Source organism: Spirosoma arcticum (assembly GCF_054779955.1).
Genome location: NZ_BAAGXG010000007.1, coordinates 173,015 through 288,357, shown reverse-complemented (window position 1 = coordinate 288,357; position 115,343 = coordinate 173,015). Strand labels below are relative to the sequence as shown.

The window sequence follows — 115,343 nt, the reverse complement described above, 5'->3', positions numbered from 1 at the left end:
TATTCCTACTGTGCTTGCTGAAGCCTGATTTTTACCAGTAGCACCGTAACCAAGTGCTGATGGAAAGATAATTAGCGCTTTCTCTCCGGCTCTCAATTTGGTTAAGGCTGTCTCAAAACCGGGGACTACCTGCTTCTCACCAATACGAACTGTCAATGGCGAGGTACCCGCATCAAAAATACCACCATTCAGTAATTTACCCTTATAAGTCATAATCACCGTCTTACCCGTCGTGATTGCCACCGAATCGGGCCGGGCCTGGGTAACCGCAACTCTAACCCCATCGTCAGTCTTGGTTGTGACGGCAACCTTGTTTGCTCTGATGTATTCCTCGATTTGCTGATCTTCGGTTCGTATGCTTACCACGCGCAAATCGTAGCGTACGGGTGAGTACTGGGGCAGCAGCAGTGAACCGGTGCGGCCACCATCTAAGTTCGAGGGGACAATGACAGACCCTTCCTCTCCCTGCTTCAGGTTAAGCAGACCCGCGTAGCGTCCAAGAGTAATATTTCTTGTGCTGTTACCATTCAAAATGACCGTTTCCGGAACGTTGCCTGCAATGTTCGTACTGTCGACAACGACACCGTCTAACCGGCGGGTTATGTAATGATATTTCACTTCATCACCCGTCAGTGGAGCTTGCCCGGTTGGTACTGCTTTCGTTTGGATGAAATAAACTCCTTGTGCGGTTTTAGTTGCCGTTAGGTTATTCTCTCTGATATACTGATTGATCTCTTCCTCGTTCTCCCGTATCTTACGGTCGGTCAATGCTTCACCAGGCTGCTGACAGGATGATAGCAGCACAGAAGCCGTCAGCAGTGAATAGGCCCAGAATGAGCAGGTTGGTGTACGATTCATAAGTCTGTTTTCGTAGCTCATCAGGAGCCAATATGTACTAAGAACGAAGAAGAATATGGTCTACGTTCGTGGGCATACGTAATTGTTTGATTAGTCAGTTAACAAAATCCCAGAGTAACTTCTGTAGACAGGCTGCTCCGGGATTTTGAGAAATTTATGTTTTAGCGTATCCGTGTTTGGGTGTGTATGTTTCAGCAACGCAGATACTTAATTACGCAAATATCTACGCACCAAAACACGATCACCGACCCGGCTGTGGCATCCCCGGCTGACCCATGCCTGGCTGACCTTTCTGAATGTCGAGCAGTTCGATGTCGAACAGGAGCACCGAGTTCGGCGCGATGCCCTGGTTACCACGCGGACCATAAGCCAGCGTTGACGGAATGATAAGCGTGGCTTTTTCGCCCTTGTGCATTTTCATGACGCCCTCTTCCCAACCGGGAATCACCATACCAACGCCCACCTGAAACTGGGCTGGTTTACCCTGCGCCTGCGGATTCGTCCGTGAACTGTCAAATACCTTACCGTCTAATAGTTTACCCGTGTAATGTACCTGCACGGCATCGCCCCGGTTGGGCGTTGGCCCCGTGCCGGGCTGCGTCACCACGTAGTAAACGCCGGCTTCAGTCTTTTGCACTTTGCCAGTCAGCCCGTTTTTGGCAACGTAGTTTTCAATGATTTTCACATCGATGCCTTTCTGCTTTTCAAATTCGGCCGCCTGCGTTTTCTTGTATTCGTCTTCCGACTGCACATTGACCACCTTCACGGCAATACCAATATCGGTTCCTTTCACAACGCCCGGCGGCAGTGGCTGCATCGCCCGCGTGAACAGCGAATCCGCGCTGACGTAGAACGTGGCGCTGTCACCTTTGCCGAGCATCGTCAGACCTTCTTCGTAGGAGCCTTTGAAGGGTGGCACCTGCAGCAGCATTTGAAACGGCGCTCCTTCTTTGTGTGTATCGCGCAGCACCGAGTCCTTGTTATTCATCAGCGTCAGGTGAAGCGTCATAATATCGCCGACTTTACCCTTCCGGGTTCCTTCCGCCTGCTCGTGCATCTGGTACTTCAGGCCGTTGTCCGTTACCTGTACGCGGTTTTTACCGCAAGCCGCTGCAACAGCGACGATTAGGGCGGCTTTCCCGAAATTCTTAAGTGACATAATAGATTACTGGTTTGTGCTAAAAATTGAGTTTTCTGGTTTTTAATTGTTTAAGTTTTGAGTTGGTTGGTACGGAAAATACTTGCTGGTCCGCTAACTCAAAACCTAAACAATTAAAAACCATTCTTAAACTGTCTCCAACAACTGCTGCTGGTATTGCGGCAATACGGCTAAGAGCTTGCGCTCGGTTTCGGCCAGCGATAATTTCGACCGTCCACCGGCCGCGTTGCGGTGGCCCCCGCCGTTAAAATGGGCGTTGGTTAGCTCACGTACGGAGAAATCACCCACCGACCGGAACGACAGCCGAATCTCTTCGCCCCGATCAATCAGAATGGCTGCCGCTACCACGCCCTCGATGGCCAGTGCGTAATTAACCATACCCTCGGTGTCGCCGGTTTTAGAACGGTATCGCTTCAATTCGGCGTCGGTCAGGGTAATGTAAGCGAACTTGTGTTCGGGCAGCACCTTCAGTTTTTCATTGAGCACATAGCCAAGCAATCTAAACTTGTCGAGCGACACGTTGTCGAAAATGCGTCGGTGGATGCTGCTAACGTCGATTTTGAGATCCAACAGCTCAGCGGCCATGCGGTGAACGTCGCCGGTGGTGTTCGAGTGGCGGAACGAACCGGTGTCGGTCATTAGCCCGGCGTATAAACACTCGGCAATGGGCACGTCGACCAGGTCTTTATCGCCCAACTGGCTAATGAGCCGAAAAACCAACTCGGCCGTAGCAGCTGCGCTGGGGTCCCAGAGAACCAGGTCCGCGAAGGACTCGGGTTCGAGGTGGTGGTCGATCATGACCTTGCGGGCGCGGGACTGCCGCACCATTGGTGCAAGTTCTTTGATCCGGTCGAGTGCCGAAAAATCGAGACAAAAAATTAAGTCAGCTTCCTCGATCAACTGGCTCACCAGCACCCGTACTTTCTCGTCGAAGGCGATAACTTCATCATTGCCCGGCATCCAGTGCAGATTTTGTGAATAGTCCGTCGGCGTCACAACGGTAACGCGATGACCTTTTTTACGGAGATAACCCGCCAACCCCAGCGACGATCCCATGGCGTCGGCATCGGGATTAAGGTGAGTCGTAATCAGCACGGTCTGCGCGGGGCCGCCCGGCGGTTGCCCGATAACCGCGCCAATTGCTTCAATGTCTTGCATATTTAAGCGGCCGGAGCGTCAATCAAAACTCAAAAGTACGAATAATTTTCTGAAAGGAGGGGTTGCCTACTGGTCTGGCAGGGCAAACGCATGAATAGGACTTCGCGTCAGCAATTTTAGCTTCCTGCGTAGGGCAAACGCTGGTCCGGGCTATCCCGGTACAGTGCGATTTAAACCGTCTGAATGAAATCGGTGATAGTGGTTTGCCCTTCCAGACCCACTTTTTTCTTCATCCGATAACGCGCCATCTCCACGCTCGAACTGTTGACGTTGAGCAGCCGGGCGATCTCTTTGTTGGACAGGTTAATACGCGTGTAGGCGCACAGTTTCAATTCGTTGGGCGTCAGATCGGGAAAATTACTTTGCAGCTTCTCAAAAAAGCGCGGGTGCACCTGCTCAAAGTGGAGCTTGAACGCGCTCCAGTCATCGTCGAAGTGCAGGTTGCTGTGAATAAATTTCTGAATGGCTCTTAACTTCTGTTTTTGTGGTTTATCGGGTTCGAGCAGCAGTTCATCCACCTGTTCTTTCAGGTCACCGAGCATCTCGTTTTTCTGGTAGGCAAACAAGGCGCTGCTGGCTAATTCGCGGTGTTTGAGGTCGAGTTCCAGTTGCAGTTTCTCCTGTTGGGCCTGACTTAGTTCATGCTCGGTCACGCGCTGTTGCTCGATAGCCCGTTTTTCTTTGTCGCGCAGTTGGTAGCGATTGTAGAGCAGGCCCAACACAACGAGCAGCAAAAGCCCACCCACAACGCCTGCTATCAGCAAGTACTGCTGCAACTGCGTTTTCTGGTTTAACCCGTCAATTTGCTGGTCTTTAAGTTTAGTTTGGTAGCGTGTTTCCACCTCTGCAACTGCCTGGCTCCGCTGCTGACCAAATACCGAATCCTGGGCGGCCTCAAAAGTTTCAAAGTGTTGCCGGGACCTGGCTTTATTGCCCAAGGCCGTATAGACTTGAAACAGTTGCTTCTCTGCATTACGAATCTCGCTCCAGATGCCGGTGGGTTTTAGCGTTTGCAAAGCTGCCAGCGCATACTGCTCCGACTTCTGATAGTCACCCAGCTCATAATGCACTTCGGCTAAGTTGTTTTGCACGTTACCAATGCCATAAGCAAATCCTTCCGCTTCTACCAGTGGCAGGCATTTTTCGTAATAATTGATAGACTCATTGTATTTCCCCTGCATTTTAAGGCCCCAGGCATACGCTATCATAGACATCACGTAGTCATGTTGTTTATGCAGGTCATTGAATAAAGTCATGCTTTGCTTCAGTGCAGCCAAGCCCTTATCGTATTGGTTCAACTTTACATAAACCTCGCCCAAGACTGTAAGCACGGAGGCCCGGCCGTATGAATCACCTTGCTTATCAAATAGTTGCAACGCCCGTTCGTAAAACGGCAGACTCTTTTTAGGCTCGTGCTGTGCATTATGAATCATCCCAACATTACGGAGTATACGGGCCAGGCTGGTCTGATCAGGCAGCGTCTCCGCAACGGTTAGCGCTTTCAGGAAATAATGCAGACCAACAGCATAGTTAGACCGTTGGGCAAACACTGTCCCCAACGTGCGCAGATTTTCAAACTCACCGCGTGGAAAGTTGATTTTATGCGACAGCGTAACGCCGGACTGTCCGTATTTCTGCGCCAGGCTGACGTCTGATGAAGCCGTTGAAAAACACAGTTCAGCATAGGTGAGTGTCTTGCTTGTGTCTGGTTGATTGGGCAGAGCGGCCAGCAAGCTATCGACAGTGGGAGGTTGTTGGCCGTAGCTCCAGTAGGTGAATAAGGAAAAAAGGAAGTAGTAGAGTAGTCGCATAAAGGTTGGTTCAGGTATATACGTCGGGAATCTATGCTAATCTGTCGAGTTTGCCAATAATTTTTAGGAAACGGAGGTGCTTGATTCGTTGACAAATTCGTGGCTGAAAAACGGTTGATTATTAGCCTTAGGCGTCAACATTAATTTCAGCTATAGAAATCATAAAAGTAGCTAATAGTAGATAAATTGCTCATTAGTAGACTATTAGGGAAAAATTATTTTCTCTGTATAGTATTTGTATAGTTCGCTCTTCCGGCTTGTAGGGCGTTTGTAGGGGTCTATAATTTGCTTCGCCCCGTGGCAACCTGCCACCTTTGCATCGTCCAAACCAAACAACGGGGCGGCCAATTTCAGCCGTCTGAACCTATTCTAAATCGCCACGAGTCATGTCCATCCTGCACACTGTCAAAGAGTTTTTCAGCGGTACAACCGTGCTACCCGTTCGGGCTGATTCTCCCGAATTACTTAGTGCAGAGTTGGAACTGCCCACCGCACCTGTCAACGATTGGGAGATCACGATGGGTCGGGTTCATGGCCCGCAACAGGAGCGTAATGTAATCTACCGCAACAACGAAATCACCGGCACCTGCACGGGCAAGATCGGCGAATTAACCGGCTCCGTCATGGTCGGTCTCTTTGAGGACCTGCCTACTTGGTTGCCCAGTCTTTTTATCCGGGTGACCGTGCAGGCCGGTGAAGGCGAACTAACCGTTTCATTCCGTGAAAGAAACGGCGCCATTGTGGGCGGAACGGCTCCCGGCTCGTTCGAGGGTAACGCCGAATTGACCGATGGCCGCGTCTGGCTCCGGTGCGAATCGGGGCCGAAACCAGTCCGTAACGTCCGCTATGAAGTCGCCATTATTTAATCTCTATTTTCTCAATTCACCTTTTCACAATTAAACCAATCTAAATCAATGAAAACGCTTCGTTTCTTTCTGATTACCTGTTTTGCCCTTGCTTCCTTGTCATCCTGCGAAAAGCAGGAAGAACTTAACCCGGAATTAGTGTCGCTGGTGGCAGGTAATTATCCATTCTCACACGTTGTTGCCGACGGTCAGGCCTACGCTATTGGACAGACCAATCTGTCGGGTCGGGCCAGTGTGGAGCGCAAATCAGCTACCTCTGTTAAACTCGCTTGGAGCTACAAACGGGGCAACTCATCGTACAGCGGCTCCTACACGGGGGTTTCGCTATCGGATGCCGGTACTGGCGAAGTTGAGTTACGCTACAGCGGCAATCTGATCGCTACCGTCAGCGACGGAACGCTCCACCTTAAGGTCGAAAACAGCAGCGGTGAGCAGATGGTGTTCATTGGCAACCGCTAACTAATTCGTGTCGTTCGCACCGCATTGACCTACTTCCTCACCTCCGTAATCAATTAGTTTCACAGTTTACACATACCACTTCCCGTTAACATCATGAAAAAGTCAAAAAACGCCATCCTAATGGCCATGGCCACGCTTTGTCTGTCGGGTTCATTAAGTAGTTGCGCAACCATCTTCGGTGGTAAGGTTACCGAACACCAACGGCGCAAGCCGATGCCTGGCGAAGTTCAGCGGCAAGTGCGTCCGGTAGCGCTCATTGCGGATATTCTCTTCTGGCCCGCCCTGATTGTCGACTTCGGAACCGGCGCTATTTACCGGCCGCAGCCCAAGGCTCAGCTCGTTGCTCCCATCAAGACCAGTGCCTCCAAGTAGTATCGAACGCGGTGACCCGTCGTGGGATGGGTCGCTGCTCTTTACCTGATTCATCATCAAGTCAACTTTTCAAATCACAATCAACTCTAAACCAATGAAAACGCTCTGTATTACTTTGATTGCCTTGTTCATCGCTTTTTCGTTTACCGGCTGCAAAAAAGAAGCCGACGTTGACCCGGACTTAGCCAACCGCGTAGCCGGTCGTTACAGTCTGAGCAAGATTGAACTTAACGGGAAAACTACCGCGATCAAAGACACTTACTTCACGGGGATGATGGAAGTGAAACGCGAATCGGCCACCAGCGTTACGCTGATTCTGAACGTGAAGGGTGTCAATAACAGCCCATTCCTGACTGACACTTACGACAACGTCACAGTAACCGACATTGGCAATGGTGAAGTCGATTTAATCAAAGATGGTAACAAGTTGGGTCGGGGCGGTAAAAATACGCTTGCTCTCCGGGGGACAGACACAGTAGGTGCGGCTTTCGTTCTAACGGGAACCAAGTAAACGTCACCTCGACAACGCTGTCACCCAGTCGACAAATCAGTCTCATCAATTAATTCATCCAGAAATCAAAATCAGTACAGATAACATGAAAACATCCCAAATTTTCCGTGCGGCACTCGTTGCCCTGTTCTTTACCCTTTCATTGGGAGCCTGTAAAAAAGAGGATGATCCCTCCCCAAGCACCCGTGCCGTCTTCTGGTCGAAACGGCAGGACCTCGCAACGTTGAAACCGGCTTGTTACGTTGACGGTAAACTCATTGGTACCTTAAGCGCAGCTACGTCAACCGCTCCAGCCTGTGGTACGCCGGGTTCAATCTCGGCTGACGTAACCCCCGGCGTGCATGCGTTCGAGTTCAGAGTCGCTTCCGGGCAGATCGTTAAAGTGGATCTCAACGTTCCGGAGGGACAGTGCGGGACGGTTGAACTAACCCAATAGCAAGGCTGACCCTTTCGCCCAGACATTGCTTTCTTGGCAGTGCCTGGGCAATTGCATAAGCGTTATTCTGGAGATTGGCACGTTCGCTAAGGCAAAACTGCCTACATTTGCCCCCAAATTAAATTTGGATACAACGACGCAGAATGGCAACGAACCTAACGTTCACCATGATTAAGCCCGATGCCGTGGAGGCCGGGTACACTGGAGCAATTATCAAGATGATCGAAGAAGCGGGCTTCCGCATTGTCGCCATCAAAAAAACGCAGCTAACGCCCGAGCGGGCCGGTCAGTTCTACGCTGTTCACCGCGAGCGGCCGTTCTATAATGATCTTAGGACGTATATGTCATCGGGGGCTATCATACCGATGATTCTGGAGAAAGAAAACGCCGTAGCTGATTTCCGCAAACTTATTGGTGCCACCAATCCGGCTCAGGCTGAGGAAGGTACCATCCGTAAACTCTACGCGAAGTCCATTGAAGCGAATGCCATTCACGGCTCCGATTCAGATGAGAACGCCGGAATTGAAGGCAGCTTCTTCTTCTCCGCTACGGAGCAGTATTGAAGGGTAGTTGTGAGTCGGTAAGTCAATAAGTGGCTGACGCGACTATTGTTTTCACGTCAACCACTTATTGATTTACCGACTTTTTCATAGTATTTGCAAAACTCCCTCAACGCGCATATTTCGCATCTGGGCGAACGGGCTACGCACACGTAACGGCCATGCAAAATCAGCCAGTGATGCGATTTGTAGACATACTGCGTTGGAATGTAAGCCATCAAGGCTTTCTCAACGGCTAATGGCGTAGTCGCAGTTAGGGGCGCTAAGCCGAGACGATGCGACACCCGAAAAACGTGCGTGTCCACTGCCATCGTCGGCTGGTTATAAACTACTGATAAAATTACGTGTGCCGTTTTGCGGCCCACTCCCGGCAACGTCTGTAGTGCCTCGACTGTTGCTGGAATCTCCCCTCCAAATTGTTCCACTAATGCTTTCGCCATCCCGACTAAGTGCTTGGCTTTGTTGTTGGGATAGGATACACTACGGATGTAGGTGAACACCTCATCAACCGACGCTGCCGCCAGTGACTCCGGCTCTGCGAAACGGGCAAATAGGGCGGGTGTTATCTGATTGATCCGTTTATCCGTGCACTGCGCCGACAGAATTACGGCCACCAGTAGCTCATACGGATTACCAAAATTCAACTCTGTTTTTGGTTCGGGATAATGCTGGGTGAAGTAGTCGAGGAAACGGTGAAAACGTTCTTTTTTTAGCATGGTTATAAAGGTAGCCTGCTGGTACAGCGTCTCCGAACGTGATTGTTGGAGTGCCGTACCAGCAGGCTATAAAACAGCAAAGCCACGCACCCGACTACGAATTTCGTAAACGGGCAGGTGGGTTTGCGGGGTAATGCTGGGAATAATTCAGAATGGCCTGAACCGTGCTAACACGGGGCTGACGCTCTATTTTGTTCATCAAAGCCCGTAGTTCGAGGGCTTCGAGGAAGAACGTCATCAGTTCCGGCTCCGACATCATAGCGTCTTCAATGAGCAGATTTTCCTCGGGCAAGGTCTCCTCATAGACGTACCGGACTACATCATCTTGGGTAAATGTTTTTGTCATAACTCGGCGCACGTTTGCTTAATTGTTTACGCAAATTGATTAAAGCGTAACGCATACGTCCCAAAGCCGTGTTAATGCTGACGCCGGTCGCATCGGCAATCTCCTGGAAACTCATTTCCTCGTAGTGCCGCATGATGAGCACCTGGCGTTGCTGCTCCGGTAACCGCTGGATCAACTCGCGCAAATGCTCGTGTGTTTCCTGCCGAATTTGGAGCGACTCCACCGAATCCTCCGCGAACTCAAGCGTATTAAACACACTGCTTCCGTCTTCAAACACCACACTGGGGTAGCGTTTATCTTTTCGGAAATAGTCAATCGCCAAGTTGTGAGCGATCCTGATAATCCAGGGGAGAAACTTGCCTTCCTCGTTGTATTTACCCGACTTAATGGTGTCCACGGCTTTGATAAACGTGTCCTGCATTAAGTCTTCCGCCACGTACTGATCTTTGACGATCAGATAGATGGTGGTGTAAAGCTTCGATTTGTGCCGTTGCACTAATTTAGCAAAGGCCTTCTCATTACCACGGATGTACAGGGAAATCAGCTCACTGTCATTTACCTGGGCTTTTTCCATTTTCAGTAAGACAATTAGGTAACGTAGAGCTGTGTTCCGATAGTGTGCGTGGGAGTTAAGATTTGTATGAATTTAGTAACGCGGCTATAAAAATAAGAAATTTACCGCTTTTATTGCAACTACACAGGCAATAAATCTGCCAAAAATCTGTCAAACGGTAGTTTTTCAGTAAAAAATAAAGGTTCTACCACCATTCCGATTCAATAAGCATGGACTATATGCCTTGTTATTTAATTCAAACGAATGATTCACATACGTCTGCAAACGGTGTATAGATTCGTTTTAGTGCCATAACGTTTAAATTTATCTTGGCTATTTTATATTTTATTTTTACACAACACGTTACAAAGATCATTTTAGCCACCCTGCTACTCTTTGATCAATTATGAGTAGCTGATTGTTATGCAATTATGTATACCGGTAAGCCCACCAAATTAACAGGCCCTGAAGTGGGAGCCGCGCCCACCGCAGCCAGGCAGGCATTTTTCGGAACCGGTTTGACATCGCCATAAATACGTTGGCCGGAAAAACCGCAATCAGTAATACGACTATACCCCAGGCCGAGATCGAGCGCGTTGCCGGGAACAGTAACCCAATGCCAAGCACAATTTCGGCTACGCCACTTGTGACAACCATTAATGAATGGGCCGGAATGTAATCGGGCATAATAGCTAAGTAGCCTTTCGGATTAATAAAATGATTGACTCCCGCAGCTATGTACAGGAAGGCTTGCAAATACAGACCTACAGTGTTCATCAGGAAATGGTTTTGGGCGGTCGGCGTTGCCACGCATCCGGCGCGTTTAAACAGCAGCGGCCGTTCCTGTAAACCTACGCATTGATAACAAAACAATTCGCTCTACGAACTAAACCTTGTGAGTAATGGGCGCATCCAAGACTTAAAAATCAGTAATCCTATGAAAACAAAACTGTATGCAGGGGCCGTACTGGTCTTGATGCTGTCGGTCGGAGCTTCGTACGCTCAGAGCCAACCCGGTGTGCATAAAGCCAAAATCCGCCCCACTCCCGAAGAGCGGACAGCTCGAAGAGAAGATGTCAAGGCCAAGTTGGCCGCCATGACGCCTGCCGAACGTAAAGCGTTCAAACAAGCTCACCGTGAGAAGCAACAGGCTCGCCTAAATGCTATGACGCCCGAACAGCGTACGAAAGTAGAGGAGCGTCGGCGGATTCATAAGGAAACCAAGCAGTCTGGGAAATAAAACAGGAACCGTATGAGCGGGTAGCAAGGCTGCGTATCGTTTAGATTCTGTCAACATTGGCAACGTTAAACCGAGCCGCGCAGGTTTTGCCAATGTTGACAGGCTTCACTTAAATTACTCTACAACGTGCCCCACAAACCCTGCGCTATTATCTAAAATCAGACCACCGCGCCGAAACCCTAATCCGCAGGCATCGCCCGCATAAAAGACGCCCGCCTGGTAGATATGCCCGGTGGCATCCTGGAGGAAATCGACGTACTCCTGATACACTTTCGGGTAGTTTCCATAATCCCCGTCAACCGCCTGCCGTTCGCTGCCATCGGCGTTGAGAATGCGAACGTTGGCCCCTTCACGCCCGAACAGCGCTTTCTCAACGCAGGCTCTGCCGATGAACGGTTTGGTGTCTGTTTCCAGTAAAAGTGGGTGATTGGGGTACAGTTCCCACAGAATTTTGAGGATGTATTTTGACTGAAAAAGCAGCGTATACGCCGGGTTTAACACGACGGCTAATCGTTTTTTAACAATTTCGGTCAGGATACGCGTCAGTTCCGGTTCGTCTTCGGCAATGGACTCCCACGGCACGAGTTTAAACCAGAAATCTAATTTCTCGAACTGACCATTATTTGGGTTTTGCCAGAAAATGCCTTCTTCCTCCGAAAATTCCACACTATCTACAAAGTCGAATTCGGTCTCAAAACCGGCCTCGCGGGCTGCTTCGCCAATCAAGGCTACATTGGCATCGTCTTCGGGAAAGCCCCGCATCGCCGACAGCAGCAGGGTTGGTTGCAGGTCGGGGTGCTGGGCAAGTAATTCATCGAACTGGCTCGTCAGTGTTTCAAATATGGTGTTGAACTGATGACTCTCGTCAAGACCATTAGCGAGCAGGTGGGCGTACTGCACCACTGCCGTTTCGGGAAGGCAGGTGGCTGTATCGGCGTTGAACTCAATGAGTTTAATTTGTTTCCCATCAACACCGCCCGCCAGGTCGAAGCGGCCGTAGAGGTGAATGTTCCGGTCGTCATCCCAGGAGAATTTGATAAGGTCGATCAGGTTGGCCGGAATGCCAAGTTCGGCAAAGCGGTCGTGGTCGATAACGTGCTGCCCGGCCGCGATGAACATATCGAACAGCTCGTTGGCGGCCTGGTAGTAGGCGTCGGCCTGAGCGGGCGTCACGCTTACCACTTCGTTGGTCAGATAAGGCAGGGTATCCTGGCCGAGCATCCAGTCCCAACCGAGGTTGCGGAGCTGCGTATCGGGCGCGATGGGGAGAGACTTGAGGAGCATAATTGGATAAAGAATAGACCGCGTAGGTGGCCCTGAATGATAAATGAGTACTATTGGAGGGGTAAGGCGGTTGGCAAAGGTGCTTTAATCGTGTAAACTAACCATCTTTTATGACCCGTATTCTGCTTGTTTTATTTGGGATGCTGCTGACACTGACGACCGGTCAGGTTTCGGGTCAGTCGGTTCCGAAACGTCAGCCTGTTTCGGTGATTTTCGATACGGATATGGGGCCGGATTATGACGACGTTGGTGCCATTGCCCTGCTTCATGCGCTCGCCGACAGCGGACAGGCCCAAATTTTGGCTACCATCGCCAGTACAAAGTACCCCAACGTTACGTCGGTGCTCAGTGTGTTGAATACGTATTTCGGTCGCCCAAATGTGCCAATTGGCGTACCGAAAGGCAAAGCCATTACCGATAAAGACACGCAGCACTGGTCCGACACCATCACGGCCCGCTACCCCCACACCATTCGCAGTAACGCCGATGTGCCCGACGCCGTTGCGTTGTACCGTCAACTGCTGGCCAAACAGCCCGACCGTAGTGTAACCCTTATTTCGGTTGGATTCTTTACCAACTTAGCCAACCTGCTTTCCTCCAAACCCGATCAGTATTCCCGGCTATCGGGCAGGGAACTGGTTTCTCAAAAGGTGAAGCAGTTAGTTAGTATGGCGGGGAAGTTTCCGAGCGGCAAAGAGTACAATGTGTACATGGATACGCCAGCCTCGCTGGCTGTTTTTGCCGACTGGCCGACGCCCGTTTTGCTGAGTGGCTTCGAAATTGGGGAAAAGATACACAGCGGTTTGCCGCTAATGCAGAATGCTCAAATCCAAAACAGCCCTGTCAAAGATGTGTTTGCCATCAGTATCCCCAAAGCTGACGAAGATGCCGGGGGGCGCATGAGTTGGGATCAAACGGCCGTTTTAGTGGGTATCAAAGGCTACGCACCGTATTACACGGTCAAGTCGGGTCGGCTAACCATGAAGCCCGATGGGTCGAATGGCTGGGATACATCGGGCAAGGGCCATCAGTATTTAGTTGTGAAGATGCCTGTGCCGCAGGTTGAGAAAATCATTAACGATCTGATGCAGCACCAGCCGGTGAAATAGCTTAGTGCGGTGCAGTATCTTGGACGGTACCACCAAGCTACTCTACACCCGTGCCACTTCTGGCTGTATGCTCGACAAACCTGCCTGCTGCGCAAACGACGCGAGCAATGACTGATACGACGCTACCTGTTCAGCACGGTACATTTCGCTCCAGCCCAGTTCAGCCGCCATCAGATCGGCGATCTGGGGCGTTAGGTTGGCGGTTAGCTGCCAGTCGGAGAGTTCGAGCCGCCAGCGCCGGGCCAGTACGTCGCGCAGAGTTACGGCCATTTCCTGGCGCACCTGATACACAACTTCAGCGTTCAGAAAGGGTAAGGCGTCCGTTAACTTCTGCGCAAAATGGGGCTGTTCACGACTTAATCGCGCAACCTGCTCCGCCCGACTGCCGTACGTTCGCATTAGGTGCTGGCACACGTCAGCGGGTAAGCCATGTTGGCTTTGCAGGTGTTGCCAGTTCTCAAAATGGTAGTTTTTGCCCCCAACCAACAAATGCGTTTCGGTGGTGCTGGCGGCTGACTTACCCAATAACTCACCCGCCCGGTCGATGGCGTCCTGCGCCATAAGCCGGTAGGTTGTCCATTTTCCGCCCAATAGACTCAGCAAATTTGATTTGGAATCGTGCTCGACTTCGTGGTCGCGCAGCAGGGTTTTAGTATCGGCGCGGCTGCTCACAATGAGCGGCCGAATGCCGCCGAAACCCGCCTGGACGTCGGCTTTGTTGGGTACTTTGGCCAAGTAAGGGCGCAACGTGTCGAGCAGGTAATCAACTTCCTGCGGCTCCAGCACCGGCTCCCGTTCCAGATCGGTATAATCGTCGTCGGTAGTGCCAACAAACACCTTGTCGCCAAACGGGATGGCGAAAACAACGCGCCCGTCGGCGGTTTTAGGAATCAAAATGGCGCAGTCGCTCTGTAGTGTTTCGCGGGGCAGCACAATATGAACGCCCTTGCTGGGCCGAATGCGTGGGTCGAGGTCAGGATTAGCCAGCAGTCGAATGGTGTCGGCGTAGGGACCCGTGCAATTCAGAAAAAGTCTGGCCCGGATGGAAAACGTTTCACCCGTTAATTCATCGCGTCCGGTCGCCGTTTCGAGCCGTCCGTTGTGATGGCCAAATCCAGTTATAGCAACGTAATTGACAACGGTGGCTCCGGCTTCGTCGGCCGAGTGGGCGAGGGCCAGTGCATAACGGGCGTCGTTTAGCTGACCATCGTAATAAAGCACCGCGCTGTGCATCCGGGGCGTCAGCGTCGGCATTTTAGCGAAAGCCTGCGCCCGGCTCAGCCAGCGACCTTTAGGAAATGAGTCCTGGCGGGCAATAAAGTCGTACAGGGTTAACCCAATGGTGATGTATAATCCCTCGAAGGCGCTAAAAACGGGGGTTAGCAACGCCAGCGGATGAGCCAGGTGCGGAGCATTACGCAACACGGTCCGGCGTTCGGCCAGACCGTGACGAACCTGCCGAAGTTGGGCCAGGTCAAGTTTTTTAATGGCCTGCTCTAAATAGCGAACCCCGCCATGAATGAGTTTGGTAGAGCGCGATGACGTTTCGCCCGAAATATCGCCCCGGTCGATGAGCGCAACCCGGTACCCGCGCAAAGCCGCGTCTAAGGCCGCCCCAGCCCCGCTGGCTCCGGCCCCAATGACACAAATATCAACCGTCTCTTCCCGCAGCCGCTTCAGATTCTGTTCCCGATTCATAGATCAAAGGTACGAAAAATGAGTGAGCGAGGGCGCAGTCGGTTAAGGTAACGGGGTTATTAACAATTAGATAACGGGTCATAAACCGGGTCGGCTCTACCCCGAAGAACTCCGGCTGCGTCCGCCAAAAAAGCCACTGCGTCCGCCCGATGGTCGAACGGTGCGGGTTACGCGGGAACCTCGAACGGTCTCGCCAAGCTGCGATGAGCGCTGATACGCGCCCGGATTCGCATACACGCCTGAGCCGTATCGCTGCCGGTCGTTGGCATACTGACCACCGAAATTGTTACGGCCAAGCATGTAGCCCAAGCTGCCCCAGAGCAGCACGTTGGCTAATCCGTTGTGGTGCATTCCGCCGTAAGCCGATGGGTTGTCCCGGTAAGTGCGGGTCGATTCGTCCGTGTCTACGAGTCGTTTGGCGGCCTCCACACTCAGCGTGTCGCGGTGCCCATCGACGTAGCTGACAATGGCTCCGGCCTGCCCCGGTTGAGCGGGTACTTCGTCGGTAATTTTGAAGTTACCGGGAGCGGTCTCCGTGATGTACGTCCGAACGCCTTTGCCAAAACTGGTTTCAGTCCGTTCAGCCTCCGTGCGTTCCGTTTCGTCCGACTGGTTCGAACCGCAGCTTTGCAGCGTTGCCGTGCCGGTAAGCAGCGCCAAACTAAGCGTAGTACTAAGGGTAATATCTTTTACGCGCCGAAGAACGGCGTGTTTGCGAAGCGGTGTCATGGTCAAGAAGGGTGATGTTCAGGTACTAAACTACCAGAACACCCGCAGGGTTGCAAGCCGGATTGGATAAGCTGCTGTCAGGAACAGCGAGCGGTCGTTAGAACGGACGGTGGCTGTTGCCAAACAGCAGGGCTACCCCCGCCGACACGCTCACGACGCTGACCGTCCGGCTGCTGCTATATCCCGCCCGCTCCGACCGGCCGTTGTTGCTTTGGGCGGTGGTCGTCAGGTTATCGAACATGAACCGGGCGCGGGTGTAGTCGCTGTTGAGGTGCAAAGACAAACTCCGGCCAAGTCGGTAGCGAAGTGATAAACCACCCCCTAAAGCTGTTGCCTCACTCCTCGACCCGGTTGTTTCTACCCACATATCGACGGTGCCGAAGTTGCCGCTCATGTGGGTGTTGGGTAATACCGCGCTTGCTCGTCCGGCCAGCAGCCGCGTATCGAGCGTGAAGCGGCCCAGGGGAATAATCAGGTACGGCCCTCCCATGATCGTTGTCATCGCCCAGGCATCGGCACTGGCCGTCCAGGTGTCCGTTTCGTTTCGATATAAGCCGTCTAACAGTGCGTGCGTCCGAATGGCGTTCCGGTGCTGCTCACCACGGACCATCAATCCTACCGGTCCAACAAGCCGGTAACCTGCCGAGAGACTTATCACGGTGCCAGCCCCGGCCATACCCGCCTGATCGTCGACGGGTGAACAACTGGCAAAGCGGCCCACCGGCTGGCTTCCCCCCGCTGATACCGCAAAAAAACCTTTCTTTTCCTGATGCGATAGGATAAATGCTTTCTGACCGAACGAAACCGTAGTTAGCCCGATTGCCAGCAGGGTGAGAAGCGTTTTGTTCATGACGCAATGATCTATTGCTGAATTGATAAAACAGATGTTACTCTATTTGCATCAAATACAATGCCATGGTTACTAATTTCGCTAAACGACAAGTGATTGCATTAATAGTACGTTTCTATGGGCACTTACGGGCACTATCATTTTTCCTGCGTCAGCTTGTCGGTAAGCAGCCGCAGATACACACCGTTAGTCCAGCCGAAGCCGTCCTGATTGGCATATTCGCCCCCACCGGTGGTCAGAGCCGCATCGACAACGTTGTATTTTTCCATCATTTTGCCGGTGGCTTTAAATACTTTATCGTTTAAAGCCAGCCAACGGTCGCGGCCGTCACGGGCGGTTTCGACGAAGCCATAGTTTACAAGCCCCCGGTAAACCATCCATTGCAACGGTGCCCAGCCGTTGGGCCAGTCCCACTGTTCGCCGGTGTGGTTGAGTGTCGTGACCCAGCCACCCGTCTGCAAAAAGTCGGATTTGAGCCGGTCGTGAACGCGCTGGGCCTGCTGGGGCGTGGCAAGTTCGAAAAACAGCGGGAACACAGCCGCCAGCGTTAGCACCGGGGTTTGCTGGTTAGCGACAGCGTCGAAATCATGGAAAAAACCGGTCTCCTCATTCCAGAATGTGGTCTGAATGAGTTGCCCACGAATGGATGCCAGCGTACCAAACCAGTTTGCTTCGTCGGTCAGTCCCATTCGTGCGCTGGTGTCGCGCAGGGTTGTTTCCAGTTGATAGAGCAGACAGTTCAAATCGACCGGTACGATATCGACGGTGTGAATGGTCGCCATCGTTTTCTGGTCGGCGAACCAGCGGCTGCTAAAATCCCAGCCCGATTCGCAGGCCGCCCGGATGTGCATGTATAGCGTTTCGGGTGCAATGCCAAGCCGGTCGGTTATTTCGGTCAGTTCAATTTCCTGGCGGTAGGCTTCGGGGCGTGGCGTGGGCGTATCGTCCCAGTAACGGTTGAGCAATCCACCCGAAGGCAGGTGCACCATACGCCGGGCAAATTGTCTTTCGGGGGACAGTTCACCGGTGTCTTTATGCCAGAATTTGAATTCCCGCTGCAACTGCGGCAGGTAGCGCTCAAGCACGTCAGGCCCGGCGTGCGACGCCCCGGCAATGTCAGCGAGTAGCTGCACCATCAGCGCAAAAAATGGCGGCTGCGAGCGGCTCAGGAAATACGTCCGGTTTCCGTTGGGAATGAAACCGAACTGGTCGATCAGGTGGGCAAAATTGTCGAGCATTCCCCGGATCAAATCGACCCGCCCCGATTCCTGCAGACCCAGCATCGTGAAATAGCTGTCCCAATAGAAAATCTCCCGAAACCGCCCGCCCGGCACAACGTACGGATAGGGAAGCGGCACCCGCGAATCGCCGTGCGACGGACCGCTCGCAACAGCTATGTCGGCGGGGCGCGTGAGCCGGTCCCAAAGCTGGTCTATGTGCTCGGCCGTACTGACCGATGTATCGCTGACGTAGTCCGACGCCGTGGCAGTGGGCAGTGTGAAATGCTCGTGCACAAAGGCGCTCAGGTCAAAATTGGGCGCATCTTTTTGTGTTTCGTACAAAGCCAGCAGTTCATCGGGAGGCAGTTTGGGTACGCAGTCCACAAATGTTTTGGAGTCGGCGAAAATACCGCTTAACTGCACGTCGTCGAAGAGGTCGCCGAGGAGTTGATCGGGCGAGGAGGGGAGGGATGAGTTCATCAGGGAGAATTTAATGGAGCAAACTTTGGCAAAGCCTACGCGGCCCGGTTTAACTTTGCCAACATTGCGAATCGTTTGTTTATTCCCTCTTTACTTTCAATTTATCCGACCATGGCCCACTGGCGCATTAAACTCTCCCTGCTGCTTAATTATTTCGTTTTTGCCATTCTGCTGAACAGCGTTGGTACTGTGATTTTGCAGGTGCAAAACAATTACAGGGTGTCCGAGTCGTCGGCCAGTGTGCTCGAAGCCTTTAAAGACCTGACCATTGCGGCTGTGTCGTTCCTTATTGCGTCTTATATTACCCGCATTGGCTACAAACGGGCGATGCTGCTGGCATTAGGAATAGTGATGCTGGCGTGTTTACTGATGCCGCAGGTGCCCGCTTTCTGGACAACAAAATTGCTTTTTGCGGCCACTGGAGCCGGTTTTGCGCTTATCAAAGTATCCGTTTTTGCCACGATTGGGCTGATTACGAACGACCAGAACGAACATGCCAGTTTCATGAACTTCTTAGAGTCGTTTTTTATGATCGGCGTTCTGAGCGGTTACTTTCTGTTCAGTGCATTCGTGGACGATACCAACCCACAATCCACCGCCTGGCTCACGGTTTATTATGTACTGGCCGGTATTGCTTTAGTGGCGTTTCTGTTACTGCTGAGCACGCCCGTCGATGAGTCGAGTGTGGCGCACGAAGCGTCCAAGTCGGTGGCCGACGACATCGGCGACATGCTCCGGCTGGCTATTACGCCCGTGGTGCTGGTGTTCGTGCTGACGGCGTTCACCTACGTGCTCATGGAGCAGGGTATTATGAGCTGGTTGCCGACGTTCAACAGCAAAATTCTGAACCTGCCTACCTCGCTCAGCATTCAGATGGCGAGTATTCTGGCCGCTTCGACCGCACTGGGCCGGTTTGGGGCGGGGGTACTGCTGCGCCGGATTTCGTGGTACTGGCTGCTGATGATCTGCTTGGTTATTTCGGGTGGACTGGTGCTGCTGGCCTTGCCGCTGGCCAGTTCGGTGGGTGATCGGGCGGTGACGGGCTGGGGCGATGCACCGTTGGCTGCGTTCGTTTTCCCCATGATCGGCTTATTCATCGCGCCCATCTATCCGGCCATTAACTCCGCCATCCTGAGCAGTTTACCGTTGCGCCAACACGGCCCAATGGCCGGCCTGATCGTTATTTTCTCGGCTCTCGGCGGCACCACGGGGTCTATTATTACGGGCAGTGTATTTCAGACATACGGCGGACAAACAGCCTTCTATTTCTCGCTCGTGCCAATTGTATTATTACTGGTGCTGATTACGGTCTTCAGCCGGATGCAGGATAAAAATCAGGAGCGTTCGGACCAGGTTATCGGGAGCCGATAAACGCTATCTTTGAATCGGTCCCACTGTAACCTATCCTAATGACCGACGACGAACGGAATGATCTGCTGTTGCTTAAGAGAGTGGTCTCCCGGTATTTAGTCGACACGGAACAACAAATTATAGACTACAGCCCACATGCCGATAGGGAAATCTTTGAATTTATCATTGTGAAAGCTCGTAGTTAGGAGAAGGTATTAACTGAAATTGACCGGCGATTACAAAATGAAGACTGACTATGACGGAGATACAACAGAAAATCAACGCACTACTGGCTCTCAAAGCGCAGGCTCAAACAGACCAAGACAGATCAAGAGCACACATCGAACTCCTGCGTTATCATTACTTCCTGTCAGAAGACGACAAGGACAGCGTTGCTGGGGTAATGAAATCTACATTAGACGAACTTGATCGAGTTCCAATGCCGCCTGACCCGCTCCTGCAACGCGCCGAAGAACTGCTCAATCGCATCAAATCCCGCGTTCCACAGCCGTAACTGACTGAATCTTACCCACTCCTCGTTCACTTCTGCTTATGCAACGGCCTTGTTTCCTTCTGACCTTGTTGAGTGTGACTCTATTGGGCCTTTTGCAACCCATCTTCGCCCAAACACCGAAACCCATCTTCCCCGTGCCCCTCAGCCCACGTCTGGCCAATTACCAGATCGACGTGACGCTTGACCCGGCTACCAAAAAACTCACCGGCCGCGAAACGCTGACGTGGCGTAATCCATCCAGCGACGTGATCCCGGAGTTGCGGTTTCACCTGTATTTAAACGCATTTCGGAACGATAAATCGACGTTTATGCGCGAGTCGGGCGGGCAGTTGCGGGGTAACCAGATTGACCGTACTGCAAAGAATTCGTACGGCTCAATAGACGTGGTGTCCATGAAGGTGCGGGGTGGGCAGGCGCTGGCGTATCAATTTATTCAGCCCGACGATACAGACAAGAACGATCACACCGTCATTCGGGTGCCACTCAGTAAACCCGTCAGGCCGGGCGAGACCATTGTGCTCGACATTGCATTCCAGGCTAAACTGCCCAAGATTTTCGCCCGGACGGGATTCAGCCGCGACTATTTTCTGGTGGGGCAGTGGTTCCCTAAAATCGGGGTGTACGAACCTGCCGGAACACGCTACGCGACGCAGGGACAGTGGAACTGCCACCAATTTCATGCCGATTCGGAATTCTATGCTGATTACGGCACCTACGACGTCAACATCACAGCGCCAAAGGCGTACTGGGTTGGTGCTACGGGTCTGATGACGGGCGAGAAGTCCGGCCCGAACAATACTAAAACGACCCGCTGGCACGCCGAAGACGTTGTTGATTTCGCGTGGACGGCGTCGCCCCATTTTCAGGTGGTTGAGGACCAGTGGAAACGACCGGTGGGTGGTGTTGTCAAGATCGAATTGCTGATGCAGCCAGAGCATGTGCATCAGGCCGGTCGGCACATGGACGCGGTCAAACGGGCACTGGCTTATTTCGATAAAAACCTTGGCCGTTACCCGTTTCCGAACGTGACCGTTGTGGACCCACCTCTGCACGCCAGCGGCTCAGGTGGGATGGAATACCCTACGTTCATCACCGCCGGAACCGCCTGGTTTCTGCCCGATGGCGCCCGCTTTCCGGAGATCGTGACGGTGCATGAATTTGGTCATCAGTATTTTATGCAGTTACTGGCCAGCAACGAATTCGAGGAAGCCTGGCTCGACGAGGGATTCAACCAATATTACGAAGGCCGGATTATGGACGACTGGTACGGTCTCCGGTCGTCGCAGGTCGACCTGTTCGGTTTCAGGATGGGCGATATGGAAAGTTCGCGGGATAGCTACGTGCACCAAGATAACCCCGCCATTGGCTCGTCGTTCGGTAATACGTGGCAACTGCCCGAGGGCCAGTACGGGGTGCTGACCTACTCCAAAACGGCGACCTGGCTCCGAACGCTGGATGGACTGGTGAGCAGGCGGGTGATGGACGAAATCATGCAAACGTATCTTATTCGGTGGCGGTTCAAACACCCCAATGCGCAAAGTTTTATCGACATTGTCAATGAGATTGTGCCGAAGCGGTTAGGGCAGCGGTACGGTCCCGACATGAACTGGTTTTTCGATCAGGCGCTGTATGGTGACAAAGTCGTTGATTACCAGTTGTTTTCCATTAAAAATAAGAAGCCGGGAGGTCAGCGCCAATCAACTCTGACTGTTCGGCGCAACGCCGATGGGCAGATGCCGGTGGACGTGCGGGTGCATTTCGACAATGGTAAAGAATTGATGTTATTCTGGGACGGCAAATCTCGCCAACGGACGTTCACACTCACCGAGAAAGCGGACGTCGTTTGGGCCACCGTCGATCCTGAGCAGAAAATTTACATGGACACCAACCTGAATAATAATAGTCTGACGCTGAAACCGTCGTCGGCACCGGCGGCTAAATTCGCGACAAAATTCCTGTTCTGGGTCGAGAACTGGATGCAGTGGCTGGCCTGGCTGGCGTAGGGCTGGTAAATTTCTCGTATCTTTCAGTAAACGAACCGGGTAAAACGATGAGCATTCAGGAAATAAGGAGCCGAATTCACCAGTTGGTGGATAAAGAGGAAGACGAAACTTTACTGGAAGCAGTAAATAGAATTTTAGCAAGGAATACTGAAAGCGACATTCTGGACGACTTAACTGAAGAGCAACTATTGGGAATCGAGCAAGCCCGCGAGGAAGCTCGACAGGGGAAGGGAATGCCGTTAGCAGATTTCAAACGCAAAATGGAGACTAAGTGGCCACAATTAAAATCATTGTAACGCCGTTAGCAGATGCTGATGTAAACAATATAGCTGATTTTCTGCAAGAAAGCCGATCACCTGAATTAGCTATCCGGTTTGTGAATGCGTTCTATAAAAGTCTCGACATAATTGAGTTCGCACCGGAAATAGGAACCCCTTCCTTTAAAGTAGTAGGTGTAAGAAGAAAAATGATCGATAAATACAACGCACTCTATTACGAACTTGTGGGTGACACTCTGTATGCATTGCGCGTTATCGACACCCGTAGCAACCCAGATGCGAATCCATATTGAGCATGACTTTTCCTGATATAACTACCATTTTACAGAACCACTTCGGCCCGGATACCTTCCCCGTCAATACGAGCAATCCCCAGCCGTACCTCACGGTCCCAACTGACCGGATCGTTGACCTTTGCCAATTTCTGCGCGACGATGAGCGGCTGTTCTTCGATCTCTTGGCCTGCGTCACTGCGATTGATAATGGGCCAGAAGTCGATACGATGGAGGTGATTTACAACCTCACATCCATTCCCTACGAACACAATTTGATGCTCAAAATCGTTGTGCCGCGCAACGCCGATGGACGGCCTCTGCCGTTGGTGCCGAGCGTGTCGCACATCTGGCGCACCGCCGACTGGCACGAGCGCGAAGCCTACGACCTCGTCGGCATCCACTTCACGGGCCACCCCGACCTGCGCCGGATTCTGCTGCCCACCGACTGGAATGGTCATCCGTTACGCCGGGATTATAAAGAGGACGAACAATATCATGGAATAAAGACGCAGTAAACTGTTGCGAGTTGGCAGAAAGCAGTTTTGTCGTTTCATTTGTTGATACCATCAAGACCCGACTGCTACCTGTCCATGAATTCATTGTTCCGTGTTTCTATAGTATTCATCGCTTTCTGGTTATTGTCTACCGTCCTGTTTGCCCAGGACCGCCTGATTCCCGATTCGGTCATCGTTCAGGGACGCATTTGGAATCTTTCGGCCCGGCTCTACCGCGAGTCGCCAACGGTTCTGGTGAGCCGCAACAACATCCTGCAAGCCAGTCGGGAGCTGGTTCGCCCGGCTCCGCTCAACGTCGATGGTACGTTTCGAGTAGCGTTGCCGTTAGTTTACCCACTGGAAGAAATGTATTTCAACTACGGCCGCATCTCGACTGCGTTTCTGGCCGCGCCCGGTACGTTGAGCATTGATTTAGACGCTGATTCGCTGTTTACGGCGGCTGTGCCATTCCGATTCGGGGGTGTCAACGCTCAGGTAAACAGCCAGTTTGCGCGGTACAAGGATTTTGAAGCCGCTTTCCCCGATAAGCCCGACAACGCAAAGTTGTCTGAGCAGGTTGGCGACAAAAGTGCATCTGAAACGTACAGCGCTGTGGTGACTGCGTATCAAACACCCTTCCGGCGGTTTGCTGCCCGTCTGACGATTTATCCATTAGTATCGCGCTGGGTGCAGTCCATTAACCGATACAATGCGGCCGGGTTCGTGTATGATAAGGCGATGTTTGAGTCTGCCCGACTGCCCGTGTCGCTCAACGATTCGCTCCGCCCACCCAACGACCGGCTGCTGACGGCAGCCCGAACGTCATCCATGAATCAATTTGCGCGGTACGCTACCCAGCGGGCTTCCACGCTGGAGACTGCGTCGGGCGGGAGCCTGCCCGTTCAGGCGCTCTCATCGCTCTTACTGCGCTACGGTCGTAACCTGACCGAAGATGAACAAACCCGGCTGCGCGGGTACATAGATAATGACAAGACGGCGAAAGCGTCGGACCTGCGGTTTTTTCAGAATTTAGTGAAGCGCAGTAGCGACACGATTCAGCGGCTGGTGGCCTATGAAAACCTCATCCGGCGCAGTCGGGCGGAATTCGACAGCGCATCAGTTGATTACCTGACGGCCTACTGGTTAGCTAATGCATTACCGACGCTGACGCTCAACTTTGCCAAACTCCTGTACACCTACGCCCGGCCGCAGGTTACCGATCCCCAACTTGCGCAATCACTCGATGAACTGTACCGGCTGGAGGTGGGCGACAGCACCCGCGTTCGGGCAGCCGTACAGCGGCTACAGCCCGCGACGGCCAAACTGGGCAACGCCGAAATTTCGCCGGGCGTATTCGTTACCCGCGACCCGACGACCGACGGCTCCGCCCTTTTCGATCAACTGATTGCCGTCAACCGGGGTAAGGTCATCTACCTATTGCTGACGTCAGCCTCGCTGGACGATGGGCGGCAGGCGGCCCTCGACGCGCAACGGCTGCGCAGTACGTATCGAAACCGGGATTTCGCTCTTGTGTACTTACCCGTTCTGAACAACGATCCTGTGTTATGGGCGGAGTTTGCGACTAAAAATAACCTCGCGGGCGATCACCTGTTATTCACTGAACTCCAACTGATGGATGTGGCGCAACGATTACGGCCACAGGGCGAAGTCTCTGCCACGGTCATTAACCGCCTTGGTAAGATTGTTAAACGAAACGCGCCCTTGCCGGGCGCGTTCGAGGAAGTGAGGAAGGTTGTAGAGAAGAGTTTGTAAACTCACTTCGCCCACCAAAGCTTGGTTTGCATGGTGTTGGCTCCGCCCATAGCGATTAGAGCCGCTTTGAAATTGGGACCGTTCAGGTTCTCCTCCGACGACGGGTACGGTAGCCGCGTTGGAATCATGCCCGCGTTGTAGTTCTGTGCCGGGACCTTCAGTGCTGGAATGCCCGTCCGCCGGAACTCCGTCCACGCTTCGACTTCCTGCCCGAAGAGGGCCAGCCATTTTTGCTCCAGCACCTGCGTCCGTGCAGCCGTAGCGTCGGCGCTGAGTTTGTTGACGGTGAGATAATCGACGGGAAGTGTCGCGCCAAATTGCGTCATGGAGGCCCGGATACCGTCTTCGTAGGCTTTGGCTGCGTCGCCCGCTGCCGCAACGCCTTTCAGCGCGGCTTCAGCTTTGATGAAGTTTAGTTCGGCGAATGACATCAGTACGCCCGGAGCCGTAGCGGCCGTGAAATAGTCACCGATTTTAGAGGTTTTCGACAGTCCCAGATTGCCCGCATCTACGTTGCCCAGCCCGTTTGGTACGCCGACGTACTCGCCACCGCTCTCCGCTTTCTTGGCAAACACCACCAGTCGGGGGTCTTTCAATGCCTGGAGCTTATCGACCAGCGTTTTCGATACGCGGTGATCGTCGCGGGTTTTACGGTTCTCATTGACCCGGTTATTGTTGGGGGCCGACGCCAAGTAAGCTAACTGCACATTATCGGCATTTGACGCCAGCACGGGGTACTTAGCCGGGTCGCCGAGGATGCGTTCCATTTCGACTTTGGCCGTGGGCGCATCGGCTTTGCCCAGCATCCGGTTCAGCAGGCGCAGGCTAAGCGAGTTGGCAAATTTCTTCCACTTCGTCATATCGCCTTTGAACAGAATGTCGGTATCGGCGTTGACCGTTTTCGTATTAATTAGCTCACTCGCCGTTTTGAGTTCAGCCACCAGCCCCGTATACACATCCTTCTGCGCGTCGTATTTCGGGTAAATCGTGCCTTTGGTGCCTAATAGAGCCTCTGTGTACGGAATATCGCCGTACACGTCGGTCAGTTGCGAGAACACGTACGAGCGCATAATCAGCCCGATAGCCTGATAGTTTTCGTTACCCGACGTCTTGCCGAGGTCGATGATTTTCTGGTAACTGGCGTTGGCTTCGATGTACAGATTCTGCCAGGGTGTGTCCTGCACGTCGGTCGTGAAGTTAAACTGGTCGATCTCGGTGTACTGAATTCGGGCGAGGTGCTGCGACCAGAGCGGTCCCACGTCGAGGCCCAGCGAACCGCCCACCACCGAGTTCACCGTGATGCGAATGGCGTGGGGCATCAGCAGTTCGGCGGGTAAGCTGACCGGGTCATTGGGGTTCGCGTTGATTGTGTCGAAATCCTTTTCGCAGGCCGTCAGGGTGAGGAGCGAAAGAGCGAAAGATAGAAAGAGTGATTTCTTCATAGTCGATTTCATATGATTGCTGATTTTGTCGGGTGCGTTTTGTCATCCCGACGAAGGAGGGATCTCAAGTATGTCAGGTTGAGATCCCTCCTTCGTCGGGATGACAAACACTAAAAGTTAAGGCCAAGATTGAAGCCAATACTCCGGGCCGAGGGCAGGTTGCCGTTCTCAAAGCCCTGCACGTTGCCATCGCCGTAGAAGCTGGTTTCGGGGTCGATGTGCGGCACTTTAGAGTAGAGCAACGCTAAGTTCCGGCCAACAACCGAGAAGACGACGCCCCGGATTTTGGTGCGGGCCAGTAGTGAAGCCGGTAGCGCAAACGACAGCCGAGCCTCGCGCCACTTCACAAAATCGGCGTCGAACATGTAAGCTTCGTTGTTGTTGCGGTTGTAGAACGTGTGGAAATACGTCTCCGCCGAAATGTTAGTTGTGTTCGGGGCGTAGGTCGTCGTGCCATCCGCATTCACAGTAGCCACTGTCCCCTTACCGACGATGCCCGTTTCGCGCCCTTCCAGCGTTTCTTTCAACACACCTGTGTAGCGGCCGATGTTGATCGAGTGCGCAAATAGTTGCCCACCTACCCGAACGTCGAACAAGGTGCTGAGCGTGAAAGCTTTGTATGTAATCGCGTTCTGGATACCGCCCGTCCATTTCGGCATGATGTTACCAACCACCTTCCGGTCCGACGACACCACTGAAATCCCCGACTTGTCGAAGAGGTAGTTGCCCTGCGGATCGCGGGCGTAGTAAGTGCCGTAGAAATTGCCGTAGGGCGAACCCGGCCGCGCTTCCAGAATCACATTACGAAGCAGCGCCCCCGTGTTGATCTGGTAGTTGGTCAGCCCGCCGAGATCGACCACTTCCGACCGGTTGCGGGCGTAATTGACCGTTACGTCCCACCGGAATCCACTCGCCGACGACTTCACCGGTGACCCCGTCAGTTCAACTTCCCAACCCGAGTTGCGAATTTTTCCGGCGTTGATAATGCTCGTCGCGTAGCCCGAACTAACCGGGACATTGGCCCGCAGAATCTGGTTCGAGGTGGCTTTGTCGTAGTACGTCACTTCCACGTTCAGGCGGTTACCGAACAGCCGCGCTTCCACGCCCGCTTCTACGGCACGCGTAATTTCGGGCTTCAGCGCACTGTTGTAAATCAGGTTGTTTTCCGAGAACGTTGGCGTTGTTCCCCAGGGCGATTCGGACTGGTACACCTGCTGAATGGCGTAGGGATCGGTATCGTTACCCACCTGCGCCCAGCCTGCCCGAAGCTTTAAATACGGTAGCATATTCGATTGAAAACCAAGCATATCAGTCAACACCGCACTTCCCGACACCGACGGGTAGAAATAGCTCCGATTGCCCACGGGCAGCGTACTCGACCAGTCGTTGCGGGCCGTCAGGTCCAGAAATACGTAATCGCGGAACGAGAACCCTGCCGATCCGTACAGGCTGTTCACGACTTTTTGCGTGTTACGGTTATACAGGTCAGGCGTAACTGATGCATTGGAAATGTTGTACAAATTCGGGATGCGCAGTTCGGGAGCGCGAAGCAGATCACGCTGGAAGTACTCGAACCGCCGGTTGCCGCCCGCGTTAACCGTTGCCCGAAAGTCGCCGAACGCTTTGTCAGCGGTCACTAAAAAATCGGTGTTCGACTCGCGGTTGAAGACGTTGTCCTCAGAAAACTCGCCATTGGGCAGGCCAACCCCCCGCGCTCGCTTCGTTGTGCGCCGGTCAATGCCATAGTCTGTGCCGGTGCGGCCCATGATCGAGAGCCACTCCAGCGGCTTATAAATCAGTTGCACATGGCCAATGATGCGGTCTTTGTCGTTGGCGTAAGTCTGCCGATTCAGCACATAGTAGGGATTGTTCCAGTAATTGGTGTTCCAGTTCCGCTGCACAGGCCACTGACTGGGGTCGGTGCCGGATTCCTCATATTGCTTGAGGTCGTTCAAATCAATCTGCCGCCCGAACCACGTCCAGTATAGGTTCAGGTTCTGGCGGTTGTCGGAGCCGTCGCGGATGTAGTTGACCGACGCCCGCGCCGTTAGGGTTTTGGTGAGTTGATAGCCTGCGTTGAAGGCCACCGTGTTGCGCCGGTAATTGGTGTTGGGGTACATGCCTTTTTGATACAGGTTCGTGAACGACAGCCGGAAATCGGCTTTATCGCTCCCGCCCGCAATGGCGATGTTGTTGGTCGTCGTGACACCCGTTTCATGGAAGTCTTTTATGTTGTCGGGATGGGCCACCCAGGGCGTTGCCGTGCGTTTGCCGTCGGCCCCAATGGGCGAATTGTACTGCGGCAACAGCCGACCATCGAGCCGTGGTCCCCAGCTTTCATCGACGCCATCGGCCACGCCACCACCCTTGCCGTCCACGTACGAAAACAATCCCTTGGAGCCTTGTCCATATTCATTCTGGTACTCCGGCAGGCGAAACGGCCGGTCGAAGGTGACGTTGGAATTGATCGAAACGCCCAATCCTTTCTGCCCCTTACCCGACTTAGTGGTGATGAGAATGACGCCATTAGCCGCCCGTGATCCGTAAAGCGCGGCTGCGTTGGCCCCTTTCAACACCGTAATCGTCTCAATATCGTCAGGGTTAATGGCCGCTGCTCCGTTGCCATAATCGACCGTCGTGTTGTTGGTGTTCGTTGCCGAACTGCTCGGCGCGGTGTTGTTGCTGCTGTTGATAATCGGGATACCATCGACCACAAACATCGGCTGGTTGTTGGAGCCGATGGAGTTGGCCCCCCGGATCATAATCCGCGATGATGCACCCGGTTGCCCGTTAGAGTTGGTCACCTGCACCCCTGCGATCTTACCCGACAGCGCGTTGATGAGGTTCGTGGGGCGGGCCTGCGTCAGTTCGGCTCCTTTGAGTTCCTGAATGTTGTAGCCGAGCGCTTTTTTGTCCCGCGCAATACCCAACGCCGTCACGACCACCTCACCGAGTTGTGAGGCATCTTCAGTGAGTGTAATCGTTAGTTGCGTTTGTGAGCCGAGGGCTATTTCCTGGGCTACGTAGCCGATGTACGAAACAGTCAATGTAGTCGGTTCGCCGTCGCGATTGGGAGCGGCACTGAGCGCAAATGCGCCTTCTGCGTCGGTCACGGCTCCAATGGACGTTCCTTTCATGAGTATGTTGGCACCGGGAAGTCCTTTCCCGTCGGTTTTAGACAGAATCTTCCCGGTAATCTGCCGGGCGCTCTGTGCCCACCCGACCGAAGCGGCCAGTATCCAGAGCGTGATGAATAATACGTAACGCGGCACCGCAGAGCCGTGTCTGACGTGAGTAAACGTATGTTGCATGGGTCGTTCGGTTGTAGTGAACTATAAATAGAAACTGTAGTAAGTCGTTAAATATACCGAACAAATGGAGGTTGTTAGATTGATAAACAGAGTTAATGTTTTAGATTAATTAATAATTGCAAAATATAATTGGGTTAATACTATTTTATCTCTACAATTTCAATAGGCTATGATAAATGGTCAGTATATACAAAGGCCCAACCACCTTGCAGCAGTTGGGCCTTTGTATGTATTGCAAATAAATTCCCGTTCGTCGTCCAAACTTAGCGGGTGTCAGTCCGCCAGATTTTTCAGGTAAGCAATGCTTTTTGGCATCTGCTCATATCGTAGCCGTGATTGTGGTAACAGAACGTCAGGCCGTTTTCTTTCAAAATTTTGCCCACCCGGTTGAAATCCTCAACGGCTTTTTTTGCATTGTCGAGGTTGAAATTACCTTTCTGGTGCGGAATCCAGGAGACCATCACGAACGAAGCTCCCAACGCTTTTGCTTTGACAACTGCTTCTTCGGGCGCTTTCGCGATCTGTTCGTAGCCCGCTCCCGTCGAAGGAATTTTGATGCCCCGCTCGTCGCACAGTTTCCTGAATTCTTCGGGAGTCATGCCCCTCGGTGCGCCCGCTTCTATTTCAGTAATGCCCAGCGCTTTAATAGTATCTAAGGTGGCAACAACACTTTTTGGGAAGCTATTTCGGTAGGTGTAGGCCTGAACACCAAGCGGAAAGGTGTACAGCGATTTTCCTTTCTGGGCAACACTGTCGGTTACGTTGAGGGCTAGGGTCGTTGCCAGACACAACGAAATGAGGATTTTTTCATGGCTACAGGTTTTTCTTCTTCAATTCATTGACGGCGAAATCGGCGGCACGGGCGGTGAGCGCCATGTACGTCAGCGAGGGGTTTTGCGTGGCTGTGGATGTCATGCAGGCGCCATCGGTCACGAATACATTCTTGCAGTGGTGGAGTTGATTCCACTTGTTGAGCAGCGAGGTTTTCGGATCGTTCCCCATCCTGACGCCCCCCATTTCATGAATATCGGACCCCGGATTGGAATGAGTATCAACCGCTTTGATGTTGGTGAAACCGGCTACGGTGAACATCTCCGTCAGTTGTTCTAAATAATCCTTTACCATCTTATCGTCGTTCTCCGTCCATTCGGCCGAGGTAATCAGTTGCGGAATACCATACTGATCTTTCAGGTTGAGATCGAGACGCACGTGGTTGCGTTCAATGGGAATCGTTTCGCCCATCATCCACGAGCTGACGTTCCAAGGGCCTAACTCCGGGTTCAACAGCCGCTCCTTGAGTTCAAGACCCATGCCCTCGCGGTTTTGAACGGTGCCCCGGCCCCCGCCAACGCCAGCCGCGTAACCTCTTAAAAAGTCGGTCTCCTGCTTATGCAAATTCCTGAACCGGGGCAGGTAGCCGTTGCTGGGGTTCCGGCCGTCGGTCGTTTTGTCCAGAAAACCTTCGTACTGCGCCGATACCTTACCCCGGTAGTTGTGCCAGGCGACGTATTTGCCGAGCAGCCCGCTGTCGTTGCCAAGGCCGTTCGGGAAACGGCTGGAGATCGAGTTCAGTAAAATCAGGTTGCTGTTCAGAGCGGAGCCGTTCACGAAAATGATTTTGGCGTAAAACTCCAGTACCTGCTTCGTGTTGGCATCCACGACCCGAACGCCGGTCGCTTTCCCTTTCGCATCGTCGTAAATAATTGAATGCACCACCGAAAACGGGCGTAGCGTCATGTTCCCCGTTTTGGCCGCCCACGGCAGCGTCGATGCGTTGCTGCTGAAATAACCGCCTAATGGACAACCTCGTACGCAAAGTGTGCGGTGCATACATTGTGCCCGGCCCTGCTCGTAATGGATTGGTTCAGGCTTGGTAATGTGGGCGCACCGTCCCTGAATAAGCTGACGGTCCTGGTAGTTCTTGCTGAGAACCGTCTGGAAATGAGACTCTACGCAGTTCAACTCGATGGGCGGCAGAAACTCCCCGTCGGGCAGATGGGGCAACCCATCTTTATTGCCCGAAATACCCGCGAATTTCTCGACGTGGCTGTACCAGGGCGCAATGTCTTTGTAGCGAATGGGCCAGTCGACGGCGAAACCATCGCGCAGTGGACCTTCAAAATCGAAGTCGCTCAGCCGTTGCGTCTGCCGCGCCCACAGCAGTGATTTTCCGCCAACGTGATAGCCGCGCGTCCAGGTAAAGGGTTTCTCTTCAACGAACGGTTGCTCATCGGGTTTGATGGCCCAATGGAGCGTTTCCTCGCGCATGAAGGAGCGACTTTTGCCATACTCCGCTCGCACACTTAGAGGCACCTGTCCGCGATGTTCAACCTCCCAAGGGTTCAGGTTGGCGGTAGGGTAGTCTTCCCCGTGCTTCACGTCGCGGCCACGCTCCAAGACCAGCGTTTTCAGCCCTTTTCCGGTCAGTTCTTTAGCGGCCCATCCGCCACTGATCCCTGAGCCAATTACGATGGCGTCGAAGCGGTCCCGCTCCGGCGTACCGGTCGTTACGGTCATTGCCTTAACCGCATCTATTGCAAGATTTGCCATGTTAGTTGCCGATTGGTATGAACGGAATTAAGGTTTCAATTCGACGGATGCCGTTTTAACCGGAGCGGGCACACAACCATAGAAATGGCCGGGAGCCATCACGTAGTGCAGGTGCTTAGTCATCACGTATTCAGAGGTTGTGTAGCCTTGGATAGTGAGATTTTTCACTAACTGAAAGCCCTTGGTAATGGCCGGGTCGGTGGATATTTCCAGTTTTCGGAGTGTCTCCTGCCGCTGCGCTGCCGTGCCGTCGGCGAAAGGCTTGCCAAAGGTCTCGGTGCTCAGCTTTTCTACCGTTTCCAAACCAGTTTTCAGATTATCCTGCACGTCTTTTTCGTAGCAGTCTTCCACCATTTTCTGGATAAACTTATGAACGCTCAGCGTTTTTGCGCCGGGTGTGTCGGACTCCGGGATCAACGTTTCGGCAATGTCGGCCAGTAAATCTCCCTGCTGACGTGACAAGAAAGGGTACAGCACCTGCGCCGACGCCGTCGTCCATCCGTTTGCCCAGGCTGGCAATGTAAAGAGCCCCCCGGCAGCCATCGCCATGTTTTTGAGTACAACGCGTCTCTTCATCACCCTGATATTCTAATTTGTAGTTGGCTCTGTTCGCTTAATAATAAAGCGATTCTACCCTGACTACTACCTGTTTAACTCATTAGTTTATGTAGATAAACGCCAAATCGAGTTACCCTTTTCTATGACTAATTATGTACTTCCGTCACAATCCGTACTGATCGAGTAAATACACTAAGGCGGCCATCGAAGCCGCGCCGAGTTCAAGCTCACGCTGACTGACCGACTCAAAATTGTCGACTGGCGTGTGGTGGTAATCGAAATACCGCTGCGAATCGGGCTTGAAACCAAACAGCACCGTGCCCGACTGCGCCAGCGGCCCAATATCAGCCCCACCGCTGCCCGGCCCGATTTCGGTCAGGCCATACGGTGCCAGCAGTGACTTATAAGGCATGACTTTAGCCCGCTGTTCGGGCGTCCCCACGATGCCGAAGCCACGGGGCGTGAACCCGCCATTGTCCGACTCAACGGCCGCAATGTGCTTCTCGTTGCTCTTCTTAGCTACGTCAGCGTATTGAACACCCCCACGCAGACCGTTTTCCTCGTTCATGAACATCACGGCCCGAATCGTGCGCTTCGGTTTGATGCCCAGCGACTTCATAATTCGCAGCACTTCGATAGACTGAACGCAGCCCGCGCCGTCGTCATGAGCACCTTCGGCCAGGTCCCACGAATCGAGGTGGCCACCCACAACAATGATCTCGTCGGGTTTCTCGCTGCCTTTGATCTCCCCAATCACGTTGTATGATTTAGCATCGGGTAGCGTTTCGCAGTTTTGCTTAAAATAGAAGGTCAGGTTCGAATTGTCTCTTAATGCTTTGCTGAGCAGATCGGCTCCGTTGGTGCTGATGGCGGCCGTTGGAATTAGCGCCACGCCGGTGCCGTATCGCATTCCGCCCGTGTGCGGATTGTCGTCGTGTACGTTCGTCATGGAGCGCACAATGGCACCAACCGCGCCTAATTTGGCGGCCTCCGTGGCACCGTTGGCCCGCTGATCGACGGCCCCGCCGTAGGCCTCGAACGTGTTAATCTTGGTTGGGTCCATTGGCCGGTTGAAAAACACGATTTTGCCCCTCACTTTGTCTGCTCCCAGTGCCCGTAGTTCAGGGAAACTTTTTACTTCAATCAGGCCTGCTTCAACGCCCTTCGGTCCCGTCGCTACTGAACCTCCCAGCGCGGCAATCGGTACCGTCTGCTTCTGCTTGTTGGTGCGAAAATAAGCTTCTTCTTTCTCTCCCCGCACCCAATGCGGCACCATCACCTCCTGCAAAAACACCCGGTCGAATCCCTGCTGTTCCATCACCTTTTTCGCCCAGTCAACGGCTTTTTGTGCGCCCTCCGACCCGCTAAGCCGGGGGCCAACTTGCTTGGTCAGGTAACGCAGCCATTCGTAGGATTTACCATTGCCGAGCGCTTCGTTGTAGATGTTGCGAATCGCGACGGAGTCGGCGTTTTGGGCGTGGGTAACGCCGATAAGCAGCCCCAGCAGGAGAGTAAGTGTTGTTTTCATGGTCAGGTTGTATTCGTTTGGTGGCAAGATATAGAAACGCCCGGCTACTTCGCAGCAACCGGGCGTTTCTATACATCATCATTCTAAAAAAACTACATATTAATGGCCCGGTTGTCCGTTGCGGCCAGACAGGCTTCTTTGAACGCTTCGGTATACGTCGGGTGAGCGTGCGACATGCGGCTGATGTCTTCAGCCGACGCCCGGAATTCCATTGCTACCACGGCTTCGGCAATCATGTCGGCCGCGCGGGGGCCGATGATGTGAACACCCAAAATCTCGTCGGTATCCTTGTGGGCCAGCACTTTAGCCAGTCCATCGATGTCCATACTCGCCCGCGCCCGGCCCAGCGCTTTGAACGGAAATGAGCCGGTTTTGTACGGAATGCCTTCCGCTTTTACTTCTTCTTCGGTGTAGCCAACGGCCGCTACTTCGGGCCAGGTGTAGACCACGTTCGGAATCAGGCGGTAATGAATGTGCGGCTTCTGACCGGCAATGGTTTCGGCGATGAACGTACCTTCTTCCTCGGCTTTATGCGCCAGCATAGCCCCGCGAATTACGTCGCCGAGAGCGTAGATGTGCGGTACGCTCGTGCGCAGGTTGCTGTCGACTTCGATCTTTCCTTTGGGATCGGCCTGCAAACCGGCCGCTTCGAGGTTCAGACCGTCGGTATACGGCTTGCGACCAACTGAGACCAGGCAATAGTCGCCATTTAGAGTGATCTGTTTCCCGTCGGGCGTGTCGATGCTTACTTCAACCTCCTCGCCCTTGTTTTCGACCTTTGTGACTTTGTGGTTGAAATAGAAATCCGCGCCGAGTTTTTTAATAGCTTTCTGAAGTTCCTTGCCCATCGTTTTGTCCATCGTTGGAATCATCGAATCGGCAAACTCGATAAATGATACTTTACCACCGAGCCGCGCAAACACGGAGCCGAGTTCCGCCCCGATGACGCCCGCGCCAATGACGATCATGTGCTTCGGCACCTGCTCCAGTGTTAAAGCCTCGGTGGAGGTGAGGACGCGCTTTTTGTCGAGCGGCATCGACGGGAACGACATCGGTTTTGAGCCGGTTGCGATCACGATGTTTTTGCCTTTAATGGTCTCCTCACTGCCATCAGCTTTGGCGATTTTGATCGTATTCGCATCCACAAACGAGCCAAGCCCGTAGAACGTGTCAATCTTGTTTTTCTTCATCAGGAACGCCACGCCCTTCGTCGTTTGATCGACAACCTCCTGCTTCCGGTGAATCATCTGCGGCATGTCGACCTGCAAATCGGCCAGCTTAATGCCATGCTCGGCGAAGGTATGGGCCGCGTTGTAAAAATGCTCCGACGAGTCGAGCAGTGCTTTCGACGGAATGCAGCCGACGTTCAGGCACGTACCGCCCAGCGTCGGGTATTTCTCGATAATGGCCGTTTTCAATCCGAGTTGAGCGCACCGAATCGCACCCGTATAGCCGCCCGGTCCTGAACCAATAATAATAACGTCGTATTCCATGTTTGCAGTTTTGTAGGGGTTTGTGGTTTGAGCGTTCGTGGTTGGCTGACGCCGATGCGGTAAGCAATCAATAACACGCCAGCCAACCACGAACGCTCAAACTACAAACCAACCGTTCAGTTAAAAAGCATTGTAACTGCAAATTTGGTTCAGAATTCGATTGCCCAAACCGATTTCCGAAAAATCGTGTTGGTGGTTCCGTATGGCTCTGTTTATTGGGGACCAATTCGTTTCAGTGTATGCGTGTTGCTTATTTAGGTTGTCTTTTAATTGCGCTGATTGTCAGCAGTTGCCAGAACTCCGCCCCGCCAAATCAGCCCAACGTGTATTATGACGTGGCGGGCTACGTGAAACGCCAGATTGCCGACCTTTCAGCCCGCAAACCACTGGTCAGCAAAACGGTATTGATCAATGAAAAGACGAGTCGGCAGGACATCCGCGACGTGAACTGGAGCCGCGAACTGGAACTCTTCAGCCAGGCTGACATTAACAAACCGGCCCTCCGAACGAGCTACCGGATCACCCGACCTGACTCGCTGACGTATCAATATACGCTGAAAAAATCGGAAGAGAAACTAACGGTACGGTCGCTACGGGTGCAATTAGACTCAGCGACGCGTCAGCCGCGCCGGATCGAGGCTGTGCTGCAAACGGCCAACGCGTTGTATTCTTCAGAGCGGCATCTATCAATGGAAAGTGGTTCGGCGGGACCTAACGGCTGGCAGGTGCGGCACTACAAACTGTCGGGTTTTCAGAAACTGCCGTATTTTGATAAGAATGCCTTTGCGGTGGAGGGAAGGGTGAAGTGAGTTGAAACTTTGCCAAAGTTGACGTAATTCCTAACGTAACCTACTTCGTTGTAATCGCCATCATTCCCTGCGGATGGTTGATGTCAACGTGGCCAATACTATTGGGAGAAAGAGCACTCACTTGCTCTTCGGTGGCTTTCTTGCCGTCGATGGTAAAATGCTTTGCGCCCCCAAACGCTGTTTTATCACCGTCTTCATTCTCTAACTGAAATCGAATCGGCAAATTATACCGCACATTTACCTCTTTGCCGCCGTGTTTTGCGGGATTCCAGCGGGGCATCTGGTTCATCACCCGAACGGCTTCTTCGTCGGCTCCAAAGCCGATACCTTTTAAAATTTTCACGTCGGTGATGTCCCCTTCTTTAGTTAAAACAAAGTTTACGAAGACGGGGCCTTCAGCTTTTGCCTTCTCAGCAGCAATGGGGTACTTCAGATTCTGACCGAGAAACTCGCCCAATTTCTTCATGCCGCCCGGAAAGGTTGGAGATTCTTCCACAGCGTCGAAAATCTTACCTTCTACTTTGACGGGCTTAACGGCAGTTCGTGCTTTGGCAAGACCGGCTTCACTTTGGGGCTGATCACGGTCGGGCTGGGTACAGAGCGTGAGCAGTCCGGCGAGGGGCAGGACGAGGGCGTAACTGAGCAGCGCCCGGCGATGGGTTTGTGGTTTTTGTAACATAACGATTCGTTGTTTTAGGGTTGACACGGAAACAAAAGGCGTTGTGAGCACGGCCGACGGCACATTGAGCGCGTAGGCAACCAACTGCTGGGCGTAGTCGGGGCGGGGCGCGGTTTGGGCTACGGCTTCGTCGGCCAGAAACTCGTGGACTTCCTGTAAACTGCGTTTGTACAGCAGCAGCATCGGATTGAACCAGAAAGCAGCCCGCACGATCTCGATAAACAGAATATCGGCAGTGTGACGCTGGTGAATATGCGCTTCCTCGTGACGAAGCAGCGCGTCGGGTTCGGTCTGGGCGTCGGTCTGGTTGAGTACCAGATACCGCCCAAACGAGAACGACGGTACGCAATCGTTGGAAAGACGTACGAGCGTGTATTCCCGGCCGCGCTCGACTGAACCACTTCTAATGAGCCGAAATACCGCCCGCCCGTTCAGGCTCAGGCGCACGAGCATTACCGCGACGCCAAGACCGTAAATCAGCCAAAACCACTGATCTGTCGTCAAGCCGTTTGTTTGTGCGGCTGTGTTCGCACCAACCACGAACGTTGGCAGCGTGACTGTACCCCCCGTGGTCTGTGAGGACATTGACCACTCATTCGGCAGGCTTACCAGTGGCAACATAACCGAAAGCCCAACCGACAACAGCAAATACATTCGATTCAGACCGAAGAACGTATTTCGGCGCAGGAGCAGCCAATAGCAGCCGTAAAATAGCAGTAGGTACAGGCTGGCGTTGAGAAAGTAAGGGAGGGTGTTCATGGCTTCTTCGTGGTTATGATGACGACGCCGTTTTCGCCTTTTTTGCCGTAAGCTCTTGCGGGAGTATCACTGAGAACGTTAATACTCCGGATGGTTTTCGGATCCAAATTCTTTAGACTATCACTTGTTCCCTCCTTGCCATCAATGATGTACAATCGCTCTTCGCTCAATGGCCCAAGCGGACCAGAACCGCGAATGTGATAAGAATTGCCTTTCTTATAGATTGAATCACCCGAAAAATAGGCTGTTCGAGCGTCGGCAGTTTGTCGAGAACGTGTACCTCGCATCATTGAATCAGCAGTCGAATAAGCCTTTGGATTTACGTCGTTGTAGAGCGCGAAACGAGCGTTCGGATGGTTATCAACGATAGCATTGAACGTTTTGGATGAAGGTGGTGTAACTTGCCCTGTGCGTTTATCTTCTCCCTTATCTATTGCAAACTGAATTGGTAAATTATACTGCACCGCTATCGGCTTTCCGTTCTGTATGCCGGGCTTCCATTTTGGCATTTGACTAACTACTCGCACGGCTTCTTCGTCGCAGCCCCTACCAATACCTTTCAGTACCCGCAGATCCTGGATTTGCCCCGTCCTGGTTACGACGAACTGCACAAACACCCGGCCCTGCACCCGTGCTTGTCGAGCTTCGGCTGGATAGCGCAGGTTTTTGGCTACGTACTGCATGAGTCCCGGAATACCCCCCGGAAATGTTGGCTGCTGTTCTACCACAGTAAACACTTGTCCGTTAATCGTTTGGGGGTCTTGTCCAATTGACGTAGGCATTTTTGGATTGGGCTTAACCGACTTATAATCAGCCGTTGCCCCCATTGCAGGCAAGGTGTCCTGAGATAGCCGGAGCGTAATCGTTAAAACCGTGCTGCTCGTTATTTTACGGGTGATTGATTCAAATCCTAATCGACTGAACATCAATGTTGCCGGGCTTTGTAAGTTGCCAAGTTGAAAGTGTCCTTTCGAGTCGGTTTGAATTAGGCGTTTTCCGTCCATAACCGATGTTCCGGGTAATGGCTCACCGGCAACATTCACAACTTTTCCCGATACGGTAATTGTTTCATCCCTCGCCTGCGTCACGACAGCCGCGATCTCTTCCCGTGCCGTGGTCATGGCCAGTAGGCTGAAGGCCAGCGGCAACACCAGCGCGTACTTGCCCAATGCCCAGCGGTTGGTGGCCCGCTGATGCAGCATCAGAATTCGCTGTTTGAGTAACGAGGAGTTAAAGAAACCATTCGTCAATACGTCGGGTCGGACGCCGAAGGTGTAGTCCACCAAAAAATGAGCGTAGTCCGGCTGACTGCTGGCCTGGTTATCGGCTAGGAACTCATGTACGTGCCGCAACGCCCGCTCCACGAAGGCCAGCGTAATAATCGGCCAGAATAACGCCCGTAAGGTAGCGAGTCCTAACACGTCGGCGCTGTGATGTTGACGGACGTGAACCAGCTCGTGTTGTAGAATCAACTCGTTACCTACGTCGGCTGGGTTCAGCACGACGTACCGGAAAAATGAGAACGTCGGCGTCGTTTGGTTGCGTGGCAGTACCAGTATGTAGCCATCGCGCGGTTGCCGGTTTGATTGCTGGATCAACCGGAGTACCCTGCCCGACTGGATTGCCAGCCGTAGGAGTAAACCGAGCGCAATCAGCCCGTAGGCACAGATGCCAAGCAGCATCCAGTCGGGTCTGGTCGGTTCAACTGGTGCGGTGGCGATAACAGAAACGGGCAGCGCAATCACACCCACCGGAACGGCGAACGTTTCGGCTGTTTGCGCAGGTAAACTCACCAGCGGCAAGGCCAGCGACAGCACCGCCGAGAGCAGTAAATAGACCCGATTTACGGTCAGAAACGTGTGTCGGCGCAGAAACAGCCAGTAGCAGCCCGCGAACAGCAGACCGTAGAGGTTGGCTTTCAGGAAATAGTCGAGGGCGCTCATTGGTCTTTCTTTTTGTTAAGCAGGTTAATGATTTCGTCGGCTTCCGACAGACTGATGTTCTTTTCGTTGACGAAAAACGACACCAACTTCTTGAGCGAATTATCAAAGTAGTTGCTCATCAGTTGCTCGGTCTGGAAACGGCGGTACTCTTCCTCCGTGATCAACGGGTAGTATTCGTGCGTTTTTCCATACGCCGTGTAGCCGACCAAACCTTTCTTTTCCAGAATGCGGATAATGGTCGAGACGGTGTTGTAAGCAGGTTTGGCCGGTGCGTCCAGTTCAGCTTCGGCGTCACCCCGATCCGAACCGGGCAGTTCGGCAAGTACATCTTTGACAAAGCCTTTTTTTAGTTGCCAGAGCACCCGCATAATCTCTTCTTCAGCTTTAGTCAGTTCACGAATGGGCATGGTTTCGGTGGTGATTGAGTTTGATAAACGAAAGGTATGACTAATAGTTTAGTTTTGCAACTAATAAATTAGTTAAATTATTGAAAAAAATAATGTGGTCTGTAAACGGAACCTGCGTTACTTCGCTTCTTCACCCAACAAACGCAGCTATGACGCCCACACAACCGATTAAAGCACTTTTCCTGGACATCGGTGGAGTGTTGCTCACCAACGGCTGGGACCGGCAGGCCCGGCGACGGGCGGCCGAGCTGTTCAATCTCGATTATGAGCAACTCAACGAGCGCCATCACCTCACGTTTGATACCTACGAGTCCGGCAAGCTGAGTTTGGACGACTACCTGAAGCGGATTGTTTTCTACGAGAAACGGTCGTTTTCACCGCTGGAATTTACGCGGTTCATTATGGAGCAGTCGCAGCCATACCCCGACATGATTGCGCTGGTGAGCCAGTTGAAGCAAACGTACGGGCTGAAATTAGTGGCCGTCAACAACGAAGCGCGGGAGATCAACGCGTACCGGATCCGGCAGTTTGGGCTTGATTCGTTCATCGACGCGTTCGTGTCGTCCTGCTACGTACACCTGCGCAAACCAGACGTTGATATTTTTCGATTGGCGCTGGACGTGGCGCAGGTCGAGCCGGAGCAGGTCGTGTACGTCGATGACCGGGCAATGTTCGTGCAGGTGGCCCGAACGCTGGGGATGCACTGCCTGCACCACACGACTTACGAGACGACCGTAGCGGCATTCAAAGCGCTGGGGCTGGATGTAGTTGGGGCGGGGTAAGAAACTAAACCTAACCACTACCACATATCCCTTAAATTCAGCCAGTACAGGCCTGCGAAGAGCATACTGAAAAATACGCCGAACGACGTGTTGAGTGCCCCAAAGCCAACCAACACCACGGGCAACACTAACCCGATGGCTACTCCGGCGACGTAAATCCAGAAACCCACCCGGCGCAACCGGAACATCAGCAGGGCACCCGCGAGTGTGAGCAGCGCGTACGGAAACTGCGCAATAGCCAGCAATCGAATGCGGTCGGGGTCGGTGGGGGCACTCTCGTCGCCCGCCGACCGGTCTTCAAAATATTGTTTCGGAATCTGTTTCTGCTGTTCGGGCGTGTACGTTCGCTCAATGCGGGGCGTGTTGGATGCGGCATCGGTTTGCACCAGCGTCATGAGGGCGTCGAACAGACTCAGAGCGCAACCGATGAAGGTCAGCACACAGAGCAGGGTCAGAAACTGCGAACGGACCGGTACGCCGGACCGGTCATTACGGGGCGTAGTCGGTTGGTTGTCATCAAGCGCATCGGGATTTGGTTCCATATCCATAAAAACCTTATTCGGGCAACAGAGTTTCTCCTTTCACAACGAAATCTACTTTATATGACGCTTCAGGAACTGACCGACCAGATTCGGACCAAAGCTACCCACGCCGACAGCCTCGACGCTACGGCCAAAATCGTGACCGATCAGGGTGTTGTGTACATCGACGCTAAGCAGTCGCCCGCCGTGGTGTCCAACGACGATAAACCCGCCGATTGCGACCTGCACGTCAACATGGACGATCTCGTCCGGATGGGCACCGGTGACCTCAACCCGATGATGGCGTTTATGTCGGGCAAACTCAAAGTGAAAGGTGATATGGGCATTGCCATGAAAATGGGTAAAGTGATGGCTTAAGTGAATGAGTGAAGAGCGAATTGCGAAAGAGTGAATGGTTAATTCCGTATATTCACTCTTTCGCAATTCGCTCTTTAAGATGTTCTCTCGTCGCAAATTTCTCCAAAGCAGTGCCCTGACCGCTGCTGCTTTTTATATCGTGCCGCGCCACGTGCTGGGCAAAGGCTTCGTGGCCCCGTCCGACAAGCTCAACATGGTGGCCGTGGGCTGTGGCGGCAAAGCTGATGTCAACATCGGATTGGCGTACAATAGCGGCTCCGACAACATCGTCGCTCTCTGCGACGTCGATGACCGGCAGGCCAAAAAGTACCGCGCCCAGTTCCCCAATGCGCCCTACTTTCAGGATTACCGCGAGCTGTTCGACAAGGCGGGCAAAACGTTCGACGCGGTTATCATCAGCACCCCCGACCACATGCACGCGCCCATTGCGATGGCGGCCATGCAACTCGGCAAACACGTTTACGTCGAGAAACCACTGACGCACGATATTTACGAAGCGCGGATGCTGACCGAAGCCGCCCGCAAGTACAAAGTCGTGACGCAGATGGGTAATCAGGGTAGTTCGGGCGATGCTACGCGCATCATCGAAACCGCCATTCAGGATAAACTTATCGGTTCCGTTCACACGGTTTATTGCTGGACCAACCGCCCCGTTTGGCCACAGGGCGTTCGGTCGCCCAAGGATAAAGGTGAATCGCAGCCCGTTCCGGCGGAGGTAAACTGGCCGCTGTTTCTGGGCACGGCCCCTAACCGCGACTACCACGAGGCTTATATGCCCACCCGTTGGCGTGGCTACTGGGACTTTGGCACGGGGGCGCTCGGCGATATGGGCTGCCACTTCATGGATGTGCCGTTCCGCGCCCTCAACCTCAAATACCCCACATCGGTCGAGTGCAGCGTTGGCTCGGTCTACGCCGATTTTTTCAAGGAAGCCTATTACGACGACGTATGTCCGCCTTCGTCGGCCATTCACCTGACGTTTCCGTCGGATGATCGGAAAGTGAAAGACATCAAATTTTCGTGGTTCGACGGGGGTATCCGGCCCCAACTGCCCGAAGGTGTCGAGTACAGCGATGTTTTCCGGGACGTTAACGGCGGGATGTTATTCATCGGCACTAAAGGGATGCTTACAGGCGGACTGTTTGGTAATGACCCCAAAATTCTGAACGTCGGCAAAGCGGCTGGGAAAGAACTGCCTGCGCCCAAGAAGCCGCTCGTTGAAGGCAAAACTGAAGGTCATCAGCAGCAGTGGGTTAAGGCCTGCAAGCAAGATTATGGTGCCTATACATCCTCCTCGTTCGAGCAGTCCGGCCCATTAACTGAGACCGTGCTGATGGGTAATTTAGCCACGCGCTCCTATTTAGCCCGCGAAGATGGCAAATTCACCGGCCGCAAAAAGCTTCTGTGGGACGGCGACACCATGAAGATTACCAACTACGATTACGCCAATCAGTTTGTGAAACGGCAGTACAACGGCGGGTATTCGTTGTAAAAAGAGTCGTAAGTCATAGCAAGAATCGCCCGCTACGTTGTAGAAGTAGCGGGCGATTCTTGCTATGAGTCCCTCTGAGCTATCACTTGCCCCCGCCGGTTGGTGAGCCGTTGCTTTGTTTGCTTGATCCGTTGAGTAAATTATCCCGCAGAAACAGCATCATGGCGCCGTACGTGTAATCGCGGTTGGCTTTTTTGGCAAGGCTGTGCCCTTCATCTTTGGCCATAATGTACCAAACGGTGTTTCCCTGCTGTTTCAGGCCCGCCACCATCTGTTCCGATTCGGAAAGGGGCACACGCGGGTCGTTTTTGCCCTGATAGACCAGCATCGGCTTCGTGATATTTTTGATTTTGTTGATCGGCGAGATTTTCTCAAACACGGCTTGCATGGCCGGGTCGCGCTCATCGCCGTACTCGGCCCGGCGGAGGTCAGCGCGGTAAGCACTGGTGTTTTTGAGGAACGTCGTGAAATTGCCGATCCCGAACAGGTCAATGCCGCAGCGCATTCGGTCGTTGTAGTTGGTCATCGTGGCTAAGCACATGTAGCCGCCGTACGATCCGCCGATCACGCCAACCCGCCCGGCGTCTAAATCCGGCTGTTTGGCAATCCAGTCGAGTAGTGAACCAATGTCTTTCACTGAATCCTCCCGCTTGGGGCCGTTGTCGAGCTTAACGTATGTTTTGCCGTAGCCCGTTGAGCCACGCACGTTCGGTACGATCACCGCAATGCCTAACTCGTTGACCAGCAAATTTATTAACGGACTGAAGTTAGGCAACGACTGCCCTTCCGGCCCGCCGTGAATGCTGAGCAGCACGGGCGTTTTGCCTGTCGGTTTGTTTTTAGGCCGGTACACTAAGGCCGGAATCATCCGGGGCTTGCCATTCATCTGATCGAAGGTTGGGTAGTCAATTAGCGTCGGCTCCACAAATAGCGTCGGCTCCACAAAATTCGCCGGGTTCAGGCCACCCACCTCGCTGCTCGTCCAGCGGGTCAGGGCGTTCGTGGCCGAACGCGGCCCGGACAGGTCCATTACAAACACGTCACTACTCGATGTGGCCGTAAGGAAACTCATGGCTAAGCGTCGCCCGTCGTCGGTTAGTTTGAAGCCACCCAAAACGCCCTTTGGCACATTTGGCGCGAGCTTATATTGCTTCGTTTTGGTATCCAGCACGTAGAGTTTCGAGAAACCGCCCTCGTTGGTGGCGAACACGAGTTTCGACCCGTCGCGGCTTATATCCACTTGCTCCACGTCCCAGGGAATCGACGCGGTAAGTGGCGTCTGTTTCCCCGTGGCCAAGTCAAAATAACGCAGCGTCTGGAACTCGGTGCCTTCGTCTGAGACTAAGAAAAGGCCTTTGCCATCGGGGGTAAAGTTTACTCCGCTGTAGCTAATCGGTGTGTCGGTTGGGTGCAACCGCTCCATTTTGCGCGTGGCTACGTCGAAGCGGTACAGTTCGCTTTCATTAATCGACTTGTAGTTTTCCAGAACCATCTGCTTGCCATCCGCCGACCAATCGGATACGCTCCAGCCACCACCTTTGAGTTCGGCCAGCGACACCGGTTTGCTGCCCGGTTTGAAATCGAGCAGAAACAGGTCGAGGTCGGCCCCATTGCGCTGGTTGCTCATGAATACCAGTTGCGTACCAGCCCGGTTCCAGCCCTGAAACTGGTTGCGGCTTTTGCCATCGGTCAGGAGCTGCGAACGGCCATCGGCGAGGGTGAAAAAGTAAATCTGGTAGTTTTCATTACCGCCATTGTCGCGGCTGTAAACGAAGCCGTTCTGCGCTTTATCGGGGCAGACTGACACATTACCGAGCGGTTCTTTGAAAAACGTAATCTGCCGCCGGTCGGCTCCCGGTGCGGCTACGTGGTGAATCTGCGGCACGTCGGCGAAGCGGGTCGAAATAAACAAGCCTTTGTTGTCGCGGTCCCAGTCGGCAAACGACGCTCCGCGCACGTTCTGGTACTGCTCAACGCGTTCGAGCAGGTCGGCGGGCAGGGCCGGAATGTTTTCGACGACTAAGTTGCCAATTTCTCTGCGGGTCTCCGGCGCGGCTGTCTGCCCGCCATTTTGGGCGAACGTCAGGCCGGTCAACAGGCAAAGTCCGATGACTTGTAGGTTGTACATACGCTTTAATCAAATGTTCGCCAGTAAGGTAAACAGAAAAGGAACACATGTCCGGCTACGCTTTCCGCTTGCCTGCTTTTCCCGTGTCGCAAACGCCTTTGAAGTAACCGATGGATTCGGCAATGCCCGCCAGGGGGTCTTTCATGTCTTTTTCGTACTCTAAACTACAGCAGCCATCGTACTTCACTTTGCGCAGAACATTGACGAAAGCGGGTACGTCGATGACGCCCCGGCCCAACTCGCACGTTTTGCCTTCTTTAGAGGCCGCCGTAACGTTTTTGAGGTGAATGTCGAAAATACGTTTGGCATACTTTTCCATGTCGGCGAGGGCGTCGTCACCGTAGCGTGTATCATGACCCATATCGAAGCAGAGGCCAACGCGCGAGTCCAGATTTTTGACCGCATTCATGACCGATGTCGCGTTGGGCCACAGCTTAATATCAGGTCCGTGGATATGAATCGCGTACCGCATATCGAACTCCTTTACTTTTTTATCCACGTAAGGTAAAAGCTCCTCATTAGGAACACCAACAATGAGTTTTACCCCCACACGACGGGCATAATCAAAGCCCTTGTCGATCTCCTCAGTGGTTTTCATATAAATCGGCCCGACGGCGTAGCCCGTGACGTTGGCTTGTTTCAGCGTTTCATGAAACGCGCTGATTTGTTCGGCGGTGCTGGCGTAAGGCAGGTGGAAATCCTTAATGCACAAGTAATGCACGTCGGTTTTCTTCATCATGTCGAGCGCCTGATCCAGCTTGAAATGGACAAAACTATACCCGGCTATGCCCAGCTTAAACAGATCTTCACCCACCGGTTTGCCGGTTTTCGGGGCAGCATTCAACGCGACGGCCGGTTGCACGGTGGCCAGGGCTACAGAGCCACCGGCCTTTTTTAGAAACGATCTTCGGGTTGTCATTGATAATACCGGTTTGTGTGAATCATTAAGACGATTATTGCCCATTTTCTACTGACAATTGTAACATTGACCTACAACAACAGGTAGGATTACCGAGTGAGTTTGTTTACAGCTATAGCCGAGGTGGTATGGAGTACTTAACGGTGATTTAAGCATGAAAAAGAACAGCAAAATTTTACCGGCAAAACGAATTTTCTGGCTTGGTGGCTTGGCGGCTACCTTGTGTTTGGCAGGATACCAGATTGAGAAAGACCCTATTGATCGGCGAATAAAACGTCTGACACCCGAAAAAGCCGCGCAGATGGCTAAAGCCATTGAAGCAACCGTGACGCCCAAATTAGCCGACGGCCTTAGCCTGAGTTTGTGGGGCGTCGATTCGCTCGTGGCTGATCCAATCGCGATTGATATGGATGACAAAGGCCGGTTGTACTACACCCGGACGAACCGACAGAAGAACTCGGAATTTGACATCCGCAGCCATGCCGACTGGGAAATCGAATCGAACCGGCTGCAATCCATCGAAGACAAACGGGCTTTTCTGCACCGGGTTCTGTCGCCGGAGAACAGCTCCAAAAACGATTGGCTCAAAGACCTCAACGGCGATGGTTCGCACGACTGGCGCGATATGACCGTCGAAAAAGAGAATGTGTTCCGGCTGGAAGACACCTCCGGCGACGGCGTGGCAGACCAGTCTCAGTTGGTGGTGGATGATTTCCACGACGAAGTTACCGACGTGGCGGGGGGCGTTATGATCAACGGCGACGATCTGTTCGTGGCTGTTGCGCCCGATCTGTGGCGGATGCGCGATAAAAACGGTGACGGCATTGCGGACGAGAAAACGTCCATATCACACGGGTACGGGGTTCACGTGGGCTTCGGTGGTCATGGTATGTCGGGTCTGGAGATGGGGCCGGACGGTAAAATTTACTGGCAGATTGGCGACATTGGCTTCAATGGCAAAGGACCGGATGGACAAAAATGGCCCCACCCCAACAGTGGCGTCATCGTTCGGTCTAACCCAGACGGGAGCGACTTTGAAGTGTTTGCCCACGGAGTCCGCAATACCCACGAGTTTGTATTCGATGAATACGGTAACCTCATCAGCGAAGACAACGATGGCGACCATCCCGGCGAAAAAGAACGGCTGGTATATATTGTCAACGGCTCGGACACCGGCTGGCGCAGCAACTGGCAGTACGGCAAATACCGCGACCCAGACAACAATACGTACAAAGTTTGGATGGACGAGCAGATGTACAAACCCCGCTTCGAGGGGCAGGCCGCGTACATTACCCCGACCATTGCCAACTTCGTGAGTGGCCCCGCCGGTATGCGCTACAATCCGGGAACGGCCTTGAGTCCGCAGTATAAGAACATGTTTTTCTTAGCCGAATTCGTGGGTAACCCCGCCCGTTCGGGTATCCATGCTTTCAAATTAAAGCCCAAAGGCGCTTCGTTTGAATTGGGCGAACAAAAGAAAATTTTGAGCAATGTACTGGCCACCGGCATCGAGTTTGGGCCGGACGGTGCGCTGTACGTAGCCGACTGGATCAACGGCTGGGATGCCAAAGATTACGGCCGCATCTGGAAATTAGACGACAAGGCTGGGGCTGCCGGAGCCGACCGCCTGCGTACCAAAACCCTGCTTGCCGAGAACATGAGCAAGCGCGGAGAAACGGCGCTGGGTGAGTTGCTTAAAAACCCGGACATGCGGGTGCGCCAGAAAGCGCAGTTCGAACTGGCCAAGCGGGGCGCAAAAGGAGCCACCGTCTTCACCGCAGCAATCGGACAAACGGCCAACCAGTTAGCCCGAGTTCATGGCATTTGGGGTATCAGCCAGTTAGCGCGTCAGGACAAGCAATACGCCAAATTGCTGTTGCCCCTGCTAACGGATGCCGACCCCGAAATTCGGGCGCAGGCGGCCAAATGGTTGGGCGATATTCGGTACAAAGAGGCTGGCGCTGCGCTGATTCCCTTGCTGAAAGATGCCAACAGCCGGGGCCGTTTCTTCGCGGCCGAAGCGCTCGGCCGGATTGATTACGAACCGGCTATCCAACCCATTATTCAGTTGCTCGAAGCCAACAACGACGAGGACGCCTACATTCGTCATGCCGGTAGCTTAGCCTTGGCCCGAATTGGCAACCCCGAGCCGGTAGTAGCGCTGGCCCGCCATTCCTCGCGGGCCGTGCGGATTGCCGCCGTCGTGGCGCTCCGGCGCATGAGCCATCCGGGAATCAAAAATTTCCTGGCTGACTCCGATGAATTTGTGGTGACCGAAGCGGCCCGCGCTATCAACGACGACCTGTCCATTCCCGATGCCTTGCCCGCTTTGGGTGCGCTGCTTCAAACGACGCAGTTTACGAACGAAGCCCTGCTTCGGCGGGTCATCAACGCCAATCTGCGGGTAGGAACCCCGGAAGCGATGCAAACGCTGGTCAGCTACGCGCAGCAGGAAGGTCGCCCGGTAGCGATGCGGGCCGAAGCAATGGAAGCGCTCAGCACCTGGTCGAAGCCATCGGTGCTGGACCGCGTCGATGGGCGTTACCGGGGGGTGATCGAACGAGACCCCGCACTGGTTACAAACAAGACTCAAGATACATATATCAAACTCTCAACCCATCCCGAACAGGCATTGCGGCTGAGCGCGATCAAATCCATTGTCAAACTCAACCTGGGGCAGGCGTCGACGCATTTACTTACCCGGTTAACGACCGACAAAGACGCCATTGTGCGGGTAGCCGCTTTGCGGGGATTAGCTTCGCTGAATGATAGCCAACTGGGCAAAGCTATTGAAACAGCGCTCGCTGACGAGGAGAAAAGTGTGCGGGTTGCAGGGTTGGATCTGCTGGGAAAAACGGACATGCCCAAAGACGTGATGGTGCGACTGCTCACGACCGTCATTAACTCCAAGACGACCGAAGAAAAGCAGGCCGCCTTGGTAACGCTGGGGAAATTGCCGGTCAGCGCTACGCAGAAGTCGTTCGACCAGTTATTGACGGACATGGAGACTGGCAAGCTGCCGCCGGAGCTGCACCTGGAACTGGAGGAAGCCGTTGACAGCAGCCGTTCTCCGCAACTACTGGCCCGTTACAAAACCATCAGCAGCAAGCTATCGCCGGATGAATTGGCAGCTTCGTTTAAGGGTAGTTTAGTAGGCGGAGAACCCGCCCTGGGCCGACGAATCTTTTTCCGGCACCAAACGGCGCAGTGCATCCGATGTCACGCCTACAATGACCAGGGCGGGAACGCGGGTCCCCGCCTGAACGGGATAGCGAACCGACTTACGCGCGAGCAATTGCTGGAGTCTGTCATCAATCCAAGCGCCCGCTTAGCACCGGGATTTGGAACCGTTGAGGTAAAACTGAAGAACGGTAAAACAGTGGCCGGTATTTTGGAGGAGGAAACCGACGGGGCTATATCAGTAAAGGTGGGTGATAAAGCTAACACCATCCCGAAAGATCAGATTGCGAAGCGGACCAATTCGCCTTCCGGTATGCCCGAAATGAAGTACCTGCTGACGAAACGCGAAATCCGGGATGTCGTGGGCTTTCTGGCCACGCTCAAAGAAGATAATTAGAAAGCGTAACGGGCCTGTTAAACGGTAAAAGCGTCCCCTAACTCATTGGTTGGGGGACGCTTTCAATTTGTGGGCCAGCCTGGACTCGAACCAGGGACTTACTGATTATGAGTCAGGCACTCTAACCAACTGAGTTACAAGCCCTTCATCGATTGGTTGCTCAGATTCGACAGCACAAATTTACAAAATTTTTGACAGGATTATAGGATTAACAGGATTTTCAACTCATAATCCTGTTAATCCTGTAATCCTGTCAAATACCTTTGTTTCATGCCAGCACCCAACAAAAAGAAGATTCTCAACGATCCCGTTTACGGATTTATCACTATTCCGACGGAGTTGCTGTTCGATCTGGTGGAGCATCCGTACTTTCAGCGGCTCCGGCGAATCAAGCAGCTGGGTTTGTCGGAGTATGTGTATCCGGGTGCGCTGCATACGCGCTTCCATCATGCGTTGGGGGCCATGCACCTGATGGGACAGGCCATGCAAACGCTCCAAAGCAAAGGCCATTTCATCACTGATGCCGAGTGCGAAGCTGCCCAAATTGCCATTCTGCTACACGACATTGGGCACGGCCCGTTTTCGCACGTGCTGGAGTGCTGCCTGCTCAACAACGTACCGCACGAGGAAATTTCGCTGCTATTGATGCACGAGTTGAACCGGCAGTTTGGCGGGCGGCTGTCACTGGCCATCCGTATGTTCGACGGGAGTTACGAACGGCCGTTTTTTCACCAGCTTACGTCCAGCCAATTGGATATGGACCGCATGGATTACCTCAACCGCGACGGCTACTACACGGGCGTGGCCGAGGGGACCATTGGGGCGGAGCGCATCATTAAAATGCTTGATTTGGCCGATAATCAGTTGGTAGTAGAAGCCAAAGGGGTGCTGAGTATCGAGAACTTCCTAAACGCCCGTCGGCTTATGTACTGGCAGGTGTACCTGCACAAAACGTCCATCTGCTGCGAGTCGATGCTGATTCAGATTCTGCGCCGGGCGCGGTTTCTGATTGGCCAGAACACGCCCCTTTTTGCGCCGGATACATTCCGGCTGTTTTTATCGGAAAGTATTTCATTAGCCGAATTTCGTATGAATGACACCTACCTGAAGGCGTTCACGCAGTTGGATGATTATGACGTATGGGCCTGCATTAAGCAATGGGCACTGCACAATGATTCGGTACTTGCAACGCTCTGCCAGATGTTGCTCGACCGGCGGCTGTTTAAAATCATGCTGTCGACGGAGCCGTTTGCTGGGGCGCTGGTCGATGAACTGGCCGGACAACTGCGTCAGGCGGGTCTGCCAGACGAAGACTTGTCCTACTTTCTGGTGGAAGGGCAGGCAACCAACGCGGCTTATTTGCCATCGGAAGAGCGCATCAACATCAAACTGAAATCCGGAAAAATTATCGACATCGCTGATGCGTCGGACCTGTCCAACATTCAGGTGCTGACCAACATCGTGCGCCGGTACTACATTTGCTGGGCCAAAGGACTCTCAGTTGGCCAGTCGGTAAGTCAGTGAGTTGGTCAGTGGCTGGCGCGTACTATACTGGCTAACTCACCAACTCATCCACTAACCAACTGGTCAACTGATGGACTATTTCGGCTCTGTCTTACCCAAAAAGTGCAATTTGTTAGCTACCTTAGCGGCCCAAATGTCCGCCAGAACCGGGCGTTTCTCGACGGTCCTCATACGTATATGGAGTTAACAGTCAAGCAGATTGCCACGCTGCTGGAGGGTGAAGTAGCTGGCAATGAATCACTGACAATCAGCAGCTTGTCGAAGATAGAGGACGGCAAACCGGGTGACATTTCGTTTCTGGCGAATCCGAAATACGAGCCTTTTCTTTACACGACACAGGCTTCGGCGGTAATCGTCAACCAATCGTTCAAGCCGCAAAAGCCGGTGCCGTCAGCTCTGATTTTTGTAGAAAACTCCTATTCCGCCTTCACCCGTCTGCTCGAAGAATACCACCAGCAGATCAGTTTTGCCCGTGTGGGCGTAGAGCAGCCTAACTACCTCGGCGAGGGAACACAGATTGGTGAACAGGTGTACCGGGGGGCGTTTTCTTACGTCGGCCGCAACTGCCGCATTGGTAATAACGTTAAGATTTATCCCCACGTTTATATCGGTGATAACGTCAGAATCGGGGACAACACCATTCTCCAGCCGGGCGTCCGTATTCTCAGTAACTGCACCATTGGTCATAATTGCGTCGTCCATCCGGGTGCCGTGATCGGCAGCGAAGGATTTGGCTTTGCACCCCAAAACGACGGCACATACAAGACGATTCCGCAGTTGGGTAATGTTATCCTCGAAGATTTCGTGAACGTGGGCGCGGGCACAACAATCGACTGTGCCACAATGGGTTCCACGATTATTCGGCAGGGTGTCAAGTTAGATAACCTGGTTCAGATTGGTCACAACGTTGAAATTGGTCGGCACACGGTCGTGGCGGCTCAGACGGGCATTGCGGGTTCGACCAAGATCGGTGAGAACTGCATCATTGGCGGTCAGGTCGGTTTTGCCGGTCACCTGACCATTGCCAACGGCACCAAAGTGGGGGCGCAGTCGGGCGTTGGCAAATCGGTGAAGGAAGAGGGGCAGTCGCTGAACGGATCAACGGCTTTTCCCATGCGAGACAATATGCGGTCACAAACTGTGTTTCGGCGGTTACCCGAACTGGAACGTCGGTTAGATGAGTTAGAGAAGAAAACAGAGAAGTAATTTGTAGCCGCTTGCCGTTACGAATCCAGTAATTGATGAATACAAAACAACAGACTATTCAGAAGGCCGTTTCGGTGTCGGGTGTGGGGTTGCACACGGGCGTTTCGGCAACGATGACCTTCCTGCCTGCACCTACCAATCACGGTTATAAATTTCAGCGTATTGACCTGCCGGGAAGCCCCATTGTGGATGCCGATGTTGACAACGTAGTCGATCTGTCGCGCGGCACGACCATTGAGCAAAGTGGGGCACGAATCCATACCGTAGAGCATACGCTGGCGGCCTTGGTTGGTTTGCAGATCGACAATGTCCTGATTCAACTGGACGGACCAGAACCACCCATTATGGATGGCTCCTCGATTCAATTTATCGACGCGCTGCGCGACGCGGGTATCGACGAGCAGAACGCCACGCGTAATTACTTCGAGGTCAACGAGTACGTTCATTTTCGTAATCCTGAGAAAGATATTGAACTGGCCGCGCTGCCGCTCAATGACTACCGCCTGACGGTGATGGTCGATTATAATTCGCGAGTTATCAGCAGTCAGCACGCCTACCTGAACGACATTAGTCTGTTTCCCGAGCAGATTGCCAACTGCCGCACATTTGTGTTTCTGCACGAGTTGGAGGCCTTGTATAAGCAGAACCTGATAAAAGGGGGCGACCTGACCAACGCCATCGTTATTGTGGACCGGGAAGTGAAAGAGGGCGAACTGGACTATTTAGCTGACCTGCTTCACAAGCCTAAAGTAAGCGTCAATAAAGATTATGGCATTCTGAATAATCTCGAACTGCACTACCCCAACGAGATGGCCCGCCACAAACTGCTCGACATGGTGGGGGACCTCGCGCTGATTGGTCGACCCCTAAAAGCGCAGATTCTGGCGGCCCGGCCCGGTCACGCGGCCAACGTGGCGTTTGCTAAAAAGATTAAGAAACTGATCCAGAAGAACGCGGCCAATCAGGTGCCACAGTATGACCCGAAGCAGCCCCCCGTGCTGGATATTAACCGGATTTCGCAGTTGCTGCCCCATCGCTACCCGTTTCAGATGATTGACAAGATCATTGCGCTGGACGAGAATAGCGTGGTTGGTATCAAGAACGTGACGATGAATGAACCGTTTTTTGCGGGTCACTTTCCGGGCAATCCCGTTATGCCGGGCGTTATGCAACTCGAAGCGATGGCGCAAACGGGTGGTATTCTGGTCCTAAGCACCGTTCCTGACCCCGAAAACTACTGGCCGTTTCTGGTCGGTATTGAGAACTGCCGGTTCCGGCGCAACGTTCTGCCGGGCGACACCGTAATCTTTAAGTGCAAGTTCACATCGCCCATGAAACGCGGTATTGTGAAAATGCAGGGTCAGGGTTACGTCAACGACCACTTAGTTTGCGAAGCCGATATGATTGCCAGTCTGGTTAAGAAAAAATGAATAATGAACAATGAATAATGGATAATGCAGGACTGCTCATACCCTTTTTTATTCATTATCCATTGTTCATTACTCATTATCTATTTTGAAAATATGATTCAACCATTAGCCTATATTCACCCCGAAGCCAAAATCGCGCAAAACGTGGTGGTCGAGCCGTTTGCCATCATTCACAAAGACGTCGAAGTAGGCGAAGGAACGTGGATTGGCTCCCATGCCGTCATTAATGAAGGCGCCCGCATTGGCCGCAACTGTAAGATTTATCCGGGGGCAGTTATCTCCTCGACTCCTCAGGATTTGAAGTTCAAGAATGAGTACACCCGAACCTTCATCGGCGACAATACAACTATTCGTGAATACGCCACAATTAGCCGGGGAACGGAAGAGCACTGGAAAACCGAGATCGGTATGGATTGTCTGATTATGGCCTACGCGCACGTGGCGCACGATTGCCGGATTGGCAATAATTGTATCATTATTAATAATGTACAAATGGCCGGCCACGTTCACATGGGTGACTGGGCCATCATCGGCGGGTCGAGTTCGGTGCATCAGTGGGTCAAAATTGGAGCGCACGCCATGGTGTCGGGTGGTTCATTGGTGCGTAAAGATGTTCCACCATTTACTAAAGCCGCCCGCGAACCGCTGTCCTACACGGGCATTAACTCGCTTGGACTCCGTCGGCGGGGCTTTGACAACGACCGGATCAATCAAATTCAGGAGATTTACCGCTACATCTACATGCGTGGCCTCAACAATGCCGACGCCCTTACCCAAATTGAACTCGAACTGCCACCCTCCGACGAGCGCGATGAAATCGTGAACTTCATTCGGTCGTCGGAGCGGGGCATTATGAAAGGCCCCTCGTCGGGTGTGGACCGGGAATAAGCCAATGTTTAATGATCAATGTAAAGTGCTCGTGGTCGCGGTCTACATTATCCATTGATCATTAAACATTATTCATTCATGATAATCACCGCTGAGCAGATTGGCAAGAAATACCGGAAGGAGTGGATTTTCCGGCGCGTCGATCTGACACTTGATGCCGGGACAAGCTACACCTTCGTGGGACCTAACGGTAGTGGTAAATCGACGTTACTCCAACTGTTGGCTGGTAGCCTGCCCGCTACTGAGGGAACGCTGACTTATTCGCTGGATGGTAAGGCGCTGGACCCGGACAACTGGTTTCGGTACGTGAGTATAGCAGCTCCGTATTTAGAACTGGTCGAAGAACTTACCCTCGATGAACTGTTGACGTTTCACCAGACATTTAAATCGTTCAAACCGGGCCTTACGCCCGAAATCATCGCTGATCGGTTGCTGCTTAGCCACGCCCGAAGCAAACAAATCAAGTATTTTTCGTCGGGTATGAAGCAGCGCGTTAAACTCGGGCTGGCTTTCTTTTCTGCTTCGCCGGTCGTTATTCTCGACGAACCGACGGCTAACCTCGATCGGCAGGGCGTAGCCTGGTATCACGAACAAGTACGTCGATTAGACGCTAATCAACTGTTGCTCATTGGATCCAACGTGTCGGAAGAGTATGATTTCTGCGAGAACGTGCTGGACATGACGCAGTGGAAGTAAGGTATCACCGGCCGTATTCCGTTCAACGCAATTTTCCCCGCATTTCCTCAATAATCTGTCTGACCTCGTCGATACGCGTTCGCAACCCATCCGCGTGGCGCCACGCCTGTGGCTCCACGGTGGGGCTCGGCTGACTAATTTCGTGCTCGATTTCCCGTAAATACTGTTCGCTGAGGTCCAGGTAGCGCCCCGCCGTTGTGGAATTGTGAAAACCACCCCCGTCGACTGTTACATAAACGGGTGTTGTATGAGCCGCCTGACCGGGTCCCGCCGTGCAGCGGGCCGCAATCCACTGGCCCCGTTCCACCGAGGGTAACGTGAAAGTCAGCGATAGATGGTCAGTCGACTGCCGGAATGCCGGACCACGCGATGCTGGACCAACTGAATCGCGAACCGTTGCCCGGCCAATGACCCGCCCGTGACTGACGACTTCGAGCGTATCGAGCGGAACCTGGCTTTTATGACCAAACGCATGAACCGTAATCTGCAAACTATCGCCCCGCTTAACATTGATCTTGTCGCCGGGGAGCGCGTTGTTCACGCGCAAATCGAGCATAGGACCGCTCGATACGAACGTATGCCCCGCCCGAACTGCCCGGTGCCAGTTGGCGAAGGTTAGTGGGCTGTTTAGATATGTATAAAACCGGGCATTGCCGATGCGCGACGAGCGTTCAGGTGGGCCATGGTCGTGGTCCTGCCCGCACCACGGGAAGTCGGACCCGGCTGTTGCCGTGAGTGGAATGCCGAGATCGAGCAGGTGGTAGTAGTGTTCGGTATGCAGAGGATGTTCGTCTACGCAAAACTGGAGCAGTTCCAGCGCATCAACTTTGCCACGCAGCCCGTCGAGAATCAGTCCCCGGTAGCCGTGGAACGTTTCGGCCTGGTGCGCGTAGCCCGTCAGGCCACCGAGTTGATGAATTTTGTCGAACACCTCGTCAAAAAAATAGTACCGGCTGCGCTGGCGAACGCGGTCGGCGGCTCCGAGGGCGAAGGCGTGGCCCAATTCGGGCGTTCGGGGATCTTCCTGGCCAGTGGTGAGCAGATAATTCCCTCGCCCGTACACCCCCGCTTCGCCGTATGCGTATTGTGGGTAATACGTTTCCCAAAAATCACCCATGCGCAGCAACGCCCCAACATTCACGTCTTCTGCCTGTAACCACGTCAGCAACAGCGGATTCTCCCGGGGCGACCGCCGGATGTGAATGTGGCCATCGGTCGAGTACCAGCCTTTAGCGGCCATGTTGACCCAGCGTTTCAGCCGGTACGTTTGCTGCAACGTCTGACCCGACCGAACGGTTAAATTGATCTGTTGCCGCAGGAACTCGTGTCCTTTCGACAGGCTAAGCTGATACGTACCGGGCGGCAGCGACAGCCGAAACGACCCGGCGACGTAGAATGAACTATCGGGTTGAAAGGCATACCCGTCTTCGTGGTCCCACAGGCCGTACATAACGGCAACGGCTTCGGAGGGAAGTTTGGGAACGGGTCTGCCGTAGCGCGTCAGCCGAACGCGGGTGGGCGTCGGGCGGTTAGTAGTGGCGTCGAGGATAGTAATGGCAACCCGACCGGGCGTCTGAGCCTGAGCCATACTCACTATGACGCTGACCAGCAGTAATACAAGGAGCCGAATAGGTAGTAAAGACCGTTGAGTATGCCGATGCATCCTGAATTGTTTAGGGTATGCCAAGATACGAACTGTCTGACTGCCAGTAATCAATCATGCGTTACCCCTCGCTCCGTAGTACATCTAAGGGTGGCCTGACCAAAACCTCGCGGCTATTGAAGACGCCGATTACCACTGTTAACACCGTCACGACGGACGCCACAACGCCAAGCGGTACAACGTCGGGCTGGTAAGGCACTTCGAACACGAAACGCGCCAACGCCCACGTACCGGCTATTGACAGGATGATACCGGACAGGGCCGCCAGTAAGCCCAGCAGACCGTATTCGAGTGCCGTAATGCGCAGAATCTGGTTGCGGCTGGCTCCCAGCGTACGGAGCAGAACGCTTTCGCGCAGCCGCTGGTACTTGCTGATGACCACCGACGACGCCAGTACCAACAGACCCGTCAGGATGCTGAACAACGCCATAAATCGAATTACAAACGAGATTTGCCCCAAAATGTCGTCCACCGTTTTAAGAATCAGGCCGAGGTCAATGGCCGATACGTTCGGAAATCCGTTCACTAACCCACGTTGCAGCACTGCCGATGTTTTGTTGTCGGGTACGCGGGTCATCAGTACGTGAAACTGCGGGGCCTGCTCCAGTACCCCCGATGGAAATACGATCAAGAAATTGGTTTGCACCCGGCTCCAGTCGACCTCACGGGTTCCGCCCACGATGGTTGGAACGGGAGCGCCCTGCACGTTGAAGTTCAGCGTATCGCCAAGCTTGACGTGCAGCCGCTCCATGTAATCCTTCTCAATCGAGATGTAGATGGCTCCGTTGGCTTGATAAGGCTCTTTTCCGGCAGCAACTTTCTCCGACGATATCAATGAGTCCCGGTACGTGACGCGATACTCGCGGGTGAATGCCCAACTCGGTGCCCGTTTGGCAGAGTCGGCGCGGGCAGTTGTGTCAGCGGGCTGATCGGGGCGGGGTGGAGTCTTTCGGTCCGATGCCGTTCGGCCGTTGATATTGGTTAGCCGCATGGTCACCACGGGCACCTGTTGCAAAATGGGCAGGTTTTGTTGTTTCACCAGCGTACGGACACCCGCAAGTTGCTCATTCTGAATGTCGAACAGCACCATATTGGGCTGCTTACCACTGCTTGCCAGTTGCACCCGGCCCAGTAAAAGCCCCTGCGTCAGGTATAACGTCGCGATCAGAAACGCCCCCAGGCCGATAGCCGTCACGAGAATGAGTGTCTGGTTGTTGGGCCGGTAAAGATTGGCCAGACTTTGCCGCCAGACGTAGCTCCACGACGTGGGAAAAAACCGGCGTACGAGCGCAATCAGCCCCAGACCAAGCAGCGTCAGCGTACCGAAGGCAACGGCTAATCCACCCGTGAACCCCACTGCCAGCAGGAGGTTGCGGGTCTGGAGATACGCGAATCCGACGATGAACCCGATAATGAGCAGATACACCGCCCACCGCAGCGGGTCGCGCCCGCTCAGGTCAGCTTCGTAGGACGTGCGCAGGGCGCGGAGGGGCGATACGTTTCGGATGGCCAGCAGTGGCAACAAGGCAAACAGCACCGAAATAAGCAGGCCCGTGCCAATGCCGCCCAGAATGGCCGGTCCCGACAGGGTTGTCTGCACCGTCACGGGCAGGAAATCGCCGAACACGCGCGGCAGAATCAACTGCACCGCCGACCCCAATACCGCGCCAATCGTGGCTCCGATCAGGCCCATCAGTGCCGTTTGGAGCAAATAGATCAGCAGCGCCTGCCGACCACTCGCTCCCAGTGTTCTGAGAATAGCGACCGACGCAATTTTTTCTTTTACGTACAACTGCACCGCACTGGCCACGCCCACGCAGCCCAGCAGCAGCGCCACGAACGCCACTAAACTCAGGTACTTCGTTAAGTCAGCGAAAGAGCGACCGGTCTGTCGTTTGCGCCCGGCAACGGTGTCGTAACTCACGCCGTCCTCATCTAATCGAGCCGAGATTGTTTTGACGTATTTTTCCATGTCGGTGCCCGGCGCAAACTGGTAATAGTATTTGTAGTTGACCCGGCTACCGCGCTGCAACAGACCGGTGCTGGCCAGATATTGATTCGGCACAAACACGGTTGGCGCGACGGTAGCGGCAATGGCGGCCTGCCCCGGTGTTTTGATAACCCGCCCCGCAATCAGAAACGACAGGTTACCCAGACGTACCGAGTCACCGGGCTGGGCACCCAATTGCACCAGCAGGGCGTCGTCGACCAGCGCCACGCGGCCGTTGGCCCGCCGGAACGTTTGAACGGCGGACGCGGGCTGCACCTCCCATGTGCCGTAGTACGGAAAGTTACCGACCAGACCCTTTACCTGCGCCAGCCGGACGCCCCCCGTTTTAGGAATCGACACCAACGACGCAAACGACACTTCGTAGGCCCGGTCGCGGCCAATGGTTTTGGCCAATTGCTGCGTTTGGAGGCTGTGTGGGCGGTTCCACGACAGCGTGAGGTCGGCCCCGAGGAGTTCGCGGGCCTGCCCGTCGATACTCAGCGCGAGGTTATCACCGAAGGAGTTGATGGCAACAAGGGCCGCAATGCCGAGCACAATGGCCGACATAAACAGCAGCAGCCGCTGTCGGCTTCGGCGGCTGTCGCGCCAGGCCATGCGGAAAAGCCAGGAGAAGTTCATAATGGTGAAAGAGTGAGAGCGCGAAAGAGCGAGTGAGGTAAAAGGCATTGCCGAGTGATTTTCACTCTTTCACCGTCTCGCTCCGGTTCGGTGTTCCGATTCGCTCTTTGGAATCTGAGATAACCGTGCCGCCTTTTACCCGAACAATACGCTGAGTGCGGGCCGCTAAGTCCAGATCGTGGGTAACGAGCACGAGCGTTGTTCCCGCTTCGCGGTTGAGTTCAAATAGTAGATCGACAACGGTAGCGCTGGTATCGGCGTCGAGGTTGCCGGTGGGTTCGTCGGCGAAGAGCAGTTTGGGCCGGTTGGCAAATGCCCGTGCCAGCGAAACGCGCTGCTGTTCGCCCCCGGAAAGCTGGGTGGGGTAGTGGTGCCCGCGTTCCCCCAGTCCAACGCGGTCCAGCAGTGCCTGCGCGTTTTTCTGAGCGCCACGCTCCCCGCGCAGTTCGAGCGGCACCATCACATTTTCGAGGGCCGTCAGTGTGGGCAGCAGTTGAAAGTTCTGGAAAATGAAACCCACATACTGATTCCGAATGGCTGCCCGCTGGTCTTCGCTGAGTGTATCGAGCCGGATATCGTTCAGGTAAACACTGCCCGATGTGGCCCGGTCGAGTCCGGCGCACAGGCCCAGCAGCGTAGTTTTGCCGCTGCCCGACGGTCCGACAATGGCAAATGTATCGCCGGGTTCGAGGGTGAAGTTTACGCCGTGCAACACGGTTAGGTCGCGGGCCCCGCTGGAGTATGTTTTCGTCAGATCTTCGACGCGTAGAATGCTCATAGTATAAGATTAAACTGCATCGGCCGGTATGCCGGAGCGGGACCGACAGAGAAACGGAGTTTTTTACGGAGAGCACAGAGTTAAACTGTATTTTTCTCCATGTTCTTTGTGATAAACTCCGCGTCTCTGTGTTTATATCGAAACTGACAGATATTCCATGAAGTTCTCCAAAACGAAACGAACGTCTATTTCCGTGATAAGCGGGCTACTATCGCTCTTAATGGTTTGGGGCTGCGGCTCCTCCGAAACAAAAACTGATGCTAAATCGGAAACCAGCTCGGCTGCAACGGGTCAAAAAACGCCCCTGCCTCCTGCTTCTACCAAGAAAACCGTATTGTTTTTCGGAAATAGCTTAGCCGCGGGCTACGGCGTCGAACCATCGCAGGCGTTTCCGGCGCTGATTGGCGAAAAAATCGACTCGGCGGGACTGAATTATACCGTCGTCAACGCCGGGCTGAGTGGCGAAACAACGGCCGGGGGCAAGAGCCGCATTGGGTGGGTGCTGCGCCAGCCGGTGGCGGTGTTTGTGCTCGAACTGGGTGGGAACGACGGCCTGCGCGGTTTGCCGCTGTCGGCGACGCGTCAGAATTTGCAGGCGATCATGGACACCGTTCGGCGCAAAAGCCCGCAGGCGACCATCGTGCTGGCCGGGATGCAGATCCCCCCCAACCTCGGCACCGACTACACCCGCGAGTTTCGGGAGTTGTTCAAAGAATTAGCCGACAAAAACAAAGCGATTCTGATTCCGTTCCTGCTCGAAAGCGTCGGCGGTGTACCCAAATTAAACCAGTCTGACGGTATTCACCCCAACCCCGCCGGGCACAAAATTGTAGCCGAAACGGTCTGGGGCGTCATCCGGCCGGTGCTGGAGTAACCTGGACGGCCACGTCCGGGCGTAAAAGACTTGGTCACATTCACCCGGACGTGGCCGTCCAGGTTACCTTAGAACGGATACCCCACCCCAATGTTAAATACCAGATTCTGTTTGCGCCAGTCGCGGCTGCGGAAATTAATCTGGTCGATAACCCAGTTGCTGCCGCCTGTTTTGTACGGTTTGCGCAGGGGTGTTGCCAGATCAAAGCGTACTAAAAAATAGCCCGCCACGTCGATGCGAATGCCGACGCCGGTTCCAATAGCGATTTGCCGGTAAAAATCTCTTGTAAACTGGCCCGCTCTGGGATCGTCCGTAAGTGCGGCTGAAGGGTAATAGGTCCAAGTATTACCCGCATCAACAAACACAGCTCCTTCGATGTACTTATTGAACTTAGTCCGTAGTTCCGTGTTGGCTTCCAGGCGAATGTCCCCCCCACCATCCTGAAATGCTGGTACATCTAAGGTATCACGGGTGAACAGACCGGGTCCGATTGCCCTGGGGCGGAAGGCACGAATGCTGTTGCTCCCGCCAACAAAATACTGCCGGGTTAATGGCAACTGGTACGTTTTAGAGTTGCCGTAAGGAATTCCCAATCCGGTGAACAGACGATTAGCCCATGTTACATTGGACGCCAGACGACGGTAGAAACGAGAATCGGCGTCGAGACGAAGGAACTGAGCGTAAGGAACGCCAAAAATTCCTTTGCGATCATCATCTGGCAGAAGACGGCGGAAGAAGAGACTGGCCAGATTACCCGCAGCTTCAACATTGGTCGTTAAGCGAAAGGTATTGGGTGAACTCGAACGTGGTGACGAATTATAATTAAAGGTGTACAACGTGCTCAGTATTAACTGATCGGAGTCTAAGATACTGTTGTATTGTGTCTTTACAATTCCGGGTGTTATCGTGTCTTCAAGTATTTCATAAAATCGATCACCAACTTTATTACGAGGCACATAAATGTAATTGGCATTGAACGGCTGAAAAACGTGCTCCACTCGCTGGCTTTGCCGCCAGGCGTAGCCGAACGTAGTGTTGAAGGAATTGATTCGGTATAACCCGCCCCGAATGATGGTTTGATAGCCCAACGTGACGTTCGTCTTGGGCAGCGCCTGCCGCTGGTCATACCGAAAACGGTACGGACTGACCAAACGTGGAAAACTAAGGAGCGCATCAATACCATACCGTTTGTTTGTTACGGCCTGAGCATTCCCCCCGCCCTGAAACTCAATACCTATATTCGCGTTTACCGTCAACAATTCGGCCCGCCGAAAATAGTTGCGGTTGCGCCAACTCAGAATGGCCTGCGTACCGTTGAAGTTGTTGGAACGCGATGTGCCGTCTAACTCCAGCCGCACCGATTTGGTGGGGTAGGGCGTCAGGTAATAATGCACGTCGAGCACGGCCGAGTCGCCCTGCTGATCGGGTTCGAACCGGTTGCGGACAAACTTAAACGCCCCCACGTTCACTAACCGGGAGAGCGTTAAATCCTGCTGTCGGCTGTTATATCGTTTGCTTGGTTCGACTGTCACCACGTCGCGGAACAATTTTGGGTTGAACCGCCGGGACGAATCAACAATGTTGAACCGCTCCTCCGACTGATACGCCCGGCGTTGATTGGTGTCGATGCGGGCCGTGGAAAGATTGTAATTTGGGTAGATGAATACGTTGCGAATGGAGTAGGGCACACCGGCCGCTTCGGGCATGTCGGGCTTGATGTAAAAAAGCAGCGTGGTCCGGTGGGTTGCCGTGTCATTATCGGCCAGCACACCCAAGTAGTCGGATGTGAAATAATAAAATCCCCGTTGTTTGAGGGCCTGTGCGATGCGTTCGAGCTCGAGCTTGATATTGTCAATCCGGTACGGATCACCCTTCTTAAAAATGGTCCGCCTTCTCGCCGTTTGCAGTGCCTTCTGAGCCAGGGTAGAGTCTGATACAAACCGCACCGAGTCGACGTAAAAACGCGCCTTAACCTCCGCCTGATAAATGCCCCGTGCTTTATAGCCGTCTTCTTTCAGCGATCCGCTTACCGTTGAGCCAAAGTAGCCTTCGTTCTTCATCGTGGCGTTCATAATCGGGACGTTGGCCGAAATGGCCCGCGCACTGGCAAAGACGGGTTCCCGACCGAATTTTCGGCGAAACCACGACCGGAACCCCTTTGGCTTGCGGGGTTCGCCAAACAGGTAGTACAAGCCAACGCGGATGGGATAACCAAAAAGCTGCGCATTGGGCCGGGGCCGGGCTAAGCCCTCCAGCTGCTCTTTCAAAACGGCCTGATCGTCTTTAAAAACGGTCGAATCGGCGTTAATGACCACGTCGGTCCCCATGTACAGCCGTTCGTTGGCGGGGAGGTGTTTGCTAATGTTGCAGGCGTTGAGCGAAAGTAGAAAGGGCAGAAATAACCAGTATAAGGTCGGCCTGAATTGACGAGCACGAATGCGTTGGTATTTAGGGGTGTAATTATTGCTACTCACACCCCTGAACAATGAAACAGGTGTGCACCGATAAATGAAACCCAGCGCAGGAAGTAAAAAGGATGGAGAAATAGACAGACGTAATTTCATAACATCTTAATTGAGCGAGGGGCTGGGTGCACCGGGCGACGACCGGCGAAACAGTTCGGACAGCCGGTTGTAGTCGACGGTGATGATGAATCCAATACCGGTTTCAATCACGTACCCATCCAGCACGGCCTGGTAGTCGTTGCTCCGGTAAGCCCGTGCCACGTAGCGCCCATCGCGGCTGAGGTTGTAGTTCACCGACAGATTGTCGAACACTTCGTTTGGGTTACGGGTAGCGCTCTGAGCCGTGTTTTCGAGTACAAAATTTCGGCCCACCGACACCGTTATGCGCCCGTCTAAGAAACTTCGCGAGAGGCCAATGTTCAGGTCGGTCCGGGCACCGTTGGTGGTGCCACCGGTGTTGGCACTGCCCGTTTGCGAGAGCAGGTTGAAGTCGACGTCGAATCCTTTCAGAATGCCCGATGCCAGTTGCCCCAACTGCTCCGAGATGAGTTTGCTCACGCTGCTCCGGGCAACGCCCTCGGCCTGCGTATTCAACCCGCCGTTGCCCGATCCCGAAAAGAAATCGGATGTGTTTTCGGGTAGGAATCGGTTCAAAATCAGCAGGGCGAATACCTGCTTGTTGATCTGGGATTGATCCTGCCGCAGGGTTTTTAGCTTGTTCTCGATTGTTGTTGCCAGCGGACTCGACGCGGCTGCACTGCCCTGCTCGGCTCCCTCCAGCCTGATATCGAAGTCCAGCTTGGGCGAGGCTAAGTTGTTGCTCATGCTCAATGCCACATTAAACGGCAGCTTGCGCTTGGCAGCGGCCCCGGACGCATCCAGCGACGTGGATTCGTTGCCGATCAGATCGGCGGGCGGCACCGAGACTTTGTAGATAGCGGTGATGTTCAGATCGGCTTTGAGCGGGTCGCCCGAGAAACTGATGTAGCCGCCTTTTTGAATGGCAAATTGCCGTTTCAGCACCTGATACGTCAGCGAATACTCGCCCTCGGTTACGTCGTAGCGCCCCAGCACACTCACCTGACCGGCCGCGTTGACCCCCACGTTGAGCCGGGCATTGCCCCGTGCCCGCAGATAGTCGCCGTTCAGTTCGTCCACGATAATGGTCAGTTCGGACTTCTCGTCGGCCTCTAAGTCGAGCGAAATGGTAGCATTACCCAACTGATCGAACGATAGGCGGGTGCTCACGCTGTCGCGTTTGGGCCGGTAAATGTATTTGTTCAGCGCCAGGGAATCGTTGTGGTCAATGAACGTGACAATGCCATCAGCTTCGTTCACGTCTAATGATTCGTCGGGCAGCACCACCGATACTTTACTGCCGTCTTCGAGCCGCACCGTTCCGTTCACCGACGGACTGGTGCCCGTCCCTTTGATGCGCAGATCGGCCGTGACCGATGCCTGTCCGTAAGCGTAGTTGTTGTCCTTACGAGCCGCGTTGAGCACCTGAAAGTTGGCGGCCCGGACGCGCAGGTTGTAGGCTGCATCGGGCAGGTTTTTCAGCACCACCGTGCCATCAGTAGTGAGCGTCCGGCCGAGCGTGTCGCGCACGTTGAAGTCGGTCAGCGTGATCGTTTGCCCGGCAAAGCGGAGGTTTTCCTGGTCGATGCGGTAGGTAGCGTTGAGCTGTTTGATGTTGAACGCGACTGAATCGAAGGCCACGTTGCCATTCAACTGAGGATTGTCGGCTGCGCCCTTTACCGTGAATTCACCGGTGAGTTTACCCCGTGCCTGCCGCAGTTCGCCAAAACTGAACGCTTCAATAGTGCGGGCGTCCAGGCGTTTCAGGTTAATGGCTAAATCAATGGCTTTTTTAGCGTCTTCGGGATTATAAAAACCGACGATTGTCGCATCGTTGTACGACCCGCTAAGCATCGTGTTGACGTTGATTCGACCGTCGGTGTTGTTGCTGAACCGGGCCGTGAGGTTGCCAATCGGCTGGCCCGTCACCCGCAGGCTGTCAACGTAAATGGAGCCGATGAAGGCCAATTGACTGTCTTCGGCCAAGTAGTCCCGCACCACCACCGTACCGTTCAGTTCGCCAGCCGCCAGGGTCGTATCCTGACCCGCCAACCGGGCTAAGTTCGCCAATTGAATACCGCGCGTAGTTACCCGAATGGGTGCGTTGCCATACGGCTCGGTGCTGCTCATTTCCAGCAGTTGGTTGTCCTGCTCCAGCCGAATGGTGTTGACCAGCACGCCATCGCGCCCGTATTGCGCAAACCCGCTGGTGTCGGCCGTCCATTGCTGGTAATTCGTTAGCAGTCCATCGCGGGCGAACTGAAACCGGTAGCTGCTGTCAACGATGCTGAGCGTACCGGCCAGGGCGTGCAAATCCTGCCCGATGGAGTCTTTGTTCACGGCCGAAAACTGGAATCGGTTGTTGGCGGCCGTGCCGGTTAGGTTAGTTTCGCGGATGCGCAACCCATCGTACAGCACACCGTCGACACGCCCATTGACAGCAAGCTGGTTGTTGGCGGCCCGCAGTGCCAGCGTTGCGCCCTGAATGGTGGTTGTATCGTAGACGATAACTCCCGTCCGAAGCGTAGCCGACAGGGTGGTATCCTGTAGATTATCTAAATAAGCACTGAGCCGGACTGTATCGAGCCGGGTCAGTGCGGGCACAAACGCCTGAATCAGGGGATTCTGGTAGGCCTTCATGTCGACCGTGAATGCGTACGGTGGCGGTATAGTCTTGTATTTTAAGGCCGGTATGGCCAGATACTTGCTGACCTCACTGGCAACGATGTCGTAGAGCTGCGGGTACTTAAACTGCCCGTTGAGGGCCACCTGCGCACCGGGTAGTTGCGCCACTACATTCTTCGTCATACCGTTCGCCGATAACCGGGCGTACAGCGCGTCGACGGGGTAATCTTTGCCATTCAGCGTTACCACCGCATCGCTCGCCGAAATGGTGCCAACAGGCCGGGCCGGATCAGTCGAGGGCATGTCGAGAATGATTCGTCCTTTTAGCGAAAGAGGATCGCTGTACAGTTTCAGCTTTTGTAGGTTTAATTCCCGCACGACCGCTTCGCCCACGACGCTGGGAAATTCGCCCTTCAGGCCAACTTTCGTATCGAGGGTCAGGCTCGCGTTAGGATCGTTGAGCGCACCAGTTAAGGCGAGGTCACCGTTGGCGAGGTTGCCTTTGCCGGTAAAATTCTGATACCGGTAGCCGCTGATTTCGGCCGACTGCACGTCGAGATCGAAGCGGGTGGTGAGCGTGTTAACGTCAATACCACGCCCATCGACCGTAGCGCGCCCGGTCAGTTTACCAACGGTGCCTTCCTGTTTTAACCACTTGCCTGCGTCGAACTGAGCAAGATTCAGAGTGCCTTTGTACGTTTGATTCTTCCCGGTTACGAAGCCCTCTAATCGACCGTCAAAATCGGCCGTGCCCCATTCCGTCTGGAGTTTGGCGTCAATGTCAAGGTTGTTCAGTTGGCCCCTGAGCCGCCCCGTCAGATCGAACGTGGGCGGCAGGGCAATGGATGACGGAATGGAGCCTTTGGGAGCCAGCTTGTTAATGTCGGCTAAGCGGGTCGTCGCATCCCCAATCGTCAGGTCCAGACCGAGTCTGTCCGGGTCGGTTACGTTCGTCAGTCGGCCGCTCAACCGGACGTGCGTTCCCGAAAGCATATCCAGATCGAAACGCGGCAGATTCAGCGCGGCCAGCGTACCGTTAACCTGCGCATCGGCCCGGAATGTGCCGCCCGCGTTGTCTACAAATGGGGGCGTGTCGGCCAGAAAGGGAGCCAGTTGGAGCACGTCGGCCACCGACAGTCGGCTCTGACGCAGATTCACCCGGACACCAACGCGTTTGGCAAAGCGGGGGTTGCTCAACTGCCCCAGCGAGTCGTAGCGCAGCACCACCTGATCGCGCAGGAGTGACGTAGGCGTTTTAATGTACAGTCCCGTCAGGCGCGTGTTTTTGTCATCGTAGAGTACGTTGCCGTCGAGTTGCTGGAGCACAAACCCGCTGGTCGCCCGAAACCGGCCGTTGCGAAGCTGACCACTCACGCGCTGCCCGCGCTTACCTAAATCCTGATACGTTAGCGCCTGCCCGTCGATACCCAGATTTTGCAGGTCGAGGTGGCCATAATCCAGACCGCGCTTTTGGCGCGGGGCCGTCTCGTCGTCGTAGCGAATTCGGTTATTGACAAAGCGGACATTGGCGAGTTCGGCCAGCCAGCCCCGCCGGTCCGCCGGTGCGGTGGATTCGCCCGAACTCGATGATCCGGATGAAGTTGCCGTCGTATTTACTGGCTTTGTTGCAGCGGCTTTCCTGGTGGGTTTCGTCAGAACAGCGGCAATGTCAGCGTTGGTCAGATTGAGGGACTTAAGGCCAATTTTCTCGCCATTCAGGTAAAAATAGTCTGACTCCATCGTCAGCTTCTCCGCGCTGCCCTGCGTTCGGAAATCCGCCGTTTCGACGCGCACGTCCCACTTGGCCCGGTTGATCTGCCACTTACCCAGGCCAATATCGAGCGAATCATTCGGATCAGAGGCCACCTCGGGCGTGGGTATTCCTTCGTAGAGCCGGGTGTAGGCGTTCAGGCCATTCACCGCCACGTTTGACAGGTGATATTGCGACCTGGACACGTCGGTTTTGTTAAAACTGGCCCGCAGACTATCGACGTACGCATTGATGTCGGCTCCGACTACATCGTCCGTGTATTTTACGCGAACGTCATTCAGGAAAATGGCGGTCAAGTTAATCGCCAGCGGGGCTGCCGTGGTGTCAACCGCTGTCACTGGCTTCGTCGTGTCGCCCGGCGGTATAAAAGCGTCGAGAATATATTGAAAATTAAAGGTGGGTAATCCATCGGCGGTGCGCTCCGGGTTGGCTGTCAGTCGATTGATATTCAGGCGGATATGCTCCAGCTCGATCTGGTTCAGCGCAACGCGGTTGTTGAGCAGCCCCCACATGTCGAGGTCGACGCGCAGTCGCCCACCGTTGAGGAGCGTGTCGCCCTTGGGCGTTTTAAAAAACACGTCGTCCAGTTCAATGTAATCGGGTATGGCGTACCGAACTCGTCCGATGCGAAACGGCGACTGCAGCTTCCCGGCGAGGTAGGAATTGACTTGCTTCGTCACCAACTGCTGACCCCAGGGCGTCGTGGCAACGAGCATCACAAAACCCGCCAGCAATAGAATGAGGGCAAGTAGACCAAGCAGAATACGGACAAGCGCTTTAGACACAGTAGATACGGGGTGTTTCGGCTGGTGGAATAGGGTTTAGCTGGTACAGCGGATTCTCCAGATATAACGTCTGGAAGAGGATTATGTTACTGAAAGCAGCGCCCGTCGGCAATGGAGCGCCTGCGACGATGGTTGGCGGTTACCAGGGCAGGCTGTAACTGCCAGTACGCCGGGTTAAGGATCATCGTGGCAACGACGCCGTTTAAACGGGTATCTGCCTGACGAATGACGTCGTTGTTTCCCGGCGCTGAAGAAACCCCGACTAACCCCACAAGCAGCGCATCGGCAGGCACCTGCGGGGTATCGCCCCCGCCCATTGACCCGCAACGGTCTTCGGGCCGCAAGGCGCTGTAGCACTCAAACGACCGATTACTCAAAAGAACTTACCGGATACTCAGGCAAAAGTCGATCCGGGTCGATCCGTGGCTTACTTGAACCGGTCAAGCTGCGCTGACGCGCCGTGTATGAGTTGTTTGTGAATTCATTGCCTGATATTTTATACAAACTATTCTGTTCTGACCCCAAAACCTATCCAGTTACCCCTATGCGGTTTTCACTCTATGCCCTGCTTTGGGTCGCTCTGTTCGTTGGAAGTTGTTCCACCTGGAACGTTGCTGATAAAGAAATTAAGCCTGGTGGGACGACCCCCACTCCGACGCCTACGCCGGTACCGAATTCAAACGGTGCCGTTACCCTGAATTCAGCGAAGCCAACCGCATTGGGACACACGACGGCTACCATTAGCTTTAAGGTGGAAAAACCTCAGGGCGTTGTTGAATACGGGGCCGTTCTAACAACGAATCCCAGCGATATCAACGCCGTCATTGCCGGTACATCGGCTCCCCTGCGTAAGCCGGTAACAGCGGCCTTTCCGGGCACCGGTACCGTTGATTTCGAGCTGACGGGGCTAAACGAAAACTCGCTTTATTACGCCGTTCCGTACGTTAAAGACGGGGCGGGGAAAACGACGTTCTGCAACGCGGCCGTTGGGTTCAAAACCAAGTACCCGGCTACCAATGCCAACTGGCGCCAATTAGCCAATCTACCTACCCAACGGGCTTATGCTTACAATCCCTTGTTCACCATCGACGGTAAAGTCTACGTAGGTGGGGCCGATCAGGAGTCGCCCCAGGCGGGTTACTATTACTTTAAGCAGTTGTACGAATACGACCCGCAAACCAATATATGGACCAAAAAGAAGGATTTTGGCGGCACAGCCCGGTCGGAGCCGACGGTAGCGGTGCTCAACAACAAAGCCTACATCATGTTTGGGACGGCACTGGGCGGGGGCTACACGCCCGATGCGTGGGAGTATGACCCGGCGGCTGACTCGTGGCGGCAAGTGGCCGTTCCACCGCCCACGGCTGCGGGCGGGCAGGGGCAGTACAACAAACAGGCGGGCGCTATTCCGTTCGTCCATAACAACCGGGTCTGGGCCTTATTTGGTCGGGGCACGTTTAACGATGATCCCAAGCTGGTCAACATCTATAACTCCCTTTACGCCTTTGAACCGGCCACCAATACCTGGACTGTGAGCTTTCCCCTGAACGAACAGAAGTACCCTAATGAGGTCATTTACGCAGCCGCCCGTTCCGCAGCGTTCTCGTTCCAGTATGAGAAATGGGTGTTTTTTGGGGGTGGCTTAGCCGCCAGTTCTTACAATGCAACGGGTGCCAGCCTGCCCTACGCCCGGTATTTCGTCAGCCGCCAGATCTGGGGATACAATGTCGAGACGAAAGAAACAAAGAAAATTGCCCTCCTGCCCACGTCATTCAGCGACTGCTCCGACCCCAATGCGACGGGTGGGCGAATGGCGGGTTTTGCCTTCGTCGTCGGGTCGAAAGCGTACATCACCGATTGCAACGATGGCAATGTTTTTATCATGAACCTAACCTCCGGCGATTTTACGCCACAGGCAACCACGCTGAAAACCGGCATTGGCTCGTCGCGCCGGGGAACGACCGGTATTGGCATCGGGGTGGGCAACAAAGCGTATTACGGACTCCGCAATGCCGACTGGTGGGAGTTCACCCCTTAACCCTATTTACATCAACTCTATAGCCGTCAATCAAGTAGCCATGCGAAACTATTCCTCCCTCTTTCTGGCGCTCCTAAGTGTGCTGGTGGGCCATGCGGGTTGGGCGCAAACGACAGCCGCCAACGTACGGCTGCGCACCGACCCGACCGTGCGAAAAGTAATCATCGAGTACGAACTGCCACAGACCCTGCCCGGTGACTCCATTTATATTGAGCTCGAAACAGCCTCAGGGCGGATTCTGCGCCCCCTCAGCGTTCGGGGTGATGTGGGGAAAGCCATTAAAGCCGGACCTAAAAAATTAGTGGCCTGGGATGTCGTCCGTGACAATGTCCGGCTCGATGAAGACGTGACGGTGCTGCTGCGGGTGGCGCGGATGGTTACGGTTGCCAGTCCGGCTGCGGTAGCGGCTGTGCCCCCCGGCAGTAGACCAACCGTGACCGCTGTTGAGCGCAAATCGGCCGATGCGGTTGTGGCGGTGAAGTCGCCGGAGACGGTGGTTCGCAAAAAATCGCCCCTGCCCATCATCGGCTGGGTTGCCGCGGCTGGCCTGACGGGCTACGCCACGGTGCTGGCGCTGGGACTTAACAAAGATGTCGATGCCTATAACAGCAAGCCGTATGCCGACGACGAGGCCGATCTACAGCACTACAAGGACCAAAAAAATAGCATCGACTCCCGCAAGGGCACATTCACCATCGTGGCCGGAGCCGCTGCGGCCGTTGTCATTGCCAATGTGATCTTCACCGTTACCCGCAAAAAGACCCCCGCCCGCACGTCGCTGCTAATTCAGCCGGGTAATCAACTGACCAGCATTGGCCTCAGCCGACGCTTCTAATCCACTTCTGACTTCTATGAAACCGATCCTGTTTTTTATGGGCAGCTATCTGTTCGCCTTTCCGATGTTGGCGCAGCCTAAACCGGCCGTTTCTACCGTCGTTGCTACGTTCAAAAGCGCCCCAACCCGACTCAACACAACCGGTTTTGTAGAGGCTCCAACTCCGCCCGTTGTGGCGTCGCGCATTGAGTGGGCCGACGGATTAGAAACTAACATGACTGTTGGGACGCCCGCCTTCACGGTCAAAGCCTGCGTTACGGCGGCCAAACCCGTGAGCCGATACGTATTATCACTGAACGGAAAAATGGTGCCGACGGCCCGCGACCTGAAAGTAGAACGGGACCAGGACTGCCCCAAACCGTTCAGCCAAACCGTTCAGCTCACCGAAGGCGAAAACCAACTGCGGTTGGTGGCTTACCTGACCGGCGGGGGTGAGGTGGCGGCTCCGCTGGTGGTTAGTTACAAAAAACCAGTTGTGGCGGTTTTGCCCACCGAAAAACGGCTGGCTCTCGTAATCGGTAACTCGGCCTACCCCAGCACCAGCCGCTTGGATAACCCCGTTAACGATGCCAAAGATATGGCCGCCACCCTCACCGACCTGGGCTTCGAGGTCATGCTCTTCACCGATCTGGATAAAAAGAAGCTTCGCAAAGCCATTGAGGATTTTGGCTTTCGGCTTAAAGGCTACCAGATTGGTCTGTTCTTCTACGCCGGACACGGCATTGCCATTGGCGGGCAGAACTACCTCGTTCCCATCGACGCCAGCCCCCAGACGGCGGGCGACATTGAGTTCGACTGCGAACCGGCCGACCGCATCGTGAGCAAGATGGAAGATGCCCGCACCACCAATATCATCGTGCTCGATGCCTGCCGTAACAATCCGTTTGAGCGGAGCATGAGCCGGGGTGGGGGCGACGGCGGACTTACTCAGATGAACGCGCCCACCGGCACCATCATCGCCTACGCCACGGCACCGGGCAAAACGGCCGCCGACGGCACGGGCCGCAACGGGCTGTATACGGCGGCCCTACTCAAGACGCTGAAGGTGCCTAACATGCCCATTGAGCGGGCCTTCAAGCAGGTACGCACCGAAGTGATGCGGCAAAGCAACGGTCGTCAGCAACCCTGGGAGTCCAGCTCGCTGGTCGATGAAATCTATTTTCTGAAGAAATAACCTCGCCCGTGAATGCTCGTGGTGGTCAATGAGCAGAGCCGAATAGAAGGCCTGCCACTAAAAGAACTGTACAGATGAAACTTGCCTGCTTGTTTTTACTGACATTTTGTGGCTCTACGCTGCTAAGCTGTTCGAAGTGGAGCGTTAAGCCGAAACAAATAGAACCGGACCGAACGCCAATTATTCATACACAGGGGCAGCTAATCGTTCGGGGAACGTTCTACTGCGATCTCGATCAGGGAAAGGAGACAAGCTTGGCGGGAAGCGATTTTCATTGGGAACAGGCAACCGCTATTGAACGGTACGTATCACCGGCCAACGGAGCTGTGTTTAATGTTACCAACCGGACGAATCTGTCTGATATGACCTATCGTGCGCTGGTCGGTCTGCCCTACGCCAACGATAAAATAAATGCCAGCAACACGAGAGCCAACCGCATTCCCCCAGGAACCATTGTCGCCTACAAGACGAGTGAAGGGCGGTATGGGGCCTTTCAGGTGGTCACTTATGACTATAATATCAGCCTTCGCTGGCTAACCTATAATAAGCAGTAACGCCAGTTGGTCAAGTAGTTAACGGGATAAATTCAATACCTACCATGTTGACATTAGCGTACACCGAAGAACTCCGCCGGGCGGTCAGCATTGCCCAGGCCATTGCGCGGGAGCACCAGCACTTGACGTTTTCGCCGGGGCATTTGCTCACCGGTCTGCTCCACAACGATGTAGGGCTGGCCTCGCAACTGACCGTTTGGAACGTCGACGTGCCATACCTGCGCGACTGGGCCGACATCCGCGTGGAAAGTTACCCCAAGTCGGCCCGCCCGACCGAGGAGCCCACGGCCGACAAGCAGGTGCGGGCGCTCATGGAAGTGGCGGACGTGGTGCGGATGAAACTCGGCGAATCGGAACTGACGCCGGTGGCCGTGCTGACGGCCATGTGCAAACCCGACGTCGCCTTCAACCGCGATCAGCTCAAATCATTCCCGCTCACCGAAGGGCAACTGCTCGAAAAAGCCCTGATGAACGCGGGACTTCAGCAGGCCATCAGCGGACAGTCGGGGGGCGGTAGCAGCGTGGGTAACGGTCGGGCGGGCCAGAACGGTACTGGTTCAGCAACTTCGGGCGAGACCGCGTCGGGTGGCAAAACGCTTTATAAGTTCTGCGTCGACCGCACGGCATCCGCCCGCGATGGCAAGCTGGATCCCATTGTGGGCCGCGACCGCGAAACCCGCCAGATGATCGAAATTCTGGGTCGGCGGCTGAAACCGAACGTCATCATCACCGGTGAGCCGGGCGTTGGCAAAACAGCCCTGGTCGAAGGGCTGGCGCAGCAGATTGTAGCTGGAAACGTGCCGCCCCACCTCAAAAATGCCCAGTTGTTTCAGTTGGACATGGGCGGGCTGATTGCGGGCGCGTCGTACAAAGGTGAAATCGAAGACCGGATGAAGGGGATTCTGGCCGACCTCAAACAGGTGGACCGGGCGCTGCTGTTCATCGACGAAATTCACGTGCTGATGGACCCACAAGGCGGAGCCGCTGGCTTGGTGAACCTACTCAAACCCGAACTGGCTCGTGGCGAACTGACGGTAATTGGCGCAACGACCAACGACGAATACCGCAAGTACTTAGAAAAGGACGAAGCCTTTGCGCGTCGGTTTGAGGTACTAAGCGTCGACGAACCCGACGAGCAGACCGCTACCCGGATGGTACGGACGCTGCTGCCGCTGTTTGAGAAGCACCATCAGATTGGCGTGTCCGATACCACAGTGGCCGAAACCGTCCGGCTGGCGAAGCGCTACCTCAAAGACCGCCGACTGCCCGACGCTGCCATCGACCTGATCGACCGTACCATGGCAGCCATGAAAATGGCTGCCGAAACCACTCAGCCTGAAATCGAACGGCTGCGGACTGAACTGAGAACCATTCAGGAGAAGTCAGCCGCTGGCGACCCCCTGACGTATATGCCTGACGTTCGCTGGTTTGAGCGGCAAATGAAGAACTGCCTGAGTCCAGTCCTGTTGGGTCAGTTAGAGACCGATTTAGAAACGGATTCGTTTGAACTACCCGACGCCTTAGCCGATCATTTAGCCGGGGTGCTCACCAAACTCGAAGTGCTTGGCCAGCAGGTTCGCGACAAGGTCGAACCGGCCGAAGTAGCGGCCGTGGTCGCTAACCGGACGGGTATTCCGCTCGGTAAGATCCAGTCCAAAGAGCGCGACAAACTGCTGGCGTTGGACGAGCACCTCAAGCAGCGCGTGGTAGGGCAGGACCACGCCGTGAAGATTATTGCCGATGCTATTCTGGAAAACCGCTCGGGCCTAAGTCGCCCTGGTCAGCCCATCGGTTCGTTTTTCTTCTCCGGTCCCACCGGCACGGGCAAAACCGAATTAGCCAAGTCGATGGCCGATTTTCTGTTCAACGATGAGCGTGCCTTAATCCGCTTCGACATGTCGGAGTTCAAAGAAGAACACTCGGCCGCGCTGCTCTACGGCGCACCTCCAGGCTACGTCGGCTACGAAGAAGGCGGTTTGCTGGTCACCAAAATCCGGCAGCAGCCGTTTGCGGTGGTGCTGTTCGATGAGATCGAAAAAGCGCACCCGTCCGTGTTCGACATTTTCCTGCAAATCTTAGACGAGGGCCTGCTCCACGACCGGCTCGGTCGCGAGGGTGATTTCTCCAATTCGATTATTCTGTTCACGTCTAACATCGGCTCCGATTACGTGGTGGAGAAAGCCGCGAAGGGCGAAATAGCCGCGTCGAACGAGTTGTTGGAGATCATGGGGCGTTTCTTCCGGCCCGAATTTTTGGGGCGGCTCACCGAAATCGTGCCGTTTCAGCCCATCTCTGAAAGTGCCATCGTCCAAATTTTCAACATTCAACTGGCCTCTCTGCTCAAAACGCTCGACAAACAGGGCATCACCGTCACCATTGACGACGCGACCCGGCGGCAGCTTGCGCTGGAAGGTTACACGCCCAAATACGGTGCCCGCCCGCTGCGGGGCGTGATCCGAAACCGCCTGCGTCGCCCGCTGTCGCGCCTTATTGTGTCGGGCGAAATTGGCAAAGGCAGCCTGTTAAAGCTGAGCACGAACGAAGCCGGTGAACTGACGTTTGAGCCGGTTCAACTGACCGTTTAATCAGTCGATGGTTGCCGAAACAGGTTGAATCTCGACAAAGAAATAATCCAAACAGACCAACTGGAAAACCAACTCATTTAAACACTATAGGAATGGCCGTTAATCAAGTAATTATATCGTGGGCAGCCAGACAAATGGGGCAGCGGATTGGCGATGGTCAATGCTGGACATTAGCCGAAACGGCCCTTGAGTATGCCAACGCCAAGACGTCGAATGATATCATGGGCGCTAAAGGTGTCAATTCAAAAGCTGATTATATATGGGGCCGAGAAGTAGGACTGGCCCAACTTCAGCCCGGCGATATTATTCAGTTTCACATGTACAAGTTTACCCGGCACACCGAAGACTACGATGAATCGGGAGAGCGGGGAGGTTCGGCCGAACCAAGACATACCGCTATCGTATCCTCCGTGGGGGAGAAGGGACAGGTAACCGTTTACGAACAGAATATTGAAGGTGGACCCGTTGAGGAAAATACCCTCTACTTCAGCAAACACGCCCCCGGTGTTACTATCACCGGAAAGTGGAAGTTTTATCGGCCCATTCCCAAACCATAAAGCTGTACCACGTCGGCTGCTGACGCATAATCTACTCAGTACACCCAATAAATCACTCTTAACTCATGGCAGTCAATAAACCCCAGATCGGGGGCGTCATTATCCCCGAAGAAACCAGCGAGGCCGTCAAGTTCCTCCAGGAAAACAAAACGGCAATGGTCGGCAAATTCACCGCCGACTCAATGAGTCAGGCCCCCGTGGAAGGGGTGCAGAAATTGCAGGAAGCCTTTGATACGTTCCAGCCGCAGGTGGATGTTACGCACGAAACCGAAGACGGTGAGGAGGTGGCCGAAACGCTGTTTTTTCAGAACCTGACGGCCTTCAGCAAGCAGGGCATCATTGACCAGAGCGCGTTTTTGCAGGCCCTTCAATCGCAGGAAGACAACTACCAGAGCCTGATTAAGCGGCTGATGTCGAACAAAGCGTTCCAGAAACTGCTGGCCGACCCGCAGGCCAAGCAAGCCTTTATCGACGCGCTTAACGTAATGGCCACCGAACTCGACGACGCCGACGCTAACTAACCCCGATTTTCCCACTCACCCAACCCAAACGCAGCATACCGATGGCACAGGAAGAACAGAATCTGGCGGGCGCACCCCTCGTCAGGGAGCGCGTGGTGGAGCAACGCCCCACCCGGACACTGGCCGAGAGCGTCCAGCAACTGACCAAATACGGCGGCTTTGACTTTATCAAAACCGTGGTCGACGGCACCGAAAACATGGACCCGTCCAAGAAAGCCCGCAAGAGCATTTTTCTGACAGAAGAAGACAACAAAGCGGATCGAAAAAAACTCAAAAAGCGGTTGCAGGATTTCGCTCAGCTATTGGCCGCCCACGACAACGTAGCCGACATGATTGCCGAGGCCGAACAGAAAGCCGCTTCGGCCAGCCAGACGCTCAGGAAGAACTTAGCCAGTGCGCTGACGCAAACCGAAGAACTCGAAGCGTCGTATCGCTCGCTGTCGCTGTTTTTTGAGAATACCGAAGCCGAAAAGGTCAAGAACTTAGTGCTCTTCGACGCGGGCAGCGACATGACCACCGACGCCGACGGGTTTAGCAACCCAACGGGTATCTACGAGCAAATTGCCAAAGAACTCCGCGACGGCTACGACAAAATGGACCTCTCGCAGAACTACTCACTGCTGGTGCTGCCGGGCTGGCTCAAGAAAAACACCATCGTGGACAAGTGGGCCATGCTGGCGCACCAGAACAAGGTGATGTTGCTGACCGACTACCGCCACCTCGACGACCCCGACAGCGTGGAGGCCACCTTCGAGCGCGACAAACTCGCGGGAGCCGACCCCCACAAAGCCAACGTGATGATGCCCTGCAACTGGATCGTGGGCCGCGAAGCCTATACCGAACTGGGGCAGGAAGAGCACCTCTACGTGTCGCCCGCTATGGCGCTGGCCGGGATGCTGTGGGGCGGTCACATTGCCCAGCCGTCGGCAGGGGTGCAGCACGGCAAGCTGAAAATGGCCAGTGGCGTGCGGTTCAGTATGCGCAAGGGCGAGATTGCCCAACTCGAAGACAAAGGCCTTATTCCGATGGTCTACGAGTACGGCCGCGTGATTCCATTCTCGGCTAAAACGCTCTTCAACGGCGATAACGTGGGTTTACAAACGTACAGCGTCGTGCGGGTTTTCGACTGGATCGGCAAGGTGTTCCAGGATTTCCTGAACCGCCGGACGTTCGAGAACATCGACAACAAAATGATCGAGGAAATCAAAGGGCAGGTGGCCGGTTTCCTGAGCCAGATTCGCGGGCCGGGCAAGATCATTGAGGATTTCAGCAACCTCGACATCCGGCGCCACCCCGACAAGCCGACGCACGTGATTGTGAACGTGAAGCTCAAGCCGTTCTTCCCGGCCAAAGTGTTCGAGATCAACCTGACGGGCACCAAAGGCCAGTGGGACTCGGACCTCAAACAATAATCCAACCCAATTTTTATCACCTACAAACCAATAACCAACCAAGACAATGGCACACAAGGCAACTTTGAAAATTGACAGCAAAGAATTCGAGATTCTCTCCTGCTCCTACAGCTTTCACCAGCACGTAAATCCCCACACTAATGAAACGACTTCCGAAGTGTTCGGCGGCAACATCGACGTCTCGATTGAAACCCGCAACGCTGACGCCAAGATCATTGAACTGATGGTGTTGCCGCATAAGGACGACATCAGCGGCAGCATCGAGATGAAGAACCAGAAGGGCGAGGAACTGCGTACCATCAAGTTTGAGCACTCCGCCATCATTAACTTCAGCGAGTCGTTCAGCCTGTCGGGGGCGGGCACGGGCACCCAGAGTTTCACCATCTGCTCCCGCGACTTAGACGTGAACGGCCAGAAACTGAAGCTGCAGCGGGAGTAAACGAAAGAGAGGTCTATCAAAATCTTCCCGGAAAGCCATAAACTTTTTCGGGAAGATTTTATAATCATCCACACAATGATACCACACGCCATTCTTCATGACATGCGATTAGCGGGCAGAGCGCCGGGATCGAGACAGGGCTACCGGCTTTACAGAACCAATGGTAATGTGTCGCTGAACTGGACGCTGAATCATATTAAGAACGACGCACTTGAACAGGGAGGCATTGATGTGCTTCATATTTATTGCCATGGTTATGTTGGTGGGGCTGACGATACCGTGCGTCAGATGAGTGTTTCATTTGGCGGGCTGGGTCTGGAGTTAGGGCGTGAAAGCCTCACATTTGAGACGACCAGCAAGATGCGTATCCTGAAAAATACGGTCTCAAAAATTGTCGTTCATGCCTGCGCGGCTGCCGACAGCAGCGGAGCGCATTTGGACCTGTTTGCGGATGGAAGACGGCTTATGGGCGAGATAGCGTTGCATTCAGGAGCCTACGTAACGGCGGCTGATCAGATTCAATGGTATACGCACTCCCGAAGTTCACGCATTGATTTTGGCGACTGGGAGGGTAATGTGCTGATGCTTTCGCCCGATACCGGATTGCCAGTTTTAGTGGGTTCTTGACGGGCTGAAACTCATCATCACACGATGTCATCTCCTATTATTTTAGGCTTTGAGCCGGGCGAAAGTTTATCGTCTCTAAACTCCATCATACTTGGAGTTGGTTGGTCCTGGGGAACGGTCACGATGCCGTTTACGCCCCTTGAGTTTACCCGTGAACGCATCGCCCGCGTATTAGGACCGGGAAGTGGTTACTTAAACGGTCATCTTCCCCTCACTAACAAAGCCTTCTACGAAGATACGTACTCGAAGCTGCCGCTGGTTGAGCAACGGAAGTTCTGGGGTGAAAAAAATACGGTAGCCAAACAGGTGCGCGGGGTGGCCGTTGGCATTAGCGGGGGAAAGTTGCTGAAGGCAGCCGCCGAAGCCGCTTTGGAAGGAATAACGTTGGTTGTTGCCAAGGTAACCCTGAAGCTGATTATCGGAAAAGTAATAGAAAAGCACTTGAAAACGGTGTCCCTCGACGCGCTGCAATCCTCAACGAGTGGCGATGCTACGTTGTACGGTCTGAACGGAAATGATACCTACAATTTATACATGATTGATTTCAACCGGGGGACAAACATTTTTTTTATCAATGCGGGAATCGGTGCGGTCGCTGCTGCATCCCTGAATTTAGCGTTCGTTGGTCCGTTTCCATCCATGCCAAGCACCATGCCACTTCAGGATCTACCCGACTACATCTGGGATTGCGCTAACAAGGCGGTTGCCTTTACCGTGATAAATGATGCAGCTCTTGGTCTGATCATGCCGGGGGGCAGCATTTCGGTTATTTCGTCCTGACACCGGCCTGTTTACCCGGACGCCAACAGAGCAGTTTATCCCACTTTTACAGTCAACGTCATGCCTTCGACAACGCAACTCATCGCTACGGCTGAAGTAATTATAAATGGCATACCCCTGCCCCGTTTCAATAATGTCTACCTGAATCAGCCGTTTGAAAGCCACCATACGTTCGAGATCAGCCTGTCGCCCGATATGCTACCCGGCCGCACCCCTGTGGTTCGGCTCAACGACCTGGCCGATAAATTCGTGGGTGAAACAATGACCATCAAATTTAAACAGGGCGTGTCGATTGGGGGCGTGGTGAACAGCCAGCAGGGGCAGGTGTTTCGGGGCATTGTTACCTCAGTAAGACTATCCAGAGCGCAGTCCAATACCACTTCGATTATCATTTCGGGGAGCAGCCCCACCATCCTGCTGTGTGCCGGACCGGTGTGGCGCTCGTTTACCGATAAGACCCCAAAAGACATCATCACCAAAATGACGGATGCGGTTGGGCTGAACAGTAAAATTGATCCCCAGATGAACACGCCCTCTGGCTATACCGTGCAGTATGCCGAGGACGAATACACGTTCATGCAGCGCAGTGCGCAGGTATGGGGCGAGTGGATGTTCTACGATGGCGAGACGTTTATATACGGGAAAAAGGCCCGCCCTTCGTCCTCGCCGGTTACCCTGAACCTCGGCGTTAATCTGTTCGACATGGAGTATGTCCTGCGGGTAACTCCGCTCAACGGCAACTGGCTGAGTCATAATTATTTAGACAATCAGACGCTTGAAGCCCCATCGTCAGGCTCCGTAGCGGGTCTTCAGACATTAGCCAAAATAGCTGCGGACAAGGCTGAAAAGCTGTTCAATGTCGTACCGACGCAGGTTGATTCGGGCCTGCATACCAGCAGCAGCCTGCAGGATGTGGCCAAACGCAGCAAAGCTAAACAAGCCAACGAACTGGCCGTTTTGCAGGGCCGCACCCCCGAAATGGAACTCCGGGTAGGCAGTACGATCAAGGTAAAAGAAGGCATCTACAGCGTTGCTGACTCCAAATTGGGCGCTGTTAAATTAGACACAATCGACTACGGGCAGTTTGTGGTCACGCGCCTGACGCACTACGTCGATGCCAGGGGGGTGTATCAGGCAAGCTTCGAGGCTATTCCGGAAGCAGCCGACCAGGCCCCCGTCGAGTACCAGGTTCCGCCCTATGACCTCCGGTCGGACCTCGCCGTTGTTAAGGACATCAATGATCCCCAGAAATTGGGCCGGGTGAAGGTGCAGTTCCACTGGCAGAATGACGACAACCTCACTACGGACTGGATTGCGGTATCGCACCCCATGAGCGGTCAGGATCGGGGCGTTTATTTCATTCCTGAACTGGACGAAACCGTTTGGATCAATTATGAATTTGGAAGCCCGGAATTTCCGTTTGTTACGAGTTCGTGGTATCACCTGAAAGCAACGCCCGGCGAACTGTTCAATAAGGACAACAACATCAAGGGAATCGTTACCCGCAGCGGCAATCACCTCATTATCAATGATGAAGCCGGGAAGGAAAGCATTAAAATTTATAACAAAGACAAGAAAAACAGCATCGAACTCTCCCTCGACGGAACGCACATCACAATCAAAAGTGATGGCAACATCAATCTCCAGGCGGGTGGCGAGATTAACATGACGGCGGGTGGTAACGTCAGCATCGAGACAAAGAAAAACGTGGGTGTGGTGGCCACAAAAGCCATTGATCTGGTAACTGACACGGACGACATTGGGCTTTCTTCAGGTAAGGAAATATCGCTGATCGCCACGACTGCCCTGAAAGAATCCGCGAAAACTATTGAAATCACGGCCGACATCAGCGCTTCGGTCAAGGCAACCGCTCAACTCGAACTGGAAAGCAGCGGCCCAGCCACGCTGAAAGGACTTCCCGTGATGATTAACTAAAACCATGACCGACTACTACGCCATACCGCCTTCGTTTGGGGCGCTCACCAAGCGGGAACCGCTCGACAAACTGCCGCTCAGCGAGTCGGTGGCGCAGAACATTGCGCTGTACCTCGCCACGCGCCCCAACGAGTACCACTACGACCCGCAGTATGGCTGTATTCTGCACAACTATGAGTTTCACGAGCTAAATGACACGCCCAACAAGGATCAGATCAAACGGGCGGTTGAGGAATTTCTGCGCAAGTTCGACAAGCGCATTGAACCCGACCGGGTAACGGTGGAAGTCGCCGATGTGGAAGAGAAAGTAGACGGGCGCAACCCCCGCATCTGCCGCTACGTGCAGATCATGGTGCGCTGCCGATTAGTGCAAACGCGGGAGATGTTGCCCGACATGAAATTCCGCGTTGTGCGCTACTCGTAAGCAAAAAACCAAACACACCACTCTAAAAACGTAACGATGACTCCACAACGCCAACGATCCCGCGAAACCATTCGCAGCGAGATGATTCGGGAAGTAGCCCGGCTCTGGAACTACGACGAGTCGGATATGGCCATCGAACGGTTCGACCCGCTCGTTGGCCTGTTGCTGGGGGCGTTTGCCAGCGGGCTGGAAGGGCTGCACCACGAACTCGAAAATTCCCGCAGCCGGGTGGTGCAGCGGCTCGCTCAACTGCTCACGCCCGACGTGATGACGGGGCCGCAGCCCGCCCACGCCGTTATGCGGACGCGGGTGATCGACCCGTCGTTTGCCATTCAGCCCACGCATTTGTTCTCGTGCAGTGTGGGCGGTAAGGACATTCATTTCTCGCCTGCGGGAACGTTTTGGCTCACCAACGTAGCCATCAAAACCATCATACTGCAAAACAAAATCAGGGAATACGGGCCGTCGGTGAAGGAATCGTTTCTGAATCAGGTCCTGCCCGCCAACGAGTGTTGGCTGGGATTGGCCGTGGACGAGGACGTGGCCACGCTGGAGGAGTTGACCCTGTTTTTCGACTGGCGGAACGATGCCCAGCGGTCGGTTCATCTGGAACAGGTAGCCGACGTGCGGCTGTTTCTGAACGGTACGGAACTGAGCAGCCAGCCCGGCCTGCCCGAAATGCCGTTGGCCGATGGCGAGTCCATGTCGGGACAGATGCACCAGCGCGTCCAGCGGTATTACGGTCGCCATTTTCTGACGGTCAGCAGCGTATCGAAAAAAACGGGCGAAACCCTGCCACTGGCCAACTGCCGAACCCGGTGCCCGGCCGAACTAAGTCAGGTGATTACCCCGGAAGAGGGCGCGAAGCACTTCACACCCGAATTAGTGTGGCTGAAGGTCGTATTTCCGGAGAGCCTGTCGGCCGAAACGACCTACCGAACGCAGATCGAGGTGAACGCCTTCCCGGTCGTCAATCGCCGACTTTGCACCGATACGCACGAACTCCGCCCGTTGTTCAACGTTTTCCCCGTCCGGGTCGATGCGCAGGAATCGTTTCTGGAAATGGCGGGGGTAGAGACACCGGGTGGTGTCACCATTGGCCCGGCCCAGCAACTCACCCGCGACAGTCAGCAGCAGTACGTGCTACGGCAGGGGGGCATGACGCGTTTCGACGAGCGCGACGGCTACGACATGATCACGTATCTGCTCAGCCTGCTGCGCGACGAAAGCGCGATGTTTATGGCCTTGGGGCGCAGCGAACTGGAAACGGAAGTTGAGGAGATCAGAAAACGACTGGAGAAAATAAACGCGGCTGTCGGCACCGGGGGCGAACAAAGCAGCTTCCTGACTGTGAAATCGCCCGAGAAGTCGGGTCGGCTGACGATCCGGTTCTGGTGTACCCGCGCCGAGCAGGCAAACAAAATTCCGTTCGGTACCAAGCTCAGTAAGGACCGGACCCAGGTGGTTTTTGTGGAGGACGAATCGTTGCTGCTGACCACCACAACGGGTGGAAAAAATCCGTTAGCCCCCGACGATAACCTGCCCGCTTTCCGGCAGGCGCTGCTCACGCGCGGCCGGGTGGTGACGGTTGAGGATATCAAAGCGGTGTGCTTTGCCGAACTCGGCGATAAGCTTAGTGCCGTTGCCGTTACGAAGGGCGTCTCGCCGGGGGCTACCAAAACGCAGGGCTTGGTCAGGACTATCGACATTGTGCTGACGCCCAACCCGGCCAAAACTACAACTACCGACCAGTGGGACGAGTACGGCCACCGCTTGAAGCACCTCATTGAACAACAGTCATTTACGGTATTACCGTACCGGGTACTACTCAACCAACAGGGCCGAACCACTGCGGTTGGTCTATTTGCCTGACTGCGACGATGATACGAGTTGATGAGCTAGATGCGCTGCTGAGTCAGACCGCCACCAAACGGCTGCGGTTCGAGAACATCATTAACGAACTGCTGGACGAGGGGCTGCTCACCAAGAGTGAGTTGGTGATCCGGCCGGAGCGCACGTCGGCTTACAATTTCGAGCGTGACGTTCGGGATATTACCGACCGGTCTGACGACCGCAACGAAACGCGTTGGCAGGTGGGTATCCCGCGCGACGGATTCTACGACACCCTGCCGGAGCGACTGTTTCACCGGGCCAAAAAACGAACCAAAGACGAGGATGAGTGGGCCGAAATCCGGCAGCAAGAAGAAAAGCAGGAACAGGAGTCCCGGCATTTCTTTTTGCCTTTCGATAACGAGTTTAACCATCAGAAGGCAAAAATTGCCCAATTTGAAACCCGTACCGTCGCAGGTGACGACGACCTGTTGCTGGTTGAACTACTTCGGGTTATGGCCCCCCACGTGGCGGTCGACATGCTGACGCCCGCGCAGAAACTGACGCTGTTCCTCATTATCGTGGGAGCCTGGCAAACGGTGGGTAACTGGGAGCGGACGGCCGAGTGCTTCAGCCAGTTTCTGGGTGTGCCGGTTGGCGTTCGATACGGTCGGCAGACGGCCGGGACTGCGCAACCCAGCTCCGCCGACCACTGGCAGCCAGTGAAGCTGGGCAGCGGGCGGCTGGGGGTGGATTTCGTGTTGCCGCAACCCCCCAATGTTGACTTTGGCGGGCTGATTCGGCTGACGATTGGCCCACTGACGGATGCGCAGTTGACCCATTATCTGCCGGGGGGCGCTGGTCTGCGGCACGTGAGCATGCTGGCCGATTACCTGTTGCCTGCCGAAGCCGACTGGCGAATGAATGTGCTGACCGACGAGACGACGGGAGGTTTCTGTCTGTCGAAGGCAGGAACAAGTGGGCGGCTGGGTCTCACTACCACGCTGACCTGATTTGCCGTTGCATCAACGCCTGTTGGCCCACATGAATGGATTGACGACTAAGTCCGTACCAACCGAGTAGGTTAAAAATGCTCTTATTCTATGAAAACTGACGTTATCCTTGTCGTTTCGCTATATGTCGTGATGGCTATTGGCTGCCTGATTGGGCTAACCGTGCGCCACTCGGCGAAGGCGGTTTTCACCAAAAAGCTATTGCTCTATGCCTTTGGCGCCGTCGCCGTTGCGGCTGCTGTGGGCGCGGCTTTTGCCCGGTCGGAGTCGCTCGTGACGGTGTTCTGGTGGCTCGAAGCCCTGGCGTTGTTGCTGGGGGTGGTACACTTACTGGCGTCGCACCGGTTGTTTCCGTACATAGCTGAAGGCCATCCAGCCGGGGACCATCCAGTCGGGGGCCATCCAGCCGGGGGAACGTTCTGGTCGGAGATGCTACTGGCGGGGGCCATGCTTTTTCTGATTGCGGGGGCCTTCACGGGTTTGTTCCAGGGGTTGCAGCGGTCTGATCGGTTCCTGCCCGCGCTGGTTCTGGGTCTGCTGCCGTTTTTGTTACCGCTGTTGTTTTGGTACGCCTATACGGCCTGGCTCGTTATTCCGCCCAAGATCTACCGCAAGTGGTTTTATCCCGTCGACCGGGCCGTGCCGCTCATCGAACTGAATGATACAGTCCGGCTGAATTTTCGCGTGGCAAAAGCCCCGGATGTCTCGGAATTAGCCGAGTACACCGTCAAAGCGCCCATCGACCGGACCCTGCACGATCTGTTTCACTACATGATTTATTCGCATAACGCTGAGGAAAATCCCGAGCAGCCAATTCTATACCATGAGCATAACCACGAGGGCAGTTTGCTGGGCTGGATTTTCTATAAACAATCGTTTTTGGGGCTGTCGAAGCAGTTTCTGGACCCCGCCCTGACCTTAACCCGTAGCGGTATAAAACCTAACGACGTAATCATTGCCCGAAGTTTTACGAATGATTGACCCCACCCCAACCCCTCTACACGATGTTGCCCGAATTAACACACTGGCCGGTGAACTGGGCCGATGGCATGAAAATCACCCGTCAGCATTTGCTGGGGAATGATAATGCTTTTCGCGATGCCACGCGTGATGTGGGCGGAATGCTGCTCAGTCCCCTCAATTACGGGTTGCTGCCACCCGCACCCGGCAAAGACAGTCCACTCGTACTTACCTGCGATGGGCAGGAACTGATCCTGAGCGTGTGCCGGGCCGTTACGCCTGGTGGTGCACGCATTGAACTCGACGCGGCCCAGCCTCCGCTTCGTTTGGCCCTGAGCGCAGCCCGCGACGAGTGGATGCGTTTAGGACAGTCGGCGGGCTACGCCGTGGTCGACGTGAATCCGTTTGAGCCACAACCCTGGGGGCAGCCCGACCCCGACGAAGTGCCGCTGCGATACCCGTTCACCACGCCGAACTATCGGCTGGGGGCCGTGCCGCAGGCGGTGCTGGCCAGTTCGGTGTCGGCGGCTTTTCACCTGCCCGTGGGTCGGCTGACGCTGGCGAATGGCTTGTTCAGTCTGTCGTCCGATTACCTGCCCCCCTGCCGAATGGTGGGCGTTTTTCCGGCCATGCAACAGCAGTATTTAGCTATTGGAAGCCGCATGGGTGAAATTGCCGGTTTCGCCACAGCCATTGTGGTGCGGGTGCGGACCAACGCCCGGTCGGGTCAGGCGAACCTGCTGGCCACTACCATTGGCTACCTCGCCGAAGCAACCATCCGAACAATTGCCGACAATCTGGACGCCTTTCAAATACGGGGCAGCTATGAGCCGCCGGTGTTTGTCGCTGAATTTGGGATGCGGTTTGCCAGGGCACTTACCCTGATGATTCGCAGCACCCCCGACCGTGAGAAAGAGGCCATGTTCAATTATTTCAAGAACTGGTGCGGCATCAGCCCCGTGCAGTTCGAGACGGCCATGCAGGAAGTGCTCGACATGGACTATGCCCACGCCGACTGCCAGCCGGTACTGTCATCCATTGTGCGTCTGTGCGACCTGATCATTGCGCTCTACGGTAAGTTGAGCCAGTTGAACTACGTCGAAAAAGATAAAGACGAATTTTTCGTAGACCGCCAGGACACCCCCGTTGCCAAAAACGGCAATAAGGGAAGCTTTTGGGGGAGGTGAAAGCAGTCAGTGAGTTGGTCAGTTGGTGAGTAGCTGACGCAAAACTTACTGACTGACTGACTCACCGACTCATTGACTAATCAACTGATAAAAAATGGGACAGCCAGCCGCCCGCGTAGGGGATATGCACATTTGCCCGATGGTGACGCCGGGTGTTCCGCCAGTGCCGCACGTTGGCGGGCCAATTATGCCGCCCGGCGGGGTTACGGTACTGATTGGCGGAATGCCAGCCGCCTGCATGGGCGATATGTGCGTCTGCGTCGGCCCGCCCGACAGCATCGCCCTCGGCTCGACAACGGTACTGATTGGGGGTAAACCAGCCGCCCGACTGGGTGACATGACAGCCCACGGCGGCACAATAACAGTCGGTCTGCCGACGGTACTGATTGGCGGGTAATATAACGGGGTTGGGGTAGGGTCAACCACAAACCGTTTTTAACTAAGCATAAACAATGAACGCATCCTTTATCAAATTTCTGCTCGTCACGCTCGCCATTGGTGGGGGCATCGGTGCGTTGATTTACGCGCTCAACGGGCAGGGCGCATCGGGCGGACCTGGAACATCGGCTGAGCAGGAAACGCTGTTTCTGAGCGATGTGCAACAAGCCGACAGTCTGCACATCAAATTCAAAAAAACGGACCCCGTCGAGCAGGCGAGTGCGTTTTCTGATCTGCGGTTTAAGCAGGAGGAAGCCATTGGCCGGATGGAAACGGGTTACAAAGCCGATACCGTATTTCGGGCACTGTCCCAAACCACCGGTCGCAACTACAGCAAACTGCTGGGCACGGTGGCGTTGCAGGCCAGTGACCGGGAAACGAAAGCCGAAACCAAACAGCAGCTCATCGACCAGATTGCCAGTCTGAAAACCGATGTCCAGAGTCTGGAAACGCAGCTAATGCTGAAACAGTCCAGTCTGGAAAGTATGCGGGCCATCAAAGCGACACAACAGCCGTAAAAGGAATGAATAATGTATTACTATTCTCTCTATGAAACCCCTCAACCAAACCGAACGAACCCGCCGATGGGGCCAGTTTGTGGCCCTTTACGCCACACTGCTGGTGCTGACAGCACTGTGCTGGTGGCTCTCGCTGTCCCTGATTCCCCGGCTCACCAACGTGCAGCAGAATCAGACGATGCAGGAAATGGCTGCGTATCGGCGGCAGTTGAAAGGCCCCGATGCCATGCTGGCAACGGTTGAGCAGGGTGCTCCCCTGACCGACAACTGGCTGCGGAGTTTTTACGCCAGCATCAGCGCCTTGGATCAGCAATTTCCCAAGCCGCTGTTTATGGCCACCACCAACAGCTACCGGCAACTGGCGGGTGAATATGAAAACGCCCGCCGGGCGGGTGACGCTGGGCTGCAACTGATGAACGCGCAGAAGATTCAGTTAGACGCCCGAAAAGCGCAACTGCTGGCCGCGCTGGCTTCGGCCGGGGCGGAGTTGAAAGTGATTGCGTCGGCACCAGCGTCCAAACCCCCCGGTGCCGGTTCGGCACCAGCCGCTGCCCCCGCCGGACCCGTTATCAACGCGGCTCTGTTGGGGCCGTTCAAACCACTGTTGATTTCGGGCAGTGGCGAGTTTGGCAAAGGCAGTCCTGAAGTCAACATATCGGCGCAGTTTATGATCGTTCGGGAGCGGCAGGTGGTGCTGGGCGTGTATTTCGAGACGGGCGGAGCCGACGCCGGTACACTGGCTAAAATAACGGAACGAAGAAAACTCTACACCGCCCCGCCCGGCTATAAAATCGTGGGTCTGTCGGTGCCAGAGCGTACCCCCTGGCGCATCAACTACGTCGATAAGACAATGCATCCCGATAAATTCGAAGTGGCTGACGGGCTGCTGACGTATGTGGTGCAGGGCAATACGGCTGGTCTGGACATTGGGGCGTTGGGCGGCAGTACGCTGTCGATTCAGTTGAAGAAGGCCATCAGCGTGGAATTGGAGAAAGAGAAAGAGTAAGAGAGACTGAGCAGTAGCCAAACCCCCACGCATTCAAAACACAACCACAAGCTTTAAACACACCATTGTATATGAAACTGACCATGCTGTCGACTGGCGTTGTTGCCATCGTCCTGCTGATGACCGGGCCGTTAACGTCCTCTGTTCAGGCGCAGGATAAACCACTGACCCGCAAATATGCCGGGGGATTGAAAATGAACCGGACGCGCTCGCTGACGGTCCTGAACAAGGCCCCGCTGGCCACCCGCAGCTTTGCCAGCCTGCCGAGTCAGGTTTCGTATGAGCAGTTTTGCCCCAGCGTTGGCGATCAGGGGCGGCAGGAAACGTCGGTGGCGTTTGCCACGGCCTACTACCTGCGCACGATTATGGAAGGCAAAGAGCAAAACGTGACGCAGCGGCCCAAGCTCGATCAATCGCGGTTTTCGCCGACGTTCGTTTACGATAAAATTCGTGATCCAAAAGACGTAAACTGCCAGGGGGGCGGCACCATTGAAGAAGCGCTGGAAGTGCTCAAAACCGCCGGTGTTCCCCGGCTGAAGAGCCTGGCGTATCCGCTGTGCAATCAGGCCGTGTCGCCTACGGTGACTAAAGAGGCCGCTCAATTCAAAATCAGTGATTATCAGCAGTTATTTGCCGATCCCACCAACCCCGATCAGAATGTGCTGGCCGTGAAAAAAGCCCTCGCCGAAGGCAATCCGGTGGTGGCCGGTATTGGCGCTCCCCTGTCGTTTGAAGAAGCCCGCGCTGTGTGGGAACCCGCTCCGAACGAAAAAGCTGACGATGTTTTGTATAATCAGGCCATCTGCGTGATTGGTTACGATGATAAACTGCACGGCGGGGCATTCCGGATTGTCAATAGCTGGAATACCGGCTGGGGCGAAAAAGGCTTTTGCTGGATTCCATACGGCTATTTCGGGCGGTTTGTGCTCAATGCTTTTCAGGTGTACGGGGGCAATCGGGACGTGGAAAGTCAGTCCGGCGCTGTGGCGCTGAACCCTACCACCGGGGGCGCAGCCGACACCCGGCGCGGGTCGGCCGAACTGAAGCTGAACGATGGAACGGCCATGCCCGTGACGCGGCAGGCCACGCGCGATCTGCGAGTCGTGGCCGACGAATCGGCCCCTACCGATATTCGGCCGTATCGGATGATTCAGGCGTATCCCACCAATACACGGTTTAAGTTTTTTTTGAACAACTCCGAAAATGCGTACGTCTACGCACTGACAACCGGCAAGTCGGGCGATTTTGAGAAGCTGTTCCCGGCCGACGAACTCATCAGCCCCTTGCTGGGACCTAATACCACGATTGCCTACCCGGACGAGACCCATTCGATTGTGATGGAGAAGCATAAAGGCAAAGATTACCTGCTTATTCTGTTCTCGAAACGACCGCTTAACGTAGCTGGCCTGCTGAAAGCCCTCGACCGGAAAAACGGTTCGCTCGATAAACGCTTGGCCGACGTACTGGGCAATCAACTCGTGCGGCAGGATCAGATTCGTTACCAGGCCGATCAGGTGGCGTTTGACGTGAAGCCCGGCGCAACAGGCAATGTTGTGCCGTTGCTGATCGAATTTCAATATAAGTGAGGGGTAACCTTTCATCCCGTTTGTGGTTGTTTTATGGAACATGTGTTGCACACCCGGTTGTAAGCCGGTACTTTTGAGCACACATCTGCCCTATCATGAGCGATCTTTTTACCGCTGCCTCTATTATCAGTTTGCTGACGCTGACGTTCCTGGAAATCGTTCTGGGAATCGACAACATCATTTTTATTTCGATTGCGGCTAACAAACTGGCTCCGCAGGATCAGGGCAAAGCCCGCAATATCGGGCTGATTCTGGCCATGGTTTTCCGGCTGGTTCTGCTGGCGGGTATCTCGTTTGTTATCTCCCTCAGCAAGCCGTTTACCTTCATCGACACGGGCTGGTTCCGGGCCGCCCTCACGGGTCAAAGCCTGATTTTATTTGCCGGGGGGCTGTTTCTGCTCTACAAAGCCACCTCCGAAATTCATCATAAACTGGAAGGTGCCGACGACGAACAGGATGCTGGTACGGCTCAGAAGGGACGGGCAACCGTCAGTAACGTTGTAACGCAGATTGCCATCACCAATATCGTTTTCTCCATCGACTCCATCCTAACGGCCATCGGCCTGACGCAAAACGTCACGATCATGGTCATTGCCGTTATCGTGTCGGTCGTTATCATGATGTTTTTTGCCGGGCCGGTGGGTAAGTTCGTCAACGAACACCCCACCATTCAGATGCTTGGTCTGGCGTTCCTGATTATGATTGCTTTTATGCTTATAATCGAAGGGGCGCACCTGTCCGAAGTCGTGTTCTTCGATCAGGAGGTTGGCACGGTACCCAAAGGCTACCTGTACTTCGCCATTGCATTTTCACTGCTGGTCGAATTTTTGAACATCCGCCTGCGCAAAACCCAAAAGCCCGTTCAGTTGCGTACCTACGAAGGCCAGCCCCAACGCGATAGGATGATTTAAGGCCTTTATTTTGACCCTCACCGACCAACTTACCGATATTCTGCGCAGCCTTGGGGGATTCGGCCCTGAAGTGTGGCTATCGGCGTCTTTCTGCGGATTGCTGCTGGCCGAACTGCTGTTGCTGCGGTCAGACCGGCGTCAGGCCCGGCGGTTTCTGGCTGGCATGAGCATACTCGCGGTAGTGGTGGCGGGCATCTGGGCGGTACTGATGCCGGTCCGAGGTTTTCTCTTTCTTCGACTGTTATTCGTTGATAATCAGGCTGTCTACTTCCAGGTAATCATCGCGTTGAGCGCGGTGTTCGTGTTGCTGTATGAAATGCTGACCCCTCACCGACCCGACGGGTCGGTGAGGGGTCAGCTACCCCTCGAATGGTACTCAATCCTCGTTGCCATGACGCTGGGGTTGTTTCTGATGACGCTGTCGGTCAATTTGCTCAGTATTTACCTCAGCATCGAACTCGTATCCATCTGCTCGTATTTGCTAACGGCCCTCTCCGCCGACCGTAAAGCGTCAGAGGGGGGCATCAAATACCTGTTGTTCGGGGCTGTGAGTTCGGCCATTATGCTCTACGGGATGTCGCTGCTCTATGGCATGACCGGCACGCTCGACCTTACCGCCGATGCGTTTGGGGTCGAACTGGCCCGGCAGGATGCGGCCGTGGCGGCTGTGGCTGTGCTGCTGACGCTGGCGGGCCTGCTCTTTAAACTTGCTGGTGTGCCGTTCCACGTCTGGACGCCCGATGCGTATGAAGCTGCGCCGGTGCCGGTGGCCGCTTTTTTCTCGGTGGCACCGAAAGCGGCTGCGGTTTTAGTGCTGATGCGGATTATTACGGCCCTGCCAATGGAAACGCCGGGAGGAGATGCACTGGCTGGTGCCGGTGCCACGGCGACCGTGCTGCAAACCCCGCTGGCCGTGCTGGCGCTGGCCGGAATTCTGATTGGGAACCTGTCAGCCCTGCGCCAAACCGATGCCAAACGGCTGCTGGCCTACTCGACAATTGCTCACGCAGGGTTTTTGCTGGTGGGCGTAGTAGCGTTGAGCGAAGCCGGATTCGAGGCTGTTCTGTTCTACGCCGGAACGTATGTGTTTATCTCGCTGGCCGCGTTTTTCCTGATCGACCTCTTAGCGCGAAGCAATGGCAGTACGCTTGCCATCAGTGAGTTTGCCGGATTGGGCGCGAAACAGCCGCTGCTGTCGGTGGCCCTGACCATCGTCATGCTCGCCCTGACGGGTCTGCCGCCAACGGTTGGTTTCACGGCGAAACTGCTCACTTTTTCGGCCCTGTACGATGCCTACCAGCGAAGTGGAGAATCGTGGCTGCTGACGCTGTTCGCGCTGGGGTTACTAAACGCCCTGATCTCGCTGGTTTATTACCTGAAAATTCCGTTCCTGCTTTTCTTCCGTCCAACTCCGTCCCGAACCGATCCGCCGGTCGCCGTTACCTTACCGAAAGCAGCGGTTTGGCTGGCGGTGGGTTTAGTAGTGCCGGTCGTTGGGCTGTTCTTAAAACCCGACTGGCTGCTCAACCTGATTGCGGGTTGGTAAGGCCGTTTCCTCAAACACGGTGCTGCCGTGCCAAAAACGCCCCGGTTTTTGTTTCTTTGCACAAAATTTAAAGAGCGAAAGAATGAATGAGCGATAGAGTAAAAACCATCCGGCCTCATTCACTCCGCTTCGGCGGTCCGATTTCGCTCATTCACTCTTTCGCCTATGAGTCCGGTCCTGGATATGACCCTCGATGAACTGTTCAGTCAGTTCGATAACCTCCGCGTCCTTATTATTGGGGATGTCATGCTCGACTCGTACGTGTGGGGTCGGGTGGAGCGCATCTCGCCCGAAGCGCCCGTTCCGGTTGTGACCGTCGACCGGCGCGAACGGCGGCTGGGCGGAGCGGGCAACGTGCTGCTCAATGTGCAGGCGCTGGGAGCCGAAGCCATTATCTGCTCCATCATCGGCACCGATGCGCCGGGCGATCTGCTCGAACAGGAACTGTGCGACCGGGGCCTGAACTGCGACGGTCTCATCCGCAGCAGCGACCGCATCACAACCATCAAAGAGCGCATCATTGCCGGTTCGCAGCAGATTGTGCGGGTCGATACGGAAACCGACAAGTACATCACCGCCGATGAGCGGGCGCAATTGGTCCAGAAAGCGAAAGAACTCATCCCCACCTGCCACGTTGTTATTTTTGAGGATTACGACAAGGGCGTTCTGAGCAAAGAAGCTATTGCTGAAATTACCGATTTCGCCAACGCCCAAAACGTGCCGACGGTGGTAGATCCCAAAAAACGCAATTTCCTGTCGTATCAGAACACAACGCTGTTCAAACCGAACCTGAAGGAACTGCGCGAGGGCCTGAAGGTGGATTTCGACGTGGATAACGCGGCTGAGTTTCAAACCGTTGTCGACCAGCTTAAGGACACGTTGAACCTGAAAGGTGCTTTGATTACCCTCTCGGAGCGCGGGGCGTTTATCGACTACAACGGCGAAACACTGAAATTGCCCGCCCACATCCGCCAAATCGCCGATGTATCGGGCGCGGGCGACACGGTCATCAGCATCGCGGCCTGCTGTGTGGCGCTGAAGCAGTCACCCGCCATCATCGCCGGGCTATCGAACCTCGGCGGGGGCTTAGTTTGCGAATCGGTCGGCGTTGTGCCCATTGACAAGGCGCAGTTGAAGCAGGAAGCCAGGGAGAATTTATGAGATAGTTTCGGAAAGCTGATTTTGGTTGCGGTCCGGTTAAATAGCCGTTGTTTTCGTGCGAGCCTAATTCGAGATCAGCTTACACTACAGAAACAGTATGTTGTGACCAGTGTACCTACAAAAGTGGTTGTATGGAAGAAGACCTACCCGTTCAAAAACCCACCAGCAATTTGGGTAGACTGTCTACCCTCCTTCGTGAACGCTGGCCTGAGTATGTGATAGAAATTCTCGTTATTGTTCTCAGTATCAGTGCTTCCTTCGCCTTAGACGAATGGAAAGATAAACAGCGTAAGCAAGAGCTGGAGCAACTTTATCTTAAAGAATTAGCACGCGACATCGAATCCGATATAAGCCAGCTAACCGAGATTATTGCTGAAACTAAACAGGTAATCTCTAAAGCGAGTGGACTAATTAATCTCAGCCGACAAGGATCACAACCCGATTATAGTCAAGTTATCAGCGACATCCGTTTCACCTTCAAACGGCCCCGCTTCGTAGCTCAGGATGCTACTTTTTCGGACTTAAAAAGCACAGGTAACATGCAGTCGCTGAGCAACTTTTCGCTAAAAAATAACCTCTTTAATTATTACAAGCAATACGAATCCATTGTTCTGATCGAAACAGCAGAGCTGGAGGTTACTAATGCACTCATCGGCCCCTACATGGTAAGAAGGCTCCCGTTAATGGGTGAAAGCAGAAAGGATCAGAAATTAATTTTGAGCGGATTGTTTAACGAGATTGAGTTTCAAAATAGTATGTTGCTACGTCAGTCTACTCGACAGGAATTGCTCCAGGAGTATAGTCAGGTTCTGACACAGGGGAAACGGATTTTAGCAGCGATTAAATCGCAACCCATCTAAACGTCCAGTCCGACTGATTTGTAGTGTTCCTGCAAATCGTTTTTCCACTCCCACACTGTCTTCGTTTTAATGCCTGATTTCTGCCTTCGTTCACCTGCTATACGCTCGGATTTCGGAAAATGACCGGTCAAAACGCCAGTAGAGGTTACCCGATCTCTACTGGCGTTTTGACTCGAAAGCATTAGTTCGATTACTATAAGCCGTAAACCCTAACCAGTCCCCAATTCCTTCACCGCATCCACAAAACAGCGGGCTTTGTCGGGGTCGGTGTCGGGGTAGATGCCGTGGCCGAGGTTGGCAATGTAATGCTGATGACCGAAAGCGTCGAACATGCGCTTGACCTCCGCCCGGATCTGGGCAAAGTCAGCGTACAGCACACACGGGTCTAAGTTGCCCTGCAATACCTTGTTCGGGATCAGCGTCCGCGATTCAGCCGGGTCCATATTCCAGTCTAAACCCACCACCGAGCAGGCCAACTGTCCAATCTCGTGCCGCGCAAAAAACGCGCCCTTCGCAAAAACCGTTACCGGCACCGGTGCGTGGCTGACTACGCCCTCCTGAATTTCGCTGCCCAGCGCGTCGCAAATCTGTTTGATGTACGGTAGCGAAAATAACCGGTACTGCTCCGGCGATAGAATTCCCGCCCACGAATCAAACAACTGCACGAGGTCGACCCCGGCGCGCACCTGCGCTTTCAGGTAGGCAATGGTACTGTCGGTGATTTGTTGCAGCAGTGTGTGGGCAAATAGGGGATCGGTGTAGAGCAGTTTTTTGGCGACCGAGAATGTTTTGGAGCCTTTGCCTTCGGTCATGTAGCAGAAGATCGTGAACGGTGCCCCGGCAAAACCGATGAGCGGCACCCGGCCAGCCAGTTCTTTTTTAGTCAGACGAATGGCGTCCAGCACGTAGCCCAGGTCGCTCTCGGCGTCGGCCACGCGCAGGCGGCTGAGGTCGGCGGTGGTGCGGACGGTTTGGGGAAACACCGGTCCGCGAGCCTCGATCATTTCGTAGGGCAGGCCCATCGCTTCGGGCACGACTAAGATGTCGGAGAAAATAATGGCAGCATCCACACCGAACGCATCGACCGGCTGAATGGTCACCTCGGCGGCTAATTCGGGCGTTTTGGCTAAGGTGATGAAACTTCCCGCCCGGTCCCGAACGGCCCGGTACTCGGCCAGTACGCGCCCGGCCTGCCGCATCATCCAGACTGGCACGCGCTCGGTCAATTCGCCCCGCGCGGTGCGGAGCAGCAAATCATTTTGTAAAATCATGGTGCAAAAGTACGCCCGAACGGTGATTGGTCGAATCTGGGAAGTTGGTGTTTTTACGTGTTTGAGTGTGTACCGGGACGCCGGACCGGTGTTTGAGTTACGCTGATGACTAATTACTCAAACACCGGTCCGGCGTCCCGGTACACACTCAAACACGTAAAAACAATAACACCTAACGAGCGAGTAGGGAATCCAAAGCCGCGTTGTATTGCCCGTATTGAGCGAGGTTTTTGTGTTTGCCGCCCACGATTGTCGTCAGCACAGCCGCTTGCTTTTGGGGAAGCACAGCCGCTAATCGCTGACCAGATGCGTAGGACACGGTTTCGTCGGCGGTGCCGTGGAATAGATGGATTGGGCAACGTACCCGACCGATGCGCTGATACGTGGGAAACCGGAATCGAAGCAGCGATTGATAGGGGTAAACGGGTGCCCGACGGTTGGCCAGATCGGCGATGCTGTAATACGGCGCTTCGAGCAACAACAGACGCGGGCGGTGCCGGGCCGCCACGTACGTTGCCAGGCCCGTTCCCAGCGAGTACCCATATAGCACAACCCGATGCTCAGGATAGGCCCGCACCACCTGTTGATACATAAATTCAGCATCGCGGTACAGACCGTCCTCGGTGAGCGGACCTTTGCTTTTGCCAAACTGCCGGTAGTCATACATCCACACGTCGTACCCGTTTCGGAGAAAGCGGTCAGCGTATTGACCCCAGCGGACCAGGTTGTCGGCGTTGCCGTGAAAATACAGCACCACCCCCCGCCTGGGAACCGAGTCGGTTTTGAAAATCAGCGTATTCAGCAAAACGCCTTTTTCCGGTCGCAAACTAATCTCCTGAAACGGCTGCCTGAACGAAAAATGAACACTGTCGGCTAACGGAACATCGTGGAAGAGAACCCACCGCTGGCCAAAATAGATGGCCGGATAACCCAGCAGATACACAGTGAACAACCCAATCACCACCACCGTGCGTTTGCGCATAGCCCCGTTCACGTCAGTCGTTGAAGCTGATGTCGCCCATAATCTGCCGCTCCATGTCGCCATAACGGTCGAGCAGAATATCGCCCAGTACGCGGTGGTATTCGTCAAATGAAGTCAGGTTGTTGTGCCCACCTTCGTAAATGACAGCCAGCTGGGTGTTCAGCGGGGCAACTTTGGCGAGCCGAATGCTCGAACTGAGCGGAATGAGCCGGTCTTTGCTGCCGTGGATGATATAAATGGGACAGCGCACGTATTTCAGCCACTGATCGGTGCGAATTTTAAAGCGCAGGATAATCGAGACGGGCAGAAACGGCAGAAAGCGGTTGGTCAGGTGCGAGAAACTGTAGTACGGTGCGTCGAGAATCAGCATTTTGGGCCGGTGATTGGAGGCTAACTTAGCCGCAAAGCCCGACCCCAGCGACCGCCCGTAGATAACGATCTGGTTTTCGGGATACTGATAGTCGAACAGCATCCGGTTAAATACGTACTCGGCATCCTGTTTGAGTGTGGCTTCGGTGCGGTTGCCCGAGCTTTTACCGAATCCCCGGTAATCAATCATAATCAGGTCGTAGCCGTGCCGCGTAAAATCACGGGCGTATTTCGACCAGCCTTTAATACTGCGCGTGTTGCCGTGAAAATACATGACCAACCCCCGCTTCACCGGCTCGCGTGCGTAAAACAGCAGGCCGTTGAGCCTGGCTCCGTCGGGCAGGTTGAAGTGGACTTCCTTAAACGGCGCGTCGTATTTGTAGACGAAATCGTCGGCCAGTTTTTCGGGCTTGAAAATGAATCGTTCCTGAATCCAGTACGCCAGCAAACAGAGCAGTACATACACGCCCACGCTCAGTAGAATGGTCTGGGTAGAAATGGCTCCCAGCAGGGTCGCCGGTATCAAGTGGTCAATAGGATTTGGGGTTTACAGCCAAAGCTACCGATTTTTTATCGTTGACCAACGCGACTCATTCAACGTGCATACGGAGTTGTGGGTCTGCCCCGCAGGGACTCAATTAGCGCTCTTTCCGCCACGGTTGCGCCTTCCCGTACGTCAGACTTCGCCAGAGCCACTCCACCGGGCCGAAGTGATAGCGGGCCAGCCACCAGTTGGAGAACGGGATTTGTAAGGCAAAGAAAGCCAGCCCCAGGCCGACGGAAGCCGTCAGACTCAGACGGCCCAATTGTCCCAGTCCATAGCCTAAGAACAGCAACACCCCAAACGCCGTGTCGGCGAGGTAGGTGGTCAGGCCCATGCGCCCCACCGCCACCAGCGACCGCAACAGCCGCGCCCGTGTTTGCCAGAACAGCAGCGTCACCCCCGCCACGTAGAATGCCGACAGGGTAGCCTGATGCACATCAAAGGCCGTAATGGCCATTACGCCCCGCCAGCCAGGCATGGGCGCAAAAATGTTGAGTCCGCCATTCAGCATAACCAGTGCCGTGGAAACCAGCGCCAGCAGCCCCGATACGGCCAGCAATTGTCGGAAAAATAGCCGGTGTTCGGGCGTGTCCACGAAGATGCGTTTTCGACCGGCCCACAGACCCAGCAGAAACAGCCCCAGCGTAATGAACAGCCGCCCGGTTATTAGCTGGAAAAACAACGTACCGACTAATCCGCCCTGGGCATTCATCTGAATCACCTCGGCGAGGGTGCCGGATTGTTTGATGCGAAACTCAGCCTCCGCGCTTTTTATGAAAGCCTCACCCCCGGCTTTTCCGGCTTCGATCTGGGCGCGGGTGGGCGGGGGCGCAAACTGTGATTGAATCCGGCCAATAATCAGGGGGGCGTTGAAAACCAGTAACAGCCCCAGAATGAGTAGTAGGCGGTTGTTCAGGTTTCGCATCAGTACCAAAAACAGTCCCAACACAGCGTAAATGCGGAGAATATCGCCGGAGTAGAACAGGCTGTGCGTGAAGCCAATGGCGAACAGAATCACCAATCGCCAGACCGTACGGCCCACGAATGGACGACCGCTATTTGCTGAGTTATCCATCTGAATGGCGAAACTCAGCCCAAACAGGAAAGAGAAAATGGTGAAGAATTTGCCGAAGGTCGTGTACCCTGCCACTTCACTCAGCGCAAAGTCGAGGGGCGAAAACAGGTTCATCGTACCCGCCGATGGGGGCGTAGGTCCGGCTAAATACTGTCCGGCGCAGTGGGCCACAATGATACCCGCCAGCGCGAAGCCGCGCAGCGAGTCAATCACCGCAATGCGGTCCAGTCCGGCTGGTACGCCGGTGCGGGTAGCAGTTGGGGATGAGAAGGACTGAGTTGTCATGTCGATCATTAAGTAGTATTCATTAATCAATTGGTCCGGCGGGTTTCGTCTTCCGAGCCTAAACGCCGTTGCCGTTCACCTTTTAGTTTTTGATTGCCAAAGGAGTACGTCAGGTTCAGCAGGGCCACGCGCGTGTCAAATGTCAGGACGCCTACCTGACGGCCACTCGGCGTGTGTACGCTTGGGCGGAAGCGATTGCTATGAAACACATCCTGTACACTGAACTTGAGCTTCAGGACCGACGAAACCGCTTTTTGCACACCCGTGTCCAATGCCCCCAACCAGGGCTGCCGCCAGATGCCGTTTACGGAAGGCGTGCTGACCCAGCCGTTAAGTTCGGCGGTCCAGCCGTGGCCCAACGTGAACGCATTGTTGCCGTTTAGCCGCCCCGCTACATTCTGAATTTGTAGAACCGTTCCTTCGTAGTCGTACTGAAAGCGGTTGTAGTAGCCCAGCACATTGGTTTGCAGTTGCCAGCCTTTTACTACCGTTATCGGCCAGCTCAACGTGAGCGTATAGCCCTGCGAATGGCCGAGATTCTCAACCGTCACGTAGGTTTTATTACCCTCCAGTGCATGGATTGTGAAAAACATCAGGTCGGTAGTGTAATTAGCTCCCAGTGAAGTGAACACACCGTTTTTCAGGCTTAATTTGCCTTCCACCGCATGGGTGAACTGCGGTTTCAGATACGCATTGCCCTGACTATAGGCAAACGGGTCGACGTAGCCCCGCGAGGGGTTCAGGTTCTGGTAGTTGGGGCGGTCGACGCGGTGACTGTACGAGAGCGTCAGTGTTTGGTTGGGCGACAGGGGCCGCGACACAAACAGGCTTGGAAACCACTTCAGGTAGTCACGCGTCACGACCTGATTCAGCGTTAAGGAATTGCCTTCCGAATGCGTGTGTTCGGCCCGCAGACCTACCTGCACGGCTGTCTCTTTCCACTTGCCCGATACGCTGACGTAGCCCGCATTGATTCGCTCAGTGTACTGGAAATGATTCGACAGAGCCGGATCAGGAATTAAAGCACCGGCTGCTCCACTACTCAGAGTCAGGTCATTGTCCGTTTTTATCGACGCGCTTTTCAGGCCCGTTTCTAATTTCCAGCCGTTCGACAGCGGGCGGTTGTAGTCGGCCTTCGCCGTGCGGATGTCGACCGTTGAGGGCTGTGTGATCAGCAAACCAGCAGCGGGTTTCGTGACGTCGCCAATCGCGATGAGCGTTTGGGTCAGCAGGCTGTTGTTGTACTCGCGGCTAAAATGGCCGATATCGAAGTCCGCCGTTAACTGGCCCTTCTTTTCGCCGAACGAATGTTGCAGATTAAGGTTGCCGATCTGATTCTGACTCAGAACGTTGTACGTCTTGTTGGTCTGCGTTTGCAGATACACCGGCCCGCCTTCGGTCCGCCGGAAAACAGCACCGGCGGGGCCACGCTCGCGGTGATCACTCCAGAAACCCGTCCAGACCAGGCCGATGGTTGTCGGTCCGCCGAGGTGGGTTTTGGACAGCGAAAAATCCAGCCCGGCTTTGGCGTTCTGGCCCAGATCGCGAAACGTAAGGTAGGTGTACTGACTAACGACGTTGCGCTGTGCCGCATCGGACGAACTGGGGTCGGGCTGGTTGCGGTCGAGTTTGAAATCCCAATAGTTGCCGCCCCGGTTCAGGCTGTAATTCCCGAATAGGTTCAATTTCGGCGTTCGGTGATTCAGTTGCAGGCTGCCCCGCTCCCGATCAAATCGCCCCGACCCACCCGCTACTGACACCGTACCGTTAGTGCCGATGTTCGCGTTTTTTTTGAGCCGGATGTTGATAATACCCGAATTGCCGGCTGCGTCGTACTTCGCCGATGGGTTCGTGATCAGTTCGATCGTCTCAATGTTATCGCTCGACATACTCCGCAGCAGCGCAATCACGTCCTGCGCCGAGAGGTAGCTTTGCTTTCCGTCAATCTGCACAATTACGCCGTCTTTGCCCCGTAGCTGGAGCCGTTCGTTCTGGTAATCGACCGTTACGCCCGGCGATTTTTCGAGCACTTCGAGCGCGGTGCTGCCGCTGCCCACAATGCTCCCCGCCACGTTGACCACCATTCGGTCGAGTTGCTGCTCCACGAATGGTTTTTTGGCCGTTACCTGCACTTCACTCAATTTACCGGCGACTTCGCTCATCGCAAGGGCCGCTATATTCACCGGATTGTTCATTACATCGAACGTGGGCGAATGCAGTTTTTGGTAGCCAACGGCCGTAGTCCGTACGAGGTACTGACCAGTCCTGACCTTCTCGAAGGTATACAGTCCCTGCTGATCGCTGGCTGTGCCTTTGGCCACGCTCGAATCGCGGGCGTTGAGCAGGGCCACAGTCGCAAACGGCAGTGGCTTGCCGGTCCCGTCGCGGATGGTTCCGGTCAGGGTGGTTTGGGCCAGTGACTGCGTGAAGGATGTGATTAAGCTTAGTGAAAGAGATAGTATTGTTTTCATTTCTGTGAAGCGTTGAAAAATTGGAGTTGAACACCACCAACTTCACTGTCTCTACCGATTTTGCGACACTACCGGCCGATTGTACAGCGGAAAGCGAGCCGGGCCGCCGAAGCGGTCGTAGAAAAGCTGGTCGTTGCCGTAGCTGGTGTAGGTTCGTTGAATTTTATTGTTGCTCACCCGCGCCATGTGGTGGAATGATAAGCGAATTGGACCACCTCGTTCGCGTCCATCGGGAGCCGACCAGGTGCCTTTCACGTAGACCCACTGTCCCCGGTTATTACCATCCAGGACGTTGACCGGTGTTATGGTTTCGAAGGTCAGGTGCTGGCTGGGAAACAGCCGTCCGTTGCGGTCCCACTGGTTAAGCAGGTCGTCGGTTCCGAGCTTGTCGTCGTAGCCCGGTCCGTAGGCCACGAAGTCCCCCGCCAACCGGTTGCGGGCCGCTTCAAACTGGCCCGTGGTGAGGTCGGTGAGGAAGCCGCTGACCAACTGGGCATTGGCTGCGTCGTCGGCCTTGTCGACTGGCAAATTTGGATGCTTACCGCCGAAGTAAGCGAGTTCGGCCGCGTTGGGCTGCTCAGCGGGCGGCACCGCCCGGAAGTCCTGCGCCTGTGCTAATGCGCTGCCCAGCGACAGAATCAGCGCGAGGAGTTGATACATTTTCATGACTATGCAGACTTAAGGTTGTTTTCTGACCGGTAATACATTGACAGCAATGAGACTATCCCGATCTGTTGACTGGGTAGCCATCACGATACGTCCGGCGGCTGGCGACTCAATTCGGAATCCCTGCGTGTGCCGGGCGGTTCGGTTACTGATCTCAAGCGTGTAAGCGCCATACGACAGGGCTGATACGTTGAACCGGCCGTAGTACGTCAGCTTCGTCACGTAATCGTCGTAAACCGTTTGCTGTGCCTCGTTCACAATCCGAATGCGCACCCCTTCAGACGACTGGTTTTCAAGCCGGATTTTGATGGCTTCTTTTCGGGCATCGGGGTAGATGAATGCCCGAATGCTAACCGGTGAGTCAGTGAGGTAATCCCGACCGGCGAAGGTCTGGGCGTAGAGCGAAGGTGAAGCCAGGGCGAAACCGGCGACCAGCACGCGGCTGACGAGGGTACGCGGGAGCGGAATTGAGTAGATCGTATTCATGACGTGGATAGAAAAAGTGCATTGGTTGATTAGTCGTTGAAAATTCACTCCTGGTAAACTAATCCCTGTTTGTTGCTCTGGAAGCCAACCGAAAAGAACACAGGTGATAACCAGGCAAACCGAACGGCCTGTCCTTCATCGGTTGACGATCACAAACGTAGCGGACCAAAGTGTGGGCTAAAAAAGGGGTGAGGTGAGTGGTATGAAATTTCGCGTGAGCCGTCGAAATTCTGAGTGGAGCGTGTGAACGGTCAGGGGAGGTGCGCACCCATAAATGACCACTCCCTCAAAAGAAGGAGTTGTTCAGCCCAGGCGGGGGGGCGATGTCACTGTTTATCAGTACCTTGTCTATCATTCACCGTCCCATGCGCCCGCTTCTACTCTTGACTCTACTGCTGAATTGGTTAGTTGCCGTTGGGCAGCAAAAGGCGCTGGTGTTGCCCGATAAACTGCCAACTGCCGGGATGAATATCGGAGCGTATGCGGAGTTTTACCAGGATGTGTCAGGCGATACGCTGTCGGCTGCCGCTGTTCTGACAAAATCATTCCGGCCGTTTTTAACGCAATCGACCAATCAGTTCAAAAATCAATATATGAGATTGAACTGGCTCCGCTTTACGCTTCAAAATAACAGCCTGATGGATTCAGTGAACTTGTGGCTTCATGTGGGACGTCACAATTTAATCCGCTTCTATTCAGTCGATTCAGTGAATCATCTCACCTTGCTGACCACCACGGGGGCGAGTATTGCGGCTAAACTCATCGCATCTGATGCCCCCAGTCGGATGGCGGTGTCAATCGGACTTAGGCCTGGGCAACGGCAGATCTATTTGCTCAGTGTGTCTACTTTTCAGAGTCCCGATTCGGTACAAACCATCCTATATACCCGGCAATCCTACAAAGCCTTTTTAACTGATTTGCACCAGCAGCAGCTACCAGCACTTGCGTTTTACGTTGGCCTGATTGCCTGTCTAGTATTCATGGGCCTGTTTGCCATGGCGCAATATGTAACAAACCAGGATGTTATCTACGCCTGGTATTCGCTGTACGTGCTGGCTGTCTGTTTCCACTTTCTTCGCGTACCTGAAGCGTTTTTTCAACTCGACTGGTGGTTACCCAATCATCCGCTGCTACGCATGGCACTACTGCCCATCGTTCAGTACATCGCCCTGTTTTTCTATACCTTATTTTTCGGTACGCTCTTAGAGCTATCGCGCTATCAACCCCGACTTTGGCGATGGTATCGCTATCAGTTGATCGTTTTGGCCGCCTTATCTGTCCTGGCAATGGTCATCTATCTGATTTGGGGAGGTGGTACCCTGCTAAGTATCTATTTCAGTCGTTCATCGGGTATCGTTGTCATGCTGTTGGTGGGGAACGAACTACGATTGGCCGCTTTGGCGCTTCGAGGCCGCCATTTGTTGCAGGGCTACGCATTCGCGGGTTTAGTCCTGATGGTAAGCGGAGGCACGCTTATGTTTCTGCTAAATCGCTTCGACGTACCGCGCACGAATATATTCCTGCAAATGCCTTCGCTTTTTTTTGGATCGGGTACGTTACTCGAAGTTCTCTGCTTTTCGCTGGCGCTGGGTCGGCGAACACACCTGATAGAAATAGAAAAGAAACAGATACAACAGCGCTACGCCCATGACCTGGAAGCCCAACTGGCCCAGCGCACTCAGGAGGTTCTGGCGAAAAGCCGCCTGCTGGAAGCCCGGCACATCCGTCAGCTCGAAACCGAGTTTGAGCAGAAATTAGCCGATACCGAAATGACGGCCCTGCGTGCCCAGATGAACCCCCACTTTATCTTCAACTGCCTCAATTCCATCAAGCTCTACACCCTTCAGAACGACGCCGATAAAGCCTCCGACTACCTCACCAAGTTCGGTCGCCTGATCCGGCTCGTGCTGGAAAACTCGCGTTCCGAACTGGTGCCGCTGCAAAATGAACTGGAAGCGCTGCAACTCTACATCGAACTGGAAGCCATGCGCTTCAAACAGAAGGTGCAGTTCGCCATCCACGTTTCGCCCGACATCGACCAACGGTATTTGTGCATTCCGCCCCTGTTGTTGCAGCCCTACGTGGAAAACGCCATTTGGCACGGGCTAATGCACAAGTCCGAAGGGGGCACGGTAACGGTGGAGGTCAGCCAGCCCCAAGACAATCTGCTGCACATCGAAATCACCGATGACGGGGTGGGCCGGGAGCGGGCAGGCGAGCTGAAGAGCAAGTCGGCGGGCAAGCACAAATCGTTCGGAATGCAGGTAACGGCCGACCGTATACGCATGATCAACCAGTTGTACAACGTCCAGACGCAGGCTCAGGTCGTGGATTTGGTCGACAGTTTCGGCGAGCCATGCGGCACGCGCGTAATTTTAGACATACCAGTATGAAAGCGTGTTTCTCTCAACAATTACAAGTCAAGCCCAACTGTTCAAAGCTGCACCAGCAAATCGACCAATTCCTGGGGCTGTGAAAAGAACGGCGAATGACTGGTGGGCAATGTAGCGATTTTCTGCGTTGGCACGTTCTTAGCCATCTGGGCCTTATTAAAGTCTTTCGCCTGCGTACAGAGAATGTAGAATTTGGGAATAGCCCCATACACCTCGTCGGTCAACTGCACGGGCGTAGCAAAAGGGGCAATAGGTTGTTTGCCGATGTTCGCTCGGGCAAACGCTACGTCCTCCGTCGGGCAGTCGTGGTACAGAAACGGCACTGCCTTGTCGAAGTCCACTACAATAACTGGCCCCTGTACCGAATGCGTATCGCTAAATTTTGGAACACCGGGCGTAGCCACGTCGTACTGACCAGCCAGATCAAAGAGTGACTGCCCGTTTTTGGGTAGAAACGCGTCTAAGTAAACCAGTTTCGAGACTTTGCCCGCCCCTAACTGCTGTGCCGCCGATGAGATGAACATTCCGCCCGACGAATGGCCTACCAGTATCACGGGGCCGGTCTGGGCATTGGCCGTTTCTACGATCTTTTTGGTGTAATCGGCCAGCGTGATCGTTTCGGGGGGTGTTTTGTCGGCACCGTGGCTGGGCAGATCGAGGGCCACTACGGTATGTCCTTTGGCCTGTAGTAACGGCACAATTTTTTTCCAGGCCCAGGCTCCGTGCCAGCCACCGTGAACAAGAATAAACGTAGATGATTTCATAGGCGTACCGTTTGTTAGCATCCAGCCGAGCAGCAGGAGAATCAGAAGCGAATGCCGTCTCATGGATTTTATCTGATTTTGGTTCCAGGCAAAATTACAGGAGACAGCCGGTCAGATGGTGGTAAAAAAACGACATTAACTCTATTTTGCTATGTTGTTGAAAGACTTTGAACCCTCTCCGGCCGTTAGGGGCCTTGTTCAGTGCTACCGAATCGCAGACCTGGATTTTACGGGTATAGATACCGTGCCGGTCAAGGTATATCCGCCCAAGCCAGAAAATTGCCTGCATTTTATTCTGGAAGGACACTACCAGATAGCCTATCCCGATAGTGGGTCAGCTACGTACTGCAAGGCTGTATTTGTAGGGCAACATCAGCGTCCCTTCTATCGGTTAACAGGACAGCGACTACGGTCTTTTCAAATCGTTTTTGAACCAGGCGGGGTGTTTCAACTGCTGAGAATACCCGCACAGGAACTTTGTGAGCAACACATAGATGCAGACCTGATCTTTTCCGGCACTGTTCACCACGTTACCGAGCAACTACAGGCATCTCAAACACCTGACGAACTGATTGCCATCGCTGAAGAGTACGTAGCAAGCTTGCTACGCAAAGCCCGGCAGAACGATTTAATTTATAATACGCTAATTTCACTTATCCGAAAACAGCCTGCTCAAAAAGTAGATGCGTTAGCTAATCAGACTTCGTTAAGTATCAGACAATTTGAGCGCGTTTTTTTGCATAGGACGGGCATGAACCCCAAGACCTATCTGCGACTCGTCCGGTTTCATCAAGCCTATAACACCCGCAATCGTTTTCCCCAACTCGACTGGCTGAGTATTGCTTTGACCTGCAATTACCACGATTACCAACATCTGGTCCGGGATTATAAAGCCTTCACGGGTATGGGTCCCAACGATTTTCACTCGCTGGAGAAACACTCGCCCGAGTGCCTGTTAGGTCTGGCCAATGATCTCTACAAGAGCCGGGATCCTCAACTTTTTTCAGGTAACAAACAGGGTTATGCGTATTGATTGTAACGTTTGTGTAGTACGTTCCTGGCAGTGGGGCGATGAGCTGCCGTTACCGCGACGAAGAGGAAACTTACCCCCAGATTCACAACTACCTGAATGGTCAGCAGACCCATATTATGGAGTACGTGCCAGCCGCGTTGGAGGGGCGTAACCAGCGGCCTGAGCGTTTCGAGACTAAGAAACAGAAACAGCGACCCAATAAGAATTCAGGGTTGTACATCGGTGAGTTGTTGCGCGTTCATGAGTGGAAAGGGTTTAGCCGTTCGGCTATTTCAGGGTATCCGTTAACTTGTTTAACAGGGTAGGCAAACAAGCGGTAAGGACTTTTCCATCAAAATGACCACCTTCATATTCTGTATATTGATAGTTTATCCCCTGCTTCTTTAGCGCGTCGATAAATAACTGGTGCTGCGGAATAATGAAGTCGAATTCGTCCTGTTTGCCTACGGCCATATAAATGAAAACGGGGGATGAAGCAGGCACCGATTTTACCAATCGAAAGACGTTTGACCCGGTGGCTACCGGCGAGTTTGCTTCCCCAAACGAAACCCTGACGCTGTTTTTGATAAAATTCAGCGGAGATTTGGGTGTTAACGGAACGTCGTAGAAAGGTGCATTGATTGGGCCACTCATATCGGCAATGAATGTAAACCGTTCGGGGTGTTTAAGGCCGATTTGCAAGGCACCAAAGGCACCCATCGAAAAACCACCTATAGCCTGGCGCGTTGAATTAGTTCTGTATTTTTTATCAATGTAGTCGAACAATTCAAGGGTCATAAAATCCTCGTACCGATTCGCCGGATTAGTCGCTGAATTGACGTACCAACTGGTGTCGGCACTCGGTGTAACGATAATCAAAGGCTTGTCTTTTAGCTCGGCGATTAAATTGGATTTTAAGAACGATCCATTGTTTCCCGACCACCGATGCAGCAGGTAAAAGACCGGATAGGATTTGGTCGCATCGTAGTTTGCGGGAAGAATAATGGTGGTAGCTACCTTTCGTTTAAGAATAGTCGAATAAATAGAGTCAGTGGAAACCGATTGGCTAACCGAAACAGGTGAACTGTTGGCTTGGCCGAATAATGATGGCAAGGCAATGCCGATTAGGATGAGACTAAGAAGTAAGGTTTTCATTGGGTTTATGGTTTGGTCCCGGACAAAGCGTTTCGTCTCGGGACCAGTTTTTTAAGAACACTCATCCCTTCAGGCCGTATTTATTCATGATGGGCTGCCGCTGCTCATCAAACATGGTGATGCCATACTGAGCATTCAACTTGTCCATCTTCTGGGTGGCTTCTTTCGACGTAACCGGAACACTCCGCTTCATCAGGTCAGGGATTAGTTTGACGAACATCTCTTCCAGAAAATTGTCAAAATCCTGGTTGAAAAACATGTCGATAAAGCGGGCCGGTTTATCGGTTGCATTCCAAAATGTATGGACAATGCCGTGGGGACGCAGATGCCAGCCGCCTGCTTCGACCTGATACACCTTCTCACCGACCAGTATGCTGATCGTACCTTCCTGCACGAACATAAGTTCATCCAGGTCTTTGTGCAGGTGAGGGGCTGGTCCCATCAGTTTGGGGCTCATAATTCCCTCCATGCAGGAGAATTGCCCATTGGTTTGGCTGCTGCGAACGGGTATTCTGGAGCCAAAGCCGTTAGGGCCTACCTGTATGGGTGCTGGTGGCGTGTAAAAAGGTTTCAAGGGACCTCTGTCAGTACCGGTAAATACGGGTAGCCAGGATTGCACCGACGAAAGTGATGGCGCGTCTATGCCAGCCAATAAGCCAGCCGCCAGGAAATTTCTGCGTTCCATATCGATTAATGGGTTTATGTGGTGCTTACTTAGTTTACCTCTATCCGTTTACCAGTTTCGTAATACTGGGCCGTAAGGGCCGAAATTTTCCACGCTTCGCCCTGTTTTTCCAGTATGATAAAATCCTGGCTGTGTTCATTGGTGGTGCTGTCTAAGCTATTACCCGTCATGAAAGCCACGTTGCCATGCACCCGAACGCGGAGGTCAGACGTTTTGAAGCTGCCTGCCGGGGCGGCTGATGGGTGGCTCTGCATATAGCCACCGACCATTTTCTTTATATTTTCGATGCCGTGCGCCAGAATGACCTGACGGTCGGCCGTCGAAACCTGGAAGTATGAATCCGGCGAACTCACGAAATAGCTGACGAAGGCGTTCAGGTCGCGCTTGTCGAAAGCGGCCCGTGAGTCGTCGAACGTTTTGCGAATGGCCGAAGCCGCACCGGCGGACCGGTCGGACCGCTTTTCATCCCGGTCCCCCGGTGCGGTTCTGGCCGACTGAGCGCGGACGGTGGTTGTCAGGAGCGCGGTAGCTGAGAGGACAAGAACAATGAATAGCGTTTTCATGGATGTATTGGGTTTGTGTCGTTTGTTAGTCGTTAAGAGCCAGAGCAGCAGTAAAAGACTGTCCCAAACGTACCCGACCGGCGAGACTTCTGAAAAAAGGGCAGGACGAGTGGTATGAAATTTCGCGTGAGCCGTCGAAAATCTGAGTAGAGCGGGTGAACGGTCGGGGGCTGTGCGCCCGTTGTACAGGTTGCTTTATTCAATTATCGTAAACGGCACGACCATGGCGTATTTGGCATTCACCAATCGGCCAGACTGCCTGCCTGGTATCCATTTCGGCATACTGTTGATCAGGCGCACGGTCTCCTCAGCGGTGCCACGCCCCGGACTTTTCAAAACTTCCACTTGCTCAATGCTACCGTCGTCGGTCACAATAAAGGTGACGTGCACATCTCCCTGAGTCTTCTTTTTTAAGGCTTTTTCGGGGTAACGCAGGTTCTGACGGATAAAGCTATCCAATTCCGAACGACCACCGGGAAACGCCGGAGGCACTTCGCAAACGGTGAAAATTGCACCATTTAGAGTCGAACCAGTCGTCTGGGCGTGTGCCATCAGTGCCAGGTTAAGCGCGAGTGCGGTCAGAATGATAGTCTTTTTCATAGTCAGTCGCGTTTTGATCGTCTCCGCTTGCTGATGCTGAAAACCGGATAGCGACTGGAGCGACGAAGCCTGTTGGGAGACGGGTGACTAGGTGAACAGGCCGGGTTAGTTGCAGTCGGTAATCGTGTAGGTTGCCACATAAGGGTTTGTGCCGTCCAGTGCCGTAAGGGTGAATTCGGTGAGGTAGCCTTTGGCGTTGGTTTTCTGCGCGGTTATTTTGTCAGACCCCTGTAGGGTCAGTTTACCATCAGGGCTAGTCGAATAGTATTCGACTACAGTGCCAACCCCGCCCTCGGCAATGGCCCAAGGTGTTCCGTCCGGGATGAGGTACGGCAACCCCTGTTTGGTCAGAAACTGCTCGGGTGACTTCACGCTCCCTACGGGTTTTACCACCGTTTGGGCCAATACATCCCCCGATTCGCTCGTAATACGCTCTTCCGTCCGCACTCCGTCGGCATTGTACGTATAGTTCCGGGCATACTGTAACTTCCCGCCCACTTCAACCGTGTAGCGGGTTAGCCGCCCACTGGCATCGTAACTCAGGTTGTTTAGCCCCGTTGGACTGTTGGGGCCACTGAAGCTGGCCCGCGTAATGCGCCCGTCCGTGAAGGTGTAGGTTTCATCGGAGTTGGGTTTGCCGTCGATCGTATAAACGGTTTTGGTTAACAGACCGGACCCATCGTAGCTGAAGGTGCTAACCTGCACAACGGGTGTCTGGCCATTATAGATCTCACGGGTCAGGGTGGCGACCCGGCCCTGGGCGTTGTAGGTTACTTTGCCCACCTGGCCACCTTCGGTGAGCTTGCAGAGATCGGGCGCGGGTTCATCGGTATCTTGCTGGCAGGACAGAGTCATCAGCCCGGTTAAACAGAACAGCAGAATCGTTTTCATGGTGTTTGGTGTAGTTTGTTGGATAAATTTTTCCGCCTGCGCACTCCTGAGATGCGCTGACCGTCTTCAAAAACGTACGATTGATCAGCGTTGCCCCACGCCGGACGGACTGGCGTAGAGAGCGATGCCGAGGTCGTAGAAAAGCTGGTCGTTGCCGTAGCTGGTGTAAGCCTGCTGAATTCGATTGTTGCTGACCCGTGCCAGGTGGTGGAACGGTATGCGAATTGGTTTGCCCTGTCCGTGTCCATCGGGTGCCGACCAGACACCTTTCACGTAGACCCACTGCCCCCGGTTATCGCCAGCCCCGACGTTGACCGGGGTTATGGTTTCGAAGGTTAGTTGCTGATTGGCAAACAGCCGTCCGTTGCGGTCCCACTGATTGAGCAGGTCGTCGGTTTTGAACTTGTCGTTGTAGCCGGGTCCGTGGGCAACGAAGCCCTCGGCCAACCGGTTGCGGGCCGCTTCGAGCTGGCTGTTGATGAGGTCGTTCAGGAAACCGGAGACCAGCGCAATAGCTTCCTGATCCGATTGTATTTCGGGAATTGCATTCGGATGTTTGCCACCGAAGTAAATGAGTTCGGCTGCGTTGGGTTGTTCAGCGGGCGGCACCGCCCGGAAGTCCTGCGTTAAGGCAACGCCACTGCGTAGCAACAGGACCGATGTGAGGAAGAAGAGAGTTTTCATTGGATTTTGGATTGACTACTTGTTGGTTTAAAACGGCCTCATTTCGGCAATGACCCTGGGGCTGCTCTGTGACTGCAACCGCGCTACCCGGCCATAGAAATAGGTTAACCACCGGGCTAATTCCTTTGGGTTGGCAGGACGTGGAAAGTGGCTGGCCCATTGCTGAACCGTTTCAGGCGCCGTGGCTATGACATCATCGATTTCGGTTTCTACGAACGTGTCCAGGGCTACCAACTGCCCGTTGAGCCACACAAACCAACGGTTGTGGGTTTGGCAGGCTGCTTTACTGCTTTACGGGTATGAGGCAACGCTAACTCGAGGGTCTGCCTCGCGCCGTACTGAGCGGATAGTTCGAGTAGTTGCCCGTCGCCCCCCCCCAATCAGTTCTTCAAAAATGACGGACTGGGTGTCGCCGTTTTTCCGTAAGATCTCGTAGGGGGCAAACGTGCGAACACGATTGGTTGTCGAGTCGGTATATCGGAATCGATGTAGCTCGTAGGGCTGATAGACCCGCCACTTACCCGCCATCCGAAACAGCAGCGCGTTGGCCTGGGACTGGTAGCACAATTCGCCGGTAAGCCGGATGCTGGTCACGAGGGTAAGTTCCCCTTTGTGCCAGACGAGTTGGGCCTTTGCCGGGCCACTCAGGGCCATGAGCAAAAGCAGGGTGATTGTTGCTAAACATTCATGGTATGGATAGTTATTGATGATTTCTTAGTCGCAGCCGACCCCGTTTTGGACAACACTGGCATGGATACCCGGTTACCGGTTGAGTACTCCAAACGTACCGTGCTGGTAAGAGTCCTGAAAAAGGGGCAGTATGAGTGGTATGGAATTTCGCGTGAGCTGTCGAAATGTTGAGTGGAGCGGGTGAACGGTCAGGGGGATAGCTCACTCAATAAAACGACCATTCACTCAAAAGAATAGACTGTTCAGCCGGGACAGGATAAATGATGCACCTGTTTATCAGTACCTTGTCTATTATTTTACGACGGTATGCGCCCGCTCCTTTTTTTGACTTTGCTACTGAATTGGGCTATTGCTTTCGGGCAGGAGAAGGGATTGGTGTTGACGGGCAAACTGCCTGAACCGGCGGCCCGGCAGTCCGACAGCCGAATGACCGGCGATTCATCAGGAACATACCGCCCACAGAGCAAGATTCAAGCGCAAACCCGTATCCGTAAATACCAGTCCGATAATCGGATGCAGATGCCCAAACGCACCCAGGCCACTCTGCCGGTTATGGTGTTTTTTAGTGCCGCACTGGGGGCTTTGCTGTTCATCAGTCTGTTTACGTTCGCGCAATACCTGCTCAATCGAGACGCACCGTATGGCTGGTACGCACTTTATTTACTGATAACCGCCATCTGGCTGTGGCAGTCAACCCGTGTCTGGTTCGGTGGTGCTCTACAGCCACCCGATCCGACGGTTTTAACTACTTACATGCTGCTATTGAAGTATGGCATGATCGTGTCGTACATCCGTTTTATAGGCCATCTTCTCGAAGTGTCCCAGCAACAGCCTCGTCTAGACCGCTGGACGCGTTACTTTGTCCGGTTCTTTACCTTATCCGTGCTGGTTTTACTGGCCGAACTGTTCATCGGGCCGTCGCCCGGAATGCCGTATCACCGGCCCACCAGTTTTACTTACGTCTCCATCGGAATTGACGTCCTCACCTACGCAGGTCTTCTGCTCCTCATTATCGGTATGCTCCGTAACAGGCATCCCCTGATTCGCTACGTGCTGATCGGTTTTGGCTT

General features: G+C 54.2%; 102 protein-coding genes and 1 tRNA gene (2 of these 103 running past the window's edge). 54 read left to right on the top strand and 49 right to left on the bottom strand.

Going from position 1 to position 115,343, the window contains the following annotated elements:
• The 4 genes from ACYVHB_RS17980 to ACYVHB_RS17965 all read right to left on the bottom strand — a co-directional run.
• Nucleotides 1-858, bottom strand: partial view of an FKBP-type peptidyl-prolyl cis-trans isomerase gene (locus ACYVHB_RS17980; protein ID WP_461053154.1) — the 5' portion only. Its footprint begins 51 nt before the window's first position; the window shows 858 of its 909 coding nt (coding positions 1-858); the start codon lies at nt 856-858; the stop codon falls past the left edge of the window.
• A gap of 241 nt (nt 859-1,099) precedes the next feature.
• Complete coding sequence (locus ACYVHB_RS17975; RefSeq protein WP_461053153.1) at nt 1,100-2,017, bottom strand: FKBP-type peptidyl-prolyl cis-trans isomerase; 918 nt, start codon at nt 2,015-2,017, stop codon at nt 1,100-1,102.
• A gap of 126 nt (nt 2,018-2,143) precedes the next feature.
• Nucleotides 2,144-3,175 (bottom strand): DHH family phosphoesterase, encoded by a 1,032-nt coding sequence (locus tag ACYVHB_RS17970; protein WP_461053152.1) that lies wholly within the window; start codon nt 3,173-3,175, stop codon nt 2,144-2,146.
• A 170-nt stretch (nt 3,176-3,345) separates the two neighbouring features.
• Nucleotides 3,346-4,986 (bottom strand): tetratricopeptide repeat protein, encoded by a 1,641-nt coding sequence (locus ACYVHB_RS17965; protein ID WP_461053151.1) that lies wholly within the window; start codon nt 4,984-4,986, stop codon nt 3,346-3,348.
• 386 nt (nt 4,987-5,372) lie between these two features.
• On the opposite strand from ACYVHB_RS17965, the gene ACYVHB_RS17960 reads away from it, so the two are divergent.
• The 6 genes from ACYVHB_RS17960 (at nt 5,373) to ACYVHB_RS17935 (ending at nt 8,193) form a co-directional block, all read left to right on the top strand.
• The gene (locus ACYVHB_RS17960) at nt 5,373-5,852 is read left to right on the top strand and encodes a hypothetical protein (RefSeq protein WP_461053150.1); all 480 of its coding nucleotides are present in this window, start codon (nt 5,373-5,375) and stop codon (nt 5,850-5,852) included.
• Between the two features lie 48 nt (nt 5,853-5,900).
• The gene (locus ACYVHB_RS17955) at nt 5,901-6,311 is read left to right on the top strand and encodes a hypothetical protein (RefSeq protein WP_461053149.1); all 411 of its coding nucleotides are present in this window, start codon (nt 5,901-5,903) and stop codon (nt 6,309-6,311) included.
• 93 nt (nt 6,312-6,404) lie between these two features.
• Entirely contained in the window at nt 6,405-6,683 is a 279-nt protein-coding gene (locus ACYVHB_RS17950; RefSeq protein WP_461053148.1) for a hypothetical protein, read from the top strand.
• Nucleotides 6,684-6,777: 94 nt separating this feature from the next.
• Nucleotides 6,778-7,194: a hypothetical protein gene (locus tag ACYVHB_RS17945; protein ID WP_461053147.1), complete on the top strand. Its 417-nt coding sequence runs from the start codon at nt 6,778-6,780 to the stop codon at nt 7,192-7,194.
• Between the two features lie 85 nt (nt 7,195-7,279).
• Complete coding sequence (locus ACYVHB_RS17940; RefSeq protein ID WP_461053146.1) at nt 7,280-7,630, top strand: hypothetical protein; 351 nt, start codon at nt 7,280-7,282, stop codon at nt 7,628-7,630.
• A 143-nt stretch (nt 7,631-7,773) separates the two neighbouring features.
• Nucleotides 7,774-8,193: a nucleoside-diphosphate kinase gene (locus ACYVHB_RS17935; RefSeq protein ID WP_461053145.1), complete on the top strand. Its 420-nt coding sequence runs from the start codon at nt 7,774-7,776 to the stop codon at nt 8,191-8,193.
• Between the two features lie 56 nt (nt 8,194-8,249).
• Here the strand turns inward: ACYVHB_RS17935 and nth are convergent, their stop codons facing one another.
• From nth to ACYVHB_RS17915, 4 genes are all read right to left on the bottom strand, one after another.
• Nucleotides 8,250-8,906, bottom strand: coding sequence for an endonuclease III (gene nth, locus ACYVHB_RS17930; RefSeq protein WP_461053144.1), 657 nt, complete (start codon nt 8,904-8,906; stop codon nt 8,250-8,252).
• A 94-nt stretch (nt 8,907-9,000) separates the two neighbouring features.
• Entirely contained in the window at nt 9,001-9,252 is a 252-nt protein-coding gene (locus ACYVHB_RS17925; RefSeq protein WP_461053143.1) for a hypothetical protein, read from the bottom strand.
• Nucleotides 9,227-9,826 carry an RNA polymerase sigma factor gene (locus tag ACYVHB_RS17920; protein ID WP_080237158.1) on the bottom strand — a complete coding sequence of 200 codons (600 nt, stop codon included), beginning with the start codon at nt 9,824-9,826 and terminating at the stop codon, nt 9,227-9,229. The genes ACYVHB_RS17925 and ACYVHB_RS17920 overlap by 26 nt, the downstream gene beginning before the upstream one ends.
• A gap of 408 nt (nt 9,827-10,234) precedes the next feature.
• Nucleotides 10,235-10,582 (bottom strand): DoxX family protein, encoded by a 348-nt coding sequence (locus ACYVHB_RS17915; protein WP_461053142.1) that lies wholly within the window; start codon nt 10,580-10,582, stop codon nt 10,235-10,237.
• Between the two features lie 160 nt (nt 10,583-10,742).
• Between ACYVHB_RS17915 and ACYVHB_RS17910 the strand changes: the two genes are divergently transcribed.
• Complete coding sequence (locus tag ACYVHB_RS17910; RefSeq protein WP_461053141.1) at nt 10,743-11,045, top strand: hypothetical protein; 303 nt, start codon at nt 10,743-10,745, stop codon at nt 11,043-11,045.
• Between the two features lie 114 nt (nt 11,046-11,159).
• On the opposite strand, the gene ACYVHB_RS17905 is transcribed toward ACYVHB_RS17910, so the two are convergent.
• The gene (locus ACYVHB_RS17905; RefSeq protein WP_461053251.1) at nt 11,160-12,332 is read right to left on the bottom strand and encodes a glutathionylspermidine synthase family protein; all 1,173 of its coding nucleotides are present in this window, start codon (nt 12,330-12,332) and stop codon (nt 11,160-11,162) included.
• A 107-nt stretch (nt 12,333-12,439) separates the two neighbouring features.
• Here ACYVHB_RS17905 and ACYVHB_RS17900 point away from each other — a divergent pair, with 107 nt between their 5' ends.
• The gene (locus tag ACYVHB_RS17900) at nt 12,440-13,438 is read left to right on the top strand and encodes a nucleoside hydrolase (protein WP_461053140.1); all 999 of its coding nucleotides are present in this window, start codon (nt 12,440-12,442) and stop codon (nt 13,436-13,438) included.
• Between the two features lie 42 nt (nt 13,439-13,480).
• On the opposite strand, the gene ACYVHB_RS17895 is transcribed toward ACYVHB_RS17900, so the two are convergent.
• The 4 genes from ACYVHB_RS17895 to treF form a co-directional block, all read right to left on the bottom strand.
• Entirely contained in the window at nt 13,481-15,136 is a 1,656-nt protein-coding gene (locus ACYVHB_RS17895) for a glycerol-3-phosphate dehydrogenase/oxidase (protein WP_461053139.1), read from the bottom strand.
• Between the two features lie 96 nt (nt 15,137-15,232).
• On the bottom strand, nt 15,233-15,865 hold the full coding sequence (locus ACYVHB_RS17890) for a hypothetical protein (protein WP_461053138.1): 633 nt from the start codon (nt 15,863-15,865) through the stop codon (nt 15,233-15,235).
• 97 nt (nt 15,866-15,962) lie between these two features.
• Nucleotides 15,963-16,715: a hypothetical protein gene (locus ACYVHB_RS17885; RefSeq protein ID WP_461053137.1), complete on the bottom strand. Its 753-nt coding sequence runs from the start codon at nt 16,713-16,715 to the stop codon at nt 15,963-15,965.
• A gap of 137 nt (nt 16,716-16,852) precedes the next feature.
• The gene (gene treF / locus ACYVHB_RS17880) at nt 16,853-18,415 is read right to left on the bottom strand and encodes an alpha,alpha-trehalase TreF (RefSeq protein WP_461053136.1); all 1,563 of its coding nucleotides are present in this window, start codon (nt 18,413-18,415) and stop codon (nt 16,853-16,855) included.
• A 111-nt stretch (nt 18,416-18,526) separates the two neighbouring features.
• Between treF and ACYVHB_RS17875 the strand changes: the two genes are divergently transcribed.
• From ACYVHB_RS17875 to ACYVHB_RS17845, 7 genes are all read left to right on the top strand, one after another.
• Nucleotides 18,527-19,786: an MFS transporter gene (locus ACYVHB_RS17875; protein WP_461053135.1), complete on the top strand. Its 1,260-nt coding sequence runs from the start codon at nt 18,527-18,529 to the stop codon at nt 19,784-19,786.
• 235 nt (nt 19,787-20,021) lie between these two features.
• Complete coding sequence (locus ACYVHB_RS17870) at nt 20,022-20,279, top strand: hypothetical protein (protein WP_461053134.1); 258 nt, start codon at nt 20,022-20,024, stop codon at nt 20,277-20,279.
• A gap of 38 nt (nt 20,280-20,317) precedes the next feature.
• Nucleotides 20,318-22,282 (top strand): M1 family metallopeptidase, encoded by a 1,965-nt coding sequence (locus tag ACYVHB_RS17865; protein WP_461053133.1) that lies wholly within the window; start codon nt 20,318-20,320, stop codon nt 22,280-22,282.
• 47 nt (nt 22,283-22,329) lie between these two features.
• Nucleotides 22,330-22,578, top strand: a complete 249-nt coding sequence (locus ACYVHB_RS17860; protein ID WP_461053132.1) for a hypothetical protein — start codon at nt 22,330-22,332, stop codon at nt 22,576-22,578.
• Entirely contained in the window at nt 22,554-22,853 is a 300-nt protein-coding gene (locus ACYVHB_RS17855) for a type II toxin-antitoxin system RelE/ParE family toxin (protein WP_461053131.1), read from the top strand. The genes ACYVHB_RS17860 and ACYVHB_RS17855 overlap by 25 nt, the downstream gene beginning before the upstream one ends.
• 2 nt (nt 22,854-22,855) lie before the next feature.
• Nucleotides 22,856-23,350, top strand: coding sequence for an NADH-quinone oxidoreductase subunit C (locus ACYVHB_RS17850; protein WP_461053130.1), 495 nt, complete (start codon nt 22,856-22,858; stop codon nt 23,348-23,350).
• Nucleotides 23,351-23,425: 75 nt separating this feature from the next.
• The gene (locus ACYVHB_RS17845; RefSeq protein WP_461053129.1) at nt 23,426-25,102 is read left to right on the top strand and encodes a hypothetical protein; all 1,677 of its coding nucleotides are present in this window, start codon (nt 23,426-23,428) and stop codon (nt 25,100-25,102) included.
• 2 nt (nt 25,103-25,104) lie between these two features.
• Here ACYVHB_RS17845 and ACYVHB_RS17840 read toward each other — a convergent pair whose 3' ends face one another.
• From ACYVHB_RS17840 to lpdA, 7 genes are all read right to left on the bottom strand, one after another.
• Nucleotides 25,105-26,544 carry a SusD/RagB family nutrient-binding outer membrane lipoprotein gene (locus ACYVHB_RS17840; RefSeq protein ID WP_461053128.1) on the bottom strand — a complete coding sequence of 480 codons (1,440 nt, stop codon included), beginning with the start codon at nt 26,542-26,544 and terminating at the stop codon, nt 25,105-25,107.
• A gap of 110 nt (nt 26,545-26,654) precedes the next feature.
• Nucleotides 26,655-29,855, bottom strand: a complete 3,201-nt coding sequence (locus ACYVHB_RS17835) for a SusC/RagA family TonB-linked outer membrane protein (RefSeq protein ID WP_461053127.1) — start codon at nt 29,853-29,855, stop codon at nt 26,655-26,657.
• Between the two features lie 290 nt (nt 29,856-30,145).
• Complete coding sequence (locus tag ACYVHB_RS17830) at nt 30,146-30,646, bottom strand: sugar phosphate isomerase/epimerase family protein (protein WP_461053126.1); 501 nt, start codon at nt 30,644-30,646, stop codon at nt 30,146-30,148.
• A 22-nt stretch (nt 30,647-30,668) separates the two neighbouring features.
• Entirely contained in the window at nt 30,669-32,405 is a 1,737-nt protein-coding gene (locus ACYVHB_RS17825) for a GMC oxidoreductase (RefSeq protein ID WP_461053125.1), read from the bottom strand.
• A gap of 27 nt (nt 32,406-32,432) precedes the next feature.
• A complete protein-coding gene (locus ACYVHB_RS17820; RefSeq protein ID WP_461053124.1) occupies nt 32,433-32,981 on the bottom strand; it encodes a gluconate 2-dehydrogenase subunit 3 family protein in 549 nt (182 codons plus the stop codon).
• A gap of 145 nt (nt 32,982-33,126) precedes the next feature.
• Nucleotides 33,127-34,491, bottom strand: coding sequence for a M28 family peptidase (locus ACYVHB_RS17815; RefSeq protein WP_461053123.1), 1,365 nt, complete (start codon nt 34,489-34,491; stop codon nt 33,127-33,129).
• A gap of 92 nt (nt 34,492-34,583) precedes the next feature.
• Nucleotides 34,584-35,984 carry a dihydrolipoyl dehydrogenase gene (lpdA, locus tag ACYVHB_RS17810; protein ID WP_461053122.1) on the bottom strand — a complete coding sequence of 467 codons (1,401 nt, stop codon included), beginning with the start codon at nt 35,982-35,984 and terminating at the stop codon, nt 34,584-34,586.
• Nucleotides 35,985-36,223: 239 nt separating this feature from the next.
• Here lpdA and ACYVHB_RS17805 point away from each other — a divergent pair, with 239 nt between their 5' ends.
• Nucleotides 36,224-36,793 carry a hypothetical protein gene (locus ACYVHB_RS17805; protein WP_461053121.1) on the top strand — a complete coding sequence of 190 codons (570 nt, stop codon included), beginning with the start codon at nt 36,224-36,226 and terminating at the stop codon, nt 36,791-36,793.
• Between the two features lie 40 nt (nt 36,794-36,833).
• On the opposite strand, the gene ACYVHB_RS17800 is transcribed toward ACYVHB_RS17805, so the two are convergent.
• The 3 genes from ACYVHB_RS17800 to ACYVHB_RS17790 are packed head-to-tail and all read right to left on the bottom strand — an operon-like array spanning nt 36,834 to nt 40,581.
• A complete protein-coding gene (locus ACYVHB_RS17800) occupies nt 36,834-38,231 on the bottom strand; it encodes a M56 family metallopeptidase (RefSeq protein ID WP_461053120.1) in 1,398 nt (465 codons plus the stop codon).
• Nucleotides 38,228-40,174, bottom strand: coding sequence for a TonB family protein (locus ACYVHB_RS17795; protein WP_461053119.1), 1,947 nt, complete (start codon nt 40,172-40,174; stop codon nt 38,228-38,230). Before ACYVHB_RS17795 ends, ACYVHB_RS17800 begins: the two co-directional genes overlap by 4 nt.
• Nucleotides 40,171-40,581: a BlaI/MecI/CopY family transcriptional regulator gene (locus ACYVHB_RS17790; RefSeq protein ID WP_461053118.1), complete on the bottom strand. Its 411-nt coding sequence runs from the start codon at nt 40,579-40,581 to the stop codon at nt 40,171-40,173. The genes ACYVHB_RS17795 and ACYVHB_RS17790 overlap by 4 nt, the downstream gene beginning before the upstream one ends.
• 149 nt (nt 40,582-40,730) lie before the next feature.
• Between ACYVHB_RS17790 and ACYVHB_RS17785 the strand changes: the two genes are divergently transcribed.
• Nucleotides 40,731-41,363, top strand: a complete 633-nt coding sequence (locus ACYVHB_RS17785) for an HAD family hydrolase (RefSeq protein WP_461053117.1) — start codon at nt 40,731-40,733, stop codon at nt 41,361-41,363.
• 17 nt (nt 41,364-41,380) lie between these two features.
• On the opposite strand, the gene ACYVHB_RS17780 is transcribed toward ACYVHB_RS17785, so the two are convergent.
• Entirely contained in the window at nt 41,381-41,905 is a 525-nt protein-coding gene (locus tag ACYVHB_RS17780) for a hypothetical protein (RefSeq protein WP_461053116.1), read from the bottom strand.
• Nucleotides 41,906-41,965: 60 nt separating this feature from the next.
• On the opposite strand from ACYVHB_RS17780, the gene ACYVHB_RS17775 reads away from it, so the two are divergent.
• Together ACYVHB_RS17775 and ACYVHB_RS17770 are read left to right on the top strand one after the other, a co-directional pair.
• Nucleotides 41,966-42,262, top strand: coding sequence for an SCP2 sterol-binding domain-containing protein (locus ACYVHB_RS17775; protein ID WP_461053115.1), 297 nt, complete (start codon nt 41,966-41,968; stop codon nt 42,260-42,262).
• A 79-nt stretch (nt 42,263-42,341) separates the two neighbouring features.
• Nucleotides 42,342-43,754 (top strand): Gfo/Idh/MocA family protein, encoded by a 1,413-nt coding sequence (locus ACYVHB_RS17770; RefSeq protein WP_461053114.1) that lies wholly within the window; start codon nt 42,342-42,344, stop codon nt 43,752-43,754.
• A gap of 82 nt (nt 43,755-43,836) precedes the next feature.
• Here the strand turns inward: ACYVHB_RS17770 and ACYVHB_RS17765 are convergent, their stop codons facing one another.
• Together ACYVHB_RS17765 and ACYVHB_RS17760 are read right to left on the bottom strand one after the other, a co-directional pair.
• The gene (locus ACYVHB_RS17765) at nt 43,837-45,882 is read right to left on the bottom strand and encodes a S9 family peptidase (protein ID WP_461053113.1); all 2,046 of its coding nucleotides are present in this window, start codon (nt 45,880-45,882) and stop codon (nt 43,837-43,839) included.
• A gap of 55 nt (nt 45,883-45,937) precedes the next feature.
• The gene (locus ACYVHB_RS17760; protein ID WP_461053112.1) at nt 45,938-46,801 is read right to left on the bottom strand and encodes a sugar phosphate isomerase/epimerase family protein; all 864 of its coding nucleotides are present in this window, start codon (nt 46,799-46,801) and stop codon (nt 45,938-45,940) included.
• Between the two features lie 154 nt (nt 46,802-46,955).
• Here ACYVHB_RS17760 and ACYVHB_RS17755 point away from each other — a divergent pair, with 154 nt between their 5' ends.
• Entirely contained in the window at nt 46,956-50,378 is a 3,423-nt protein-coding gene (locus ACYVHB_RS17755; RefSeq protein ID WP_461053111.1) for a DUF7133 domain-containing protein, read from the top strand.
• Nucleotides 50,379-50,448: 70 nt separating this feature from the next.
• On the opposite strand, the gene ACYVHB_RS17750 is transcribed toward ACYVHB_RS17755, so the two are convergent.
• Nucleotides 50,449-50,522, bottom strand: a tRNA-Ile gene (locus tag ACYVHB_RS17750).
• 126 nt (nt 50,523-50,648) lie between these two features.
• Between ACYVHB_RS17750 and ACYVHB_RS17745 the strand changes: the two genes are divergently transcribed.
• The 5 genes from ACYVHB_RS17745 (at nt 50,649) to ACYVHB_RS17725 (ending at nt 56,122) form a co-directional block, all read left to right on the top strand.
• Nucleotides 50,649-51,902, top strand: a complete 1,254-nt coding sequence (locus ACYVHB_RS17745) for an HD domain-containing protein (RefSeq protein ID WP_461053110.1) — start codon at nt 50,649-50,651, stop codon at nt 51,900-51,902.
• Nucleotides 51,903-52,079: 177 nt separating this feature from the next.
• The gene (lpxD, locus tag ACYVHB_RS17740) at nt 52,080-53,108 is read left to right on the top strand and encodes a UDP-3-O-(3-hydroxymyristoyl)glucosamine N-acyltransferase (protein ID WP_461053109.1); all 1,029 of its coding nucleotides are present in this window, start codon (nt 52,080-52,082) and stop codon (nt 53,106-53,108) included.
• A gap of 35 nt (nt 53,109-53,143) precedes the next feature.
• The gene (locus tag ACYVHB_RS17735) at nt 53,144-54,538 is read left to right on the top strand and encodes a bifunctional UDP-3-O-[3-hydroxymyristoyl] N-acetylglucosamine deacetylase/3-hydroxyacyl-ACP dehydratase (protein ID WP_461053108.1); all 1,395 of its coding nucleotides are present in this window, start codon (nt 53,144-53,146) and stop codon (nt 54,536-54,538) included.
• Nucleotides 54,539-54,631: 93 nt separating this feature from the next.
• Entirely contained in the window at nt 54,632-55,426 is a 795-nt protein-coding gene (gene lpxA / locus ACYVHB_RS17730; protein WP_461053107.1) for an acyl-ACP--UDP-N-acetylglucosamine O-acyltransferase, read from the top strand.
• 78 nt (nt 55,427-55,504) lie between these two features.
• Nucleotides 55,505-56,122: an ABC transporter ATP-binding protein gene (locus ACYVHB_RS17725; protein WP_461053106.1), complete on the top strand. Its 618-nt coding sequence runs from the start codon at nt 55,505-55,507 to the stop codon at nt 56,120-56,122.
• 22 nt (nt 56,123-56,144) lie between these two features.
• Here the strand turns inward: ACYVHB_RS17725 and ACYVHB_RS17720 are convergent, their stop codons facing one another.
• From ACYVHB_RS17720 to ACYVHB_RS17710, 3 genes are all read right to left on the bottom strand, one after another.
• Nucleotides 56,145-57,710 (bottom strand): CehA/McbA family metallohydrolase, encoded by a 1,566-nt coding sequence (locus ACYVHB_RS17720; protein ID WP_461053105.1) that lies wholly within the window; start codon nt 57,708-57,710, stop codon nt 56,145-56,147.
• 136 nt (nt 57,711-57,846) lie between these two features.
• Complete coding sequence (locus ACYVHB_RS17715) at nt 57,847-60,390, bottom strand: ABC transporter permease (RefSeq protein WP_461053250.1); 2,544 nt, start codon at nt 60,388-60,390, stop codon at nt 57,847-57,849.
• Between the two features lie 85 nt (nt 60,391-60,475).
• Nucleotides 60,476-61,192 carry an ABC transporter ATP-binding protein gene (locus tag ACYVHB_RS17710; RefSeq protein WP_461053104.1) on the bottom strand — a complete coding sequence of 239 codons (717 nt, stop codon included), beginning with the start codon at nt 61,190-61,192 and terminating at the stop codon, nt 60,476-60,478.
• 157 nt (nt 61,193-61,349) lie between these two features.
• On the opposite strand from ACYVHB_RS17710, the gene ACYVHB_RS17705 reads away from it, so the two are divergent.
• The gene (locus tag ACYVHB_RS17705; protein ID WP_461053103.1) at nt 61,350-62,066 is read left to right on the top strand and encodes an arylesterase; all 717 of its coding nucleotides are present in this window, start codon (nt 61,350-61,352) and stop codon (nt 62,064-62,066) included.
• 68 nt (nt 62,067-62,134) lie between these two features.
• Here ACYVHB_RS17705 and tamL read toward each other — a convergent pair whose 3' ends face one another.
• The 3 genes from tamL to ACYVHB_RS17690 form a co-directional block, all read right to left on the bottom strand.
• Entirely contained in the window at nt 62,135-64,540 is a 2,406-nt protein-coding gene (tamL, locus tag ACYVHB_RS17700; protein ID WP_461053102.1) for a translocation and assembly module lipoprotein TamL, read from the bottom strand.
• A gap of 96 nt (nt 64,541-64,636) precedes the next feature.
• Entirely contained in the window at nt 64,637-69,790 is a 5,154-nt protein-coding gene (locus ACYVHB_RS17695) for a translocation/assembly module TamB domain-containing protein (RefSeq protein ID WP_461053101.1), read from the bottom strand.
• A gap of 86 nt (nt 69,791-69,876) precedes the next feature.
• On the bottom strand, nt 69,877-70,167 hold the full coding sequence (locus ACYVHB_RS17690; RefSeq protein ID WP_461053100.1) for a hypothetical protein: 291 nt from the start codon (nt 70,165-70,167) through the stop codon (nt 69,877-69,879).
• A gap of 167 nt (nt 70,168-70,334) precedes the next feature.
• Between ACYVHB_RS17690 and ACYVHB_RS17685 the strand changes: the two genes are divergently transcribed.
• From ACYVHB_RS17685 to ACYVHB_RS17565, 25 genes are all read left to right on the top strand, one after another.
• Nucleotides 70,335-71,828: a Kelch repeat-containing protein gene (locus tag ACYVHB_RS17685; RefSeq protein WP_461053099.1), complete on the top strand. Its 1,494-nt coding sequence runs from the start codon at nt 70,335-70,337 to the stop codon at nt 71,826-71,828.
• Nucleotides 71,829-71,868: 40 nt separating this feature from the next.
• Nucleotides 71,869-72,663: a hypothetical protein gene (locus ACYVHB_RS17680; RefSeq protein ID WP_461053098.1), complete on the top strand. Its 795-nt coding sequence runs from the start codon at nt 71,869-71,871 to the stop codon at nt 72,661-72,663.
• A gap of 16 nt (nt 72,664-72,679) precedes the next feature.
• Entirely contained in the window at nt 72,680-73,837 is a 1,158-nt protein-coding gene (locus tag ACYVHB_RS17675) for a caspase family protein (RefSeq protein ID WP_461053097.1), read from the top strand.
• A gap of 74 nt (nt 73,838-73,911) precedes the next feature.
• Nucleotides 73,912-74,391 (top strand): hypothetical protein, encoded by a 480-nt coding sequence (locus ACYVHB_RS17670; protein ID WP_461053096.1) that lies wholly within the window; start codon nt 73,912-73,914, stop codon nt 74,389-74,391.
• A gap of 44 nt (nt 74,392-74,435) precedes the next feature.
• Entirely contained in the window at nt 74,436-76,976 is a 2,541-nt protein-coding gene (locus tag ACYVHB_RS17665; RefSeq protein ID WP_461053095.1) for an ATP-dependent Clp protease ATP-binding subunit, read from the top strand.
• Between the two features lie 11 nt (nt 76,977-76,987).
• The gene (locus ACYVHB_RS17660; protein WP_461053094.1) at nt 76,988-77,533 is read left to right on the top strand and encodes a CHAP domain-containing protein; all 546 of its coding nucleotides are present in this window, start codon (nt 76,988-76,990) and stop codon (nt 77,531-77,533) included.
• A gap of 65 nt (nt 77,534-77,598) precedes the next feature.
• Nucleotides 77,599-78,054 (top strand): hypothetical protein, encoded by a 456-nt coding sequence (locus ACYVHB_RS17655; protein ID WP_461053093.1) that lies wholly within the window; start codon nt 77,599-77,601, stop codon nt 78,052-78,054.
• A gap of 41 nt (nt 78,055-78,095) precedes the next feature.
• Nucleotides 78,096-79,466, top strand: a complete 1,371-nt coding sequence (locus tag ACYVHB_RS17650; RefSeq protein ID WP_461053092.1) for a type VI secretion system contractile sheath protein TssC — start codon at nt 78,096-78,098, stop codon at nt 79,464-79,466.
• Nucleotides 79,467-79,512: 46 nt separating this feature from the next.
• Nucleotides 79,513-79,905: a type VI secretion system tube protein TssD gene (tssD, locus tag ACYVHB_RS17645; protein ID WP_461053091.1), complete on the top strand. Its 393-nt coding sequence runs from the start codon at nt 79,513-79,515 to the stop codon at nt 79,903-79,905.
• A 75-nt stretch (nt 79,906-79,980) separates the two neighbouring features.
• Nucleotides 79,981-80,532, top strand: coding sequence for a hypothetical protein (locus ACYVHB_RS17640; protein WP_461053090.1), 552 nt, complete (start codon nt 79,981-79,983; stop codon nt 80,530-80,532).
• Nucleotides 80,533-80,556: 24 nt separating this feature from the next.
• Nucleotides 80,557-81,312 carry a hypothetical protein gene (locus ACYVHB_RS17635; protein ID WP_461053089.1) on the top strand — a complete coding sequence of 252 codons (756 nt, stop codon included), beginning with the start codon at nt 80,557-80,559 and terminating at the stop codon, nt 81,310-81,312.
• Between the two features lie 60 nt (nt 81,313-81,372).
• A complete protein-coding gene (locus ACYVHB_RS17630; RefSeq protein WP_461053088.1) occupies nt 81,373-83,247 on the top strand; it encodes a phage baseplate assembly protein V in 1,875 nt (624 codons plus the stop codon).
• 4 nt (nt 83,248-83,251) lie between these two features.
• On the top strand, nt 83,252-83,671 hold the full coding sequence (locus tag ACYVHB_RS17625; protein WP_461053087.1) for a GPW/gp25 family protein: 420 nt from the start codon (nt 83,252-83,254) through the stop codon (nt 83,669-83,671).
• A gap of 36 nt (nt 83,672-83,707) precedes the next feature.
• Nucleotides 83,708-85,543, top strand: coding sequence for a hypothetical protein (locus tag ACYVHB_RS17620; protein WP_461053086.1), 1,836 nt, complete (start codon nt 83,708-83,710; stop codon nt 85,541-85,543).
• An 8-nt stretch (nt 85,544-85,551) separates the two neighbouring features.
• Complete coding sequence (locus ACYVHB_RS17615) at nt 85,552-86,514, top strand: type VI secretion system baseplate subunit TssG (RefSeq protein WP_461053085.1); 963 nt, start codon at nt 85,552-85,554, stop codon at nt 86,512-86,514.
• Between the two features lie 90 nt (nt 86,515-86,604).
• Nucleotides 86,605-87,495, top strand: coding sequence for a TssN family type VI secretion system protein (locus ACYVHB_RS17610; protein ID WP_461053084.1), 891 nt, complete (start codon nt 86,605-86,607; stop codon nt 87,493-87,495).
• A gap of 23 nt (nt 87,496-87,518) precedes the next feature.
• Nucleotides 87,519-88,661, top strand: coding sequence for a hypothetical protein (locus ACYVHB_RS17605; RefSeq protein ID WP_461053083.1), 1,143 nt, complete (start codon nt 87,519-87,521; stop codon nt 88,659-88,661).
• Nucleotides 88,662-88,755: 94 nt separating this feature from the next.
• Entirely contained in the window at nt 88,756-89,058 is a 303-nt protein-coding gene (locus tag ACYVHB_RS17600; protein ID WP_461053082.1) for a PAAR domain-containing protein, read from the top strand.
• 55 nt (nt 89,059-89,113) lie between these two features.
• Entirely contained in the window at nt 89,114-89,617 is a 504-nt protein-coding gene (locus ACYVHB_RS17595) for a hypothetical protein (RefSeq protein WP_461053081.1), read from the top strand.
• 31 nt (nt 89,618-89,648) lie between these two features.
• On the top strand, nt 89,649-90,623 hold the full coding sequence (locus ACYVHB_RS17590) for a hypothetical protein (protein WP_461053080.1): 975 nt from the start codon (nt 89,649-89,651) through the stop codon (nt 90,621-90,623).
• 71 nt (nt 90,624-90,694) lie between these two features.
• The gene (locus ACYVHB_RS17585) at nt 90,695-92,209 is read left to right on the top strand and encodes a C1 family peptidase (RefSeq protein WP_461053079.1); all 1,515 of its coding nucleotides are present in this window, start codon (nt 90,695-90,697) and stop codon (nt 92,207-92,209) included.
• Between the two features lie 95 nt (nt 92,210-92,304).
• Nucleotides 92,305-93,120, top strand: a complete 816-nt coding sequence (locus ACYVHB_RS17580) for a TerC family protein (RefSeq protein ID WP_461053078.1) — start codon at nt 92,305-92,307, stop codon at nt 93,118-93,120.
• Nucleotides 93,121-93,130: 10 nt separating this feature from the next.
• Complete coding sequence (locus ACYVHB_RS17575) at nt 93,131-94,666, top strand: NADH-quinone oxidoreductase subunit N (RefSeq protein ID WP_461053077.1); 1,536 nt, start codon at nt 93,131-93,133, stop codon at nt 94,664-94,666.
• A gap of 165 nt (nt 94,667-94,831) precedes the next feature.
• Nucleotides 94,832-95,827 carry a bifunctional heptose 7-phosphate kinase/heptose 1-phosphate adenyltransferase gene (locus tag ACYVHB_RS17570; RefSeq protein WP_461053076.1) on the top strand — a complete coding sequence of 332 codons (996 nt, stop codon included), beginning with the start codon at nt 94,832-94,834 and terminating at the stop codon, nt 95,825-95,827.
• A gap of 131 nt (nt 95,828-95,958) precedes the next feature.
• Nucleotides 95,959-96,687 (top strand): hypothetical protein, encoded by a 729-nt coding sequence (locus tag ACYVHB_RS17565; RefSeq protein ID WP_461053075.1) that lies wholly within the window; start codon nt 95,959-95,961, stop codon nt 96,685-96,687.
• Nucleotides 96,688-96,896: 209 nt separating this feature from the next.
• On the opposite strand, the gene hemE is transcribed toward ACYVHB_RS17565, so the two are convergent.
• From hemE to ACYVHB_RS17530, 7 genes are all read right to left on the bottom strand, one after another.
• A complete protein-coding gene (gene hemE / locus ACYVHB_RS17560) occupies nt 96,897-97,958 on the bottom strand; it encodes a uroporphyrinogen decarboxylase (protein WP_461053074.1) in 1,062 nt (353 codons plus the stop codon).
• 172 nt (nt 97,959-98,130) lie between these two features.
• Entirely contained in the window at nt 98,131-98,940 is an 810-nt protein-coding gene (locus ACYVHB_RS17555; protein ID WP_461053073.1) for an alpha/beta hydrolase, read from the bottom strand.
• A 13-nt stretch (nt 98,941-98,953) separates the two neighbouring features.
• Nucleotides 98,954-99,835: an alpha/beta hydrolase gene (locus ACYVHB_RS17550; protein WP_461053072.1), complete on the bottom strand. Its 882-nt coding sequence runs from the start codon at nt 99,833-99,835 to the stop codon at nt 98,954-98,956.
• A gap of 112 nt (nt 99,836-99,947) precedes the next feature.
• Complete coding sequence (locus tag ACYVHB_RS17545; RefSeq protein WP_461053071.1) at nt 99,948-101,213, bottom strand: DUF418 domain-containing protein; 1,266 nt, start codon at nt 101,211-101,213, stop codon at nt 99,948-99,950.
• 26 nt (nt 101,214-101,239) lie between these two features.
• A complete protein-coding gene (locus ACYVHB_RS17540) occupies nt 101,240-103,684 on the bottom strand; it encodes an outer membrane beta-barrel protein (protein WP_461053070.1) in 2,445 nt (814 codons plus the stop codon).
• 51 nt (nt 103,685-103,735) lie between these two features.
• On the bottom strand, nt 103,736-104,344 hold the full coding sequence (locus tag ACYVHB_RS17535; RefSeq protein ID WP_461053069.1) for a nuclear transport factor 2 family protein: 609 nt from the start codon (nt 104,342-104,344) through the stop codon (nt 103,736-103,738).
• Nucleotides 104,345-104,362: 18 nt separating this feature from the next.
• Nucleotides 104,363-104,836 carry a hypothetical protein gene (locus ACYVHB_RS17530; RefSeq protein WP_461053068.1) on the bottom strand — a complete coding sequence of 158 codons (474 nt, stop codon included), beginning with the start codon at nt 104,834-104,836 and terminating at the stop codon, nt 104,363-104,365.
• Nucleotides 104,837-105,201: 365 nt separating this feature from the next.
• Here ACYVHB_RS17530 and ACYVHB_RS17525 point away from each other — a divergent pair, with 365 nt between their 5' ends.
• Nucleotides 105,202-107,229: a histidine kinase gene (locus ACYVHB_RS17525; protein ID WP_461053067.1), complete on the top strand. Its 2,028-nt coding sequence runs from the start codon at nt 105,202-105,204 to the stop codon at nt 107,227-107,229.
• 41 nt (nt 107,230-107,270) lie between these two features.
• Here ACYVHB_RS17525 and ACYVHB_RS17520 read toward each other — a convergent pair whose 3' ends face one another.
• On the bottom strand, nt 107,271-108,056 hold the full coding sequence (locus tag ACYVHB_RS17520) for an alpha/beta fold hydrolase (RefSeq protein ID WP_461053066.1): 786 nt from the start codon (nt 108,054-108,056) through the stop codon (nt 107,271-107,273).
• Between the two features lie 88 nt (nt 108,057-108,144).
• Between ACYVHB_RS17520 and ACYVHB_RS17515 the strand changes: the two genes are divergently transcribed.
• Nucleotides 108,145-109,026, top strand: a complete 882-nt coding sequence (locus ACYVHB_RS17515; protein ID WP_461053065.1) for a helix-turn-helix domain-containing protein — start codon at nt 108,145-108,147, stop codon at nt 109,024-109,026.
• A 267-nt stretch (nt 109,027-109,293) separates the two neighbouring features.
• On the opposite strand, the gene ACYVHB_RS17510 is transcribed toward ACYVHB_RS17515, so the two are convergent.
• The 8 genes from ACYVHB_RS17510 to ACYVHB_RS17475 form a co-directional block, all read right to left on the bottom strand.
• A complete protein-coding gene (locus tag ACYVHB_RS17510; RefSeq protein ID WP_461053064.1) occupies nt 109,294-110,160 on the bottom strand; it encodes an alpha/beta hydrolase in 867 nt (288 codons plus the stop codon).
• Nucleotides 110,161-110,221: 61 nt separating this feature from the next.
• Nucleotides 110,222-110,845 (bottom strand): cupin domain-containing protein, encoded by a 624-nt coding sequence (locus ACYVHB_RS17505; RefSeq protein WP_461053063.1) that lies wholly within the window; start codon nt 110,843-110,845, stop codon nt 110,222-110,224.
• A gap of 29 nt (nt 110,846-110,874) precedes the next feature.
• Complete coding sequence (locus ACYVHB_RS17500) at nt 110,875-111,408, bottom strand: YybH family protein (protein ID WP_461053062.1); 534 nt, start codon at nt 111,406-111,408, stop codon at nt 110,875-110,877.
• 195 nt (nt 111,409-111,603) lie between these two features.
• Complete coding sequence (locus tag ACYVHB_RS17495) at nt 111,604-112,008, bottom strand: energy transducer TonB (protein WP_461053061.1); 405 nt, start codon at nt 112,006-112,008, stop codon at nt 111,604-111,606.
• A 105-nt stretch (nt 112,009-112,113) separates the two neighbouring features.
• The gene (locus ACYVHB_RS17490) at nt 112,114-112,899 is read right to left on the bottom strand and encodes a hypothetical protein (protein WP_461053060.1); all 786 of its coding nucleotides are present in this window, start codon (nt 112,897-112,899) and stop codon (nt 112,114-112,116) included.
• Nucleotides 112,900-112,983: 84 nt separating this feature from the next.
• On the bottom strand, nt 112,984-113,583 hold the full coding sequence (locus tag ACYVHB_RS17485; RefSeq protein ID WP_461053059.1) for a hypothetical protein: 600 nt from the start codon (nt 113,581-113,583) through the stop codon (nt 112,984-112,986).
• Nucleotides 113,584-113,610: 27 nt separating this feature from the next.
• On the bottom strand, nt 113,611-113,835 hold the full coding sequence (locus tag ACYVHB_RS17480; protein ID WP_461053058.1) for a hypothetical protein: 225 nt from the start codon (nt 113,833-113,835) through the stop codon (nt 113,611-113,613).
• Between the two features lie 39 nt (nt 113,836-113,874).
• A complete protein-coding gene (locus tag ACYVHB_RS17475) occupies nt 113,875-114,237 on the bottom strand; it encodes a hypothetical protein (protein ID WP_461053057.1) in 363 nt (120 codons plus the stop codon).
• Between the two features lie 342 nt (nt 114,238-114,579).
• Here ACYVHB_RS17475 and ACYVHB_RS17470 point away from each other — a divergent pair, with 342 nt between their 5' ends.
• Nucleotides 114,580-115,343 carry the beginning of a histidine kinase gene (locus tag ACYVHB_RS17470; RefSeq protein ID WP_461053056.1) on the top strand. The gene runs 982 nt beyond the window's last position, so 764 of the gene's 1,746 nt are visible here — the first part of the coding sequence; its start codon is at nt 114,580-114,582; its stop codon lies beyond the right edge, outside the window.

What these genes read in the sequence shown, in the direction of transcription:
- nth (WP_461053144.1), bottom strand. Translation starts at nt 8,906, where the DNA reads ATGCTAAAAAAAGAACGTTTTCACCGTTTCCTCGACTACTTCACCCAG.
- ACYVHB_RS17970 (WP_461053152.1), bottom strand. Translation starts at nt 3,175, where the DNA reads ATGCAAGACATTGAAGCAATTGGCGCGGTTATCGGGCAACCGCCGGGC.
- ACYVHB_RS17800 (WP_461053120.1), bottom strand. Translation starts at nt 38,231, where the DNA reads ATGAACACCCTCCCTTACTTTCTCAACGCCAGCCTGTACCTACTGCTA.
- ACYVHB_RS17795 (WP_461053119.1), bottom strand. Translation starts at nt 40,174, where the DNA reads ATGAGCGCCCTCGACTATTTCCTGAAAGCCAACCTCTACGGTCTGCTG.
- ACYVHB_RS17780 (WP_461053116.1), bottom strand. Translation starts at nt 41,905, where the DNA reads ATGGAACCAAATCCCGATGCGCTTGATGACAACCAACCGACTACGCCC.
- ACYVHB_RS17925 (WP_461053143.1), bottom strand. Translation starts at nt 9,252, where the DNA reads ATGACAAAAACATTTACCCAAGATGATGTAGTCCGGTACGTCTATGAG.
- ACYVHB_RS17630 (WP_461053088.1), top strand. Translation starts at nt 81,373, where the DNA reads ATGCCTTCGACAACGCAACTCATCGCTACGGCTGAAGTAATTATAAAT.
- ACYVHB_RS17960 (WP_461053150.1), top strand. Translation starts at nt 5,373, where the DNA reads ATGTCCATCCTGCACACTGTCAAAGAGTTTTTCAGCGGTACAACCGTG.
- ACYVHB_RS17840 (WP_461053128.1), bottom strand. Translation starts at nt 26,544, where the DNA reads ATGAAGAAATCACTCTTTCTATCTTTCGCTCTTTCGCTCCTCACCCTG.
- ACYVHB_RS17525 (WP_461053067.1), top strand. Translation starts at nt 105,202, where the DNA reads ATGCGCCCGCTTCTACTCTTGACTCTACTGCTGAATTGGTTAGTTGCC.
- ACYVHB_RS17490 (WP_461053060.1), bottom strand. Translation starts at nt 112,899, where the DNA reads ATGAAAACGATTCTGCTGTTCTGTTTAACCGGGCTGATGACTCTGTCC.
- ACYVHB_RS17745 (WP_461053110.1), top strand. Translation starts at nt 50,649, where the DNA reads ATGCCAGCACCCAACAAAAAGAAGATTCTCAACGATCCCGTTTACGGA.
- ACYVHB_RS17520 (WP_461053066.1), bottom strand. Translation starts at nt 108,056, where the DNA reads ATGAGACGGCATTCGCTTCTGATTCTCCTGCTGCTCGGCTGGATGCTA.
- ACYVHB_RS17890 (WP_461053138.1), bottom strand. Translation starts at nt 15,865, where the DNA reads ATGACACCGCTTCGCAAACACGCCGTTCTTCGGCGCGTAAAAGATATT.
- ACYVHB_RS17870 (WP_461053134.1), top strand. Translation starts at nt 20,022, where the DNA reads ATGACGGAGATACAACAGAAAATCAACGCACTACTGGCTCTCAAAGCG.
- ACYVHB_RS17710 (WP_461053104.1), bottom strand. Translation starts at nt 61,192, where the DNA reads ATGAGCATTCTACGCGTCGAAGATCTGACGAAAACATACTCCAGCGGG.
- ACYVHB_RS17685 (WP_461053099.1), top strand. Translation starts at nt 70,335, where the DNA reads ATGCGGTTTTCACTCTATGCCCTGCTTTGGGTCGCTCTGTTCGTTGGA.
- ACYVHB_RS17555 (WP_461053073.1), bottom strand. Translation starts at nt 98,940, where the DNA reads ATGCGCAAACGCACGGTGGTGGTGATTGGGTTGTTCACTGTGTATCTG.
- ACYVHB_RS17965 (WP_461053151.1), bottom strand. Translation starts at nt 4,986, where the DNA reads ATGCGACTACTCTACTACTTCCTTTTTTCCTTATTCACCTACTGGAGC.
- ACYVHB_RS17715 (WP_461053250.1), bottom strand. Translation starts at nt 60,390, where the DNA reads ATGGCCTGGCGCGACAGCCGCCGAAGCCGACAGCGGCTGCTGCTGTTT.
- ACYVHB_RS17735 (WP_461053108.1), top strand. Translation starts at nt 53,144, where the DNA reads ATGAATACAAAACAACAGACTATTCAGAAGGCCGTTTCGGTGTCGGGT.
- hemE (WP_461053074.1), bottom strand. Translation starts at nt 97,958, where the DNA reads ATGATTTTACAAAATGATTTGCTGCTCCGCACCGCGCGGGGCGAATTG.
- treF (WP_461053136.1), bottom strand. Translation starts at nt 18,415, where the DNA reads ATGAACTCATCCCTCCCCTCCTCGCCCGATCAACTCCTCGGCGACCTC.
- ACYVHB_RS17585 (WP_461053079.1), top strand. Translation starts at nt 90,695, where the DNA reads ATGAAACTGACCATGCTGTCGACTGGCGTTGTTGCCATCGTCCTGCTG.
- ACYVHB_RS17505 (WP_461053063.1), bottom strand. Translation starts at nt 110,845, where the DNA reads ATGGAACGCAGAAATTTCCTGGCGGCTGGCTTATTGGCTGGCATAGAC.
- ACYVHB_RS17765 (WP_461053113.1), bottom strand. Translation starts at nt 45,882, where the DNA reads ATGTACAACCTACAAGTCATCGGACTTTGCCTGTTGACCGGCCTGACG.
- tssD (WP_461053091.1), top strand. Translation starts at nt 79,513, where the DNA reads ATGGCACACAAGGCAACTTTGAAAATTGACAGCAAAGAATTCGAGATT.
- ACYVHB_RS17975 (WP_461053153.1), bottom strand. Translation starts at nt 2,017, where the DNA reads ATGTCACTTAAGAATTTCGGGAAAGCCGCCCTAATCGTCGCTGTTGCA.
- ACYVHB_RS17850 (WP_461053130.1), top strand. Translation starts at nt 22,856, where the DNA reads ATGACTTTTCCTGATATAACTACCATTTTACAGAACCACTTCGGCCCG.
- ACYVHB_RS17625 (WP_461053087.1), top strand. Translation starts at nt 83,252, where the DNA reads ATGACCGACTACTACGCCATACCGCCTTCGTTTGGGGCGCTCACCAAG.
- ACYVHB_RS17955 (WP_461053149.1), top strand. Translation starts at nt 5,901, where the DNA reads ATGAAAACGCTTCGTTTCTTTCTGATTACCTGTTTTGCCCTTGCTTCC.
- ACYVHB_RS17605 (WP_461053083.1), top strand. Translation starts at nt 87,519, where the DNA reads ATGTTGCCCGAATTAACACACTGGCCGGTGAACTGGGCCGATGGCATG.
- ACYVHB_RS17615 (WP_461053085.1), top strand. Translation starts at nt 85,552, where the DNA reads ATGATACGAGTTGATGAGCTAGATGCGCTGCTGAGTCAGACCGCCACC.
- ACYVHB_RS17610 (WP_461053084.1), top strand. Translation starts at nt 86,605, where the DNA reads ATGAAAACTGACGTTATCCTTGTCGTTTCGCTATATGTCGTGATGGCT.
- lpdA (WP_461053122.1), bottom strand. Translation starts at nt 35,984, where the DNA reads ATGGAATACGACGTTATTATTATTGGTTCAGGACCGGGCGGCTATACG.
- ACYVHB_RS17815 (WP_461053123.1), bottom strand. Translation starts at nt 34,491, where the DNA reads ATGAAAACAACACTTACTCTCCTGCTGGGGCTGCTTATCGGCGTTACC.
- ACYVHB_RS17945 (WP_461053147.1), top strand. Translation starts at nt 6,778, where the DNA reads ATGAAAACGCTCTGTATTACTTTGATTGCCTTGTTCATCGCTTTTTCG.
- ACYVHB_RS17655 (WP_461053093.1), top strand. Translation starts at nt 77,599, where the DNA reads ATGGCAGTCAATAAACCCCAGATCGGGGGCGTCATTATCCCCGAAGAA.
- ACYVHB_RS17725 (WP_461053106.1), top strand. Translation starts at nt 55,505, where the DNA reads ATGATAATCACCGCTGAGCAGATTGGCAAGAAATACCGGAAGGAGTGG.
- ACYVHB_RS17640 (WP_461053090.1), top strand. Translation starts at nt 79,981, where the DNA reads ATGATACCACACGCCATTCTTCATGACATGCGATTAGCGGGCAGAGCG.
- ACYVHB_RS17485 (WP_461053059.1), bottom strand. Translation starts at nt 113,583, where the DNA reads ATGAAAACTCTCTTCTTCCTCACATCGGTCCTGTTGCTACGCAGTGGC.
- ACYVHB_RS17790 (WP_461053118.1), bottom strand. Translation starts at nt 40,581, where the DNA reads ATGCCCATTCGTGAACTGACTAAAGCTGAAGAAGAGATTATGCGGGTG.
- lpxA (WP_461053107.1), top strand. Translation starts at nt 54,632, where the DNA reads ATGATTCAACCATTAGCCTATATTCACCCCGAAGCCAAAATCGCGCAA.
- ACYVHB_RS17755 (WP_461053111.1), top strand. Translation starts at nt 46,956, where the DNA reads ATGAAAAAGAACAGCAAAATTTTACCGGCAAAACGAATTTTCTGGCTT.
- ACYVHB_RS17895 (WP_461053139.1), bottom strand. Translation starts at nt 15,136, where the DNA reads ATGAATCGGGAACAGAATCTGAAGCGGCTGCGGGAAGAGACGGTTGAT.
- ACYVHB_RS17885 (WP_461053137.1), bottom strand. Translation starts at nt 16,715, where the DNA reads ATGAACAAAACGCTTCTCACCCTGCTGGCAATCGGGCTAACTACGGTT.
- ACYVHB_RS17475 (WP_461053057.1), bottom strand. Translation starts at nt 114,237, where the DNA reads ATGGCCCTGAGTGGCCCGGCAAAGGCCCAACTCGTCTGGCACAAAGGG.
- ACYVHB_RS17940 (WP_461053146.1), top strand. Translation starts at nt 7,280, where the DNA reads ATGAAAACATCCCAAATTTTCCGTGCGGCACTCGTTGCCCTGTTCTTT.
- ACYVHB_RS17535 (WP_461053069.1), bottom strand. Translation starts at nt 104,344, where the DNA reads ATGTATCAACTCCTCGCGCTGATTCTGTCGCTGGGCAGCGCATTAGCA.
- ACYVHB_RS17775 (WP_461053115.1), top strand. Translation starts at nt 41,966, where the DNA reads ATGACGCTTCAGGAACTGACCGACCAGATTCGGACCAAAGCTACCCAC.
- ACYVHB_RS17865 (WP_461053133.1), top strand. Translation starts at nt 20,318, where the DNA reads ATGCAACGGCCTTGTTTCCTTCTGACCTTGTTGAGTGTGACTCTATTG.
- ACYVHB_RS17595 (WP_461053081.1), top strand. Translation starts at nt 89,114, where the DNA reads ATGAACGCATCCTTTATCAAATTTCTGCTCGTCACGCTCGCCATTGGT.
- ACYVHB_RS17915 (WP_461053142.1), bottom strand. Translation starts at nt 10,582, where the DNA reads ATGAACACTGTAGGTCTGTATTTGCAAGCCTTCCTGTACATAGCTGCG.
- ACYVHB_RS17545 (WP_461053071.1), bottom strand. Translation starts at nt 101,213, where the DNA reads ATGACAACTCAGTCCTTCTCATCCCCAACTGCTACCCGCACCGGCGTA.
- ACYVHB_RS17760 (WP_461053112.1), bottom strand. Translation starts at nt 46,801, where the DNA reads ATGACAACCCGAAGATCGTTTCTAAAAAAGGCCGGTGGCTCTGTAGCC.
- ACYVHB_RS17950 (WP_461053148.1), top strand. Translation starts at nt 6,405, where the DNA reads ATGAAAAAGTCAAAAAACGCCATCCTAATGGCCATGGCCACGCTTTGT.
- ACYVHB_RS17530 (WP_461053068.1), bottom strand. Translation starts at nt 104,836, where the DNA reads ATGAATACGATCTACTCAATTCCGCTCCCGCGTACCCTCGTCAGCCGC.
- ACYVHB_RS17845 (WP_461053129.1), top strand. Translation starts at nt 23,426, where the DNA reads ATGAATTCATTGTTCCGTGTTTCTATAGTATTCATCGCTTTCTGGTTA.
- ACYVHB_RS17910 (WP_461053141.1), top strand. Translation starts at nt 10,743, where the DNA reads ATGAAAACAAAACTGTATGCAGGGGCCGTACTGGTCTTGATGCTGTCG.
- ACYVHB_RS17820 (WP_461053124.1), bottom strand. Translation starts at nt 32,981, where the DNA reads ATGAAGAGACGCGTTGTACTCAAAAACATGGCGATGGCTGCCGGGGGG.
- ACYVHB_RS17635 (WP_461053089.1), top strand. Translation starts at nt 80,557, where the DNA reads ATGTCATCTCCTATTATTTTAGGCTTTGAGCCGGGCGAAAGTTTATCG.
- ACYVHB_RS17935 (WP_461053145.1), top strand. Translation starts at nt 7,774, where the DNA reads ATGGCAACGAACCTAACGTTCACCATGATTAAGCCCGATGCCGTGGAG.
- ACYVHB_RS17835 (WP_461053127.1), bottom strand. Translation starts at nt 29,855, where the DNA reads ATGCAACATACGTTTACTCACGTCAGACACGGCTCTGCGGTGCCGCGT.
- ACYVHB_RS17620 (WP_461053086.1), top strand. Translation starts at nt 83,708, where the DNA reads ATGACTCCACAACGCCAACGATCCCGCGAAACCATTCGCAGCGAGATG.
- ACYVHB_RS17875 (WP_461053135.1), top strand. Translation starts at nt 18,527, where the DNA reads ATGGCCCACTGGCGCATTAAACTCTCCCTGCTGCTTAATTATTTCGTT.
- ACYVHB_RS17540 (WP_461053070.1), bottom strand. Translation starts at nt 103,684, where the DNA reads ATGAAAACAATACTATCTCTTTCACTAAGCTTAATCACATCCTTCACG.
- ACYVHB_RS17665 (WP_461053095.1), top strand. Translation starts at nt 74,436, where the DNA reads ATGTTGACATTAGCGTACACCGAAGAACTCCGCCGGGCGGTCAGCATT.
- ACYVHB_RS17590 (WP_461053080.1), top strand. Translation starts at nt 89,649, where the DNA reads ATGAAACCCCTCAACCAAACCGAACGAACCCGCCGATGGGGCCAGTTT.
- lpxD (WP_461053109.1), top strand. Translation starts at nt 52,080, where the DNA reads ATGGAGTTAACAGTCAAGCAGATTGCCACGCTGCTGGAGGGTGAAGTA.
- ACYVHB_RS17600 (WP_461053082.1), top strand. Translation starts at nt 88,756, where the DNA reads ATGGGACAGCCAGCCGCCCGCGTAGGGGATATGCACATTTGCCCGATG.
- ACYVHB_RS17580 (WP_461053078.1), top strand. Translation starts at nt 92,305, where the DNA reads ATGAGCGATCTTTTTACCGCTGCCTCTATTATCAGTTTGCTGACGCTG.
- ACYVHB_RS17650 (WP_461053092.1), top strand. Translation starts at nt 78,096, where the DNA reads ATGGCACAGGAAGAACAGAATCTGGCGGGCGCACCCCTCGTCAGGGAG.
- ACYVHB_RS17770 (WP_461053114.1), top strand. Translation starts at nt 42,342, where the DNA reads ATGTTCTCTCGTCGCAAATTTCTCCAAAGCAGTGCCCTGACCGCTGCT.
- ACYVHB_RS17785 (WP_461053117.1), top strand. Translation starts at nt 40,731, where the DNA reads ATGACGCCCACACAACCGATTAAAGCACTTTTCCTGGACATCGGTGGA.
- ACYVHB_RS17900 (WP_461053140.1), top strand. Translation starts at nt 12,440, where the DNA reads ATGACCCGTATTCTGCTTGTTTTATTTGGGATGCTGCTGACACTGACG.
- ACYVHB_RS17675 (WP_461053097.1), top strand. Translation starts at nt 72,680, where the DNA reads ATGAAACCGATCCTGTTTTTTATGGGCAGCTATCTGTTCGCCTTTCCG.
- ACYVHB_RS17805 (WP_461053121.1), top strand. Translation starts at nt 36,224, where the DNA reads ATGCGTGTTGCTTATTTAGGTTGTCTTTTAATTGCGCTGATTGTCAGC.
- ACYVHB_RS17500 (WP_461053062.1), bottom strand. Translation starts at nt 111,408, where the DNA reads ATGAAAACGCTATTCATTGTTCTTGTCCTCTCAGCTACCGCGCTCCTG.
- ACYVHB_RS17570 (WP_461053076.1), top strand. Translation starts at nt 94,832, where the DNA reads ATGAGTCCGGTCCTGGATATGACCCTCGATGAACTGTTCAGTCAGTTC.
- ACYVHB_RS17495 (WP_461053061.1), bottom strand. Translation starts at nt 112,008, where the DNA reads ATGAAAAAGACTATCATTCTGACCGCACTCGCGCTTAACCTGGCACTG.
- ACYVHB_RS17515 (WP_461053065.1), top strand. Translation starts at nt 108,145, where the DNA reads ATGTTGTTGAAAGACTTTGAACCCTCTCCGGCCGTTAGGGGCCTTGTT.
- ACYVHB_RS17565 (WP_461053075.1), top strand. Translation starts at nt 95,959, where the DNA reads ATGGAAGAAGACCTACCCGTTCAAAAACCCACCAGCAATTTGGGTAGA.
- ACYVHB_RS17860 (WP_461053132.1), top strand. Translation starts at nt 22,330, where the DNA reads ATGAGCATTCAGGAAATAAGGAGCCGAATTCACCAGTTGGTGGATAAA.
- ACYVHB_RS17920 (WP_080237158.1), bottom strand. Translation starts at nt 9,826, where the DNA reads ATGGAAAAAGCCCAGGTAAATGACAGTGAGCTGATTTCCCTGTACATC.
- ACYVHB_RS17510 (WP_461053064.1), bottom strand. Translation starts at nt 110,160, where the DNA reads ATGAAAACCTTACTTCTTAGTCTCATCCTAATCGGCATTGCCTTGCCA.
- ACYVHB_RS17720 (WP_461053105.1), bottom strand. Translation starts at nt 57,710, where the DNA reads ATGGCTCAGGCTCAGACGCCCGGTCGGGTTGCCATTACTATCCTCGAC.
- ACYVHB_RS17705 (WP_461053103.1), top strand. Translation starts at nt 61,350, where the DNA reads ATGAAGTTCTCCAAAACGAAACGAACGTCTATTTCCGTGATAAGCGGG.
- ACYVHB_RS17680 (WP_461053098.1), top strand. Translation starts at nt 71,869, where the DNA reads ATGCGAAACTATTCCTCCCTCTTTCTGGCGCTCCTAAGTGTGCTGGTG.
- ACYVHB_RS17825 (WP_461053125.1), bottom strand. Translation starts at nt 32,405, where the DNA reads ATGGCAAATCTTGCAATAGATGCGGTTAAGGCAATGACCGTAACGACC.
- ACYVHB_RS17670 (WP_461053096.1), top strand. Translation starts at nt 73,912, where the DNA reads ATGAAACTTGCCTGCTTGTTTTTACTGACATTTTGTGGCTCTACGCTG.